Here is a 104359-nt window from a genome sequence, read left to right as displayed (position 1 = left end):
AGCACGGCGGTCGCCGCGGCGACCTCCGCCGGCGGCGCGCCGGCGGCCGCGAGCGCGAGGAGGGCCGCGGAGAGCGCGCGGGCCGCGCGGTCCGGGAGCGAGCCGGGTCGGTCAGGCATGGGTGAGGCGCTCCATGAGCCGTGTGACGAGGCCGCGCACCGCCCGGCCGCGGTCGCGCCGCTCGAGGAGGACGAGCTGGTTGAGCGCGAGGCCGTCGGTCGCGGCGACGAGCACCGGGGCGTCGGCCGCGGGGTCGGGCGAGCCGGCGGCCTCGAGGACGAGGCGGGCGAGCTCGAGGCCGGCGTTCGTCCACGCGGCGTACGCGGCGCGGAGCTCCGGCCGGTGGACCGCCTCGAGCTGGAGGTGGTAGCGGGCGAGCGAGGCCGGGGCACGCGAGGGCTCGACCTGCTCGAGCACCCACGCGGTGAGCTCGGCGGTCCAGTCGACCGTCGCCGGGTCGCGCGCGGTGAGCTCGGAGACGCGCGCGCGGATCCGCTCCTCCTCGAGCGCGGCGGCGTGCCTGAGCGCCTCCAGGAGCATCTCCTCGCGCGACGCGAAGTAGTACGTCGTCGAGCCGAGGGGGACGCCGGCCTCGGCGGCGACGGCGCGGTGGCTCGCCGCCGCGGCGCCGTCGCGGGCGATGACCCGCAGCGTCGCGTCGAGGAGGGCCGTGCGCCGGTCGGCGCCCCGGGTCGTCGCTGTCGTCGCCACACCCGCAATGTACACGAGTACATGTACTGTGGTACAAGTTGCCCGATGACGGCGATCGCCCTCGACGAGCCCCGCGCTGTCCGCGCGCCGCGCGACGCCGGCCTCTACGAGTCGCACTACCTCAAGGCGACCGACCCCGCGGGCGGCCGCGCGGTGTGGCTGCGCCACACGGTCATGAAGCGGCCCGGCGACGAGGCCCGCACGACCGTGTGGCTCACGTGGTTCGACCGCGGCCGCGACGCGCCGGTCGCACGACGGGTCACCGAGGAGGCGCCGGCCGCCGACCCCGGTGGCGGCTGGTCGCGCGGGGCCCTCGGGTCGTTCGGCCCGGAGGGGGCCGAGGGGTCGCTCGACGGCGTCGCCTGGGCCCTGCGCTGGGACGCCGGCGCCGCCGCGGCGGTCCCCTACCTCCCGTCCCGCCGGCTCTACGACCGCCCGGTCCCGCGCTCCAACGGGGTCGCCCTCCATCCCGACGGGAGGGTGAGCGGCACGCTCACGGTCGAGGGCGAGGAGATCGCGCTCGACGCCTGGCCAGGCATGATCGGCCACAACTGGGGCGCCGACCACGCCGCCCGCTGGTCGTGGATCCACGGCGCGGGGCTCGGCCCCTCCCGCGCGAGCTGGGTCGACCTCGCGCTCGCGCGCATCGAGATCGCCGGGCGTCTCACCCCGTGGCTCGGCGCCGGCGCCGTCGTGCTCGACGGCGGACGGCGCAGCGTGAGCCTGCGCGGCGCCTCGCTCGACGTCGACGGCGACCGCGTCGTCGCTCGCGCGCGGGTCTCGGGCGGCGCGCGCCTGCTCGTCGACGCGCGCCTCGCCCCGCAGGCGACCGTCGCCTGGGACTACGACGGCCCGGACGGCGGCCGGCGCGACGTCCGCAACTGCTCCGTCGCCGACGCGACCCTCGTCCTCGAGGGCCGGGCGACGACGACCGTCGAGGTCGACGGCGCGCTCGCCGTCGAGGTCGGCGGCCCCCCGACCCCGGAGACACCATGAGCTTCCTCCTCGATCCGCCCCTCCTCCTCACCGCCGGTGCGACGATCGAGCGCCTCGACGTCGACGACCGCACCGCCGACGCGCTCGCGCTCGCGACCGCGGCCACCTTCGTCGGCGTCTCGACGCTCCTCTACCTCCGCGCGCCCGTCCCGGGGCTCGGGCTCATCTGGAAGCCCTTCCGGACGAAGGACTCGCGCGACTTCATGCTCGGGTCGGGCGTGCGCTCGTTCGCCGACCACGAGGCCGGTCCGCGGACGCATGCGATCGCGGCGGCGATCCTCGCGACGTACCCGGCGTGGCTCGCCCTCGGGCGGCGCCTCGGCCGTCGCTGAGGGCCGGTGTGGTGTGATGCGCGGGTGAGCGACGCCCCCGCCCCGCCTGCGCCCGGCGACTACCCGCACCACGTCACGATCACGACGCGGTGGCAGGACAACGACGTCTACGGGCACGTCAACAACGCCGAGTACTACTCGTACGTCGACACCGTCATCAACCGCTTCCTCATCGAGCGGGGCGGGCTCGACATCCACGGCGGCGAGGCCATCGGGCTGTGCGCGGAGTCCGGGTGCCGGTTCCTCGCGGCCATCGCGTATCCCGCCGACGTCGACGGGGGACTGCGCGTCGCGCACCTCGGCCGCTCGAGCGTCCGCTACGAGGTCGGTCTCTTCGAGGCCGCCACGGGGCAGCCGCTCGCCGACGCCTCCTTCGTCCACGTCTTCGTGGACCGGCGGACGCGCCGTCCGGTCCCGATGCCCGGCGGCGTCCGCGCCGCGCTCGAGGAGATCGCGACGTGACCGGCTCCGTCCGCGCCGCCGTCCTCGCGGAGATGGGCCGCCCCGCGCCGTACGCGGAGTCTCGGCCGCTCGAGGTGACGCCGCTCGCCCTCGCGGACCCGGGTCCCGGCGAGGTCCGGGTCCGCGTCCGCGCCGCCGGGCTCTGCCACTCCGACCTCTCCGTCATCGACGGCTCCCGCCCCCGCGTCATGCCGATGGCGCTCGGGCACGAGGCCGCGGGCGAGGTCGAGGAGGTCGGCCCGGGCGTGACGTCCCTGGGGCCGGGCGACCACGTCGTCCTCGCGTTCGTGCCGGTCTGCGGGAGCTGCGACCCGTGTCGCGCCGGCCGAGCGGCGCTCTGCGAGCCGGGCGCGGCCGCGAACGCCGCCGGGACGCTCCTCGCGGGCGGGCGCCGTTGGAGCCGGCCCGACGGCTCGGAGGTCCACCACCACCTCGGCGTCTCGGCGTTCGCCGAGCGCATCGTCGTGAGCGAGCGCTCGTGCGTCCGCGTCGATGACGACCTGCCGTTTGAGATCGCGGCCCTCTTCGGCTGCGCCGTCCTCACCGGGGTCGGCGCCGTCGTCAACTCCGCCGCGGTGCGGCCCGGCGACTCCGTCGCGATCCTGGGGCTCGGCGGGGTCGGGCTCGCCGCGCTTCTCGGCGCCGTCGTCTCCGGTGCGCGTGCCATCGTCGCGGTCGACCGCGTGCCCGAGAAGCTCGCCCTCGCGGCCGAGCTCGGCGCGACCGACGTCGTCGACGCCTCGGCCGGCGACCCCGTCGCCGCGATCCGCGAGCTCACCGGCGGCGGCCCGGACCACGCGATCGAGACGGTCGGCAGCGCGGACGTCCTCGCCCAGGCGTACGCGGCGACGCGTCGCGGCGGCCAGACGGTGACCGTCGGCCTCCCGCACCCGGAGCGGATGCTCACGATCCCCGCCGTGTCGCTCGTCGCCGAGGAGCGCGTCCTGCGCGGCAGCTACCTCGGGTCGTGCGTCCCCGCGCGCGACATCCCGCGGTTCGTCGCGCTGCACCGCGCGGGGCGCCTGCCGGTCGAGCGGCTCCTCACGCACCGTCTCACGCTCGACGACCTCAACGAGGGCTTCGACCGGCTCGCGCGGGGCGAGGGCGTGCGGCAGGTCGTCGTCCTCGACTGACGGCTCAGGCCTCGCCGTCGTCGCACGCGTCGTCGGGTCGCGCCGGAGGCTCCGCCTCGCCCGATCGCCGGGGACGCGGCTTCGCGGCCGTCGCCTCGCTCGTCCGCGCGGGCGCGGTGGGCGCGTGCCCGTTGTCGCCGTGGTCGTCCCGGCGGTGCCACACCGTCTGCTGCGGGAACGGGATCTCGATGCCCGACGCGTCGAAGGCGTCCTTGATCGCCTCGCGGAGCCGGCGGCTCACCGCCCACTGCCGGGACGGCGTCGTCTTCACGACCATGCGGATCGTGACGCCGCTCGCGCCGAGCGCCTCGACGCCCCACACCTCGGGCTGCTCGAGGATCTCGGGGTCCTGCTTCCACTGCTGGTCGGCGACCTCCTGCATGACCGCGCGGGCACGCTCGATGTCGGTGTCGTAGGCGACCTCGATGTCGAGGAGCGAGCGCGACCAGTGCTGGCTCTGGTTGCCGACGCGGCGGATCTCGCCGTTGGGCACGTGCCAGACCGTCCCGTCGACCGAGCGCATCCGCGTCGTGCGCAGCGAGATCGCCTCGACGGTGCCCGAGGTCTCGTTGTCGAGGTTGACGACGTCGCCGACGCCGTACTGGTCCTCGATGAGGATGAAGATGCCGGAGAGGAAGTCCTGGACGAGCTTCTGCGAGCCGAAGCCCAGCGCGACGCCGAGGACGCCGGCGCCGGCGAGGAGGGGGCCGAGGTTGACCCCCATCCGTCCGAGGATCATGAACCCTGCGATGAGGAAGATGACGAACGACGCGATGCTGCGCATGACGCCGCTCAGGGCGTCGATCCGCTGCTCCGCCCGCAGCGAGGTCTCCTGCGTCTCGAGGAGCGCGTCGGGCGTGCGCTTGCGGACCGCGGAGCCGACCTTCTCGGTGACGCCGCCCGCGCCGAGGCTCCGCAGGCCGCCCTTGATCGCCCGCCGCACGATGCGGTTGACGACGAGGGCGCCGATCAGGATCGCGATGATCGCGAGCGGCAGGCCGATGAGGGTGTCGGCGAGGTCCGCGAGCGTGCGGTTCTCGGTGAGGTCGTAGATCTCCCGGCACCAGAAGCTGGGCTCTTCTCCGCAGGTACGACGGATCTGCTCGGGGGTGACCTCCGCGAGCGGGACCGACAGCGGGAGGTGCGAGAGCAGACCGGGGGACAGTCCGGTGAGGCTCATGCGTTCGACGCCTTCCCTCGCGATCGGGGGACGAAACGAGGCCATCGTACTCGCCCCGCGCTCTTTGGCGCGCCGCCGTTTGCTTGACACGGACGGCGTTCATGTCCAGAATCGCGACACGACAGTGGCCTGTGTCAAGCAACGAGAGGAGACGGCGTGGCGACGACCGCGATGACCCATGAGGAGCCGCTGAGCGCGGCGTGGACAGATCCGAAGCGCTATCTGTGGCTGCTCGGGCTCGTCGTCCCGGTCGTGCCGTTCATCGGCTGGGGGCTCGCCTCCGCCCTCGATCTCGGCGTCTTCTACTGGCTCGGCCCGTTCATCGTCTACGGCGTCATCCCCGTCGCCGACCGCCTCATCGGCAAGGACAGCGCGAACCCGCCGGACAGCGCGATCAAGTGGCTCGAGCAGGACCGCTACTACCGCTGGTGCACCTACCTCTACCTCCCGCTCCAGTACGCCGGCCTCGTCCTCGCGGCGGCGCTGTGGGCCAGCGGGGATCTCTCGCTCCTCGAGGAGCTCGGCCTCGCGCTGACGATCGCGATGGTCGCCGGCATCGGCATCAACACCGCCCACGAGCTCGGCCACAAGCGCGCGTCGATGGAGCGCTGGCTCGCGAAGATCGCCCTCGCGCAGACCGGCTACGGCCACTTCTTCATCGAGCACAACCGCGGCCACCACGTCCGCGTCGCGACGCCCGAGGACCCGGCGAGCTCGCGGCTCGGCGAGAGCTTCTGGCGCTTCCTCCCGCGGACCGTCAAGGGCTCGCTGACGTCGGCGGTCGAGCTCGAGCGCGAGCGTCTCGCGCGCACCGGCGACGGCTTCTGGACGCTGAAGAACGACGTCCTCAACGCCTGGCTCATGACCGTCGTCCTCTTCGGCGCGCTCGTCGCCGTCTTCGGCGTCGGCATCCTCCCGTGGCTCGTCCTCCAGGCGGTCGTCGGCTTCAGCCTCCTCGAGGTCGTCAACTACCTCGAGCACTACGGGCTCTTGCGCCAGAAGCGCGAGGACGGCCGGTACGAGCGCTGCGCGCCCGAGCACTCGTGGAACTCGAACAACGTCGCGTCGAACGTCTTCCTGTACCACCTCCAGCGGCACTCCGACCACCACGCGAACCCGATCCGCCGCTACCAGGCCCTGCGCCACTTCGACGAGGCTCCGGAGCTGCCGTCGGGCTATGCGACGATGATCGTCCTCGCGTACGTCCCGCCGCTGTGGCGCAAGGTGATGGACGAGCGTGTCCTCGAGCACTACGAGGGTGACGTGACGAAGGCGAACATCCACCCCGCGAAGCGCGAGCGCATCCTCGCGAAGCACGCATGAGCGCCTACCGCTGCCCGCTGTGCGACTACACCTACGACGAGGCGACCGGGGAGCCGCGCGAGGGCTTCCCGGCGGGGACGCCGTGGAGCGAGGTGCCCGACGACTGGGGCTGCCCGGACTGCGCGGTGCGGGAGAAGGTCGACTTCGAGCCGGTGACGGAGTGAGGCGCAGCCTCGCGGAGGAGTCGCGCGCGCTCCTGCGGGGGCGTGTGCTCGACGCGACCGGCGACCTCCTCGCCGAGCGCGCGTGGGCGGAGGTCCGCATGGCGGACATCGCGGCGGCGGCCGGCGTGAGTCGCCAGACGCTCTACAACGAGTTCGGTGGCCGGCAGGAGCTCGCCCAGGCCTACGTCCTGCGTGAGGTCGAGTGGTTCCTCGCCGACGTCGAGGGCGCGGTCCTCGCGCACACCGACGACGCCCGCGCCGCGATCGAGGCCGCCTTCGGGGTCTTCCTCCGCGCGGCGGCGGAGCACCCGATCGTCCGGGCGATCCTCGCGGGCGACGGGTCCGACGGGCTCCTCGAGCTCGTGACCACCGGCGGCGGGCCCGTCATCGCGCTCGCGACCGACCGCCTGCGGACGTTCCTCCGCGCGGCGTGGCCGCAGGTCTCCGAGGACGACGCCCACCTCGTCGCCGAGAACGCCGTCCGGCTCGCGATCAGCCACGCCGCCCTCCCCTCCGGTCCGGCCGACGAGACGGCCGCACGGGTCGCGGAGATCTTCGGGCCGCACGTCGAGCGGCTCACCGGCGGGTGAGGAATCCACACCCGGTGCGGCGCAGCGGGTGATGAGACTCGGCGGCCGGTGTCGCAGATCCTCCGCCGCCTCACCACCCGCCTCGTCCTCGGCGTCCTGCCGATGACGGCGAGCGGATCGTCCGCTCGGGCGGGGGGCCCGCCGCTCGTCCGCCCGGGGAACGCGCTCTTCGTGCAGGCCGCGGGCGGTGAGGCCGCGCTCTCATCGCGGAGCGCATCCGCGGCCTCGTCCGCGACCGGCCGGTGACCATCGGCGGCGGGCGCGGGCTTCGCGTGACGGTGTCGGCCGGCTGGAGCGCGTGGCGGGAGGGCGACGGCGCGGACGCGATCCTCGCCCGCGCCCACACCGCGCTCTACGCGGCGAAGGAGGCCGGGCGCGACGCCGTCCGCGCCGGGTGAGCGGCAGGGGGGTGGAAACGCTTCACGGAGACGTGCGAGGATCCCCGACAGGGTGTCAGCAGAGGGCTGGCGCCTCGGCCCGCGTCCAGGACCAACCTTCAGGAGAGAGAGAAACTCGATGTCCACTCCCACGGACTCCCCGACCGTCATTCAGGATCGGCTCGCATCGGCCACGTCGATGTGCGACCTCTTCCAGGCGACCGCCGCCGAGCGCGCGGACGAGATCGCGCTGCGCACGACGGGCGGTGGTCTCGAGATCACCTGGGGCGAGTACGCCGAGCGGGTCGAGCGCCTCGCCGCCGGGCTCGCCCGGCTCGGCGTCGCCCGCGGTGACGCGGTTGCGATCATGATGGTCAACCGCCCCGAGTTCTACGTCGCCGACACCGCGGCCTTCCATCTCGGCGCGACGCCCTTCTCCGTCTACAACACGCTGCCCGCGGAGGAGATCAACTACCTCTTCTCGAACGCCGGGGCGAAGGTCGCGATCTGCGAGGCGCAGTTCGCCGAGCGCGTCATCGAGGCGTCGAAGGGCACGCAGATCGAGACCGTCGTGTGCATCGACGGCCAGCCGGAGGGCACCGTCCCGCTCGCCGACGTCGAGGCCGCGCCCGCCGACGGCTTCGACTTCGAGTCGACGTGGAAGGCGGTCGAGGGCGGTGACGTCCTCACGCTCATCTACACCTCGGGCACGACCGGCCCGCCGAAGGGCGTCGAGCTCACCCACGCGAACATGGTCGCGCAGCTCCGCGGCACGACGGTGATGCTCCCGACGACGATCGGGGGCCGGACGGTGTCGTTCCTCCCGTCCGCGCACATCGCCGATCGCTGGGCCTGCTACTACAACGCGCACACCCTCGGCATCACGATCACGTCGGTCGACGAGCCGACGAAGCTCCTCCAGGCGCTCACCGAGGTCCGCCCGACGTTCTGGGGCGCGGTGCCGCGGATCTGGGAGAAGTTCAAGGCCGCCCTCGACGCGGGCGTCGCGGCCGAGCAGGACCCGGAGCGCAAGGCGGCGATCGAGAAGGCGATCAGCGTCGGCATCGAGCGCTTCCGGCTCATCGAGTCCGGCCAGCCCGTCCCCGAGGAGCTCGAGCAGGCCCACCAGCAGCTCGACGCCGCGGTCCTCTCGAAGCTCCGCGAGAAGATCGGCCTCGACCAGGCCGAGATCATCGTGGTGGGCGCGGCTCCGTCGCCGCGCGACCTCCTCGAGTACTTCTGCGGCATCGGCCTCCCGCTCCTCGAGCTGTGGGGCATGTCCGAGATCAGCTGCTGCGGGACGATCAACCCTCCGGGCGGCGTCCGCATCGGCACGGTCGGCAAGGCGATCCCGGGCGTCGAGGTGGCGCTCGCCGACGACGGCGAGCTCCTCCTGCGCGGCGACACGGTGATGCGCGGGTACCGCAACGAGCCGGCGAAGACGGCCGAGACGATCGACCCCGAGGGGTGGCTGCACACCGGCGACATCGCGCAGATCAGCGACGACGGCTACGTGAAGCTCATCGACCGCAAGAAGGAGCTCATCATCAACGCGGCGGGCAAGAACATGTCGCCGTCGAACATCGAGGCGCACCTCAAGAGCTCGCATGCGCTCGTCGGCCAGGCGATCTGCATCGGCGATGCACGGCCCTACAACGTCGCGCTGCTCGTCCTCGATCCGGACGCCGTCGCGACGTTCGCGAAGCAGCAGGGCCTCGAGGGCGAGGAGGCGACCGCGGCGAGCGTCGGGAAGCGCGACGACGTGAAGGCGGCCATCGCGAAGGCGGTCGAGGAGGCCAACGGCCACCTCGCGCGCGTCGAGCAGATCAAGCGCTTCGCGATCCTCGACGACGAGTGGATGCCGGGCGGCGAGGAGCTCACGCCGACGATGAAGCTCAAGCGCAAGCCCATCGCCGAGAAGTACAAGGACCAGATCGAGGCGCTCTACGCGCAGGTCTGACGTGTCGGACGCGAGCGCCGCTCTGCCCGCCCGCGAGGACGTCGCGTTCTCGGCGGGCGGCGAGCGGATCGCCGCGTGGCTGTACCGGCCGGCGGCGGCCGCCGGTGCGAGCGTCCCGTGCGTCGTCATGGCGCACGGGTTCAGCCTCACCCGCCACGACGGGCTCGCCGGGTACGCGGAGGTCCTCGCCGAGGCGGGCGCCGCCGTCCTCGTCTTCGACCACCGCTACCTCGGCGACTCGGGTGGCGCCCCGCGCCAGCGCTTCCGCATGCGCCGCCAGCTCGAGGACTGGCGCGCAGCGATCTCGACCGCACGCCGGCTCGACGGCGTCGACCCGGACCGGATCGTCCTGTGGGGCTTCTCGTTCAGCGGCGGGCACGTGACGCGGCTCCTCGTCGAGGGGGAGCCGGTCGCCGCCGCCATGGTCCTCTGCCCGTTCGTCGACGGGCTCGCCCGCGTCGTGCGCACCGACCCCCGGACGGTCGCGTGGATCCTTCCGCGCGCGCTCCTCGATGCCGCGGGGCGCCACATGACGATCCCGGTCACCGGCGAGCCGGGGGCGAAGGCGGCGATGACGCTCCCCGGCGAGCGGGACGGGTTCGCCCGCGCGGTCGCCGAGGACTCGCCGTGGCGGAACGCGATCTCGCCGGGCGTGTTCGCGACGGTCGCGCTCCACAGACCCGTCGCGAAGGCGCACACGATCCCCTGCCCCCTGTGGGTGGGGCTGGGCGGCCGGGACGTGAGCGTGCATGGACCGTCGGTCGAGAAGCTCGCCGAGCGCGCGCCGCGCGGCGAGCTGCACCGGTACCCCGAGTACGACCACTTCGATCCGTTCCTCGGTGAGGCGCCGCGGCGCATCGCGGGGGACCAGGTCGAGTTCCTGCGCCGCATCGGCGTCCTCGCCGCGTCGGTCGGCGCGGCCGCGTAGGCGGCGGCGCCGCCGCCCGACGCACCGTGTGGAGGACGGGCGACGCTCCGCGTCGCCGGATCGCCGCACCTCGCCGGGCCTCCCGACGTGTGGAGGACGGGCGACGCTCCGCGTCGCCGGATCGCCACACGCCCGCGGCCGCGGGCGCGCGGTCAGCGGCGGGGCGCGCGCAGCCGCACGGTGCGCGTGACGCGGACCCGCTCGCCGCCGGCGCGCCGGGCGCTGAGCCGCAGCCGGTAGGTGCCCGGCCGGACGCGCACGCCGCGGCGCAGCCTGACCGCGACGCGCCGGGTCTTCGAGACGCGACGCGTGCGCGCCTCGCCGAGGACGCGGGTCCCGGTGCGCGGCTGGAGCCGGAGCCGGACGTCGAGCAGGGGCGCGTCCCCGGGGACGATGCGGACGAGGCCGCGGCGCCGGCGGTCGAGGACGGCGAGCGAGCTCAGCATGCGACCCACGCGCGCGGCCGGGCGGCGCTCGGCCGCGCGGTCGGCGCGCGGCGGCTCGAGCCCGATCTCCGGTGCGTCCGGGGCGCCGAGCACCGTCATCCGCGTGCATCGCAGCGGCCGCGCCCGCTCGGGGGCGAGGGCGTTGAGGACGAGCTGCGCCGCGTTCGGGTCGTAGGCGACCGCGGCGTGCTCGGAGTGGTCCTGGGGGCAGACGTCCTGGAGCACGACGTTGCGGACGTTCGGAGCGTCGAGCAGCCCGCTCGTGTACGGGACGACCAGCTCGTCGTTCTTCGTGACGATCGCCGTGTACTCGATCCCCGGTGCGGCCGGCCCGGCCGCGTTCACGGCGCGCAGGTACGAGGAGCCGCGGACGAACTGGGGGCACGACGCGCAGCCGAGCGTCGCGAACAGCGTGCCGACCTGCGCCTCGGTCGCGGACGAGAACGCCGTGCCGATCGCGAGGAGCTCCCCCGCCCCGGCGAGATTCGTCCCGTCCCACAGCGGCGTGAGCTGGACGTACCGGCGGACCTTCTCCTCACCGCCGAGGAAGTGGATCCACCACCGCGGCATGACCGTCCCCTGCGAGTGGCCGACGAGGTCGACCTCGGTCGAGCCGGTCGCCGCGAGCACGCGGTCGACGAACGCGTCGAGCTCGCGGGCGCTCTCCTCCATCCGCTTCAGCCCGCCGACGTACGGGAAGCCCGCGTGCCGTCCGTAGGTGAGCGCGAAGACGCAGAACCCGTTGTTCTTCAGCAGCGGCCCCATCGTCGCCCAGTTGTCCCCCGCGGTGGCGCCGAGTCCGTGGACGAGCACGACGGCGCGCGACTCGCCGGTCGGCCGGCAGGAGAAGTCGTTCGCGCCCGGGACGTCGTCGGGCGTGGCCCCGCCCTCGATGAGCGCGGAGGGCTCCCAGCGGACGGGCAGCTCGTCCGCGGCGGCGGCCGGCGCGGCGGCGGCGATGGCGGCGGCGACGGCCGCGACGACGGTCGCTAGACGGCGTGTGAACGGCACCTCAGGCTCCTCCCGGGACGGCGACGCGCGAATGCTACAGAAGCGCAGCATTGCCGCGGTCGCACGCCACCGCGGCCACGAGTTCGCATCTCGACAGCCAGATCTGGCTGTCGAGATGCGAAGCGCGGTCAGCGCTCGGGGTCGTCGACCTCGATGTCGAAGCCGCCGGCGCGGTCGGTGAGGCGCAGGGTGGCGCCGAGCCTCGCGCCGTCCGTCGTGACGAGCTCGCACCTCACGGTCTCGCCCTCCGCGACGACGATCCGGTCGGGGCAGGTGAGGCTCGCGAGCGGCTCGCCGACCTCGTCCTCGAGCTGGCGGCGGGCGGCGGTCGCATAGGCGTCCCCGGGCGCGACGGCGCGGACGATCTCCCATCGGTAGCGGATGTCGTCCTGCTCCTCGTCGACGGCCGTCACCTCTCCCGCGAGGACGAGGTCGACGTCGCGGGCGTTGCGGCCCTCGCACGACAGCTCGGCGCCGACCTCGGCGTCGAGGTCCTCGCACGTCAGCTCGGTGAGGGGGATCCCGGTCTGCTCCTCGTACTGCCCGCGGACCTCCTCGGCGAGCTCCTCGCCGTCCGCGCTCGCACCGCCGACGCTCACCTCGGCGTCGCAGCCCGCGAGGACGGCAGCGGCGACGACGACGGCAGGCACGAGGCGACGGATGTCCATGGCGCGAGACGGTAGCCGCTTCTCCGCCACCTCCCCAGCCGCGGTCTGCATCTCGACAGCCGGCGATGGCTGCCGAGGTGCAAACCGGCGGCCCGGGGGGTCAGGCGTCGTGGCCCGCGTCCGCGTGGCGCTCGGCGCCCTCGCGGAAGCTGAGGTGGAGGTACTTCGACACCGCCTCGGCGCGGTTCGCCGCTCGCAGCTTGCGGAGGATGTGCTTCACGTGCGACTTCACGGTCCCCTCGGCGATGACGAGCTGCTGAGCGATCTCGACGTTCGTCGCCCCGCCGGCCATGAGCCCGAGGACCTCCAGCTCGCGGCGCGTGACGAGCGCCTCGATCCGCGACTCCGGGTGGAACATCGCGGCCGCTGAGCGGGCGACGTCGGCCGGGGCGCTGTCGTCCGCCGCCGAGAAGCGGATCTCCGCCTCGGTGAGCGCGCTCACGACGCTGTCCGCGGAGGCGAGGAGGTTGCGCACCTCGTCGCGCTGCGTCCGCAGCCGCTCGAGGAGGACCGCCCGCTCGTAGACGTGCCCGAAGCCCTGGGCGAACGCCCAGACCGTGTCCCGGTCGAGCGAGTCGACGGGGTGGCCGCTGAAGTAGTGATCGCCGTGGACGAACCCGATGACCTGGCCGGCGGGCATGATCGGCGCGCCCACGTAGGAGCGGACGTCCGCGTGCTCGACGAGGGGCCGGTGCGCGAGCGGGTTGCTGAGCGCGTTGTGGACGATCGCCGGCGTCCGGCGCCGCACCATCTCGGTCTCGAGCATGAGGTGGTTGAGCTGCGCGCGATGCTCGTGCCGGCCGAGCTCGACGAACTCCGCCGACCACTCCGGGTCGCCGTCGAAGTACGCGCCCTCGATCGTCCACTCCGATCCCGTCACCCGCGAGAGCACGCCGCGCTCGAGCCCGCACGCCTCGCAGATCGCCTTGGGCGCCTCCGCGAGCAGCGTGCCGAGGTCGCTGATCACGCGCAGCCGCGCGAGCGTCTCCTGGACGCGCACGAAGCTCTCGAGGCGCAGGACGACGCGGCGCTCTCGCAGCCGCCCCCGCATCGCCTCCAGCTCGACGACGAGCTCGGCGAGCGCCGCGAGGCGCTGCGACGCCGTCGAGGACTCATGGAGCTCCTCGATGGCCGTCTCGATCGCGGCGGAGGTCGCCCGCTCGAGCGGGTCGAGCCCGCGCGGGGGCCAGTCGACCTCGGCGTCGCGGTCGATCCCGACCGCCTCCGACGCCCGTTCGAGCACGCGTCGCGCCTCGTCCTCGAGCTCGGTCTGCTCGGGACGCTCGTGCCGCCCGACGAGCAGGCGCTTCCCGCGCGGCTCCCGCCGGCTCGGCGCGTCCCCCGACAGCGCCGCCGCCGGCTCGCTCGGCGATCCCGTCGTCTGCGTCACGGTCTCTCCTCCTCTCCCCGCCCGCGGCCAGGCGGGCCCGCCGCCGACCTTACCCCAGTTCCCGCCGCGCGAGGGCAGCTCACGACGAGAACGCCGGCGCCCGCTTCTCGACGAACGCCGTGACGCCTTCACGCGCGTCGGCGCCTGAGAAGAGGTCGGCGATCTCCGCCAGCTCGGTCGCGCAGCCGGCCGCGAAGTCGTCGTCGAGCGCGGACCGCACGCACCGGCGGATCGCCGCGGTCGCGCTGCGGGGAAAGGCCGCGATCGCCTCCGCGAGCGACGACGCCTCCGCGAGGGGATCGTCGGCGAGCCGGTCGGCGAGGCCCCGGTCGAGCGCCTCCGTCCCCGACATCGACCGCCCGGTGAGCATGAGGTCGAGCGCGCCCGACGGGCCGAGCACGCGGGTGAGCCGCTGGGTCCCCGCCCCGCCGGGGAGGAGCCCCAGCTTCACCTCCGGGACGCCGAGCTGCGCGGCCGGGGACACGACGCGGAGCGTGCAGGCGAGCGCGAGCTCGAGGCCGCCGCCGAGGGCCATGCCGTCGACGACCGCGATCGAGACCTGCGGGAGGCCGGCGACCTTCTCGACCGCCGCGCGCAAGGTCCCGAGGTAGGCGACGAAGCCGTCGCGGTCGCTCGCGGCCATGAGCTTGAGGTCCGCGCCGGCGACGAAGAACCGGGGCACGTCCGAGGTCACGAGGAGGACGCGCGAGGAGCCGGCGGCGATCTCGTCGAGGGCGGCGTCGAGCTCGGCGAGGAGGTCGAGGGCGAGGGCGTTCGCCGGCGGGCTCGCGAGGGCGAGCGTCGTGACGTGGCCGTCGGTCCGGTGGCTGATGAGGGGCATGTCCGCTCCGTCGTCGGGGTCGTCGTAGAGGTGTACGCGAGGTGAATGATCGCTCACGCGGAGGGCGCATCATCGCGCTTCTCGGCGGCCGGCGCGATGTCGTCCCTGCACGCCGATGACTCATGGGTGGCACGTTTTCTCCCCCCAGGAGGCATCGACGCCACGAGGGCGATGAGCGACCGTAGGAATCGCTGATTCGCACGACCGGCGCGTCGCCCGCCAGGGCACCGAGACGCGCCGCCGGACGGGAGGAAGGTCCTCATGCATCTCTGGAGCACGGCTCGCGCCTGCGCGTGCCCGATGACGGGCGGGCGCTCATGAGCATCGTCGAGCCGCCGCGAACGATCGTTCACGAAGACGGCGAGGCCGCCGCCATCACCGCTGCCGTGGACGGGGCGACGCTGCCGACGTGGCTGCGCGCCACCGTGCGCCGCCGGCCCGCCGCCGTCGCGCTCGTCGACGGCTCCTCGGGCGGGGAGCGCACGTGGACCTGGGAGGAGTACGCGACCGACGCCGCGCGGGTCGCGGCCGGCCTGCGCGGGCTCGGCGTCGGCCGGGAGGACCGCGTCGCGCTGATGATGCGCAACCGCCCGGAGTTCCACCTCGCCGACCTCGGCGCGCTCCTCCTCGCCGCGACGCCGTTCTCGATCTACAACAGCTCCTCCGCGTCGCAGATCGAGTACCTCCTCGGGCACTCGGAGGCGAAGGTCGCGATCGTCGAGGACGCCGAGTTCCTGGGTCGCGTCCTCGCCGTCCGCGACGCCCTGCCCGCCCTCGAGCACATCGTCGTCATCGACCCGTCGGCGACGCGCGAGGGCGTGCTCGCCTTCGCGGGCCTCCTCGGGAGCGAGCCGCTCGACCTCGACGAGGCGTGCGCGACCGCGCAGCCGACCGACCTCGCGAACCTCGTCTACACGTCGGGCACCACCGGGCCGCCGAAGGGCGCGATGAGCGCGCACGACCGGATCTGCTGGGTGATGGAGAGCTTCCGCCGGCGCATCGGCGTCGACATGGAGGGCAAGCGCATCCTCTCCTACCTCCCGATGGCGCACGTCCTCGAGCGCGACGTGAGCCACTACTTCCATCTCCTCACCGGGGCGGAGGTGACGACCTGCCCGGACCCGACCCAGGTCGGCGCGTACCTGCGCGACGTGCGGCCGCACTTCTTCGCCGCCGTCCCACGGGTGTGGGAGAAGCTCGCGAGCGCCCTCAACGGCGCCGAGCGCACCCCGGTGGCCGCGAAGGCCTTCCGCGACGCCGTCGAGGTCGGCCGCCGCGTCTCCCGCGCCCGCCTCGCCGGCGAGCCCATCGACGACGCCCTGCGCGACGCGCACGCGCTCGCCGACGAGGCGGTCCTCGGGCCAGCCCGCGAGGCGATCGGGCTCGACGCGTGCGAGAGCGCGTTCACCGGCGGCGCGCCGATCCCCGAGGACGTCCTCGAGTTCTTCCTCGCGCTCGGCGTCCCTCTCGGCGAGGGCTACGGCCTCACGGAGTCGACCTTCGTCGTCACCTTCGACGCGATCCGGCCGCGCGTCGGATCCGTCGGGCGCGCGCTGCCCGGCATCACGCTCGCCCTCGCGGACGACGGCGAGGTGCTCGCGCGCGGGCCGTTCGTCTTCCGCGGCTACCTCAAGGACGAGGAGAAGACGCGCGAGGCGATCGACGCCGAGGGCTGGCTCCACACGGGCGACATCGGCTCCTTCGACGACGACGGCTATCTCTGGATCGTCGACCGCAAGAAGGAGCTCATCGTCACCGCGGGCGGCAAGAACATCGCCCCCTCGAACCTCGAGGCGGCGCTGAAGGCGCACCCGCTCATCGGCCAGGTGTGCGTCGTCGGCGACCGGCGGCCGTACCTCGTCGCGGTCGTCGTCCTCGACCCCGAGGTCGCGCCCGGCTGGGCGCGCGAGCGCGGGCTCACGAGCACCGCGCTCGCCGACCTCGCCTCCGACCCCGAGGTCCGGGCCGAGGTCGCCCGGGCGGTCGGCGCGGTGAACGCCGAGGTCTCGCGGGTCGAGCGGCTCAAGCGCTTCTCGATCCTCCACGAGGAGTGGCTCCCGGACTCCGAGGAGCTCACTCCCACCATGAAGCTCAAGCGCCGGGGGATCCACGCGAAGTACGCGGAGGTCATCGAGGCGATCTACGACGGCGCCCCGGATGTCGCCGTCGCGGTCGCCGACGCCGGCGCGATGGACAACGACACGGGAGAGCAGGAATGACCACGGTGAAGGAGACGATCCCCACGCGACTCGACCCGAACGGGTCGAGGCCGCGCAACGACGTCGACGTCGAAGGGCTCGTCGACGCGGCGGGCGGGCTCGTCAACCGCCTCGTCTACTCGGACGAGGCGATCTACCAGGCGGAGCTGGAGCACGTCTTCGGACGGGCGTGGCTCTTCCTCTGCCACGCGGACCAGATCAAGGAGCCCGGCGACTACGTCACGACGTTCATGGGCGAGGACCCGGTGATCGTCGTCCGCGGCGCCGACGGCGAGGTCCGCGCCTTCCTCAACGCGTGCCGGCATCGCGGCATGCGGGTGTGCCGCGCCGACGAGGGGAACACGAGCTTCTTCCGCTGCCCGTACCACTCGTGGACCTACTCGAACGAGGGCTCGCTCACGGGCGTGCCGAAGTTCCGCCAGGCCTACGAGGGGACGCTCGACAAGGAGGACTGGGGCCTGCTCCCCGTGGCCCAGGTGTCGCAGTACCACGACCTCCTCTTCGGGACCTGGGACGCGAACGCGCCCTCCTTCGAGGACTACGTCGGCGACTTCACCTTCTTCCTCGACCTCGTCTTCAAGCGCGACCCCGCGGGCACCGAGGTCGTCGGCGGCTCGCACCGCTGGACGGTCGACTGCAACTGGAAGCACCCGGTCGAGAACTTCGCCTGCGACATGTACCACGGCCCGTCCGCGCACCAGCGGCCCGCGGAGCTGGGGATGATGGAGGAGTTCTCGGACGAGGGCTACGAGATCACCGCCGGCCTCGGCTACGTCGGGCACCAGCTCGCCCGCCACCCGAGCACGGACTTCGACAGCGACGAGACGCTGCACGGCTACTGGGCGCTGCCGAACTCCTACACGTACGAGCTGAAGGAGCAGCGCAAGCGCATCGCCGCGGAGCACGGCGAGCACGTCGCCCGCCTCATCCCGCTCGGGCACTCGACGACGTTCCCGAACTTCTCGTTCCTCGACCTCGAGAACCTCCGGCTCATCCGGGTCCAGCACCCGATGGGGCCGACGCGGACGATGATCCACCAGTACGCGTGCATCGACCGGTCGCTGCCCGCCGAGGTGAAGGAGGACCTCCGCCGGCAGTACGAGCTCGCCTTCGGTCCCGCCGGCCTGCTCGAGCAGGACGACGGCGAGAACTGGCGCGAGTGCCAGGTCGGCATGCAGGGCCACGTCGGCCGCAACCTCGACACGAACATGTGGCTCGGCCTGCGCCAGGACAAGACGGCGGCGGAGCTGCTCGGCGACGGCATCCCCGGGACGGCCGGGGGCATCTGGTCCGAGCACAACCAGCGCTGCTTCTACGCGCACTGGAAGGACTTCATGTCCTCCCGCAGCTGGGGCGAGATCGCCTCGCGGCTCGGGCGCCAGGAGCTGGCGCGATGAGCTCGGCGACCCCCACCGCGACCGAGGCGGCGATGGTGCTCCACTGGCAGGTCGAGCAGTTCCTCTATCGCGAGGCGATGCTCCTCGACGAGCGCCGCTTCGACGAGTGGCTCGCGCTCTTCTCCGTCGACGCGACGTACAAGGCGCCGACGCGGGTCACGCGCGAGGACACGGGCGACGCGGGGCTCGGCGACCTCCACATCTTCGACGACGGGTACGGCGAGCTCGAGCTGCGCGTCCAGGGCCTCCAGGTCCGCAGCGCGTGGGCCGAGATCCCGCCGTCGCGTTCGCGGCGCACGATCGCGAACGTCCGCGTCGAGCCGCGCGAGGACGGCGACCTCCTCGTCCACTCGAACTTCCTCGTCTACCGCAGCCGTCTCGAGACGGTGGAGCACTTCTTCTCCGGGCGCCGCGAGGACGTCCTGCGGCCCCGCGGCGAGGGCGACTTCCAGATCCGCGAGCGGCTGATCCTGTTCGACAACGTCGCGTTCCAGTCGGACAACATCAGCCTCATGTTCTGAGCGGATCGATCCACCACACCACGACAAGGAAGACACACATGGCATCGATCGCGAAGCTCGGGCACGTCGCGCTCATCACGCCCGACCTCGACACCTCCGTCTGGTTCTGGCGCGACGTCGTCGGCCTCGAGGAGGTCGCACGGGACGACGGCACCGTCTACCTCCGCGCGTGGGGCGAGTTCGAGCACCACTCGCTCAGCCTCACCGAGGGCCCGGGGGCGGGCATCGACCACATCGGCTGGCGCGCCGGCGCCGGGGCCGACGTCGGCGCCTACGCCGAGTCGCTCGCCGCGGCGGGCGCCGAGGTCGAGCGCGTCCCGGCCGGCTCCGAGCTCGGGCAGGGCGAGTCCATCCGCTTCCTCGTCCCCGAGGGCGGCGGCCATCCGTTCGAGATCTACTTCGACGTCGAGAAGCCGCAGGCACCCGAGGGCCGCCGCTCGCGGCTCAAGAACAACACGGCGCGCATGTTCGACCACGGCATCTCGCCGCGGCGCATCGACCACGTCAACCTGTGGACGGCGAACCCCGCGCCCCCGAAGCAGTGGATCCAGGACCACATGGGCTTCAAGGAGCGGGAGTTCGTCCAGATGACCGACGGGCCGCTCGTCGGCACGTGGATGGCGGTGACGTCGCTCGTCCACGACGTCGCGTACTTCGCCGACCCCGACCAGCAGACCGGGCGGTTCCACCACCTCTCCTACTACCAGGACAACTTCCAGGACGTCCTGCGCGGGCTCGACATCCTCCTCGAGCACGGGATCACCCCGGACCTCGGGCCGGGCCGCCACGGCATCAGCCAGGCGTTCTTCACCTACGTCCGCGATCCGGGCAGCGGTCACCGGCTCGAGCTCTTCTCCGGCGGGTACCACATCTTCGACCCGGACTGGGAGCCGATCGAGTGGCGCGAGACGGACCTCAAGGAGGGGCTCGTCTGGTGGGGCGCCGAGTACCAGCCGGGGACCGGGCACCTCATGGACTCGACGACGCCGTGCCGGGTCGAGGCCGCCGCGGGGGCCGGGGCATGACGCGCCTCGCCGGCGCCCCGGTGTCGGAGCTCTCGGTCGAGACCCGCGGCTACGAGACGCGCGGCCTGCGGGCCGGGGAGGGCTCCGACACCGCGGTGCTCCTCCTCCACGGCGGAGGCGCGGGTGCGCAGGCGGCCTCGAACTGGCGGCTGACGCTCCCCGTCCTCGGCGAGCACTTCGACACGATCGCCCCGGACCTCCTCGGGTTCGGCGACACGACGCACCCCGAGGACCCGCCGCTCGGGCCGAAGGCGTGGCTGGAGCTGCGCGTCGAGCAGCTCGTCGCCATCCTCGACGCGCTCGGCCACGAGCAGGCGGTCCTCGTCGGCAACTCGCTCGGCGGCGCGCTCGCCCAGCACATGGTCGTCGCGCACCCCGACCGGGTGTCGAAGCTCGTCCTCATGGGCTCGGGCGGCGCGCCGTTCGTCCCCGGCGAGCCGCTCATGCGCCTGCTGCGCTTCTACGAGGACCCGACCCGGGAGAACCTGCGCGACATCATGCGCAGCTTCGTCTACGACCTCGACGGCTTCGGGGACGTCGACGCGCTCGTCGACGCGCGGCTCGAGAACGCGCTGCGCGAGGACGTCCAGCGCTCGTGGCGCGCGATGTTCACGAGCCCCGACGGGCAGCCGGTCCGCGAGCTCGGCGTCGGCGAGGACGCGGTCCGCGCGATCGCGCAGCCGACGCTCGTCGTCCACGGCCGCGAGGACCGGATCATCCCGGCCGAGGCGAGCACGTGGCTCCACGAGCGCATCCACCTCTCGGACCTCGTCGTGCTCGGCCGCTGCGGGCACTGGGCGATGCTCGAGCGGCCCGAGGCCTTCAACCGCATCGTCACCGACTTCGTCCGGACCGGGGAGGTCTGAGCCATGGCACATCCGCTGCTGTCCCTCGAGTGGATCGAGGAGTACCAGAAGCGCTGGAACGCGAACGAGAAGGCGATCGAGGGGTCGAAGGGCCTCGAGGCGCTCATCGAGATGATCGTCACCGACCAGGACGACCGGCCACCGGTCCAGATCCGCGTGACGAGCGACGGGACCTCCGACTACGCCGGCGCGCCGCTCGACGGCGAGGAGCCGTTCTTCCGGCTCAGCGCGACGACCGAGACGTGGCGCAAGGTGGGCCACGGCGAGATCGGCATCAAGCGCGCCGTCACCGGGCCCATCAAGTTCCAGGGGAGCCTCATGACCGCCCTCAAGTACATGGGCGGGCTCGAGGCCGGGCTGCGGCAGTTCGGCGAGGTGCCGACCGTCGAGTGGGACGGCGCCGCGGCATGAGCGTCGTCCCCGAGGCGGAGACGCCACCGCCTGAGAACGTCGTCGCGAAGCTGAGCAACGAGTACGCGACGGTCTGGCTCGAGCTCGACCGCGGCGCGAACAGCCCGCGTCTCGTCGTCCACTCGCTGCGCGACCACGAGCGGGTCGAGCTCGACCCGATGTCGCTCGCGCTGCTCTGCCAGCTCGACACCGAGGTGCTCGGCCTCCTCGCCGACATCGCGAAGGACTCGGGCGCCCGCCGCGAGTTCCACGCCTGGCGCGACGAGGTGCGCGCGCGGCAGAGCAGGACCACCACACCATGAGGGGAGAAGCCATGCAGCTGCAGGATCAGGTCATGCTCGTCGTCGGCGGAGCGTCCGGCATCGGTCGCGGCGTCGTCGACGGCGCGCTCGCCGCCGGAGCACGCGTCGCCGTCCTCGACCTCGACGGCGAGCGCCTCGCGGGGCTCGCCGAGCAGCACGGCGACGCGGTCGTCCCGACCGTCGGCGACGCGACGTCGCTCGAGGCCAACGAGGAGGCGGTCGCCCGCGCCCTCGAGGCCTACGGCCGCATCGACAGCCTCGTCCTCGTCGTGGGGGTGTGGGACTACTTCGTCGGGATCAACGACATGCCCAAGGAGAAGCTCGCCGACGCGTTCGACGAGCTCTTCCGCACGAACGTCGGGAGCACGCTCCTCTCGATCAAGGCGGCGCTCCCTGCCCTGCTCGAGAGCGAGGGCAACATCGTCCTCACGCTCTCGAACTCGGCGTTCTACCCGGCCGGGGGCGGGGCGCTCTACACCGCCTCGAAGTTCGCGGTGCGCGGGCTCGTCCACGAGCTCGCCTACGAGCTGTCGCCGAAGGTGCGCGTCAACGGCGTCGCGCCCGGCGGCACGCCGACCGAGCTGCGCGGGCTGAAGACGCTCGGCCAGGACGGGATGCGCCTCGGCGAGATCCCCGACGTCGAGGAGCTCATCCGCTCGACGAACCCCCTGGGCGTCGTGCCCTCGCCGGCCGATCACGCGTCGAGCTACCTCTTCCTCGCCTCGCGGGCGATGACGCCCGCCGTCACGGGGACGATCATCCACTCGGACGGAGGGATCGGCGTCCGTGGACTCACCCAGGTCGCGGGCCTCGTCGAGGCCTGAGCACCTGCCGCTCCGCGACGGTGGGGACCCGGCCCGCGCGTCCGCGCGGGCCGGTCGTCGTGCTGCGCCGCGATCAGGCGGGGACGGGCTCGGCGGGCCGCGCGCGCGGCGCGAGGTCGAGCGCGTCGGCGAGCGCGGCGTCGTGGGCGCTCGGGCTCCCGAACAGGGCCTTCGCGGTGTAGGCGCGGCGCATGAGGAGGTGCAGGTCGTGCTCCCACGTGAAGCCGACGGCCCCGTGGAGCGCGAGCGCGCTGTCGGCGACGCCGGCGGCCGCGGTTCCGGCGAAGGACTTCGCGACGGCGGTCGCCTTGTCGCGGTCGGGGTGCCCCGCCTCGGTCGTCCAGGCGGCGTAGTACACCGCCGAGTGCGCCGTCTCGACGGCGACGAGCATGTCGGCGGCACCGTGCTTGACGGCCTGGAACGAGCCGACGGGCACGCCGAACTGCTCCCGCTGGCCGACGTACTCCACGGTCATCGCGAGCATCCCGGCGGCGGCGCCGAGCGCGTCGGCGGCGGCGAGGACGCTCGCACGGGCCCGGAGGTCGTCGAGGTCGCCGGCGGGGCCGAGGTCGGCGGACGCGGCGCCGCTCAGGGAGACCCCCGCGATCGAGCGGCCGACGTCCAGGAGGTCCCGCGGGTCGAGCGCCACGCCGTCGGCGCCGGCGTCGACGGCGTGGAGGCGGTCGCCGGCGACCGCGAGCAGCGTGTCGGCCTCGGGCGCCCCGAGCACGTGCGGCACGGCGCCGTCGGCCCCGCCGCCGCTCACCTCGACGTCCCCCGGCCGCGCGGTGTCGGCGCGCATGAGGAGGACCGGCCGGGCGGCGTCGTCGGCGAGCCGGGCGAGGAGGTCGGCGCCGCCGTCGCCCGCCTGCGCGAGGAGCGCGCCCGCGAGCGCGCCGGTGAGGACGGTCGAGCCCGGGACGGCGGCCCGCGCGAGCTCCTCGACGAGGATCGCCTGCTCGACGACGCCTCCGCCCTGGCCGCCGGCCTCCTCCGGGATGCCGATGCCGCCCCAGCCCTGCTGCGCCGCGACCGACCGCAGCGCCGCGGGCTCACCGGACTCGATGTCGCCCCGCGCGCGCTCGATCGGGATCTCGCGCTGGAGCGCGCCGCGGATCGACTCGCGCAGGAGGTTCTGTTCGTCGGTGAAGGCGAAGCGCATGCGACGACTATAAACGATGGTTCATCACCTGTGGCAGTCCTTCGTCGCTTACGGATGAGTCCTGATGTGATATCTGTAAACGTACGTTCACGATCTGACGGGATGCGACATGGACTTCGGTGACTCGGAGAAGGAAGCGGGATTCCGCGCGGAGGTGCGGGCCTGGATGGAGGCGACGGTCGCCTCGCTGCCGGAGCAGGAGCCGACGGACCTCGAGGAGCGCCTCGAGTACTTCCGCGTGTGGCAGCGTCAGGTCCACGCCGCGGGGTACGCCGGCCTCTCGTGGCCGCAGGAGTACGGCGGGCGCGGCGCGTCGATCATGGAGCGCGCGATCTGGGCCGAGGAGCTCGACCGGGCCGGCGCTCCCGATCCGGTGAACGGCATCGGCGAGGGCTTCGCGGGTCCGACGATCATCGAGTTCGGGACCGACGAGCAGAAGCGCCGCTTCCTCGAGCCGATCCTGCGCGGCGACGAGATCTGGTGCCAGCTCTTCTCGGAGCCCGAGGCGGGGTCCGACCTCGCCGGGCTGCGCACGCGCGCGGAGCAGGTCGAGGGCGGCTGGCGGATCACCGGCCAGAAGGTGTGGACGAGCCGCGCGCAGATCGCGGACTTCGGCATCCTCCTCGCGCGGACCGGGGGTGAGCGCCACAAGGGGATCACGTACTTCCTCATCCCGATGCGGCAGGAGGGCGTCACGGTCCGGCCGCTGCGTCAGATCACCGGCGAGGCGGAGTTCAACGAGGTCTTCCTCGCGGAGGCCTTCGTCGCCGACGAGAACCGGCTCGGCGAGGTCGGCGAGGGCTGGCGCATCGCGCTCGCGACGCTGCAGTACGAGCGCGCGACGATCGCGCTCGGGCGCGTCAACGTCCAGCGCTGGATGGAGGAGCTCATCGACCTCGTCCGCAGGACGGGCGCCGGGGAGGACCCGCTCGTGCGCCAGCGCGTCGCGAAGCTCTACGGCCGCGCCCTCGTCCACCGGCTCACCGCGCTGCGCGCGCTGACGCGCATGGAGAAGGGCGAGCCGCCCGGGCCGGAGACGTCGGTGGGCAAGCTCTTCATCACGCCGCTCCTCGTCGAGATGTCCGACCTCGCCGTCGAGGTGCAGGGGATGAGCGGCCTCTATCTCGACGAGGGGACCGACATGCGCTCCGAGGGCCGGTGGCAGAGGCGCGCCCTCTGGGCCCGGGGCATGTCGCTCGCCGGCGGGACGCCGCAGATCCAGCGCAACATCGTCGCCGAGCGCGTGCTCGGCCTTCCCCGCTGAAAGGCAGCGACATGAGCTACGAGGACATCCGCCTGGAGATCGACCGCGGTCTCGGGACGATCACCATCGACCGCCCGAACCGGCTGAACGCCCTGCGGGCGCAGACCGTCGAGGAGCTGATGCACGCGTTGAAGCGCGCCTGGGCGTCGTCCGACGTCGGCGTCATCGCGATCACCGGCGCCGGCGACCGGGCGTTCTGCACCGGCGGCGACCAGAAGCAGAAGGCCGAGACCGGCGACTACGGTCCGAGCGACAGCGGTCTCTTCGAGATCGAGCAGCTCCAGCGGCTCATCCGCGAGGTGCCCAAGCCGGTCATCGCCGCCGTCAACGGCTACGCGATCGGCGGAGGCCACGTCCTCCATCTCATCTGCGACCTCACGATCGCCGCCGACCACGCGCGCTTCGGTCAGACCGGCCCGAAGGTCGGGTCGTTCGACGCGGGCTTCGGGACCGGCCTCCTCTCGCGGACGGTCGGCGAGAAGCGCGCGAAGGAGATCTGGTTCCTCTGCCGCCAGTACGACGCGGAGACCGCGGAGCGCTGGGGCCTCGTCAACCGGGTCGTCCCGGCCGACGAGCTCGCCGCCGAGGTGCGCCGGTACGCCGACGAGATCCTCGCGCTCTCGCCGATGGCGCTCCGCTACCTCAAGAACTCCTTCGCGGCCGACACCGAGCACCTCGCCGGGCAGGGGCGCCTCGCCTTCACCGGCCTGTGGAACTTCACCGAGAGCGACGAGGCGCACGAGGGCGTCGCCGCCTTCAACGAGAAGCGCGCACCGGACTTCTCGCAGTACCGCGCGAACGCGTCGGTCTGAGCGTCACGCCTCGGCGCCGCGTCCGGCGGATGCGGCGACGAGGCGTCCGATCGCCTCGGCGATCTCCGCGGGCCGGTGCTCCTCGATGAAGTGGCCCTCGCCCGCGAAGACGCGGAGGTCGTCGTCCATCTGGGGGAGCGCCTCGCGCCACTGCGCGACGACGCTCGCCTTGCCGCAGGGGTCCCAGTCGCCGAAGACCCCGGCGGCGCCGATCGCCGCCCCGTCGGGCCCCCAGGCCGGCGTGATCCGCTCCTGGATCTCGCGGTAGAACGCGCGGTTGTCCTGGGTCCCGCGGGTCGGGTCCTCGTAGGTGTAGCCGTGGCCCCAGACCGGCGTCTGGCGGACCATGCGCTTCGAGCTGCGCGCGTTCGCGCGCGAGGCGAACTGGTCGCGGAACACGGCGAGCTCGTCGGCGTCCGGGTGCGGCAGCCGGCCCGCGCGGTGCCCGGCGATGTACCGCGCGTAGGAGGCCATGAGTCCCGCGTAGGACATGCGCGCGATGCCCACCGCGAACGCCGCGTGCGTCCCCCAGAGCCGGTCGGGGACGACCTTCGCCGAGCGCGCCCACGGGAAGACGAGGGGCACGGGGAAGTTCGTGTAGGTGAGCCCGTCGGGCGGCATCGGGAAGACCGTCGTGTTGAGCGCGACGAGGCCGCGGACGCGCTCCGGCGCACCGAGGAGGAGGGCGCCGATGCCGATCGGGCCGCCCCAGTCGTGGACGACGAGCGTGATGTCGCGGAGGTCGAGGGCCTCGACGAACGCGCGGAGGTTCTCGGCATGGTGCATGTCGACCATCTCGAAGCGCGCCTGGTCGGAGCGGCCGAACCCGATGTGGTCGGGGACGATGACGCGGGCCCCTCCCGCGAGCTCGGGCCGGTCCGCGAGCGCCGCGACGACGCGCCGGTAGGTGTACGAGCACTCGGGGTTGCCGTGGACGAGGAGGACGACGGGTGCGTCGTCGCCAGCGTCGCCGAGTCGTCGCTCGACGAAGAAGACCTTGCGGCCCTCGTCGGGCCCGCCGGGAAGCGTCAGCCACCGGCCGGTGCCGCCCAGGGCGTAGTCGCCGGGCACGTCGCGCAGGACGGTGTCGCCGGGGGTGTCGGTGATCGTGGGGGCGCTCATGTGCGCCGACTGTAGTGGTGACGCTCCACCAGATCAGCCCGGTTGACATGTGAATCCAGATTCACAATAGTCGAGGCATGACGACGATCGAGTCCGTGCCGTCCGCCGCGCTCGACCCCGCGCGCGCGGTCCTCAACCAGCCTCCGCCGCTCGAGCCCGTCGATCACGCCGCGACATGGGCGGCGCTCGACGAGGGCCTGCGCCGCGAGGGCGCCGACTGGGCTCTCGACCGCGTGCGGGAGGTCGGTCGCCTCGCCGGCACCCCGGAGGCGCGGGCGCACGGCCTCCGCGCCGAGCGCAACGAGCCGCGCCTGGTGACGCACGACCGCTACGGCCACCGCGTCGACGAGGTCGAGCTCGACCCGTCGTGGCACTGGGCGCTCGGGCGGGCGATCGAGCACGGCATCCACGCCCTCCCGTGGCGCGAGGAGCGCGCGGGCGCGCACGTCGCCCGCGCCGCGATGCTCATGCTCTGGAGCAACGTCAACGCGGGCGTCCTCTGCCCGATCTCGATGACCTACGCCGTCGTCCCGGCCCTGCGCGAGAGCGCCCCGGACCTCGCCGCGGCGTGGGAGCCGCGCCTCACCTCGACGGACCCCGACGGATTCGCCCTCTCCGGGATGGCGATGACCGAGAAGCAGGGCGGCTCCGACGTGCGGGCGAACGTCAGTCGCGCGGTCGACGGCGGCGACGGGACGTGGCGGATCACCGGCCACAAGTGGTTCTGCTCGTACCCGCCCTGCGACGTCTTCCTCGTCCTCGCGCAGACCGCTGAGACGCCCGGCGCGCCGTCGTGCTTCCTCGTCGAGCGCGGTCCGGGGATGGAGTTCCAGCGCCTCAAGGACAAGCTCGGGACGCGCTCGCTGCCGTCGAGCGAGGTCGAGCTCCGCGACGTCCCCGCGCGGCTCGTCGGCGAGGAGGGGCGCGGCGTGAAGGCGATCATCACGATGGTCAACCACACGCGGCTCGACTGCCTCCTCGGCGCGGCGTCGGGCATGCGGCGCGGCGTCCTCGAGGCGATCCACCACGCCCGCCACCGCGCCGCGTTCGGCGCCCCGCTCGTCGACCAGCCGGCGATGCGCAACGTCCTCGCCGACCTCGCGATCGAGTCCGAGGCCGCCACCGTCACGTCGCTGCGCATCGCGCGCGCCTACGACTCCGACGACTCCGACGAGCCGGCGTTCCGCCGCTTCGCGACGGCGGTCGTGAAGTACTGGCAGTGCAAGCGCGCCGCGGCGCACGCGGCCGAGGCGCTCGAGTGCCTCGGCGGCAACGGCTACGTCGAGGAGTCGGGGATGCCGCTCCTCTACCGCGACGCGCCGCTCGGCGGGATCTGGGAGGGATCGGGCAACGTCGCGGCGCTCGACGTCCTCCGCGCGCTCGTGAAGGAGCCCGAGGGCCTGCCCGCCTTCCTGGCCGAGTGCGACCTGGCGGCCGGCGCCGACGCCCGGCTCGACGCGCACCTCGCCGCGGTCCGCGCGAGCGTCGGCGCGCTCGGCGATGCGGAGGCCGCGCAGTTCGGCGCTCGGCGCCTCGTCGAGGACCTCGCCGTCGCGCTGCAGGGGAGCCTCCTCGTCCGTCACGCGCCGCCGGCGGTCGCCGACGCCTTCTGCGCGGCCAGGCTCGGTGGCGGCGGCGGCCGCGTGTACGGGACGCTCCCCGCGGGCGTCGACGCGGCGGCGATCATCGAGCGCGCGGTGCCCGCATGACCCTCATCCCCGTCGACGAGCTGCGGACGATGACCTACGAGGTCGCGGACCGCGTCTGCCGGGTCACCCTCGACCGTCCCGACCGCGGCAACGGCCTCACCCCGCGGCTCATCGCCGAGCTCGCCGACTGCGTCGAGCGCGCCGACCTCGACCCGGAGGTCCACGTCGTCCTCCTCGCCGGGAACGGCAAGGGGTTCTGCGGCGGGTACGACCTCGTCGCGAGCGCCGAGGGGATGGGCGAGGAGGAGCGTGGCTTCGGGCAGGGCGACGACCTCGCCCCCCCGCCGGGCTCGCCGGTCGACCCGGTCGTCATCGCGCGCAACCACGACCCCGGGCGCACGTGGGACCCGATGGTCGACCACGCCTTCATGAGCCGCAACGTGCGCGCGTTCATGTCGCTCTTCCACGCGACGACGCCGGTCGTCTGCAAGGTCCACGGCTTCTGCGTCGCGGGGGGCACGGACCTCGCGCTGTGCTCCGACCTCCTCGTCATCGCCGCCGACGCGAAGATCGGCTATCCGCCGGCGCGGGTGTGGGGCTCGCCGACGACGTCGATGTGGACGCACCGGCTGGGCCCCCAGCGGGCGAAGCGGCTCCTCTTCACCGGCGACTGCCTCTCGGGCGAGGAGGCGGTCGAGTGGGGGCTCGCGATCGAGGCTCCGGCGCCCGGCGAGCTCGACGCCCGGACGGAGGTCCTCGTCGAGCGGATCGCCCGCATGCCGCTCAACCAGCTGCAGATGATGAAGCTGCTCGTCAACCAGGAGGTCGCCTCGCAGGGGCTGCCGGCGACCCAGCTCATCGGGACCGTCTTCGACGGCATCACGCGGCACACGCCCGAGGGGTACGGGTTCCAGCAGCGCGCCGCCGAGGTCGGGTTCCGCGCGGCGGTCCGGGAGCGCGACGACCCGTTCGGCGACGCCGGATCGTCGACGTTCAAGGGATGAGCGGCGCGGCCCCCCGCAGGACGACGGCCCGCGGCGAGGCGACGCGCGAGCGGCTCGTCGCGGCCGCCCGCGACGTCGTCGCCGAGGAGGGCTACGGCGCGACGTCCGTCGCCTCCGTCGCACGCCGGGCGGGGGTCGCGGCGAGCGCGCTCTACCGGCACTTCCCGTCGAAGGGCGAGCTCTACGCCGAGGTCTTCCGCGGCGTCTGCACGCGCGAGCTCGCGGCGATGCGCGCGGCAGCCGACGAGGCGCCGCCGGGCACGCGTGCCGTCGATCGCATCGCCGCGGTCCTGCAGACCTTCGCCGGCCGGGCTCTCGCGAACCCGCGCCTCGCGTGGGCGCTCATCGCCGAGCCGGTCGATCCGCTCGTCGAGGCCGAGCGGCTCGACTACCGCCGCCGGTACACGGAGGGTCTCGTCGGCCTCGTCGACGAGGCCGTCGCCGCCGGCGAGATCCCCGCTCAGGACGCCCGGCTCACCGCGGCCGCCCTCGTCGGCGGCGTCGGCGAGGCGCTCGTCGGGCCGCTGTCCCCGCTGTCCTCGCCACCCCCCGACAAGGAGGCCGTCATGCAGTCGCTGTCCACGTTCGTCCGCCGCGCGATCGGGGCGAGGTCGTGAGCGCGGCCGAGCCCGGCGCCGTCCGCGTCGAGCGCTCCGGTCCGGTGACGACCGTGCTGCTCCACCGGCCGCACGCCCGCAACGCCGTGGACGGTCCCACCGCGCAGGCGCTCGCCGACGCGTTCCGCGCCTTCGAGGCCGATGACGACGCGCTCGTCGCGGTCCTCCACGGCGAGGGCGGCGTCTTCTGCGCCGGGGCCGACCTCAAGGCGATCGGCACGGAGCGGATGAACCGCGTGGAGGACGAGGGCGACGGACCCATGGGCCCGTCGCGGATGCGCCTCTCCAAGCCGGTCGTCGCGGCGATCGAGGGCCATGCGGTCGCGGGCGGTCTGGAGCTCGCCTGCTGGTGCGACCTCCGCGTCGCGGCGAGCGACGCCGTGCTCGGCGTCTTCTGCCGCCGCTGGGGCGTCCCGCTCATCGACGGCGGCACCGTCCGGCTGCCGCGGCTCATCGGCGAGAGCCGGGCGATGGACCTCGTCCTCACGGGCCGGCCCGTCGACGCCGAGGAGGCGCTGCAGATCGGCCTCGTCAACCGCGTCGTCGAGCCGGGGGCGACGCGCGCGGCGGCCGAGGCGCTCGCGGCCGAGATCGCCGGGTTCCCCCAGACGTGCATGCGGGCCGACCGCATGAGCGTCCTCGAGCAGGACGGCCTCTCCGAGGACGCCGCGATCGCCAACGAGCTGCGTCACGGCCGGCGCGCGCTGAACGACGAGCTCGCGCAGAACGTCGGCCGCTTCGTCGCGGGCGCGGGCCGCGGCGGCTCGTTCGACGACTGACCCGAGACGCCGCGCCGGGCACGCGCACCCGCGCCCCCGCCGGCCGGGTGTGTCGGAATGAGCCCAGCCCCCGGGCTCATTCCGACACACCCGGGTCCGGGCGGAGGTGGGGGTGGGGGCGCAGGCGGACGTGGTCGCCCACGCGCAGGCCGGCAAGCGCCGCGCCGCCGGCCGGCAGCTCGAGCGCCGCTCGCGCGCCCCGGCACGTCGCCGACCGCCAGGGACGCAGGTGCGAGGCCACGCCCAGCACGACGTCGTCGGCGTCGAGGAAGACGACGTCGATCGGGAAGCGCATGAAGGCCGTGTGGACCGATGCGCACGGCCGCAGGAGGAGAGCCTCGTCGGCGGCGAGCGCGCGCCGGCCGAGCAGGCCGCGCAGGCGAGCCCAGGGCGTGTGGGCGAGTGCGCAGGGGACGTCCGTCCGGCGTGTCATCGCGACGCACCGTACGCCTGTCGTCCTGCCCCCTGTGGCCTCGGCACAAACCCTCCGCAGAACCTCGGCTGACCGTCACGACGCGCGACGCATTCTCGGGACCTACGGTCGAAAGGCATCCCGATCACCGACCGAGGAGAGAGTGATGGAGGAGACGCGGACCCGCACCCCCAGGGTTCTCGCGATCGACGCCGGCGGCACGATGACCGACACGTTCATCGTCGATGAGTCCGGTCGCTTCGTCGTGGGCAAGGCCCAGTCGACCCCCGACGACGAGAGTCGCGGATTGATGGCGTCCGCCGAGGACGCGATGCGCCAGTGGGACATGACCGTCGACGAGACGTTCCCCGGCATCCGCTCCGGCGTCTTCAGCGGCACGGCGATGCTCAACCGCCTCCTGTCGCGCAAGGGCCTCGACGTCGGCGTCATCGTCACGGCCGGCCAGGAGGACTCGCTCCAGATGGAGCGCGGCATCCAGACCTACCTGGGATACAGCTACGCCGACCGCCTCCACATCGCGACGCACCACCACAACCCGCCGCTCGTCCCGCGCCATCGGGTCTTCGGCGTCCGCGGCCGCATCGACCTCTTCGGCAACGAGGTCCTCCCGCTCCGCGAGGAGGACGTCCGCGACGCCGCCGCCCAGCTCCTCGACGCCGGCGTCAAGGGCATCTGCGTGAGCCTCCTCTTCAGCTACCGCAACCCGCAGCACGAGGCGCGGGTGAAGGAGATCCTCCTCGAGGAGAAGGAGAAGCGAGGTAGCAACGGGGACTGCCCGCTCTTCATCTCCTCCGAGCTCTACCCGAGCCGCCGCGACTTCCCGCGGCTCAACACGACGGTCATCGAGGGCTATGCCGCCGAGCCGTCCCGCAAGACGCTCTCCGCCGTCCGCGACCGTACGAAGGAGGCCGGCGCGGGGTTCGAGCTCCGCGTCATGGCCTCGCACGGCGGCACGATCTCGATCGACGCCGACCAGCTCGCGACGACGCTCGTCTCGGGTCCGATCGGCGGCGTCGTCGGCTCGCGCTGGCTCGCCGACCAGGTGGGCCTGCGCAACGTCCTCTCGACCGACATCGGCGGGACGTCGTTCGACATGGCGCTCCTCGTGAACCGCAAGTACGACGTCACGTCGACGCCGAACGTCGCGAAGTTCATGCTCAACATGCCGCTCGTCCAGATGGACTCGGTCGGTGCGGGGTGCGGCTCGTTCGTCCGCATCGACCCCAGCGCGCGCCGGCCCGAGATCGGCCCCGACTCCGCGGGCGCCGACATCGGCGTCTCGTGGCCGGACGGCGGCATCGAGACCGTCTCGATCACCGACCTCAACCTCGTCCTCGGCCGCCTCAACCCCGACTACTTCCTCGGCGGGCAGGTGACGCTCGACATGGAGCGCGCGAAGGCCGAGGTGAAGCGGCAGGTCGCCGACCCGCTCGGCCTCGGCGTCGAAGAGGCGGCGGCCGGCGTCGTCGAGCTGTTCGACACCCAGCTGCGCAACGAGGCCGTCGGCCGCATCCTCGGCAAGGGGTACTCGCCCGCCGACTTCACCCTCCTCTGCTACGGCGGAGGCGGGCCGCTCCACGTCGCGGGCTACACCGCCGGGATCCCCTACCAGCAGGTCCTCATCCCCGAGTGGGCGGCGGGCTTCAGCGCCTTCGGCTGCGCCTGCGCGGAGTTCGAGTACCGCTTCGACCGCCAGGTCGACCTCCCGCTCATGCCCAGCCAGACGCCCGAGGAGCGGGCCGCGATGGTGCAGCTCGTGTCGCAGACGTGGCGTGCGCTCGAGGACCGCGTCCGAGCCGAGTTCGCGAAGTCCGGGCAGGGCGGGGCGAACGGCGAGGAGGTCGAGTTCACCCACATGGTCCGCATGCAGTACTACGGCCAGCTCGTCGACATCGAGGTCGACTCGCCGGGCGCGGACCTCTCGACCGCCGAGGACGCCGACGCCCTCTGCGAGCAGTTCGAGAAGACCTACCAGCGCATGTACGCCCGGGCCTCCTCCTCGCCCGAGCTCGGCTACCTCGTCGCCCAGGCGATCGTGAAGGGCTCGGTGCCCGTCGAGCAGCCGCAGCTCCCGACGCTCGAGCGGCAGGAGGGGACCCCACCGAACAAGATGACCCGCCCCGTGTGGTGGAAGGACGGCTGGACCGACACGCCGGTCTACGAGATGACCGACGTCCGGCCTGGTCACCGGCTCGAGGGTCCCGCGATCCTCGAGGCCGAGTCGACGACGTTCCCGATCCCGCCCGATCGCAAGGCGTGGATGGACGAGCACGGCATCTTCCACCTCGAGAACAAGACCCAGGAGGCCTGACCCCATGGCCACGATCGAAACCCTCCGCGGCCTCGAGCCGAAGGACAGCAAGCCCATCGGGTGGGACGGGCAGACGCTCGCCCAGATGCTCGCCCACTCGGAGGACACGTTCGAGACGACCGGCTACTACCAGGGCCTCGAGCGGCTCGCGATGAAGGAGGAGGACCCCCTCCACTTCGAGAAGCTCTTCTCGCGCGTCCGCGGCGGCATGGTGTCCGCCCGCGAGACGGCCCTCAACATCTCGGCCTCGCCGATCGTCCGCGAGCTCGGTGAGATCTGCTTCGCGCTCTACACGCCGGAGGGCGACAACATCGCCCTCTCGACGGGCATCATCGTCCACGTCCACACGATGAGCGAGGCCATCAAGTTCATGGTCCGCAACGGGTGGGAGGACAACCCGGAGATCCGTCCCGGCGACATCTTCGCGAACAACCAGCCGACGATCGGCGACGTCCACAACGCCGACGTCCAGACGTTCGTCCCGATCTTCGACCCCGAGGGCTCCGGTGAGCTCATCGCGTGGGCGGGCGGCGTCATCCACGTCATGGACATCGGCGCGACGACGCCGGGTGGCGTCTGCGTCGCGCCGACGACGCGGTTCGACGACGGCATCGACCTCCACTGCATGAAGATCGGGGAGGAGGACACGATCGCGCAGTGGCACATGAAGCGCGTCTCGATGCAGTCGCGCGCGCCGGGCCTCTACATCCTCGACGAGCGCTGCCGCCTCGCGGGCTGCCACATGATCCGCGACGCGGTGGAGCGGCTCTGCCTCGAGGAGGGCACTGAGACGTTCAAGAGCTTCACCCGCGAGGCGATCGAGGACGGGCGCCGCTCGTTCAAGACCCGCGCGCGGTCGCTCCTCGTGCCGGGCCGCTACCGCTCCGCCGGCTTCACCGAGGCCCGCTACGCGGACAAGACGGAGATGCCCAAGCGCGCCCGTCGCGATCTCATCATCCACGGCTCCTACGAGGCGGTCGTCGACAAGGACGGCCACTGGACGACCGACCTGCGCGGCAGCTCCGCGTGGGGCTGGCACTCGTTCAACGCGACGCCGGCCGCCCAGCAGGGCATGCAGTGGATCCTGTTCACGCAGACCCTCATCTGCAACGACAAGATCAACGACGGCGCGTACTACGCGACCGACCTCCACCTCACGCCGGGGACGTGGGCCGATCTCGGCGACGCGCCGTGCTCGTCCTCGTTCCCGTGGATGCCGATGTTCGCGACGTCGACCGGCTACATGCGGGCGATCTCGCGGGCGCTGCAGTCGCGCGGCTACATCGAGGAGATCATGGGGACCTACACCGTCCCCGGCAACGTCGCGCAGGGCGGCGGCATCGACCAGTACGGGCAGGTCTCGGGCTTCATGAACTTCGAGATCGGCGCCCAGGGCCAGGGCGGCAAGTACTGCCTCGACGGCCTCGACTACGGCTCGGCGGTGTTCAACCCCGAGGGCGACATGGGCGACATCGAGATGTGGGAGCTCGTGAAGCCGATGATCTACCTCGGCCGTCGCATCAAGCCGTACACGGGCGGCGTCGGCCGCCACCGCGGCGGCTCCTCCTTCGAGTCGCTGCTCCTCGTCCACTCGACCCCGGACTTCGAGGTCGAGAACATCGGGGCGGGCGGGATGTTCATGTCGCCGGGCCTCTTCGGCGGCTACCCGGGCGCGATGGCCTACGTCCACAACATCTACGACTCGACGCTCATCGAGCAGGCGCAGAACGGCGAGGCCTACCCGGTCGCGGACGTGAGCGGCGAGGAGCAGGCGCTGCAGGCGATCGGCGGCCGGCACGAGGTGAAGCAGGACCCGTTCACCCTCATGCAGGCGATGAAGCACGGCGACGTCTACCTCTCGAGCGGCCGCGGCGGCGGCGGGCTCGGCGATCCGCTCCTGCGTCCCGACGAGAAGATCGACGAGGACATCGCCGGCGGGCACATCCAGCCCGAGTGGGCCGAGAGGGCCTACGGCCGCAAGGACCGCGAGGCGGTGCGCAAGCAGCGCCTCGAGCGGTCCCGCGACGTGAGCGAGTGGTGGTCCGAGCAGCGCCAGCGGATCCTCGACCAGGACCTCATCGACCCGGTCAAGGTGATGTACAGCGAGTCGATGCGGCTCGAGCAGCGGTGGGCGGCGGAGTTCCGCGGCTTCTGGGACCTCCCGGAGGACTTCGACTTCGACGTCATCACGCCGACCGTCGTCAACCAGCGCGCCGAGCCGGGCAAGATGACGCCGGCCGAGTCCGCGGCCGAGTTCCTCGCGCAGGCCGAGGCGTTCCGTCCCGAGCACGAGGACGAGGTCCCCGTCAACACGCAGATGACGAAGGAGCTCCTCGCCGACCTCGTCGACGAGCGGCTCTCGCGGCGGGCCGTCCACGAGATCCAGTCCGGCCACAAGGACCCGGACCGGTTCGACAAGTGGATCGCGCTGCTCCAGGAGCGCGTCTCCTACGACGACCCGATCGTCCTGCCGTTCGGTGAGGGCCTCAACATCGTCAAGCGGCGCTCCGACGGCGAGATGGTCATCCGCACCGACGCGGGCCACGACCTCTGCCGCTGGGACGACAACTGGAAGATGCACGCGCGGATCTTCATCCGCGACACCGACGAGCTCTACGAGGAGATCTACCCGAAGCTCGCCTACCCGGAGGGCGCCTGGATGGAGCTGCGGGAGTACTACTGCCCGGTCTCCGGCCAGCTCCTCGAGACCGAGGCGGTGCCGCCCGGGTACCCCGTCGTCCACGAGTACCTCCCGGACATCGAGGGGTTCTACAAGGGGTGGCTCGGCCGGGAGGTCCCCTCCTAGCTCCAGCGCACGCGTGACCATCGCGCGGGGCGGGCGGGGCGGCGGATCCCGCCGCCCTTCCCGTCCCGCGCCGACCCGTATACGCTCGCTCTCCGGGTCCCTGGAAGGAGAGCGACGTGGCGCAGCGCCCTGTGACGACGATCCCGTCCACCACATGCCTCGCCGCTGTCCGCGCGATGGCGGACGAGCTCATCCCCCAGCTCGACGAGGTCGCCGAGGCGCTCGCCGACGAGATCCACGAGCAGATCGACACGCTCGGCGACGATCTGCACCACGAGACGGTCCTCAGCTGCCGGGCGAACGTCGGCCTCATCGCCCAGATGCTCCGGGACGAGGTCGACCCCCACAGCGCGGTCGCGCCGGCGGAGGCGCTCCACTACTCGCGCGAGTACGTGCGCCGCGGCCTCCCGATCGAGGCGCTCATGCGCGCCTATCAGGTGGGTCACAAGGTCTACTCGCGCGTGCTCCTCGCCCGGCTCGAGCGCGAGGTCGCCGACCGCGACCTCCTCGCCGAGTCCGTCACCTACGTCTCCGGCTGGCTCTTCCCGTACCTCGACGCCGTGACGATGGGCGTCGCGGAGGCGTACATGCACGAGCGCGAGCGCTGGGTGCGCAGCGCGGCGGCGCTGCGCGCCGACGAGGTGCGCGCGATCCTCGACGGCAGCGCGACCGACGAGCAGCGCGCGGCCCAGCGACTCCGCTACGAGCTCGCGCGCACGCACGTCGCGCTCCTCATCTGGGGCGAGGAGGGCGAGGACGCGGACGGCACGATCGGGCTCTTCGAGCGGATCGCCCACGACCTCGAGTCGCAGGTCGGCGGCACGGACGCCCTCTGCGTGCCGTTGGGGCGGCTCACGCTCGCGGCGTGGGTCGGCCTCCGCGGCGACCCCGACCTCGAGGCGCTGCGCGCGGTCGAGCAGCCCGACGCGCTCGCCGTCGGCGTCCGCGTCGCCGTCGGCGACCCGGGCACGGGCATCGACGGGTTCCGCCGCAGTCACGAGCAGGCCGTGCTCGCCCGCCGTGTCGCGCAGCTCGCGCGCCGCGCGACGGGGAGCATCGTCCGCTACGGCGACGTCGCCCTCACGGGCCTCCTCATGCAGGACGTCGGCGAGGCGCAGCGCTTCGCCGCGCGCGAGCTCGGCGCGCTCGGCGCAGAGACCGACGCGTCACGCCGCATCGCGGCGACGGTCCGGGTCTTCCTCGAGGAGGGCTCGAGCTTCGTCCGCGCCGCGCGCCGGCTCGGCGTCCACGAGAACACCGTCGCCTACCGCGTCCGCCGGGCCGGGGAACTCCTCGGCCACCCCGTCGAGGACCGCCAGCTCGAGCTGCGCGTCGCCCTCCTCCTCGCCGACGTGCTGCGGCGAGGAGAGGTGGCGTAGCGCGCGAGACATCCCATCCGTCCTGACGAAGCTCACTTCAGGCGTGAGTTCCGTCAGGTGGGGTGGGCGGATCGTCAGCCGACGACGCGCGAGATGAACGCGCGGACGTGGCCGATGACCTCGTCCTTGTTCGTCTCGTTGAAGATCTCGTGGCGGGCGCCCTCGTAGATGTGCTCCTCGAGGTCGTCGGGGCGGATCGCCTCGAGGGCCGGGCGCGTCGCGCTGACCGGGGCGAGCGGGTCCTCCTCGCCGTGGATCCACAGCGTCGGCACGCCGATCGGCGGCCCCTCCGAGATCTCCTGCACCGCCGCCTTGAGCCCCTCGAGGCTCTCGCGGGCGAACGAGCCGTGGTAGACGAGCTCGTCGTTCATGTACGCCTCGCCGACCGCGGGATCGCGGGAGAGCATCGCCGGGTCGATCGGCACCTCGGGGATCGGGTCCATCTCGAGGAGGGCGAAGATGTCCGGGTTGCCGCCGATGACGGGACCGGAGAGGACGAGCGCGTCGAGCTTGTCCGGGTGGCTCTGGGCGAAGAGCGTCGCGATGATGCCGCCCATCGAGTGGCCGATGACGACGACCTTGTGATCGCCGTGCTTGGCGACGACGTCGTCGACGACGGTCGCGAAGTCCTGCACGAGGACGTCGACGTCGTCGACGAGCGCGCGCTCGCCGCCGGTGACGCCATGGCCCCAGTGGTCGGGCGCGGTGACGTCGGCGCCGTCCTGGGCGAGCGCGGCGACGACGTGGTCGTAGCGGCGCGCGTGCTCGCCGAACCCGTGCGCGATGAACACGAGGAACTTCGCGTCGTGGCTGTGCCAGTGGTGGACCTTCACGGGGCCGCGGACGCCCGCGACCTCCTTGAGCTTCGGCTCGGTGGCGGTGTTCTCGGACATGGGTGTCGGGACTCCTGGGGTGTCGGGGTCAGGTACGGCGGCGGACCGGCGTCGTCTCGTGGGGTGCGACCGCGATGACCTCTTCGAAGCCCTCGGCGACGCAGCGGGCGAACCGGTCGGGCTCGGTGATGGCGGCCGGGTCGAGGTTGATCCCCACGCAGCACGTCGAGCCGTGGGTGAGCAGGGTGATCATCGTCGCGCAGCCCGGGAGCGGCGCGTACCCGTAGGCGCGGATCACCTGGGCGCCGGCGAGGAAGGCGTCCTCGCGGATGCCGGGCACGTTCGACGCCTGGAGGTCGTTGCTCTTCGTCATGTTCCCCGCGACCTGCGAGATCACCTGTCCGGGGAGGCGCGCGAGGACGGGCGCGACGGCGCCGAGGCCGTCGACGGCCGGCTCGTCGCGCGCGCGCCGGACGAGCTCGCCGATGATCGCCATCCGCTCGACGGGATCCTCGACGCCGACCGGGCCGGCGATGCGCGCGCCCGCGAAGCGGTTCCCGCCGTGCTCGTCGCCCTCCTTGCGCAGCGAGATGGGGAACGCGATCGGGATCGCGTCGACCGGGTGCCCGAGCTCCTCGTGGTAGCGGCGGAAGCCGCCGAGGAGCGCCGCGATGTACGCGTCGTTGAGCGTCGCGCCGTGGGCCTTGCCCGCGGCGCGGAGGTCCTTGAACTCGACGTCGAGCGCCGCGAACCGCCACGACAGGCTGCGGCCCGCGAGGAGCGGCGACCCCTCGGCGTCGGGGTCGGAGAGCACGCGGCGCAGGGAGTCGCCGTAGCGGACGGCGTCGCGGATCGCGCGGTCGGGACGCCGGAGCATCCCCGCGCCGCGGCCGACGAAGCGCAGCGCGCCGGGGAGCTGGCGCGCGTCGTCGGACACCTGCCGGACGAGGAGCCCCATCCGGTCGAGGTCGACGGGGTCGGGCGCAGGCGGCTGCGGCTTGCCGTCCGACGGCTCGCGCCGGCGCGAGTGGAGCTGCGAGAGGAGCTGCACGCCGCCGATGCCGTCCGTCGTCGAGTGGTGCATCTTGAGGACGTACATCGCGCGGCCGTCGGGGAGCCCCTCGATGAGGACCGCCTCCCACGGGGCGCGCCACTTGTCGAACGCGGCCATCGCGACCTGCTCGGCGATGGCGAGCGCGTCGGAGAACGTCCCGCCCTCGGCGAGGCTGTAGCGGCGCACGTGGTAGTGGAGGTCGAAGTCGCGGTCGGTCGCCCACGTCGGCCGGCCCAGCCCGAGCGCGGGCTCGACGACGCGCTGGCGGAACCGCGGGACCATCCGCGTCGCCCACTCGTGGGCGCGGAGGAAGCGCTCCCAGTCGGGGACGACGTCGAGCTCCTCGACGGCGACGATCGTCGACCGCAGCCGCGGGTCCGCCTCGGCGCGCCACATCAGCGCCTCGAGGGCGTTCATGTCCGACGTCTTGCCCCACGCGAGGGGGACGCCCGTCGCCGGGTCGGTCTGCATCTCGGTCATGTCTCAGGCCACCTCGTGCGCTTCGCTCTCGGCCGTCTCCCGCATGAGGCCCCGGTAGGCCTCGCGCGGGTGGCGGCCCTCGTCGACGACCGCGTAGACCTCTTCGGCGATCGGCATGCGGACGCCGTGGTCACGCGAGAGCTCGATGACGGTCCGGGCGGTCTTCACGCCCTCGGCGACCTGCCCGAGGGACTCGATCGCCTCCTCGAGCGTCATGTCCTGCGCGAGCGCCTCGCCGATGCGCCGGTTGCGCGACTGAGGGCTCATGCACGTCGCCATGAGGTCGCCGAGGCCGGTGAGTCCGGCGAACGTGCGGGCGTCGGCCCCCATCGCCTCGCCGAGCCGCGTCATCTCGGCGAGCCCGCGGGTGATGACCATCGAGCGCGTGTTGTCGCCGACGCCGAGCCCGTCGGCCATCCCCGCGGCGATCGCGATGATGTTCTTGAGCACGCCGCCGAGCTCCGAGCCGAGCACGTCGCGGTTGCGGTAGACGCGGAACCGCGAGGAGTGGAAGAGGGGCTGCAGCGCGCAGGCGACCGCGTCGTCGGCGGTCGCGACGACGCTCGCCGCCGCGAAGCCGTCGAGGATCTCCTTCGCCAGGTTCGGGCCCGCCATGAGCCCGACCGGGTGGCCGGGCAGCTCCTCGCCGACGATCTCCGTCGGACGCCTGCGCGTGTCCGGCTCGAGGCCCTTCACGAGGGAGAGGACGGGGATCCACGGGCGGACGTGGAGGGCGACCTGCTTGAGCACGCCGCGCATCGCGTGCGACGGGACGCCGACGACGAGGACGTCGGCCTCGGCCGCCGCGCGCTCAAGGTCCGCGGTCGCCTCGAGCTCCGGCGGGAGCTCGCGGTCCGGGAGGTAGCGCGAGTTGCGGTGCTCGAGCTGCACCTCGGCGGCCGTCTCCGGGTCGCGTGCCCAGAGCAGGGTCGGCGTGTTCTGCGCGGCGAGGGAGGCGACGGTCGTCCCCCAGGAGCCTCCTCCGAGGACGACGACGCGGACGGGGCGGCTCATCGGGCGGTCTCCTTCGTCGGGAAGTGGGCGAGGGTGTGGACGAAGAGGTCGCGGACCTCCTCGACGTGCTCGTCGAGCGTCTCGACGGTCCAGCCGGACGTGTCGACGGGCGGCAGCGCGCAGACCTCCACGGTCCCTGGGCGCAGCACCTGGGCCCCGCGCCACATCACCTCGCCGGCGTTGCGCAGCACGATCGGCACCATCGGGACGCCGGCCTGCATCGCGATGTGGAAGGGCCCCTTCTTGAAGCGGCCGAGTCGGGGGGTGGCCGAGCGGGTCCCCTCGGGGGCGATGACGAGCGACAGCCGCTCGTCGCGCACCTTCGAGACGGCGGGGTCGAGGGCCTTGCGCCACTGGCCCTTGTTGCCGCGCTCGATGAACGCGACGCCGGCGAGCTGGAAGAACTGGCCGAAGCCGGGGACCTTCTGCGCCTCCTTCTTCGCGACGCCGGTGAAGCCGCCGCGCAGGAGCTTCATGAGGATGATCGGATCGATCTTGCTCTGGTGGTTGAAGACGAAGACGCACGGCCGCGCCGACCACAGGTGCTCGTGGCCGCTCGTCACCTCGACGTCGATGCCGGCGAGAGCGAGGCCCAGGTCCGAGCCGACGCCGCCCGTGATCTCGAGGAGCGTGTCGCGGTCGCCGTGGTTGACGAGCGACGCCCCGAGCCCGAGGCCGAACGCCCCCGCCATCGATCCGTAGAACGCGACGGTGCGCGCGATCTCCCCGGCGCCCGGCGTGCCGCCCCGCGCCTCGCAGCGCAGGATCGGCCACCCGCGCTCCCGGGCGAACCGGGCGAGCCGCTCGTCGGGCTCGACGGCGACCGCGTTGCCGGCCGTCTCGAGGAACGGCACGTCCTCCCCGCCGTTCGAGTAGGCGAACGACGCGTCGAGGTCGATGTCCTCCTCCGCGGCGAGCTCCCGCACGGCGCGCGCCTTCCCGCGCCCCCACAGCGCCTCGCCGCCGACGCGGCCGGTGAGGCGCGTCTCGCCGTCCTCCTCGCTCTCGTACACCTCGACCGGCGTGCAGAGGGCGAAGTCCGCCTCGAGCTCGTCGGCCATCGGCTCGACCTGGAAGCGCAGGGCCGACGAGGCGAGCGCGATCGTGTGGCCCTTGCGCCGATGCGCCTTCACGAGCTCCCACGCCTCGCTGTGGAGCCGCGAGGCGATGTCGTGCTTGAAGAGGCGGCGGCCGAGCTCCTCCATCTCGTCGACGGGCTTGTCGGCCCACGCGGCGAGCGACATCTCGAGGAACCGCGCGAAGTCCTCCTCGTCGCCCACGCCCTTGCGCGCGGCGAGGATCGTCTTCGTGATCTCGACGGGGCCGATCTCGCGCGCGCGCATCCGGTGCCGGTAGAAGGCGGCGGCGGAGAACCCGCTGATGACGGTGCCGTCGTAGTCGAAGAAGGCGCCGATCTGCGGGCCGTCGGGCGCCTCCTCGATGCGGGCGAGAAGCTCGTCGACCGTGATCGTCACGCGAGGACCTCGGCGAGCCGCCCGGACTGGATCTCGCCGAGCGCGACGACGTCGTCGACGACGCCCCGGATCTCGGCGAGGAACGCCTCGCGCCCGCGGCGGACGTCGTCCCGGCCCGGTGCGACGAGGTCGCGGTTCTCCGCGAGCTGCAGAGCGGACGAGAAGAGCTCCTTCGAGACGGAGTCGCTGCCGTGGAGGCGGCCCTGGAGGAGCATCTGCCGGCCGACGCCGAGGCACTCCTGCACGAAGGCGGACTCCTCGACCGGCTCGCGCGGGTCGCGGGCGGCGAGCAGCTCGGCGACGACGAGCTGGGCGTCGACGAAGGAGCGCAGCGTGTTGTGGCCGACGAGGGTCGTCGCCCGGGTGAGGAGCGCGTTGCCGGGGTCGGCCGCGCCGAGGTGGTCGCGCCAGTCGGGCGTGAGGTGGCCGAGCTCCTCGATCATGCGCTCGCGGAACTGCGTCTTGTCGGGGAAGAAGAACTCGAACTTGAGGAGGTCGCGGAGCTCGAGCGCGCGTTCCCACGCGACCTCGGTCGGGTCCTCGTCGCCCGCGCCGCGCAAGGCGACGTGGAGGATCGAGAGCTCGACGATCGCGCGCGTGAGGAAGTGGTGGAGCGCGCCGTTGCGGTAGAAGGCGGCGACGATGTGGTTCTCCCTCGGGATCTGCCACACCGGCTCGGTCCCTCCCTCGAAGCACGTCGCGACCTTGTTCTCGCACAGCGAGTCGAGCGAGGCGCGCAGGACGTGCGGCCGGCGCAGGTCGCTCACGAGGTCGTCGAGGCCGCGCTGCTCGAGGTACCCGACGAGCGGGTCGACGACGCGGGCGACCTCGTCGAGCGTGAGCGCCCGGTCGCGCGTCCCGAGGAGGGCGAAGGTGACGAGCGACGGCGCGGTCACCGGCGTCGCGCGGTTGATGCCGTGGCAGATGCGGAAGGCGACCTTCTCGAGCTGGGCGCTCCCCTCGCCGGCCTCCGTGAGGGCCTCGCGGAGGCTGAAGGGCTCGCCGAAGCGGATGTGCGCCTTCCCGGCGTCGCGCGACTGCTCCCTGATGTAGTTCGCCATCCAGCGCAGGCCCTCCGTCTGCTTCGCCGCCCCGGCCTGCTCGTTGGCCATCGCGCCGATCTCCTGGATCTGCTCGTAGACGAGCGAGGTCGGCACGAGGTAGACGTCGTCCGCCTCGCCGTCCTCGATCGCGCGGACGAGGTAGTGGAGGAGCCCGAAGCGCGGCGGGCGCAGCTTCCCCGTCCGCGTGCGTCCGCCCTCGATGTACCACTCGAGATTGAAGCGCTTGCTCACGAGGTGCGAGAAGAACGACCGGACCGCGAGCTTGTAGACGCGGTCGTCGCCGAAGCTGCGGCGGATGAAGATGACCCCGGCGCGCTTCCCGAGCGGCCCGATCGGCCAGAAGCTCATGTTGTCCCCGCCGAGGATGTGGTTGCGGGGGAAGTCGTGCTCGTGGAAGGCCTGGCCGATGACGAGCGGGTCGGCGTACGCGCGATGGGACGGCAGGAAGACGAGCGCGTGGCGCTTGTTGAGCTCCCGGAGGCGGTCGAGCGCCTCCGCGTCGAGCACGGGCTGCCACGCGTTCGCGTGCATCGGGCTCAGCACCGTGCGGAAGACGTCGATCGCGACCGGGCTCTGCACGGTGGCGAGCTCGCCGAGGGCCTTCGTCGCGTCGGCCATGACCTCGTCCGCGCCGCGGCCGAGCTGGTCGGAGAGACGGGCGATCTCGGCGCGGAACCTCGCGCTCGCCGTGATCTGCTCGGCGACGAGACGGGGCACCTTGTACCGGTCGCCGATGATCGCCCGCTCGGCCCGCTCGCAGGCGAGGGTCGCCTGATGGCCGACGAACGCTGCGAAGTCCAGCCTGCCCCCGCCGCCGGACTGCTCGCGGAAGCGCGCGCGGAGGTCGGTCAGGGTCGCGGGCTCGCCGGCGACGACCCGCACGCGGTCGGGCTCGCGCGAGGCGATCCGCGGCTGGAGTCGCGGCCACGGCCGCCGCGGGTTCGTGAGCAGGAGGAAGTCCGAGGGCCGGACGTTGCGCGCGCCGTCCCGCTCGCGGGGGAGCCACGTGACGCGGACGGGGACGAGCAGGGGGTCGTCGCCCGCGTCGGCGAGCCGGTCGGCGAGGAGCTGCTCGTCGAAGGCGATCGTCGCGCCCGCGTGCTCCCGGTCCGCCCATGTGCGGACGAGGTCGCGCTCCGTCGGGGTGCGTGCATCGGCGACGACGACGACGCTCCGCGGCCGCTCGACCGGATCGGGGACAGCGGTGAGCGGCGGTCGCTCGTCGGTGCTCGCGCGCACGGTCACGGGTGTCCTCCTCTCGCCGGTCGCTCGGCGGGACGTGGGGAACGGGTCGAGACGACCGTACACGGGTCTGACGCCCTGAGTTGCGGAGTGTGCCCAGGGGGGGAGCGATCTCCCTCGTGCCGGGGGGACGGAGGGCGCCAGGGACCCCCCGGTCGGGAGGTGGGACTACGATGCCGCGCGAGATGACGAACGCCGATGACATGCTCTCCCACGCCGCGACTCGCGCCGCAGATCTGGCCGCACCCGGCCTCTCCCCCCGCCCGCAGCGCAAGGTCGCCGTCCTCGCGTGCATGGACACGCGCATCGACCTCTTCCCGATGCTCGGGATCGCGCGCGGCGACGCGCACATCATCCGCAACGCCGGCGGCCTCGCGACGGACGACGCGCTGCGCTCCCTGAGCGCCTCGCAGCGGCTGCTCGGCACCGAGGAGGTCGTCGTCGTCATGCACGAGGGGTGCGGCCTCCACGGCGCCTCGGAGGACGAGTATCGCCAGATGCTCACCGCCGACGGGGTGCTCCCCGCGTGGCGGCTCGGCGCGTTCGACGACATCGAGCAGACGCTCCGCGCCAGCCTGCGCCGGCTGCGGACCTCGCCCGAGCTCATCGTCCACGACAAGATCCGCGGCTTCGTCTACGACCCCGAGTCGGGGTCGCTGCGCGAGGTCGCGGAGTAGCGCGAGCCCGTTTCTCAGGGCGAGCCCTGAGAAGCGGTGTGACGGTGCGCACCGGCCGCGGTGACGTGTGATCGAGCGCACCGGGCGGCGGCCCGGTCGGACCTACCTTCGCCCTCGAGAGGTTCACCGACTCCGAGGGAGAGTCCGCCATGCCGCACCATCACACCGAGACCGACCGTCTCGTCCTTCTCGCCGGCGTCACCGGATCGCCGGCCTCGCGCCACGCCGCCCGGGACGCCGCACTGCGCGCGGCGGCCGTCGGCGCCCAGCTCCGGCTCGTGCACGCGTTCGACGGGCGCGACCGGTTCGCCCACCAGCTCGACCGCCGGTGGGCGCCCGATGATGTCGCGTACCGCGCGAACCCGCGCGGCGACGCCGAGGCGCTCCTCGGCGCGGAGGCGGAGAAGCTCGCCGACCTCCACCTCGACATCGAGATCGAGGCCGTCACCGGCTCGCCCGCCGAGGCGCTGCGCGACCTCGCCGTCGCGACCGGCGCGGCGAGCGTCACGATCGGCTCGCATCGCCGCCGGCCGCGGCGCTTCGGCGTCGTGGCCCGCCTGATGCGGGACTGCCCGTGCCGCCTGCGGGTCGTCGTCCCCGGCGACGCCGAGATGCCGGCGCGCGTCGCGCGCGTCCCGCTCCCCGGACGGGCGCTCCACGTGTGAGCGCGGAGTCGGCCGCGGGCGGGAGGCGGCCTAGTCGTCCGGGTGCGCCCGGAGCCAGAGGCCGGCGGCCTCGACGCGGTTCGCGGCCCCGAGCTTGCGCAGGATGCGCTTCACGTGCGTCTTCGCGGTCTCGTCGGCGATGACGAGCTGCGCGGCGATCTGGGCGTTGGAGGCGCCGCGGGCGAGGAGGGCGAGGACCTCCCGCTCGCGGCGCGACAGCACGGCCTCGATCTCGGACTCCTCCTCGGGGCGCTTGCCGGCGATGAGCGCCTCCGCGGTTCGGGTGGCCGCGCTGCCGTCGCCGCCCGCGGTGACGATCTCGACCTCCGCCTCGAGGTAGTCGCCGACGACCGCCTGCGCGCGGCGGAGGAGACGCTGCAGCTCCTCGCCCTGCGCGCGGAGGCGCTCGGTGAGCCGGGCGCGCTCGATCGCGAAGCCGAGTCCCTCGGCGAACGCCCACAGGGCGTCGCGGTCGAACTCGTCGACGCGGCGCGGCTTGAGGCGGTGGTCGGCGTGGACGAACCCGATGACCTTCCCCTCGGGCATGATCGGCGCGGCGACGTAGCTGTGGACGTCGTAGGCCTCCGCCTGGGGATGGAAGCTGTGGGGGTTCGTCATCGCGTCGTGGACGCACATCGGGATGCCGCGGCGGATCATCTCCCGCTCGCGGCTCCCCTGCTCGAGCTTGAGGGGAAGGTCCCGGCTGAACTCGAGGAGCAGCGCCGCCGCCTCGGGGTCCCCCTCGACGTGGAAGCTCTCGGCGATGAGCTCCTTCCCGCGCAGCCGGTAGAGCACCGCGCGGTCGAATCCGCACGCCGCGCACGCCTCGCGCGGCGCGCAGGCGATCATCGCCTCGGCGGTCCGCAGCTCACGCAGGCGGGTGAGCGACTCGTGGATGGTCGCGAGCGTGTCGAGCCGGCGCCGCAGCCGGCGATCGGCGACGGTCTCGTGCGCGTCGACGAGCTCGGCGAGCTGCTGGCACGTCGCGGCGAGCTCGGGATCGACGGCGTCGCCGAGGCGGGACAGCTGGGCCTCGAGCTCCGCGAGCGCGTCCTCGAGCGCGCGCTCCTGCGCGTCGCGGGCGTCCTCGCCGGGCGGCCACGGCGGGAGGCGCGCGAGCGCCTTCCTGATCTCGTCGTTGAGAACGCCCCCCTCGCTCATGGCTCGACGCTACCGCGCGTCGGCGAGCGGCGTATCGGTCTCCCGGCTCACCGCGCGGCCGGCTCGCGCTCGAGGAGCTCTCCGGCGGGGACGTGATCGGGCAGGTCGGGCGAGGGGCTCCAGCGATGGCGGCCGAGCCGCGACTTCAGCGCGTACTCGGCCTTGCCGTACGCGTTGCCGCCGTACCAGACGAGGTGCGCGCTCACCGGGAACTGGGAGTTCCAGAACGTCCGCGGGGTGGCCTCGCGCGGTGCCGGGTCCGCCTCGAGCGCGACCTCCGCGCACACGTAGCCCTCGCCGTCGGCGAGGCTCATGCGCGCGAGCCGCCGGCCGTCGGCGTCGCAGATCTGGGTCTCACCGATCATCGGCGCGCGCCACGGGAGGAACCGCAGGAGCGGCGTCTGGATCTCGAGGGGTCCGACGTGGGAGCTGTAGACGACGGGGACGCCGAGGAAGCGCGCGCAGCGGCCGGGCAGGTCGCGGCCGTACTCCTCGAGGAGCGCCTGGTCGCGGTCCTTGAACCACCTCCGGGTGAGCGGCCAGTCGGGGTAGGAGATGAAGTGCATCCCGCCGCCGAGGAGCTGGACGCGCCCGCGGAGGCGCTCGATCGTCTGCGTGCGGCCCCACTCCCAGCCGCAGGCGAGGCCGAGCGACCCGATCGACGTCCGCGCGACGCCGTCGTCGTGCCCGGGCCGCGTGTACGCGTTCTCCCAGAACGACGGGAGGTCCTTGTCGTGGAGGTGGACGGCGCCGTCGGGCTCGCACAGCGCGTACGTCCCGCGCGTCTCGTCGCCGCGGACCGCGATGTACCCGCCGCCGACGAGGCACCCGTGCTCGCGCGCGAGGTCCCGCAGGACGTGGAGCGGCTCGCCGTCGACGGGGCGCGCGACGGACTCCATCGCGCGCCCGTACCCGTTCGGCGAGGTCATCGCCTCCGGGAGCATGATGAGGTCCGGCGAGTGCTCGCGGGCGGCCTGCCCGACGAGGTCGGCGCAGCGCCGCAGGTTCCACTCGACCTCGCCGAGGCGCAGCGTGGGCTGGATCGCGACGGCCCGCACCGTCCGGGACTCTCCGGCGCTCACGCGGACGCCTCCTCGGCGGTCGCGCGCGCGACGATCGCCTCGGCGTCGACGCTCGGCGGGAGGACGCCGAACGTCCCCTGGCCCACGTCGTCGAGCCGGGTCGCGCAGAACGCGTCGGCGACGAAGCCCGGCGCGTGGCGGACGAGCTGCGCGGCCTGGATGGCCCGCGCGACCCGGCCCGTCACCTCGCGGGCGCGGCGCTCGTCGAGGCCGCCGCCCGAGAGGTCGGCGCGCAGCGAGGCGGTGGCGGCGTCGAGCCGGCGGTTCCCGCCCGCGGCGGCGTCGAGCTCGCCGAGCACGGCGTCGACGCACTCCGGCTCGCGCGCGAGCGCGCGGAGGACGTCGAGCGCCTGCACGTTGCCCGACCCCTCCCACACCGACATGAGCGGCGCCTCGCGGTAGGCGCGGGGGAGGCGCGACTCCTCGACGTACCCGTAGCCCCCGAGGCACTCGAGCGCCTCGCCGAGGTGCATCGGCGCGCGCTTGCAGACCCAGTACTTGAGGGTCGGGAGCGCGAGCCGCCGGAAGGTCGCCGCGGCGGCGTCGCCGCTCGCGTGGTCCTCGACGGCCCGGGCGAGCCGCAGGCCCGACCACGCCGCCGCCTCGCTCTCGAGCGCGAGGTCGGCGAGGACGGCGGTCATCGCGGGCTGGTCGACGAGCCGCCGGCCGAACGCGACGCGGTGGCGCGCCCAGTGGATCGCCTCGCTCGTCCCGAGCCGCATGACCCCTGCGGACCCGAGGACGCAGTCGAGCCGGGTCCCGGCGATCATCGCCATGATCGCGCGCACCCCGCGGCCGGGCTCGCCGATCATGTGCCCGCGGGCGCCGTCGAAGTGGACCTCGGCGGTCGGGTTCGAGCGGTTGCCGAGCTTGTCCTTGAGGCGGTCGATCCGCATGCCGTTGCGCGTCCCGTCCTCCAGCCGGCAGGGCACGAGCAGGCAGCTGAGCCCCTCGTCGGTCTGCGCGAGGACGAAGACGGCGTCGGACTGCACGGCGGAGACGAACCACTTCTCGCCGGTCACGCGCCAGCCGCCGTCGCCGTCGCGCGTCGCGGTCGTCGTCGAGCGGCGGACGTCGGAGCCGCCGGAGCGCTCGGTGAGCGCCATGCCGACGAGGCCGCCCGCCTTCTCCTGCGGGCCGAGGTCCCGCGGGTCGTAGCGGGTGCTCGTCGCGAGCGCCTCCCAGCGCGCGGCGACGTCGCCCTCCTCGGCGAGGCGCAGCGCCGGGATGGAGGCGGCCGTCATCGCGATCGGGCAGGTGACGCCGGCCTCCGCCTGCGCGATGGCGATGAAGCGCGCGGCGCGCGCGACGTGGGCGCCGCGCGCGTCCTCCCGCCACATCCCCCCGGCGACCCCGGCCTCGACCGCGGCGCCGAGGATGTCGTGCCAGGCGGGGTGGAAGGCGATGTCGTCGGTCCGCGCGCCGGAGCGGTCGTAGGGGACGTGCTCCGGGGGATGCTCGTTGGCCGCGAAGCCGGCGTCGAGGAGCTCGAGGCTCCCGGCCCGGGCGCCGAAGGCCCGGACGGAGTCCTCGTGCGCGCTCGCGCCGTACGCGCGCAGCGCGTCCATGAGCGCCTGGTCGGTGCCCGCGAGGTCGAGCGGGCCGAGGCGCGGCGGCTGCGGCGGGGCGGGGGTCGCGGTGGCAGGGGCGTCGGCGAGCGTGCTCATGCCCCGATCCAACCGATCTCGGCGGGCCGCGGATAGGGTGATTCCCCCGCTCCGGGGACAAGGTGTCCCCCCGGTGGTGATGGCGCGCCGGCGCCCGCCGCCTACGGTCGTCCCATGCCCTCGCCGACCGCTGCCCCGTCCACCTCGCCCGAGACAGTCGACGTCCTCGTCGTCGGCGCGCGCTGCGCCGGATCCGCCGCCGCGATCGCGCTCGCCCGCGCCGGGCGCCGCGTCGTCGCGATCGACCGCGCGTCGTTCCCGTCCGACACCCTCTCGACGCACGTCAACTTCCCCTCGTCGGTCGCGGAGACCGCGAAGCTCGGCGCGCTCGAGCGCGTGCTGCGCTCCGACCCGCCGCGCTGCCGCTACGGGATGATCGAGGCCGACGGCGCGCGCTGCCTCCAGCGCTTCGCCGAGGTCGACGGCATCGACTACGGCATCTGCGTCCCGCGGCCCGAGTTCGACATGGCGCTCGTCGAGACCGCCCGCGCGGCCGGCGCGGAGGTGCGGGAGAAGACGTCGCTCGACCGGCTCGTCTGGAGCGACGGTCGCGTCGCGGGGGCGGTCGTCCGCGACGCCGACGGCGCCGAGCACGAGATCCGCGCGCACCTCGTCATGGGCGCCGACGGCCGCCGCTCGGCGGTCGCCCGCCTCGTCGGCGCGGAGCGCCCCTACCGCGGCTCGCGCAACGGCCGCGGCTGCGCGTTCTTCTACATGGACGACCCGAAGGTCGGGACCGAGTGGCGCGATCGGCTCATCCAGCTGCGGATGGCCGACACCCACGCGCTCATCTTCCCGTGCCCCGACGACCGCGTCCTCTGCCTCTTCATGGGTCCCCGGGACGAGATCCCCGACGCGCGGCGCGACCAGGAGGGCTTCTGGGAGCGCATGCTCGAGGAGAACCCGGCGGTCGCCGAGCGGCTCGGCGGCGCGACGAACATCACGAAGCTCCGCTCGACCGGCGACAACCCGGCGTTCTTCCGTCGCTCGGCGGGCCCCGGCTGGGCGCTCGTCGGCGACGCCGGGCACTTCAAGGACCCGATCATCGGCCAGGGCATGCGCGACGCGATGCGCTTCGGCCGGCTCACGGGCGCCGCCGCCGCTCCCGTCCTCGAGGATCCGCAGGCCCTCGACGCGGCGCTCCTCGCCGTCGAGGAGCGGCGTGACCGCGAGTGCATGGCGACCTACCACTGGGGCAACCGCGAGTCGCGGATCTTCCCGGTGACGCCGCTCGTCAAGGAGGCGCTGACGACGTGGGACGGCGCGGAGACGCCGCACCTCCTCCACATGTTCGACCGCGTCCGCAAGCCGCACCGGGTGCTCAACCCGCTCGTCGGCGCGCGCTTCGCGGCGAAGGCGGCCCTCCGGCCCGGCGCCGACCGCAGGGCCCTCCTCGACGAGGTCCTCGAGGAGGCGCGCCTCGACCTCGGGATCTGGAAGGACGACCTCCTCTTCCGCTTCCGCGCCCCGCGCCGGACGCGCAACGAGCGCCAGGACTGGGTGTGGCCGCCGGAGCGGCCTGCGGCGGCGCCGGCACCGCGTCCCGACGCGGTCGCGACGGCCGCGTCCGCCGACACGTCCACCCCCGACCCCGTCGCCGCCTGACATGACCGAGATCCCCACGAAGCGCGTCGTCGCGATCCAGCTCGCCGTCCGGCTCGGCGAGAAGGAGCGCAACCTCGCCCACATCGCCGACATCGTCGGCCAGGCTGCGCGCGAGCACTCGCCGGACATGATCTTCATGCCGGAGAGCGCCAACCACCCCAACGTCAACCACCCCGTGATGCGCGAGGCGACCGAGCCGGTGAACGGCCCGACCCTCGCGCTCTACCGGCGGCTCGCCCGCGAGCACGGGTGCGTCGTCGGCGGCGGGTTCCTCGCGGTGCGCGGCGAGGACGCGAAGGGGACCTACGCGGTCTGCGAGCCCTCCGGCGCGGTCCATCTCCACGACAAGGACCAGCCGTCGATGTGGGAGAACAACTACTACGCCCCCGGCACCGACCCGGGGATCGCCGACCTCGAGGACGGCCCGATCGGCGTCGCGAACGGCTTCGAGTGGCTGCGCAGCCGCACCGCGGCGCGGCTCCGCGGCCGGGTCCGGATCGTCGCGGGCGGCATGTGCTTCCCGTCGTTCCCCCAGTGGCGGCTCACGAAGCCGTGGTTCTGGGACCGCGAGCACGCGACGATGGTCGAGCTCGCGCGCGAGACCCCCGGCCGGATGGCGAGGGTCGTCGGCGTGCCGTGCGTCCACCCGTCGCACGTCGGCGACGTGACGATGCGCACGCCGTTCGCCCGCGCGATCGCCTGGCCGACGATCATGCTCGGCGAGACGCAGATCTGCGACCGCCACGGGACGACGATCGAGCGGCTCTCCTACGAGGACGGCGAGGGCTACGTGTGCGCCGACGTCGAGTGGACCGAGGCCCGCCCCGAGAACCCGGTCCCGCCGCGCTTCTGGATGCCGGTCCTCCCGTGGACCGTGCACGCCGTCTGGTACGCGACGAACGCCGCCGGTCGCGCGAGCTACGAGCGCCGCAAGCGCCGCGGCGCGCACTGGTGGCAGCAGGTCGGCGAGTCGGGCGACCTCCCGCCGTGCGTCCCCGCGGGCATGCTCCCCGACCCGGCCCACACCTCGAACCGGATTCCTGCGGTGCCATAGCGCCGCAGGAATCCGGTTCGGCTGCTCAGAGCAGCGACGCGGTGAGCCCTCCGTCGATGCGGTAGGCGCTCCCCGAGCACCACGACGAGCGGTCGGAGGCGAGCCACGTCGCGAGCTTCGCGACGTCCTCCACCGTGCCGTAGCGCCCCTGCTTCTGCAGGATGACCGCGTCGAAGTCGTCGAGGCCGAGGCCCTCCTCGAACGCGTCCTTCTGCTTCGACACGAGCTCCGTCTCGATGAAGCCGGGGAGGATGGCGTTGCAGCGCACCCCGTGGTCGCGGAACTCGACCGCCGTCGTCTGCGAGAGGTTGACGGCCCCCGCCTTCGCCGCGGCGTAGTTCGCGATGAGCGGCGAGCCGCCGGTCGCGGTCGCGGACGCGATGGTGACGATGCTGCCGCCGCCGCTGCCCGCCATCGCGAGCGCCGAGTGCCGCAGCGTCGTGAAGACGCCGTCGAGGTTGACGGACGTCACGCGGCGCCAGTCCTCGAGGGACATCTCGGCGATCGGCTGCACGTGCCCGACGCCGGCGTTCGCGACGGCGACGTCGAGTCCGCCGTTCGCCGAGGCGACGTCGCCGATCCACGACTGGACGGCGGCCTCGTCGCGCACGTCGCACTCCGCGCCCCCCGCGGCGCCGATCTCCTGCGCGGTCGCGGCGACCTTGTCGCCGTCGATGTCCGAGAGGTGGACGGTGGCACCGGCGGCGATGAGCGCCTCGCCGATGGCGCGACCGATACCCTGGGCGGCACCGGTGACGATCGCGGTCTTCCCGGTCAGCGAGGGCGCCATCAGAGGAGGCTCCCCGAGAGGCCGCCGTCGAGGACCATGTGCGAGCCGGTCTGCCAGTCGGAGTCGTCCGAGGCGAGCCACGCGACGACCTCGGCGACCTCCTCGACCGTTCCCATGCGGCCCTGCTTCACGGCGACGATGTCGCTGAAGTCCATGCCGGTCATCGCCTCGACCTTCGGCACGAGGCGCTCGACCATCGCGGTGTCGACGAACGCGGGACAGACGGCGTTGACGCGGATCCCCGCCTCGCGCAGCTCGACGGCCCACGTCTCGGTCATGCGCAGCACGCCCGCCTTCGAGGCGCAGTAGCCCGAGAGCAGCGGGCAGCCGCCGAGCCCGGCGACCGACGCGATGTTGACGATGTTCCCCTTCGACTCGGCGAGCGCCGGGATCGCCGCCTGCGTGCATCGCAGGACCCCGAGGACGTTGATGTCGAGCATGCGGGCGACGTCATCGACGTCGAGCTCGGTGACCGGCGCGCCGACCTCGATGCCGGCGTTGTTCACGAGGATGTCGAGACCCCCCAGCGCCTCGACCGCCTGCGAGGTCGACTGCTGGACCTCCTCGGTCGAGCGGACGTCGCAGCGCAGCCCGATCGCGCCCCCGCCGATCCCCTCGGCGGCCTTGACGGCCCCCTCCTCGTCCATGTCGCTGAGCGCGACACGCGCGCCTCCCTCCGCCAGGCGGCGGGCGATCGCCAGGCCGATGCCGGTCGCGGCACCGGTGACGAGCGCGCGGCGCCCCTCCAGTTCTCCAGACATGAGGGCGATGCTCTCGGGACGGGGCCCCCGACGGGGTGGTGCGGTGCGACAACGGGCCGTGGACGCTTCGTCGCGGCGGCCCAACGGCTCGGGCGCGTTCGCGCCCGCGCGCGACCACTACCCTTCGTACGTGCACGACGTCGCCGAGCGACACCGACGGGGTTCCCGCACGGCAGCCGACTCGATCCCGGTCGTCACGGGACTGCGGCGACTCGACTACCTCGTGCTCACGGTGCTCTGGGTGCTCGTCAACGGCCTCTTCTGGGGCTGGTGGCTCCTGCCGGAGCACCGCGGCTCCACGGGGTTCTTCGTCGTCGCCACCGCCGCCCTCGCGTACCTGGTCACGATCCTCCCGAGCTTCTTCTGGTTCTTCGTCGGGCGGTCGGAGCGCCCGTCCGAGCCGGAGGCTCCTCCGGGCATGCAGGTCGCGATGATCACGCTCTGCGTGCCCTCGCACGAGTCGATGGACGTCATCGCCCGTCAGCTCGAGGCGCTCGCCGCGGTCCGCTACCCGCACGACAGCTGGGTGCTCGACGAGGGCGGCGACCCGGAGGTGCGCGCGCTCGCCGCCGCCGCGGGCGTGCGCTACTTCACCCGCAAGGGCGTCGCGCGGTACAACGAGCCGGGTCCGCCGTTCCAGGCGAGGACGAAGGCCGGGAACGTCAACGCGTGGCTCGATCACGTCGAGGCGGAGGGGATCGAGTACGACGCCTTCGTGCAGCTCGACATCGACCACCTCCCGTCGGTGGACTACCTCGACCGCACGCTCGGCCACCTCGGCGATCCGCAGGTCGGGTGGGTGCAGGCGCCGAGCGTCGCCGGCAACCTCGACTCGTGGGTCGCACGCGGCCTCGCCGAGCAGGACGTCGTCCTGCAGGGCCCGCTGCAGATGGGGTTCTACGGGCACACGCGGACGCCGTTCATCATCGGGTCGCACACGACGTACCGGATGTCCGCGGTGCGCGAGATCGGCGGGTTCCAGCCGACGCGCGCGGAGGACCACCTCGACACCGTCGTCCTCGCGGCCAACGGCTACCACGGGGTCTACGTGCCGCGCATCATCGCGCTCGGCGACGGGCCCACCGACCTCGCGACCTACCTCGGCCAGCAGTTCGCCTGGGCGTACTCGATGAGCCAGATCCTCCTGCGCCACACGCCGCGCCTCGTCCGCCGGTACGCCCCCCGGCAGGCGTTCCAGTTCCTCATGGCCCAGAGCTGGTACTTCCTCTGGTCGATCGCCTGCGCGGTCCTCTGGCTCCTCCCGATCGCGGCGCTCCACTCGGGGGCGCTCATCGCGGACGTCGAGCTGAGCCGGTTCCTCGTCGCCTACAGCGCGGTGATCGTGACGTCGACGCTCATGTGGTGGTCGGCCCGCGACCTCTTCCAGCCCGCCGGGATCCTCCTCTCGTGGCGGGCGCTCGTCCTCGAGCTCCTGCGGTGGCCCGTGGTCCTCGCGGCGATCGCGAATGCCGCGCTCGGCGTCAAGCGTCCCTACATGATCACCCCGAAGGGGTCCCGCGCCGACCGCTCCGTCAGCGGCCTGCGCCTCTACGGCCCGTACCTCGGCCTCGCGTGGGTCGCGCTCGGCGCGGTCCTCGTGTTCCTGGCCTTCGACGAGGGCGAGTCGGCTCGCTACGTCGCGCTCGTCCTCTTCAACGCGACGACCGTCCTCCTCGCGCTCACGCTCGCCGTCGTCCTGGAGACCCGGGCCATCCGCGAGCGGCGCGGGCTCCGCGCCGCGCTCCGCGAGCGCGGGGCGACGTCTGTCGCGGTCGGTGCGAGCGTCGCCGCCCTCGTGGTCTGCGTCGCGTGGGCCTGGGGGCCGATGGGCGAGGCGATCGGCTGATGCGCGGCCGCCTCGTCACGCTCGCGCTCCTCCTCGTCATCGGCGGCGCCGTCGCGCTGTGGGTGACGGACCCGTGGGAGTCGAAGGCCGAGTACGTCGCGCCCTGGCCGAGGGTCGACCCCGACCCCGCGCTCACGCTCGGCGTCACGACCGACGCCCTCGCCTTCAACGCGCGGGACCCGTGGGAGATCGAGGACCTCGTCGAGGTGAACCGGTTCGAGCGTGAGGCGCGCCACCACGCGGGCATCGTCATGTGGTTCGCCGACTGGGAGTCCGGGGAGTTCGATCCCGAGCGGGCGCGCGCCGTCGCCGAGCGCGGGAGCGTCCCCGCGATCTCGTGGGAGCCGTGGGACGCCTCCGACCCCGCGGAGGAGGACCAGCCGGAGTACCGGCTGAGGACGGTCCTCGCGGGTGAGCACGACGAGACGATCGTCCGCTGGGCGCGCGACATCGCGGCGTACGGGGAGCCGCTGCGCATCCGCTTCGCCCACGAGATGAACGGCCGCTGGTATCCCTGGGCGGAGAAGGTGAACGGCAACCGTCCTGGCGAGTTCGTGGCGGTGTGGCGCTACGTGCGGAGCATCTTCCGCCGTGAGGGCGCCGACAACGTCACGTGGGTCTGGTCCCCGGTCACCGGAAACGTCGAGCGCAGGTTCTTCCCGGGCGTCGACGAGGTCGACGTCGTCGGGCTCGCGGGCTTCAACGGGGGGACCGAGCTCTTCCGCCGCGAGTGGCGGTCGTTCGGCGAGGAGTTCGGGGCGGCGCTGCGCTACCTCGAGTACATCGCGCCCGACACGCCCATCGAGATCTCCGAGGTCGCGAGCGCCGAGGTCGGCGGGGACAAAGCCGCCTGGATTCGGGGGATGTTCGAGGAGATCACGCGCCACCCCGCCGTCGCGTCCGTCGTCTGGTTCAACGCCGAGAAGGAGACGAACTGGAGGATCACGAGCAGCGAGGAGGCCCGCCGCGCCTTCGCGCAGGGCTTCGACGCCGCGCTGCGGCGGGCCGAGCTGCGCGAGGCAGAGGGCTGACCGCGACGACGACGATCACCCGGCGCCTGCTGCGGGTAGGGCGTCGTGCTGCGTGACCCCTCCACTCGCCGCCTCCAGCGGGATCGACCTCGCGGACCCCTACGTCGTCGGCCTCGCGTTCCTCGGCGTCGCCGTCCTCGCCGCGATCGCGGCCCTCTCCCACCAGGCCGAGCGGGCCTACTCGGCGAGCCTCATCTACCTCGGGGTCGGCGGCGTCGCGGCGGTCGCCATCGAGGTCTTCAGCATCCGGTGGCTCTCGCCGTTCGCCGACAGCGAGGTCATCGAGCGGATGGCCGAGCTCGCCGTCTGCATCGCGCTCTTCGCGACGGGGCTGAAGCTCGACCGGCCCGCCCGGCCTGCGGCCTGGGGATCGCCCGCGCGTCTCCTCGGGCTCGCGATGCCTCTCACGATCGCGGCCATCGCGGTCTTCGGCAGCGTCGCGATGGGCCTCTCCGTCGGCGCCGCGATCGCTCTCGGCGCGGTCCTCGCTCCGACCGATCCGGTGCTGGCCGGCGACGTCGGCGTCGGCCCGCCCGGAGACGAGGACCGCAGCGAGCCGCGCTTCGCGATCACCGGCGAGGCGGGCCTCAACGACGGCCTCGCCTTCCCGTTCGTGTGGCTCGCGGTCGTCGTGGCGGCGGACGGCGACGAGGGCACGCTCCTCGAGTGGGCGCTCTCCGACGTCGTCTACAAGCTCGTCGTCGGCGTCGTCGCCGGGGCGCTCGTCGGCTACGGGCTCGCCGCGGTCTCGGTGCGCCTGCGCGAGCGCCGTCTGCTCGCGCCCGAGCTCGACGGGTGGCTCGCGGTCGCGGCCGTGCTCCTCCTCTACGGGGTCGCCGAGGCGCTCAGCGGGTACGGGTTCCTCGCGGCGTTCGCGGGCGGCCTCGCCTTCCGGCGCTACGAGTACACGCACGACTACAACAAGCGCGTCCACGAGGGTGCCGAGACCGTCGAGAAGTTCGCCGAGCTGACGATCATCCTCCTTCTCGGCAGCGCCGTGACGGTCGCCGGCGTCGGCGAGCCGGGGGTCGCCGGCTGGCTGCTCGTGCCGCTCTTGATCCTCGCGATCCGGCCCCTCGCCGTCGCGGTGTCCCTCGTCGGCTCGCCGATGACGGGCGGAGAGCGAGCATTCGTCGGCTGGTTCGGCGTCCGCGGCATCGGCTCGCTCTACTACGTCGCCGTCGTCATCGGCTCGGGCGTCCTCTCCGACGCCGAGGAGCGGACGCTGTTCTGGACGGTCGTCGCCGCCGTCGTCACCTCGATCGTCGTCCACGGCGCGACCGCCGCGCCGCTGAGCCGGCGCTGGCTCCCCGAGCACGCAGGGGGAAGGGACGCCGCGTGAGGGCGCGCCGGGCCGCCCGCGCGCACTCAGCGAACGCCGGCCGCCGGGCGGTCCACGGGCGTGACGCCGGGGCCGAGGCCCGCCGCCGACTCCCGGGCCGCCGCGGCGACGAGCTCCCCGGCGAGGGAGACGGCCTGCTCCCGGGAGGAGACGCCGAACTTGCGGAAGACGTGCTTGAGGTGCGTCCGGACCGTCGAGGGCGAGAGCTCCATCTCGTGGGCGATCTCGACCGTGGAGAGCCCCGAGCGGAGGAGGTCGAGGACCTCCCACTCGCGGTCGGAGAGGGGGCTGCGGACGGGCCGCAGTCCGACGCCCTCTCCGGGGAGGCTCCGAACGGCCTCGATGAGCCGGCGGGTGAGGCGGCGTGAGACGACCGCCTCGCCGCGAGCGAGAGCGCGGACGACGCGCGGGAGCGCCGCCGGGTCCGCGCGCTTGGTGAGGAACCCGTCGGCCCCGGCGCGCAGCGTCGCGAGCGCCGCCTCCTCGTCGTCGTGGTGGGAGACCACGAGGAGGGTGGTGCGCCCGTCGGAGGCGCGGACCGCTGCGACGATCTCGGGGTCGCAGATCTGGTCGACGACGACGTCGGGCGGATGGGCGTGCGTCGAATCGACGAGGTCCTCGACGTCGAGTCGGACGACGGCGATGTCCTCGTCGCGGGTGATCGCCTCGGCGAGCGCCGCGGTGGCGTACGGGTCGCGCTCGGCGACGAAGACCCGCAAGGGCCGAGGCATGAGGTCACGGTAGGCCGGAACCTTCGCGGCGCTGGGTGAGAGATCCGGTGGGCGCTGGTGGCATTCCTCACCCGTGCTCGAGGGAGGGTTCACCCGGTCTCCCCCCGTGCTGCGGGCAGTGTCACGAACGTGCATGGTCCAGTCGCCCCCGAGGCGAGGTCACGTCAGATCGGTTCCAGGAGCGCCCCCCTCGGGGGAGGCACGGCCACGCTCACCCAGGCGCAGGGCGAGGTCCTGCGCTGGCCCGGCGCCGTCGGCTTGCCGGGTCCCCCCGTCGACGCGGTGCCCGCCGAGGCGGGTGCGCTCGTCCGCAGCGGAAGCGCCCGCCTCGGCTACTGGGCGCTCGCCGCCCTGTGGCTGCTCGTGAACGCGCTCTTCTGGCCCTGGTGGCTCCAGGGCGATCGCGCGGGAGCGTGGTGGCTCTTCGCCCCGGCGACGATCTCGCTCGGCTACGTCTTCACCGCGCTCCCGACCATCTACTGGTTCTTCCTCGGCCGCGCGCGCCGCCCGCCGGAGCGCGCCGCTCCCCGCGGCATGCGCGTCGCGATGATCACGCCGTGCGTGCCGTCGCACGAGTCCTTCGACGTCATCGCCCGCCAGATGGCCGCGCTCGCGCACGTCCGCTACCCGCACGACAGCTGGGTCCTCGACGAGGGCGACAACCCCGACGTGCGCATGATCGCGCAGATGTGGGGCGTGCGGTACTTCACCCGCAAGGACGTCGAGAAGTGGAACCGCCCCGGGCCGCCGTTCCAGGCGAAGACGAAGGCCGGCAACGTCAACGCGTGGCTCGACCACATCGACGACGAGGGGATCGAGTACGACGCCTTCGTCCAGCTCGACATCGACCACATCCCGTCTCCGGACTACCTCGACCGCACGCTCGGCCACCTCCGCGACCCGAACGTCGCGTGGGTGCAGGCGCCGAGCGTCGCGGGGAACCTCGACTCGTGGATCGCGCGCGGGCACGCCGAGCAGGACGTCGTCCTGCAGGGGCCGCTGCAGATGGGCTTCTACGGCCACACGCGGACGCCGTTCATCATCGGCTCGCACACGACCTACCGGATGGGGCCCATCCGCGAGATCGGCGGCTTCCAGCCGACGCGCGCGGAGGACCACCTCGACACGGTCGTCCTCGCCTCGCGGGGGTACCGCGGCGTCTACACGCCGGAGGTGATCGCACGCGGGGACGGCCCGGAGACGCTCGCGACGTACCTCGGCCAGCAGTTCGCGTGGGCGTACTCGATGGTCGGGATCTTCCTCGAGCGCACGCCGCGTCTCCTGCGCCGCTACGACCCGCGGCAGGCGTTCCAGTTCCTCATGGCCCAGAGCTGGTACATGCTCTGGTCGCTCGCGTGCGCGGCCCTCTGGCTGCTGCCGATCGTCGCGGTCGTCACCGGGCACGTCATCGCCGAGATATCGATCGCGGAGTTCGCGGTCGCCGGCGGAGCCGTGCTCGTCACGTCGACCCTCATGTGGTGGACCTCGCGCGACCTCTTCCAGCCCGAGGGCGTGACGCTGTCGTGGCGCGGGCTCCTCCTCGAGACGGCGCGCTGGCCGATCGTCCTCTCCGCGGTCGTGAACGTGCTGCTGCGGGTGAAGCGCCCGTACATGATCACCCCGAAGGGGCGGCCGCCCGGCGCGCTCCCGCCGGGGGCCCGGCTGTTCGGACCGTTCCTCCTCCTCGCCTGGGTGGGACTCGCCGCCGTCGGCGCCTTCCTCGCCGAGGGCGGGACGAGCCCGGCCGCAGGCCACCTCGTGCTCGTCTACCTCAACGTCGTCACGCTGCTCGCGCTCGTCGCGACGACGGTCGCGCTCGAGCACCGCGACGCGCGCCCGCACGTCGGCGCCGTCACGGCGCTGCGCCAGCGGCTCGGCACGCTCGTCGTCCTCCTCGTGACGTTCGCGGCGACCGCGGGCGCGGTCGCTGCGACATGGGCGCCGATGACGGAGGCGCTCGGGTGAAGCGCGGCGGCCCCTCGCCGACCGTCCTCCTCTCCGTCGCCGTGCTCGCGCTCATCGCCCTGCGCGTGGCGGAGCCGTGGTCGACGGCGTCCTCGGCGCGCGCGGGGCCCGGTCCGTGGGGCGCACCCGCCGACCGCGCCGAGGGCGACCTCGAGCTCGGCGTCACGACGCTCGCCCTCGCCCGCAACTCGTGGAAGCCGTGGACGCCGGCCGATCTCGTCGAGGTCGATCGGTTCGAGCACGACGCGCGCCGGCACGCGGACATCGTCATGTGGTTCGCCGACTGGGAGTCCTCGGAGTTCGACGCAGCACAGGCTCGCGCGGTCCGCGCGCGCGGGAGCACGCCTGCGATCGCATGGGAGCCGTGGGACGCGTCGCGGCCGACGCCGAACCAGCCCGCGTACCGCCTGCGCACGATCATCGACGGCGAGCACGACGCGACGATCCGGCGCTGGGCGCGTGCGATCGCGAAGGACGGCGGCCCGCTGCGAATCCGGTTCGCGCACGAGATGAACGGCGCCGCCTACCCGTGGGCTGAGCGCGTCAACGGCAACCGCCAGGGCGAGTACGTGCGGGCATGGCGGCACGTGAGGCGGATCTTCGATGCCGAAGGCGCCCGCAACGTGACCTGGGAGTGGTGCCCGGTCGCCGGCGCGCTCGACGCGGGCCTCTTCCCCGGCCAGGACGAGGTCGACGTCGCCGCCGTGTCGGGCTTCAACGGCGGCTCGGCCGTGTTCCGCCGGCGCTGGCGCTCGTTCGTGGAGGCCTTCGCGGCGCCGCTGACCCGCGTCCATCAGCTCGCCCCCGCGCTGCCCGTGGCCGTCTCGGAGGTCGCGAGCGCGGAGGCCGGCGGCGACAAGGGCGCCTGGATCACCGCGATGTTCGACGAGCTGCGGCGCCGGCCCGAGGTCACCTCCCTCACGTGGTTCCACGTCGACAAGGAGGTCGACTGGCGCATCACGAGCTCGGAGGACGCTCGCGCCGCGTTCGCCCGGGGGCTGCGTGCCACGCGGGGTCGCCCGCCTGCGTTCGGGCCCCCGTCGGCGCTCGGGACGCTCGACCCTACGCGTAGCGGTCGATGAGCGCGCGGAAGGTGCGGAAGGCGGGCTTCGGCGAGTAGTCGTCGCGCATGATCCCGTACTGGCTCTCGAAGCTCGAGACAGACGAGTCCGCGTCGCGGAGGTCGAACCAGCGGTAGCCGCTCACGCCGTACCGGCGACCGTGGTCGACGACGGCCTTCACGATCGCGCGCATCGCCGCCTGCTGCTTGCTGTCGGTCCGGCCGCCGCGGCCGGTGGGATAGCCGCTCTCGACGAACGTGATCGCCGAGTGGGAGAGGCCGGCGCGCCTCAGGTAGTCCTTGCGCAGGACGCGCATCGCCCTGATCGTCGCGGTGCGCGCGCCGGCCGTGAGGCTGCTCGACGCGATCCGCGGACCCCAGGTCCCGGGGTAGGCGTTGATGCCGACCCAGTCGACCGCGCGTGAGAACCGGCGCCCGCCCATCCGGCGGAGGGAGCGGAACCAGTCGCGCTCGCGCCTGCTCTCCGCGTAGGCCCAGTTGAAGCCGATCGTGAGGTGGCCGTAGCCGCGCTTACGGGTCTCGGAGTCCGCCGCGACGATGCCGCGGACGAGGGCGCGCTTGGCCCCCCGGTAGGCGCCGTCGGAGGCGTCGGCGGATGCGCTGACGTTCGCCTCGTTCGTCACCTGGAGGTGCGTGACGCGCTCGTTCGGGCCGAGCTGGCGCACCCGCGCGCGGACGAACTCGGCGAAGCCCCTCACGTCGCCGCGGGACGACCGATAGCGGAGGACGAGCTCGACGTGGAGCCCGCGCCCCGTGTAGTCCTCGATCTGCGTCGTGAGCCACGAGGGGATCTCGTCGGCGTCGGAGCGGTCGGTGAACTCGTCGTAGAGGTGGACGACGAAGGGCCGCTCGTCGTCGGGCCGCAGCTCCTCGAGCGCCGCGCTGCGCAGGCGCGGGATCTCGGGGCGCGGCTCCCCGCGGCCGTTGACCGCGCCGGCGCCGCCGCCGGGGTAGATGCCGAAGACGACCCGCTTCGACCGGGCGGCGCGACGACGCTCGCTGCGGACCCGCGCCGAGCGGGCGCGAGGGGTCTCCTGGCTCGCGCGCGCCCGGGCGTCCGATGTGCTGTCGCTCGCGGCGCTCGCCGATGGGGCGGCGGGGCCGCCCGCGCCGAGCGCGAGGACGACGATGCCGAACGCGAGAGCGGCGAGGAAGGCACGGAGGGGAACGGACCGATGACGCGCCATGTGGTCGCGATCGGCCGTGTGCGGACTTCCTCCCCCTCCGACCCCCATGACGTGGACGAAACTCGCACGAGAGGGGGAGGAAATTCAACGCCAATGGTGAGACCCTGTGGTCCGACCGGGAGATGTGTCACCCGGCCGAGGTCCGTCCAACGTGATGCTGATGGGTGGTGGCATGGCTCCCCATGGCGGCGTATCGGAAGGCGACATCGGTCGAGGGCACCCTGCGGCGTCCGACGAGCCTCTCGCGCGCTTGCGCGCGGTCTGCGCCGACGGCGACCCGCTCGCCCGCCGCGTCGTGAAGGAGACGCTGCGAGACGCCGGCGTCACCGTCGTCGCGGAGGCCGCGACCGGCCTGGAGGCGGTCGAGCTGGCCGTGCACTACGTGCCCGACGTCGTCCTCGTCGATGCGAACCTCGCCGCACCCGACGGCCTCGAGACGATCCGCCGGATCCGCGGCCGCAAGCCGGAGATCCGCGTCGTCATGCTCATGGCGAGCGACGACGAGGACCTCGCGCTCGCGGGCCTGCGCTCGGGCGCGGTCGGCGTCCTCACGAAGACGCTCGAGCTCGAGACGCTCCCGCGGGTGATCATCGCCGTCGCCGCCGGCGAGGCCGCGGTGTCGCGGCGGCTCACGCGGCGTCTCGTGCGCCAGTTCCAGGACGCGCGGGAGGGCATGATCGGGCTGCGGCCGGTGCGCTCGGCGCTCACCGACCGCGAGTGGGAGGTCCTCGACCTCCTCTGCGCGGGCGGGAGCACCGACAGCATCGCCGACGAGCTCGTCCTCACCGTCGAGACGGTCCGCTCGCACGTGAAGGGCATCTTCCGCAAGCTCGGCGTCTCCTCGCGCGCCGAGGCCGTCGCGGAGGCGCGGCGCCTCCGCGGCGAGGCGGGCTCGCCCCCGCCGGTGCGGCACTGAGAGCGCATCTGCGCCAACTCTGCTCCCGAGGCTCAAGTTCCCGGTCGATCCCGCCGAAGAGGGGCGGCAGGGAGGCGTCGACGAGACCTCGTGCGAGGACGACGACGTATGTACAGAGAGGACGAACGGACGACCACCGCGGCCGCCTCGCGCGGCGGCCGGCTGCTCGCCACGCTCGCGCACGAGCTCCGCACGCCGCTGTACGGGGTCAGCGGGATCGTCGAGGCGGTCCGCGCGGAGCGGGCGGAGGAGCTCGACCCGTCGCTGCTGCGTGATCTCGCGACGATCGACGCGGCGGTCCGCGAAGCCCTCCGCATCGTCGACGATCAGGTCGAGCTCGCCCGTCTCGGCGCCGGCACGGTCGCGGTGCGCCCGCAGCCCGTGGACGTCGCCGCGCTCGTCGCCGAGCTCGGCGACCTGCTCGCGGCGCTGCCGCGTGCCGCCGGCGTCGAGCTGCGTGTGGACGAGCCGCCCTCGGACCTGCCGCGCCTCACGAGCGACCGGGGCAAGATCGCGCAGGTCGTGCGCAACCTCATCGCCAACGCGGTGAGGTTCACGGCCGAGGGCCACGTGCGGCTGCACGTCGAGCGAGCTGACGACGACGGCGTCGCCTTCGTCGTCACGGACACCGGGCCCGGGTTCGCCCTCGAGACCTCGCGACGCTTCGGGCGGCCGGTCCGACCGCCGGAGGTCGCCGCGCACGGCCTCGGGGGGACGGGGCTCGGCCTGGCCCTCTGCGAGGAGTACGCCGCCGCGCTCGGCGGCCGCCTCGAGGTGCGCAGCGTCGCGGGTGAGGGGACGTGCGCGACCCTCACGGTTCCTGGCGCGCCGGCGCTCGCCCGGCGCGGCTGAGCGCCCCCGCCCGCCGGAGGGGCGCCCGGGGGGCGGGATCGAGCGCCAAGGCGCATGATCTGCGGGGTTTCTCGCGTCGGCCCCTCGGGTTTCCCCCCTGTCCGAGCGGAGCGTCGCGGGTTCGGCTGACACAGTCCCCCAAGGAGCCTGGCCGGCCTGGGGCGGTTTGTTCCCCCACGTCGCCACCGTCGCGTCACCCAGCCGGGACGGGATCTGCGTCAACGCTGTCGCCGTGCCCGATTCAGCTGGTTCCAGTGCCCGGTTCTCGGTCGTCCAGGATCCGCCCGCCCCGGCGTTCGTCCCCAGCCCGCCCGCGAGCCGGACGCCGCCCCCGCCGCCCGCGGGCCGGACGCCGCCCCCGCTGCGCTCCGCTCCGGCGCGCCGCCGCGCCCGCACCAGCCTCCCGGTGCGCGCGGGCGCCGGCCGGCTCGCCCACCACGCGACGACGGTGCTCTGGATCATCGTCAACGCGGGCTTCTGGACGTGGTGGCTCGCGCCCGGCCAGCGTGGGTCGACCGGGATGTTCATCGCGGCGACGATCCCTCTCGCCTACCTCCTCACCGTCCTGCCGAGCTTCTTCTGGTTCTTCGTCGGGCGCGCGCGGCGCCCGGTCCACCGGCCCGCCCCGCGCGGGATGCGCGTCGCCCTCATCACGCCCTGCGTCCCGTCGCACGAGTCGATCGAGATCGTCGCCCGCCAGCTCGCGGCGCTGCAGACGGTGCGCTACCCGCACGACAGCTGGGTCCTCGACGAGGGGGACGACCCCGACGTGAAGGCGCTTGCGGAGGCCTTCGGCGTGCGCCACTTCACCCGCAAGGGCGCCGGGCGGTGGAACCAGCCGGGGCCGCCGTTCCAGGCGAAGACGAAGGCCGGGAACGTCAACGCGTGGCTCGACCACGTCGAGGCGGAGGGGATCGAGTACGACGCCTTCGTCCAGCTCGACATCGACCACATCCCGTCTCCGGACTACCTCGACCGCACGCTCGGCCACCTCGACGATCCGCAGGTCGGATGGGTGCAGGCGCCGAGCGTCGCCGGCAACCTCGACTCCTGGACCTCGCGCGGCCTCGCCGAGCAGGACGTCATCCTCCAAGGGCCCCTGCAGATGGGCTTCTACGGCCACACCAGGACGCCGTTCATCATCGGGTCGCACACGACCTACCGGACCTCGGCGATCCGCGAGATCGGCGGCTACCAGCCGACGCGCGCCGAGGACCACCTCGACACGGTCGTGCTCGCGGCGCACGGCTACCGCGGCGTCTACGTCCCCGAGGTGCTCGCCCGCGGCGACGGGCCGACGGACCTCGCGACCTACCTCGGCCAGCAGTTCGCGTGGGCGTACTCCATGGTCGAGATCTTCCTCCGCCACACGCCGCGTCTTCTCCGGAGCTACACCCCGCGTCAGGCGTTCCAGTTCCTCATGGCCCAGAGCTGGTACCCGATGTGGTCGCTGTCGTGCGCGGTCCTCTGGGTGCTCCCGATCGTCGCGCTCCTCACCGGGCACGCGATCGCCGACGTCGAGCTGAGTCGCTTCCTCCTCGCCTCGGGGGCGATCGTCCTCACCTCCACGCTCATGTGGTGGACCTCCCGCGACCTCTTCCAGCCGTCCGGCGTGACGATGTCGTGGCGGCTCCTCGTCCTGGAGGCGGCGCGGTGGCCGATCGTCCTCTGGGCCGTCGTGAACGTCCTCTTCCGCGTCAAGAAGCCCTACATGATCACGCCGAAGGGCGACAAGGCCGAGCGCGTCGTGCCCGGGCGTCGTCTCTACGGCCCGTTCCTCCTCCTCGCGTGGCTGAGCCTCGCCGCCGCGGCCGTCGGGGTGATGGTGGGGGCCGAGCCGTCGACCCAGGGCTACCTCGTCCTCGTCCTCTTCAACGCGACCGTCGCGCTCCTCCTGCTGGCGGTGACGCTGGGGCTCGAGCTGCGGGTCCTGCGCGGACGGATGGGGTTCGTCTCGCTCGTCCGGGGACGCGGGGCGATGGTCGTCGGCTTCGCTGCGACCGCGGCGGCGGCCGTCGTCGTCATGGGCGCGGCGTGGGTCCCGATGTCGGAGGCCGTGCGGTGACCTGATGCGCGGCCGACCACCGCCCCGTCCGCTCGCCGCGCCCGCGGTCGCGGCGACCGTCCTCGCGGCGGTGGTCGTCGCGTGCGCGGGGCCGGCGGCGTCGGATGGGATCGAGGCGCGGTCCTCGACGAGCGCGAAGGCGCTGCGGCTCGGCGTGACGACGCTCGCGCTCGCGCGCAACGCGTCGGTCCCCTGGGACATGGCCGACCTCGCCGAGATCGACGCGTTCGACCGCGCCGCCCGTGCGCGGACGCGCGTCGTCTCGTGGTTCGCGGACTGGGAGTCGAGCCGCTTCGACCCGGTGCAGGCGCGAGCGATCCGGGCGCGCGGCGCGACGCCCAACATCACGTGGGAGCCGTGGGACGTCGAGTCCCGCGGGCTCGCGAACCAGCCGAAGTACCGGCTGCGCACGATCATCGAGGGCCGCCACGACGGGACGATCCGGCGCTGGGCGCGCGCGATCGCGGACTACGGCGGCCCGGTGCGCATCCGGTTCGCGCACGAGATGAACGGCGACTGGTACCCGTGGGGCGAGCGCGCGAACGGCAACCGCCGCGGGGAGTACGTGCGCGCGTGGCGTCGGGTGCACCGGATCTTCCGTCGCGAGGGGGCGACGAACGTGCGGTGGGTGTGGAGCCCCGTCGCGGGGAGCATCTCGCGGCGCCTCTTCCCGGGGAGGAGGTACGTCGACGTCGTCGGCGTCTCCGGCTACAACGGCGGCACCGTCGCCTTCCGCAAGCGCTGGACGGAGTTCTCCGACGCCTTCGCGGGCAGCGTGAGGCGGCTCGAGCAGCTCGCCCCCGGCAAGGACATCGAGATCTCCGAGGTCGCGAGCGCCGAGAACGGCGGCAGCAAGGCGCTCTGGATCCGGCGGATGTTCCGCTGGCTCTCCCGCCGGCCGAACGTCCGGACGCTCATCTGGTTCCACGTCGACAAGGAGACCGACTGGCGCATCACGAGCTCGCGGGCGTCGCGGCAGGCGTTCGCGAGTGGATACGCCGCTCTCCTGCGGCGCGCGCGTCGATGAGGGACGTCCGATGAGGGTGAGTGGCAGTGCGCCAAGTTGCCGTCGGGGTCTCAAGTCGGCCACCTGCGGTGCCGATGTACGAGCCCACACGCGCGCGTGCAACGGAGGTTCCAAGAATGGAAGGCGGCACCACTCCCATGGACGAACAGCCGACAACGGTGAGGGCGATCGTGACGGACGACGATCCGCTCGCCCGGTCCGTCGTCAAGGACGCCTTGCGAGCGGCGGGCATCACCGTCGTGGCCGAGGCCTCGTCGGGACGCGAAGCCGTCGAGCTCGCAGCGCACTACGCCCCCGACGTCGTCCTCATGGACCTCCTCATGCCCGGGGTCGACGGCATCGAGGCGACGCGCCGGATCCACCGCGTGCGCCCGAACGTGAAGATCATCGTCCTCACCGCGAGCGACGACGCCGAGCTCGGCCTGCTCGCGCTCCGCGCCGGGGCGGTCGGCTTCCTCGGCAAGTCGGTCGACCCGGTGACGCTGCCCAGGATCGTCAAGGCCGTCGCCGCCGGCGAGGCCGCGGTCCCGCGCCGCCTCACGGCGCTCCTCGTCGAGCGCTTCCAGCAGGCGCGCGTCGACTCCAGCGGCATGCGACCCGTGAAGTCGGTCCTCACCGATCGCGAGTGGGAGGTGCTCGACCTCCTGTGCCGCGGTGAGACGACGGAGGGCATCGCCGCCGAGCTCGTGCTCAGCGTCGAGACCGTGCGGTCGCACGTGAAGAGCCTCCTGCGCAAGCTCGGGGTGTCGAGCCGCCAGGAGGCGGTGAGCGCCGCGATGCGCCTCCGAGGCGACGCGCCCGACCTCGTCGAGGCCGCGTGAGCACGGCGATCTCCTCGCACGAGCTGAGCGAGGGGGTCATCGCCCACGCGCTCGCGGAGCCGGTGCTCGTGCTCCGCAGCGCGACGCCGCGCACGGGTCCGGCCGGCCGGGCCGTCGACCGTCTCGCGACGATCCTCGACGCGCTCGTGCGCGTCTCGGCCGTCGACCGGCCGTGCGACGACGACGACGTGTCGCTCGGGGCGCTCGTCCGCGCGGCCGCCGACGGCGTCGAGGTCGTGGGCGACATCGACACGACGGTCCGGGGGGACCGCGAGCTCCTCGGGACGCTCGTCGCGGAGATCCTCGCCAACGTCCGTGAACACGGCGACGGGGTCGCCCGGGTCTCCTCCCGGACCGGGCCGGACGGCGCCTGGTGCCTCGTCGTCGAGGACGACGGGCCGGGGCTCCCGGCGGGGTTCCGTCCGCTCGGCCGCCTGCCCGAGTCCCATCACGCGGGGGTCGGTCTCGTCATCTGCGAGCGCATCGCCCGGGCCCACGGCGGCCGGCTCGACGCGCGGACGGCCGCCGGCGGAGGCGCACGCATTTCCGTCGAGGTGAACGGACGCCCATGACGCCGCTCGGGCCGATCCTCCTCGTCGAGGACTCGCCCGACCTCGCGGCGCTCGTCGCCGAGACGCTCTCGAACGTCGCGGACGTCGAGACCTGCGCGACGCTCGCCTCCGCCGTGGCCGCCGCCGACCGCGGGCTCGCGCTCGTCGTCGCCGACCTCGGGCTCCCCGACGCCGCGCCCCACGACGTCGTGCCCGCGCTCCGCAGGGCCGCCGGCGATGTTCCGGTCGTCGTCCTCACGGGGGACCCGACGTCCACCGCGCGCGACGCGAGCCTCGCGGCGGGGGCGGTCGACGTGCTGCCGAAGACGGCGATCCTCGACGGCGCGCTCGTCGAGGCCGTGCGCCGCCACGCCGGGACCCGCGCGCCCGCCTGATGGACACGGCCGGGGCCGTCGCCGAGAATGGCGTCGTCCGCCCCGTCCTGCCAGGAGGTCCCGTGTCCGCATCGTCCGTCGACGCCGAGCCCGTCATCCGCCTCGTCCCCAGCCAGGAGGAGGTCCTCCTGCGCGAGGCCGTCGGGGGGATCGCGTCCGAGTACGGCGCCGCCTACATGGTGGAGCGCCACGAGGCGGGGGAGCCGCCGACCGAGCTGTGGGACGCGCTCGCCGAGAAGGGCTACTGCGGCGTCAACCTCCCCGAGCGCCACGGAGGCGGTGGGCTCGGGATGACCGGCCTCGCCGCGGTCCAGGAGGAGCTCGCGCGGCAGGGCTGCACGCAGCTCATGCTCGTCGTCTCGCCCGCGATCGCCGGCTCGATCCTCGTCCTCCACGGCACCGACGATCAGAAGGACCGCTGGCTGCCCGGGCTCGCCGACGGCACCGAGCGCATCTCGTTCGCCGTCACGGAGCCGGACGCGGGGACGAACACCCACAACATCACGACGCGCGCGAAGCGGCTGGACGACGGGACGTGGCGGCTGCGCGGCCAGAAGACGTACATCTCCGCCGTGGAGCACGCGACGGCGCTCCTCGTCGTCGCCCGCGAGGAGCTCGCCGACGGTGCGCTGGGCCTCCCGCTCCTCTTCATCATGGACGTCGACGCCGAGGGCTTCACGCGCGAGCACATCCCCACGGCGCTGCGGCTGCCGGACAAGCAGTGGACGCTCTACTTCGACGACGTGCGGATCCCCGAGGAGCGCCTCATCGGCGGGTCGACGGGCGGCCTCGGCGCGCTCTTCGACGGCCTCAACCCGGAGCGGATCATGGCGGCGGCGGGCTCGGTGGGGAGCGCCGACCGCGCGCTCGCGAAGGCGGCTGAGTACGCGAACGAGCGCGTCGTGTGGGGACAGCCGATCGGCGCCCACCAGGGCATCTCCCACCCGCTCGCCCAGTGCAAGGTCGACGTCGAGCTCGCGCGTCTCATGACGCGGAAGGCCTGCGCGCTCTACGACGCCGGGTGGAAGGGCGCCGGAGAGGCGTCGAACATGGCGAAGTACGCGGCTGCGGAGGTCGGCGTGAAGGCCGTCGACCAGGCGATCCAGACCCACGGCGGCAACGGCATCGCCCTCGAGTACGGGCTCTCGGACATGTGGTGGGGCGCGCGCCTCTCGAAGATCGCCCCCGTGAGCCGCGAGATGATCCTCAACTACGTCGCCGAGCACTCGCTCGGCCTGCCGAAGAGCTACTGAGCCCCCTCTGCTGCGCACGCCGCGCGCCGCGCCGCACGGCGCGCGCCGCGCTTTCTTCCCGCTCAGCGGGAAGGAAGCGCGGCGGCGGGCGGGGTCAGCCCGGCAGCACCTGCTTGGCGGTCTGCTCGCCGCGCATGCGGGCGGGGAGGTAGCCGGTGAACTGGATGGAGAGCTGGCCTCCGAGGGCGGCGGCGCCGGTGAGCTTCTCGTTGAGGCTCCACTTGCCGTCGTCGATCTTGGCGCGGAGGCGCAGGAACTTGACCGTGCCGTCGGTGTCGGCGTAGCCGAGGCGGATGCGGACGACGCCGCGGGCCTTGGTGCTGATGGTGCCGCTCACCTTGAGGCGGTCGTTCTTGAGGGTGGTGACCTTGCGTTCGAGGTTGGCCTTGACGTTGGCGGCGCGCAGGCGGACGTCGTCGGGGCGCACGAGGGTGTTGCCGTCGTAGTCGATCTCGAGGATGCCGGAGCGGGCGCGGCGCATCTTGGAGGGGAGCTTCTCGTCGATCTTGACGACGCCGTCGTCGGGGATGGTGACCTCGAAGCGGTGCTTGCGGCCGCCGCTCTCGAACTCGGCTTTGAGCTTGCCGGTCGCGCGGGCGGTGATCTCGGCGAGGATGTCGAGGCGGCCGTCCTTCACGCCGGCGCGACGGACGCGCAGCTTGGCGGGGAACCGCGGGGGCTCGGCGCCTCCGCCGGCGCCGGGCGGGAGGGGGGGAGGCACGGGCGGGGACACCGCGGGGTCGACGTAGGGGTCGAGCGACGCGACGCGGACTGACCCGTCGAGCCGCTGGTAGGCGACCCAGCCGCCTCCGTCCGGCGCAGCGTCGACCTTGAGCGAGAGGAGCGCCTCGGTGTCGGGAAGGATGACGACCGGCGCGCTCCACGTGACGCCGTCGTCGGCGGAGAACGCCCACTTCGTCGTCCCGCCCGGGGTGTACCAGACGGCGTGAAGCCGTCCGGAGCCGTCGCGGACCATGTCCCACCGGGGTCCGGCGCCGGAGGCGGTGAGGAGGGTCGGCGCGTCGAAGCCGGCGCCGGTGAACCTCCGCATCTCGATCTGGCCGCCGCGCCGGTATCCGAGCACCACGGGGCGCGACGCCGACCCGTCGGCGAGATCGGGGTCGTCGGCGTCCGAGGTTCCCGTGATCGCCGCCGCGGCCGACCAGTTCGCCTGGACGTTGATGTCGCCGGCCCCGTACTGACGCCAGAGGAGGTCGCTCCCCTCATCGGTCACGGCGATCGGCGAGACGCCGTTGACGAGGCCGATCGTCGCTCCGCTGCTCACCCCGCTGAACAGGTCGGCGAAGATCCCCGCGCCGGGGGCCGCGAAGGTCTGCACGTCGCTACCGAACGTGTTCGTCCCCGTGATCGCGGAGTAGCGCGGGACCCCACCGTCGATGAACGTCGTGGCGTCCCCGTCGAAGTCGAAGGGCACCGAAGCGGCCGACGTGGGGAACGCGGTGGGGCCGCTGAACGTGGCCCCACCGTCGGAGCTGTCGAGGATGCTCACGCGGCTGAAGTCCGGCTCGCGCATGAGGATCGACGGCTGCCCGTCAGCGCGCTCGAGCACGTAGACGAGGTTGTCGACAGAAGAGGTCGGAACCGAGGGTGGCGATCCCACCGGGCAGCCGATGCCGCCGGTGCCACGAGGCACGCGGCAGATGTGGGTCCCGGTGAAGACGCTGTTGCGCACGGTCCAGGCGACGATGGCAGTCCCGTCGGCGAGGACGTTGAGAGTCGGCTTGCCGCTCGTCCCGAGGTGGACCGGCACGCCTGCCCGCGCGGGGGCCGCCATCGCTGTCGCGGACCCCGCTGCGAGGATCGCCGTTGCTGCTGCCAGACCTGTCCGTCGCATGTCCCGCTCCATCAGTCGCGTTGCGCGTGTTCTACACCCGCAACCGTCCGACCGGGAGAAAATGACGCGGCGCGCGTCTTGGCGCGCAGGCGCTCCCCCCGGCAGCTGTGTCGGAATGAACCCGGCGTCTGGGTTCATTCCGACACACCTGCCCGCCCGCGGGCGGGCAGGCACGAGGCGGCCGGCTACCCGACCGTCCAGGTGTCGCCGCTGCGCAGGAGCGCGTCGATGTCCTCGGTCGACGGCGCCGCGCCGGGCGGGCTGGAGGTCCCGAACACCGGGCGCTCCACCGACCGGAAGACGCCGAGGGGCGTCGGGCCGTTCGGGTGCGACGAGAGCCGCGAGAGCGCGAACGCGAGGGCGGGGTTCTCGCGGGACGGGTCGTGGACGATGATCCGCGACTCGTCGGCGCCCTCGAGGTCGGCGATCGCGAGGTCGCCGTCGTCGCCGCGCACGACGCAGCGGCGCGCGTCCTCGGGACCGAAGACGATCGGCTCGCCCGCGACGAGCGGCACCTGGTTGAGCGCCGCGTGCTCCTTGTCGGTGAGGGCCGAGAACGCGCCGTCGTTGAAGACCGGGCAGTTCTGGTAGATCTCGACGAGCGCGGCGCCCGGGTGGGCGGCGGCCTGGCGGAGGATCTCCGGCATGTGCTTCTTGTCGCGGTCGATCGTCCGCGCGACGAACGTCGCGTCCGCGCCGAGCGCGAGCGACACCGGGTTGAACGGCGCGTCGGTCGACCCGAAGGGCGTCGACTTCGTCACCTTGCCGCGCTCGGACGTCGGCGAGATCTGGCCCTTCGTGAGCCCGTAGATCTGGTTGTTGAAGAGGAGGATCTTCACCGGCACGTTGCGCCGCAGCGCGTGGACGAGGTGGTTGCCGCCGATGGACAGCGCGTCGCCGTCACCGGTGACGACCCAGATGGAGAGGTCGTCCCGCGCCGTCGCGAGGCCGGTCGCGAGCGCCGGGCCGCGGCCGTGGATGCCGTGCATCCCGTACGTGTCCATGTAGTACGAGAAGCGCCCGGCGCAGCCGATCCCGCTCACGAAGACGATCTGCTCCGGCGGGATCCCGAGATCGGGCATGAAGCCCTGGACGGCGGCGAGGATCGCGTAGTCCCCGCAGCCCGGGCACCACCGCGTCTCCGCGCTCGACTGGAAGTCGCTCTTGCTGAGCTCGACGGTCGCCATGTCAGACACGCTCCAGGATGGCCGCCTCGATCTCCGGGGCGAAGAGGGGCCGGCCCTCCACCCGCGCGTGCGACTCGACGTCGACGAGGAACTTCGCGCGCAGGATCTGCGCGAGCTGCCCCGAGTTCATCTCGGGCAGGAGGACCCGGTCGAAGGACCGCAGGACCTCCTCGGTGTTCGGAGGAAGAGGGTTGAGGTGGCGGAAGTGGGCGGTCGCGACCTTGGCGCCCTGCTCGCGTGCCCGGCGCGCGCCCGCGCGGATCGCGCCCATGCTCGACCCCCACCCGATGACGAGGAGCTCGGCGCCCTCGTCGGCGTCCACCTCGAGCGGCGGGACGTCGATGCCCGCGACCTTCGCCGCGCGCAGGTCGGTCATCCGCTGGTGGTTCGGGCCCTCGTAGGAGATCGCGCCGGTGAGGTCGGCCTTCTCGAGGCCGCCGATCCGGTGCTGGAGGCCGGGCGTGCCCGGCACCGCCCACGGCCGCGCGAGATCGTCGTCGCGCGAGTACGGGAGGAAGTCCGAGCCGTCCTCGTTCGGATGCGTCCGGAAGTTCGCGTTGATCGGCGGGAGATCGCCGGCCGACGGGATCCGCCACGGCTCGCTCGAGTTCGCGAGGAAGAGGTCCGAGAGGAGGATGACCGGGGTGCGGTAGCGCACCGCGATCCGCGCCGCCTCGTAGGCCATGAGGAAGCAGTCGCCGGGGCTCGCGGGGGCGACGACCGGCATCGGCGACTCGCCGTGTCGGCCGTGCAGCGCGAGGAGGAGGTCCGACTGCTCGGTCTTCGTCGGCAGGCCCGTCGACGGTCCCGCGCGTTGGACGTCGATGACGATCATCGGCAGCTCGAGCATGACCGCCAGGCCGATCGTCTCGGCCTTGAGGTCCATGCCGGGGCCGCTCGTCGAGGTGACGCCGAGCCGGCCGCCGAACGACGCGCCGAGCGCGATCGACGCGGCGGCGATCTCGTCCTCCGCCTGGACCGTGCGGACGCCGAGCTTCTCGTGGCGCGACAGCTCGTGGAGCAGCTCGGACGCCGGGGTGATCGGGTACGCGCCGAGGACGAGCGGCAGGCCGCTCCGGGCGCTCGCCGCGACGAGGCCGAACGCCGTCGTCGTCGTGCCGTTGACGTTGCGGTAGGTCCCGGCGGGGACGTCCGGCACGGGCGGGACCGTCACCTGGACGTCGATGAGCTCGGACGTCTCGCCGAAGCTCCAGCCCGCCTTGAACGCCGCGACGTTCGCCTCCGCGATCTGCGGCTTCTTCTCGAACTTCTGCCGGATCCACCGCTCCGTGACGTCGACCGGACGGTCGTACAGCCACGAGACGAGCCCGAGCGCGAAGAGGTTGCGGGCGCGCTGCGCGTCGCGTGATCCGACGCCCTCGAGCGCCTCCACCGCCGCGCTCGTGAGCGTCGTCATCGGGACGCGCTTCACCTGGTAGGCCTCGAGCGAGTCGTCCTCCAGCGGGTTCGACTCGTAACCGGCCTTCTGCACGGCGCGGACCGTGAACGCGTCCTCGTTGAGGATGATCGTCGCGCCGCGGTCGAGGAGACCGATGTTCGCGCGGAGCGCCGCGGGGTTCATCGCGACGAGGACGTTCGGCTTGTCGCCGGGCGTGAGGATGTCCCGGGCGGCGAAGTGGATCTGGAACGCGCTGACCCCGCCGATCGTCCCGGCGGGCGCCCGGATCTCGGCGGGGAAGTCCGGAAGGGTCGCGAGGTCGTTCCCGAGCGCCGCGGTGGCGGCGGTGAAGCGGTCGCCGGCGAGCTGCATGCCGTCGCCGGAGTCCCCGGCGAAGCGCACGACGACGCGCTCCTGCTCCTCCTGGCGCTTCGAGGGGCCTTCGATGGTGCTCATCGTGGGTGTGGTCCGTTCGTGTCGGTCCGTGGGCTGGCGGCGAGCCGTCCCTGCCTCCCCCGTTCGCCGTTGCCCTCTCCACACCCAGGCGACCGCGGTGCGCTGGACCGCTGCCTTCTCTTTCGCGGCACCTTAGCGTGACACTGTGTCGACAGGGGCTTCCATCCCCCCAGTGGTTCGGGGCAATCTCTAGATTGGGGGACAGGATGCTTGCGGCCAGCGAAGGGTTCTCGTTCGCGGACCCCTATGCCGTCGCCGTCCTCTTCGTCGGCTTCGCGCTCCTCGTCGCGGTTCTCGCCCTCACGACGCAGCACGAGCGCGCGTTCTCCGCCGCGCTCGTCTACCTCGCGCTCGGCGCGGCCGTCGGGACGGTCACCGGCGTCGTCGACATCGCGACGATCGAGCTCGAGGCGGACGCCGAGGTCGTGGAGCGCCTCGCCGAGATCGCGGTCATCGTCGCGCTCTTCGCGACCGGGATGGCGATCGAGCGACCCTTCACCTGGTCGGGGTGGTCGTCGACCGTGCGCCTCCTCGCGATCGTCATGCCGCTCACGATCGTCGCGGTGACGGTCTTCGGCACCGAGGTGATGGGACTCTCGCTCGGCGCCGCGATCGTCCTCGGGGCGGTGCTCGCCCCGACGGACCCGGTGCTCGCGGGTGACGTCGGGATCACGCGCAAGGAGGGCGACGGCCCCGAGCCGCGCGTCGCGATCACGACCGAGGCGGGGTTCAACGACGGCCTCGCCTTCCCGTTCATCTTCCTCGGGGTCTTCGTCGAGAACCGCGAGGGCGAGGGCTGGCTCGGGGAGTGGCTCGTCGCGGACGTCGTCTACGGGATCGTCCTGGCGCTCGTCATCGGCTGGTACGCGGGACGGCTGCTCGCGGCCGACGCGGTGCGCCGCCGCGAGCGCGGGCTCATCAAGCGCGAGCTCGACGGGTACCTCGCCCTCGCCGTGGTCCTCATCGTCTACGGCGGGACCGAGGTCGTCGGCGCCTACGGCTTCCTCGCCGCCTTCGCCGCGGGGCTCGGCTTCCGGCGCTACGACCTCCAGCACGACCACAACGCGCGCGTGCACGCGGGCGCCGAGGCGGCGGAGAAGCTCGGCGAGCTGACGCTCGTCCTCATCATCGGGTTCGCCGTCACGCGCGACGGCATGAGCATCCCGGGCGTCGAGGGCTGGATCCTCGTCGCGCTCCTCCTCGCCGTCGTGCGCCCGCTGGCGACGGCGGTCGCCTTCCTCGGCTCCGGCATGCGGTGGCGCGAGGTCGCGTTCATCGGCTGGTTCGGCGTCCGCGGCATCGGCTCGATCTACTACGCCACCTTCGTCGTCGCCGCCGGCTTCCTCGATCCGACGGAGAGCCGGGTCGTCCTCTGGACCGCGGTCATGGCGGCGGCGACGTCGATCGTCGTCCATGGGACGACCGCCGCCGCGCTCACCCGCCGCTGGCTGGGCGACTAGTCTGCGCGCCCATGGCGGTCCTCGCGAGCTCGTTCGACCCCTCGTCCCCGGCCGCGCAAGCGAACCGCGAGGCGATGCTCTCCCGGCTCGCCGAGCTCGAGGACCTCCTCGACAAGGCGCGCGGCGGCGGCGGGCCGAAGTACGTCGAGCGCCACCGCGCGCGCGGGAAGCTCCTCGCCCGCGAGCGCATCGAGCTGCTCCTGGATCGCGACGCGCCGTTCCTCGAGCTGATGCCGTTCGTCGGGGCGCACACCCCCGAGTACCACGTCGGCGGCAGCATCGTCTGCGGTGTCGGCGTCGTCGAGGGGACCGAGGTCTATCTCAGCGCGAACGACGCGACGGTGAAGGGCGGGACGAGCAACCCCGCGACGCTGAAGAAGACCCTCCGGGGCGCGGAGATCGCGCGCGAGAACCGGCTGCCGACGATCGCGCTCGTGGAGTCCGGCGGCGCCGACCTCCCGACGCAGGCCGACCTCTTCGTCCCTGGCGGGGCGATGTTCAAGAACCTCACGCGCCAGTCCGCGGCGGGGGTCCCGACGATCTCGCTCGTCTTCGGCAACTCGACGGCGGGCGGCGCCTACATCCCCGGGATGTGCGACTACAACGTCTTCGTCGACGAGGGCGCGAAGGTCTTCCTCGGCGGGCCGCCGCTCGTGAAGATGGCGACCGGGGAGGTCTCCGGCGACGAGGAGCTCGGCGGCGCCGACATGCACTCGCGCGTGAGCGGCCTCTCCGACTTCCTCGCACGCGACGAGCTCGACGCGCTCCGCCTCGGCCGCGACATCGTGCGGACGCTGCACCATCGCAAGCAGGGCCCCGCGCCCGAGGGTCCGGGCGACGCCCCGCTCCACGACCCCGAGGATCTCCTCGCGATCCCGTCGGCCGACCTCAAGGTCCCCTTCGACACCCGCGAGATCCTCGCCCGCATCCTCGACGGCTCGCGCTACGACGAGTTCAAGCCGCTCTACGGGACCGCCCTCTCGACGGGGTGGGGCGAGCTGCACGGCTACCCGATCGGCGTCCTCGCGAACATCCGCGGGATCCTCTTCAGCGAGGAGGCGCAGAAGGCCGCGCAGTTCATCCAGCTCGCGAACCAGAAGGACGTCCCGCTCCTCTTCGTCCACAACACGACCGGCTTCATGGTCGGCAAGGACTACGAGCAGGGCGGGATCATCAAGGACGGCGCGAAGATGATCAACGCGGTCTCGAACTCGACCGTCCCGCACCTCGGCCTCATCGTCGGCGGCTCCTACGGCGCCGCGAACTACGCGATGAGCGGCCGCGCCTACGAGCCGCGCTTCCTCTTCTCCTGGCCGAGCGCGCAGTCGGCGGTCATGGGGCCGCAGCAGCTCGCCGGCGTCCTCGAGATCGTCGCCCGCGAGGGTGCGAAGGCGCGCGGCGTCGAGTTCGACGAGGACGCGGCGAAGGGGCTGAAGGCCCACGTCGAGGCGCAGATCGAGAAGGAGCAGAGCGCGCTCGAGAACAGCTCGCGCGTCTACGACGACGGCATCATCGACCCGCGCGACACGCGGGCGGTGCTCGGCATGGCGCTCGGCGTCTGCCACGGCACCGAGGTTCGCGGCGCCGACGGTTTCGGCGTCTTCCGGATGTAGAGAGAGCGAGAGACGAGTGACCGATCCCGTCCCGAACCGGCCGATCACGCGCGTCCTCGTCGCGAACCGCGGCGAGATCGCCCGCCGCGTCTTCGCGACGTGCCGCGAGCTCGGCATCTCGACCGCGGCCGTCTTCAGCGAGCCGGACGCCGGCGCCCCGTTCGCGCGGGAGGCGGATGTCGCGATCGCCCTCGGCGGCGCGACGCCCGCCGAGTCGTACCTCCGCGAGGACGCGATCCTCGACGCCGCCCGGCGGGCGGGCGCCGACGCGATCCATCCCGGCTACGGCTTCCTCGCGGAGAACGCCGGCTTCGCCCGCGCGGTCCTCGAGGCGGGCCTCGTGTGGATCGGCCCGTCGCCCGAGGCGATCGCGGCGATGGGCTCGAAGACCGAGGCGCGCGAGCGGATGCAGGCCGCGGGCGTCCCCGTCCTCCCCGGCGTCACGCTGGGCGGGGACGAGGACGACGACGCGCTGCGCGCTGCCGGCGAGTCGGTCGGCTATCCGCTCCTCGTGAAGGCGAGCGCCGGCGGCGGCGGCAAGGGCATGCGGCTCGTCGAGAACGCGTCCGGCCTCGTCGACGGCGTCGGCGCGGCGCGGCGCGAGGCGGCGGGCGCGTTCGGCGACGACACGGTCTTCCTCGAGCGCTACGCGCCGCGCTCACGTCACGTCGAGATCCAGATCGTCGGCGATGCCCACGGGACGGTCGTCGCGCTCCACGAGCGCGACTGCTCGGTGCAGCGCCGCCACCAGAAGGTCATCGAGGAGGCGCCGTCCCCCGCGCTCGACACCGAGCTGCGCCACCGGATGTCGGAGGCGGCCATCGCCGCCGGCGAGGCGATCGGGTACGTCGGCGCCGGGACCGTCGAGTTCCTCCTCACGGCAGACGGCTCCGAGTTCTTCTTCCTCGAGGTCAACACCCGCCTGCAGGTCGAGCACCCGGTCACCGAGCTCGTCACGGGGCTCGACCTCGTCGCGCTGCAGATCGCCGTCGCGGAGGGCGCGCCGCTGCCGCCCGAGACGCACGATCCGGCGCTGCGCGGGTGGGCGGTCGAGGCGCGCCTGTACGCGGAGGACGCGGCGAACGGCTTCCTGCCGCAGACCGGGACGCTCGCCCGCTTCGTGACGCCCGACGGCGTGCGCGTCGACACGGGCGTCGAGAGCGGCTCCGAGATCAGCCCGTACTACGACCCGATGATCGCGAAGGTCGTCGCGCACGGCCCGACGCGGGCCGCGGCCGTCCGCCGGCTCGCCGACGCGCTCGCGCGCACGGAGGTCCACGGGACGACGACGAACCGCGACTTCCTCGTGCGCGTCCTGCGCCACCCGGAGTTCCTCGCCGGTGCAGCGGACACGCAGTTCCTCGAGCGCCACGACCCGGCAGACCTCGCGGCGCCGCTGCTCGACGCGGACGCCGAGCGGCTGTGCGCTGCGGCCGCGGCGCTCGCCGCCCAGTCCCGCCGGCGCGGGGCCGACGACGTCCTGCCGCGGATGCCGTCCGGGTTCCGCAACGTGCCGGCCGAGCTGCAGCGCACGACCTACGTCGGCCGTCACGGGACGGAGATCGCGGTCGGCTACCGCTTCGCGCGCGACGGCCGCACGCTCGCGGCGCTCGAGCTCGACGGCGAGCGGTGCGAGAGCCCGCGGCTGCACGCCTGCGCGCCGGACCGCGTCGATCTCGAGGTCGCCGGCGTGCGCCGCACCTACTCCGTCCACGACCGCGAGGGCGAGCTCACGTCGGCGATCGACGTGACGACGGCCGACGGCGAGACCTCGCTCGTCGAGCAGCCCCGCTTCGCCTCCGGCGAGGACGAGGCGGTCGCGGGCTCGCTCACCTCGCCGATGCCGGGGACGGTCGTCCGCGTCCTCGTCGAGGAGGGAGCCGAGGTGCCGAAGGGCACGCCCCTGCTCGTCCTCGAGGCGATGAAGATGGAGCACGAGATCGTCGCCCCGGCCGACGGCACGGTGAGCGAGCTGCGGGTCGCCGCGGGGGCCGCGGTCGACGCCGGCGCGGTCCTCGTCGTCCTCGACGGCGGGGACGACGGCTCCGAGGGCGGCGCCGACGACGGCGCGTGAGTGTGGATCCACACGGCGCTCAGCCGGGTGGATCCACACTCACGGTGCGAGGACGGCCGCGGGGGCCCGCGTGCGTCAGCCGGCGCCGCGCGCCAGCGGTCCGAAGCCGGCCGCGCGGGCGTAGAGGACGTAGAGCCGGAAGCCCTTCGCGTACGGCGGCTCGCACGCGCGGTCGAAGAGGGCGAGGGACTCCTCGTCGTCGAGCGGCGGGGCGTCGATGCCGGTGTCGGTCCGGTTCACCTGGTCGCGGATGTCGGCGATCGTCGCGAGCTTGCGCTCGCGCGAGCCGCCCGTCCAGTCGCCGCATGCCGCGAGCGTCGCGACCGACCCGCCGATCTGCTCGCCGAGCGGCTCCGCGCCGGTCACGGCCCGAGGGGCCTCGACGTCGCTGCAGCCGGCGGCGGCGAGGACCAGGACCGCTCCTGCCGCCGCGACGAGTGCGCGGCGGCGGGAGCGCTGGGCCGTCCTAGAAGCCGGGCGCATGCCGCGTCGTGAAGGCCGTCCCGGCCGCGAGCGCGTCGAGTCGCGCCTGGAGCGCGTTCGCCTCCTCGCTCGCCGCGAACTGGCGCGCGACGCGCGCCTGGACGCGGGCCTCGCGGCGCGCGGCCTTCGTCCCCGGGCGCGGCGGCATGCGGAACCAGTTGCAGAGCGGGTAGAGGCCGTCGCCCTTGAACTCGGTCCACGTGACGCAGTCGAGGAGGGTCGCCTCCTTCACGACGTCGCCGAGGCCGACCGAGGCCTTGCAGTCACGAGGGAGCGGATCGGGCGGCAGGCCGACGCCGGAGCCCGTCACGCTCTCCGACGTCCCGTCCGGGCCGGTGTTGTCGTACCAGCAGTTCGCGTTGTTGCCCGCGAACTCGTCCCACCAGAAGTCCGTCCCGTTCGGAAGGACCTTCGCGTCGCGGTTGCCGTGCTCGTTGCCGAACTTCGCGATCGCGGTCGGCCACCGGAAGTCCGGCGGGACGCGCCCCATGACGTTGTCGTGGAACTCGTTGCCGCACGACGTCGAGGCGACGATCGTCGTGCTGCAGTGGGTCTTCGGGTCGAGGTTGCCCTCGGCCTCGCCGGCGACCGCGTCCGGCACGGCGATCAGCACCGCGCCGTTGCGCCAGTTGTCGAAGATCCAGTTGTCGAACACCTTGCCGCCGTTCATGCCCGGCCACACGATGCCGCTGCCGATCGGCATCGGGACGAGGGGCGTGATCGGTGGGTTGTCCGTGTAGAGGTTGAGGTTGTTCGAGTAGATGTAGTTGTTGTCGATCTGCATCCCGTCGGAGGGGAACCCGGGATGGCCGGGAGCCGACAGGGTGTCGCTCGAGACGCCGGCGGTGTTGCCGTACATGTGGTTCTCCGTCATGCGGACGGAGTTCCCCATGGAGCCCGAGTAGGCGAGCGTGTTGCCGTGGAGGTCGCAGCGGCGCACGATCGTGTTGAAGCGCTCCTCGGGGTAGAAGCTCTCGTCGCGGAACTCGCCCGTCTGCGGGGAGGCGCCCGGGTAGACGGCGGCGTCGCCGGCCCCGAAGCCCTCGCAGTTCTGGATGACGTTGTGGTCGGTGGTGAAGCTGAGGTGGCCGTAGTCGGCCGCCCAGAAGAACTTCACCTTGTCGAGCATCACGCCGTCGGTCTCCTCGGTGTAGAAGCCGTGCTCGAGGGCGCCGCGGAGGAGGACGTTGCGGACGACGAGGCCGTCGGTGCGGTCGGTCCGCATGACGACGTGCTTGGCGTAGCCGCTCGGCTTGTCCTGCGGGTTCAGCGGGTTCTCGTAGCCCTTGCCGCCGTCGATGAGGACGTCCTCGGGGATGACGCCCGAGCCCTCGACCTGGAGGTTGCAGCGGATGCACTTCCCGAGCTCCTCACCGGGGATCCCGTGGCGGTCCGGGTTCGGCGGGTCGACCGGCTCGCCGACGATCTCGCGTCCGGCGATGTGGACGAGGTTCTGGTCGTTCGGGCACGTCGCCTGGTAGGCGTAGCTCGGCGTCGGGGTGCCGCGCTGGTCGCCCTGGAGGAGCGCGGGCGTGCACTTCGGATCGTTCGTCGGGCGGGCGCGCGACTTCGGCTCGGTGTAGCGGCCGGGCATGATGACGACCCGGTCGTTGTTGCCCGAGGCGTTGATCGCGTCCTGGATCGACTCGAACTCGCACTGCTTCTTCAGCCGGCGGTTGATCCGCATGAGCTTGCGGGCCTGCGTCTTGCTCAGGCGCTCCTTCGGCTGGCTCGGACGCAGGCGGAAGCCGTAGTCGCGGGCGCGCTCGATCGAGCGCTTCGCGATGCTCAGCGAGTCGTCGCGGCAGACGACGCGGACGTCGCCGGGGCCCTTGCCGCTCACGGCGCTCGACAGGGACCGGATCTCGGGGACCTTGCCTCCGGCCGCCGGGGTCACCGCCGTGTCGGGGCGGGGGTCCGGCCAGTACGACGGACGCTCGAGGTGCGCCTCGGCGGCCGCCGGCAGCGCCAGGACCGCGGCGACCGACAGCAGCCATGCCGTCGCCCTCCGTCGCGTCGATCGTCCCCCGTCGGCTCGCGTCGTCTCGCCCATGCCAGCGCCTCCCTCGGCGTCGTCGGCCCTCCCCAGTGGGCCGTTCTCCAGTGAACGTAGCAGTTCAGACGAAGACGAGGCGCACCGCCCGGGGTGGGGCGACCCGAACGGGTGACAGATCGTCACTCTTCACTTGACACCGTGTCAAGCGCGGTGCATCATCGGCGTATGGCCGCTTCCGAGACCTCCGCCGGCACCACCCCGATCGAGGAGCTGCGCGTCGCCGACCGCGAGCTCTGGCACGACGGGCCTCCGCTCGAGGAGTTCCGCCGTCTTCGCGCGAAGTGCCCCGTGCACTGGAGCAAGGGGATGTCCGACTACCCGAGCGAGCCAGGCTTCTGGTCGGTGACGACGCAGGAGCACGTCCACGCGGTGAGCCGCGACTGGCAGACGTACTCCTCCGAGGTCGGCGGCTTCCTCGCGAACCCGGCGGAGTTCTTCCCGGTCGAGGTGCAGAACGGGATGTTCATCGGGATGGACCCGCCGAAGCACGACCGCATCAAGGCGCATTTCCAGCGCGGGTTCACGCCGCGGCGGATCGCCGAGCACGAGGACACCATCCGCGAGATCACCCGCGGCATCCTCGACCGGCTCGAGGGCCGCGAGACCTGCGACCTCGTCGACGACGTCGCCCAGCCCATCGTCGCGCGCGTCATCGGCTCCTTCATGGGGATCGACGAGGAGGACGACGTCATCTGGGCGCGGCTCATGAACGCCCTCGTCAACGCCGACGACCCGGACCAGAACCCCGAGGGCCCGGCGACCGTCATGGAGCGCGACATCCCGGAGATCAGCGCGCGCTGCCACAAGCTCATCGAGGACCGCCGGGCGAACCCGAAGGACGACCTCACGAGCGTCCTCGTCCACGCCGACGTCGACGGCGAGCAGCTCACCGACTGGGAGATCGTCATGGGCTTCGTGCTCCTGATGACGGCCGGCAACGACAGCACCAAGGCGACCTTCTGCAGCGGGATGAAGGCCCTCATGGAGAACCCCGAGCAGCGCGACGTCCTCCTCGAGGACCCGTCCCGCATCCCCGACGCCGTCGAGGAGGCGCTGCGGATGTTCCCCGCGTTCGCCCACTTCCGCCGCACGGCGACGGCGGACGCCGAGCTCGGCGGTCAGCAGATCAAGAAGGGCGACAAGGTCGTCATGTGGTACCCCTCGACCGGTCGGGACGAGACCGTCTACGAGAACCCCGATGCCTTCGACGTGCGCCGCAAGCCCGAGCACCAGGCCTTCGGGGCCGGCGGCCGGCACTTCTGCCTCGGCACCGCACTCGCCCGCCTCGAGCTCAAGGTGATGTTCGAGGAGACGCTCGCGCGCTTCCCGAACATGACGATCGAGGGCGAGCCGAAGCCCTCGCAGGCGATCTTCGTCAATCAGCTCGTGAGGCTGCCCGTCCGCCTGAACGGCTGACGCGACGCACCGGCGTCCGGACCGGTTGCCACTGGCGCCGGGCCGGACGCCGCACTACGCTCGCCCCGGCCAAGGCAGCGGGGGAGGCGGGGCGATGCGGATCAAGCTGGTGTCGTTGGAGGACGGGACGACCGCGTGCGGGTTCCGCAAGCTCGCGGCGCACGTCATGCGCGACGAGCCCGGGACGACGACGCACTACGTCTCGACGAACCGGTGGGCGACGATCACCGGGGCGATCAAGGGAACGATGGGCGGCGCCCCCGAGATGGGCGACGAGCAGATCGACGAGATCGCCGCGGGCCTCGCCGGGGCGGACGTCGTCGGCTTCTCGTCGATGACCGGCTACTCCGACCTCACCCGCCGCATCGCCGCGCGCCTGCGCGTCGTCGACCCCGGCGCCTACGTCGTGTGGGGCGGCATCCACCCGATCATCGAGCCGCACGACGCGATCACCGCCGACGTCGACGCGATCTGCACGGGTGAGGGCGAGTTCGTCTTCCAGCAGCTCCTGTCGCACCTGAAGGCGGGGACCGACCCGACCGACACGAAGAACTTCTGGTTCCGGCCGCGCGGCGGCGACCCCGTGGCCGACGTGACGTGCAACGGCTTCCTGCCGCTCATGAGCTCGGCGGACATGGAGACGCTGCCGTTCGCCGCCTACGGCGCGCCCGGCGAGCTCGTCTACCGCGCGGGCGAGGGCTTCGTCCCGATGGGCCTCGACGACTACCTCGCCAACGACGGCCTCAGCTACACGGCGCTGTGGTCGATCGGCTGCCCGTTCCACTGCACGTACTGCGGCAACACGGCGTTCATCGCCAACGACAAGAGCTACAAGAAGATCCGCCACCCGTCGGCGCGCTACATCGTCGACGAGATCAAGAGCGTCCGTGAGCGGTTCCCGCACCTCAGCCAGGTGAGCTTCCTCGACGACAGCTTCATGGCGATCCCGTACCCGACGATCGAGGAGTTCGCCGAGCTGTGGCACGACGAGCTCGGCATCCCGTTCGCCGTCTACGGGGTCATCCCCAACTACGTGAAGCGCGACAAGATCGAGATCCTCTCGTGGGCGGGGATGAACCGCGTCCGCATGGGCGTCCAGTCGGGGAGCAAGCGGATCCTCGACTTCTACCAGCGGCCCTCGCCGCCGGAGAAGATCCTCGCTGCCGGCGAGGTGCTCGCGGACTTCAGCCCCGAGTTCCACATCCCGCCCGCCTACGACGTCATCATGGACAACCCGATCGAGACGCGACAGGACGTCGTCGACACGCTCGAGCTGTTCTACGAGATGCCGCGGCCGTTCACGCTGCTCATCTACTCGCTCAAGGTCATCCCGAACACCGAGCTCGCGAAGGCGATGGAGGAGGAGGGCATCGACCTCGAGGCGATCTCGCGGTCGTACCTGTGGATCCCGCCGCGCGCGGCGAACCTGCTGCTCTACCTCATCGCGATCGTGCGGCCGCCCCGGTGGCTCTGGGAGCGGATGCTGCGCCGGGTCGAGGCGTCGTCGACGCCGCAGAAGGAGTACCCCAAGCTCGGGATCGCGCTGCGGACCGGCTACCTCGTGAAGCGCGCGCTCTGGCACCTGCGCTTCATGGACTTCTCGATCACCCCCGGCAAGGCCGGCTGGTGGGCGTGGCGGCTCGGCCTCGTCGGCCTCTGGCGCCGCCGGCTCGACCGCCGCCCGCCGCGCCCGCAGAAGCGCGCGCGGCGGCCGCGCACGCCGATCGAGATGCCGGTCGTCGACGTCGTCGCGCCGACGGAGGCGCCGACGAAGGCGTGAGTGTCGATCCACCGACCCGAGGGGGCGGTGGATCGACTGTCACGGGTGGTGGGGTCAGCCCTCGGGGACGAGGACGCCGCCGATGACGTGGACGACGCCGTTCGTGGCCTGGACGTCGGGGACCTCGACCGGGATGTCGTTCACGGTCACCGTGCCCGCGTCGACGCCGACGGTGAGGGTCCCGCCCTGGACGGTCTCGAGCTCCTGGCCGTCCTCGAGGTCGGCCGCCGTGAACTCACCCGGCACGACGTGATAGGTGAGGACGTCGGCGAGCTGGTCCTCGGAGCCGGGCTCGAGCAGCGGGCCGACGACGTCGCTCGCCGCCTGGAACGCCGCGTTGCTCGGGGCGAAGACGGTGAACGGGCCCTCGCCCTCGAGGGTCTCGACGAGGCCGGCCTGCTCGACCGCAGCAGCGAGGTCCGATGCGGCGGGGTTCGACATCGCGAGCTCGATGATGCTCTGCTCGGGCTCGGTCGCCGGCGTCGTCGCCGTCTCGGCCGGCGCGGTCTGCTCGGTCGTCTCCGGCGTGGCAGCCGTCTCGTCGTCATCGTCGTCGCCGCACGCGGCGAGGCCGCCGGCGGCGAGGACGAGCGCCGCGGTCGTCGCGGCGAGGCGTCGGGAAAGGCGCATACATCTCTCCTTCGGGGTGGTGGAGAACGTCACTGGTCCTTCGGGTGCGCCCGCGTTGCGGATCTCGACCATTCGTCCACGTGTTCCCGGGGGCCGGGGCGGTGACGCATCGCGGATCTCCGCGACGACCGCCCGGCGGGGTGCTCCGCGAAGGGCGATCACGCCCCAGGCCGGGCGGGCGCGCGCCCCGGCTCAGCCCTCGGGCGGCGGGACCGGCGCGTCGTCCTTCGACGGCATCCCGTGCTCCGGGGCGAGGACGCCGTCGAGGGCGAGGCAGTCGCGGCAGAAGTCGGAGCCGAACGGCGTGAGGTGGATGCTGCGGCGGACGATCTTCGCGAAGCGGACGGACTTCATCGCTTCGAGGACGTCCGGCTGCGCCTCGATGACCTGGTAGCGGTGGGCGTCGCGCAGCGTCTCGCGAGAGAACCACACGAGCCCGAGCCGGTGGAGGTTGTTGAGGTAGGGGTGGACGCGCTCGACGTAGCGGCATCCCGCCCGCGGCCCGATCATCGAGAGCCCGGGCGCGACGAGCTCGGAGTTGAGGAGACCGAGCGGTCCGCCGGTGCGGACGTCGACGGCCGGCTGCGGACCCTCGAGGTAGAGGAGGCGGAGGATGCGACCCTCGTCGGGGGCGAGCTCGTCGAGGATCCGCTCGTAGGCGGGGTGCGCCTCCTCCTCGTAGCGGACGTCGCTCGAGAGCCGCATGAGCCCCGCGCCCCGGCGGCGCAGCTCGACGTGGCGCTCGATCTCTCCGGCGCTCTGCGCCGGCAGGGGCTCGTCGGGACGCGCGACCCGCTGCGCGACCGCCTGCGCGACGCTGCTCGTCGGGGCCGCGCGCTTCACGCGCTCCTCGAGGTCGGCGACGCCGACGAGCTCGCGGGCGTAGTGGCGCGCGGTGTCCTCGATGTCCTGGACGAGCGTCGCCGCCGACTCCGGCGAGCTCGCGGCCTGCAGGAGCCGGCGGGAGGCCTTGAACGACGACGAGACCGTCCACTCGGTCGTGTGCCACGCCGCCGACGCGGCGAGCCGCGCGAGGCCGGGCAGCGCACCGAGCGGGTGCGCGCCGGCGGGCTCGACCGGCGCGCGGCCGTTCTGCTGCGGCGTGCTCATGCGCCGTAGACCCCGAAGATCGCGAGGTGGAGGGCGCCGCCCGCCGCTCCCATGACGGCTCCGTGGACGTAGAGCATCCACTCGTCCTCCTTGATCGCCGAGCGGAGCATCTCCACGAAGTCCTTCGACGGCATCTCCTTCGTGCGCGCGGCGATGAGCTCCTCGATGCGCTTCGCCTGCCGGCGGCTGAACTCGGGGTCCTGGAACGGCGCCATGGTGAACGACACGGATTCTGCCGCGACGGACTGCCGGATGGTGTCGTACTCCCGCTGGCCGACGGCGACGCGCACGGCGCCGCGCAGCGGTCCCGCGGCCCGGTCGATCGCCGGTCCCATCGCCTGCTCGAGCATCTGCTTCGTGCGGTCCGAGCGGGGGCCCTCGAGGAGGAAGTTGCCGATGTTCTCGAGCGTGACGACGTCGTCGGCGATGATCCCGGCGTAGACCTCGGCGACCTCGTCCTGGCGGCGGAGGAAGAGGCCGTGGAGCCAGAAGGGCCCCACCTTCGTGCGCTCGACGGGCTCGAAGATGAGGGACATCCCGAGGAGGTTCGTGGTCCAGCCGACGACGACGCCGAGGATCGGGAGGAGCCACCACTGGTGGAAGCCGTAGTCGAGCGCGGCGACCGGGATCCCGAGGAGGAAGCCGAAGTAGAAGCCGAAGTTCACCATGAGCTTCAGCTCGCGCTCGCCGACGTCCTTGAAGATGCGGTTGACGAGCTCGGGGTGCCGGTCGAAGTGGTCGATGACCATGATCTTCGGGTCGAGCAGCTGGTCGATGTAGAGCCCGATCTCGTCGGTGATCTGCTTGACGATCGCGGGGAGCTGCTGGCGGACGCGCTCGTAGACCGTGTTCTTCACGCTCTGCGGGACGTCGGCCCACAGCGCGGGATGCTCGCGCTGCATGACGCGATCGACGATGCCGGGGATCTCCGGCTCGAACATCTGGACGATGTGGTTCGCGATCTGGTCCGGCTCGAGCTGCTGGTAGAACTCGCCCGGCGTCCCGAGCTTCGCGATCGCCTTGTCGACCGCGATCGAGCCCATCTTCGCCGCGCGCGCGGGGACGATGCCCTGCCAGCCGACGCCCCCCTGCATGATCCCCGGCACCTCTTGGACCTTGCGCGGGAGCAGCGTCGCGACCCTGTCGAGGCCGGGGACGCGGACGCCGTGGAACCGCACGGGGTTGAAGAGCATGATGACCCCGCTCCAGTTGATGAGCCAGCCGATCGCCCCGGTGAAGAGGGGGATCGTGATGAGGTGGAGCCAGTCGACGCCTCCCCCCTCCGCCGCGATCATCGTCACGCCCACGGCGGGCACCGTACAGCCTTTGCCGCTTCCTGACCGGGTGGTCAGGCCGTCGCGCCATCTCCCGGTGCGAGGGGAGGGCGGATGACCGGGCGCATGAGGAGCCACGAGAGCCACACCCCGAGCGCGAAGAGCGGGATCCCCATCGCGATCTTCGCGGTGCCGAGCGCGACGAGCGCGTCGGCGAAGTAGAGGGGGAGCTGGACGGCGAGCCGCGTGAAGAAGAGGGCGGCCCACAGCAGGGTGACGCGGGTGGCCGCGCGGACGAACGCCGGGTCCGTGCGCCAGGCGCGGAAGTCCGACCGGGACTTGCAGCGCTCGCCCTCGCACGCCGGCTTCTCGAGGGCGGCGGGATTCCGCGGGCGGGCGCCGAGCGCGATCGCGAGGTAGCCGATGAGCGGACGGCGGACGGCGGCCGAGACGAGGAAGACGGCGCCCCAGCCGAGGTTCGCGAGGAGCCCGGGGAGGAAGAAGTCCTCGGCGTTGCCGGTCCGCGTCGCGACGAACCCCGCGAGCGCGACGCCGAAGAGGCCGCTGAGCGCGTACTGCACGGTCTGCCCGCGCACGATCCGCGCGAAGCCGAGCACGACGGTGATCGCGACCGCGACGATCGCCGCCGTCTTCACCTCCTGGCCGGCCACCGTGTAGACGACGACGAACGCGGCGGCGGGGGCCGCCGACTCCGCCGCGCCGAGCGGGCCGCCGATCGCGTCGGCGAGCGACGGCGGCATGGGGGCGCCTTCGTCCTCGAGGACCTCGATCCGGTCGGCGGCGTCGGTGGTCACCCCCCTGATGATGGCGGGTAGCGTCCGCGGGGTGTCCACCGCCCGGGTCCTCGACGTCGCGGACGTGCGCCGGCTCGCCCTCCACGCGCAGGGCCTCGCGGTCGATCCGCCGGGCCGGCCGCCCGCCGGCGAGGAGTCGAGGCGCATCGCGGAGGTCGTGCGCCGCCTCGGCTGCCTGCAGCTCGATCCCGTCGCGACGGTCGCTCGCTCGCCCCGTCTCGTCCTCGCGGCGCGCATCGGGGCGGTCGACGAGGACCACATCGCCGAGGCCGCGTATCGCGAGCGGCAGCTCTTCGAGTACTGGGCTCACGAGGCGTCGCTCTGCCACGTCGACGACCTCCCGGTGCATCGCGCGGCGATGCGCCGCCACCTCGACGGTCCGTCGCCGCGGACCGCGCGCCGGCGGGCGTTCCTCGAGGCGAACCGCGGCTTCGCGCGCAGCGTCCTGCGCACGCTCCGGCGCGACGGCCCGCTGCCGGCCCGCGCGCTCACGGACCGCTCGGCCGAGCCGTGGCGTCACGGCCACTGGACCGACGAGGTGTCCTCGCGCCAGACCGTCGCCCGGATGCTCGACGTCCTCTGGATGACGGGGCGGATCGGCGTCGCGGATCGCGACGCGCCGGGCGGCGCGCGCCGCTGGGACCTCCTGGAGCGCTGCCTGCCGGCCGACGCCCCGGAGGGCGTCCCGCGCGGGCCCGCCGCCGTCACGCGCGCCGCCGCGCTGCGGGCGGTGCGGATGCTCGGGGTCGCGCGTGCACCCGAGGTCCGTGCGCACTTCACGCGCGGGCGGTACGAGGATCTCCCCGGCGTCCTGCGCCGCCTGGCCCGGCGGGACGGTCCGCTCGCGGAGGTCGCGGTCCGCGGCGACGACGGCGCGCTGCTCCCCGGCCCCTGGTACGCGCACGAGGAGGACGTCGCGCGTCTCGGCGACCTCGAGCCCGGCCGCGCCTCGCTCGCCCTCTCGCCGTTCGACAACCTCCTCTGCGACCGCCGTCGCACGGAGGCGGTCTTCGGGTTCTCGCACCGACTCGAGATCTACGTCCCGGCGGACCGGCGCCGATGGGGGTACTACGTCCTCCCGGTCCTCGTCGGCGAGCGCCTCGTCGCCCGCGCCGACGCCGCGCTCGACCGCGGGACGGGCGTCCTCCGGGTCCACGGGCTCCACCGCGAGCCCGGGGCGGACGATCGCGAGGCGCGCGACGGGACCGACGCGGCGCTCGACCGCCTCTCGACGAACGTCGGAGCCGGCGGCGTGGAGATCGCGCGGATGGCGTAGCCTCGCTCCGATGTCCGTGCGCAGCTCCGCTCTCGTCGCCGCGACGCTCGTCGCCCTCGCCGGCTCGGGCGCCGTCGCCTCCGCCGGGGTCTCCGGCCCGGAGGACGACGCCCCGCCGCCGCCCCGCTCGGTGTGGCCCAAGGCGAACAAGGGCTTCGACGCCGGCACCCGGTTCACGTTCAAGGTCCGCACGACCGGCAACGACGCCCTCTTCGTCCGCGTCTCCAAGTCGAAGAAGAAGGCGAAGGACGGGCGGCTCAAGAACCCCGTCTACTTCCGCAAGATGGGTCGCCGCAAGGGCAGCCTCTTCACGAAGAAGGTCGAGCGCTACCGCGGGCTGCGCAGCCACTTCATCAACCGGCCGGGCACGTACTACTGGCAGGCCCACCGCATCGACTGCAGCGAGCAGGAGGACTGCTACGTCGAGGGTCCGGTGCGGAAGCTGCGGATCCTCGGGGACTGAGAGCCCCGTCCCCGGGCGCCGGCGCTGCGGCGCGGCGCCACACCTCCCCCGCACACGTCGCGGCGCACCGGCACGTGTGGAGAATCAGCGACGCGGAGCGTCGCTGGAACGCCACACGTCGTGACCCACGCACGCGGACGCCCCGCCCCGCGGTGCGCGCGGGACGGGGCGTCGGGCGAGGCGCGAGGTCCTAGCGGAGCCCGCCGATGATCGGCAGGTTCCCGAGGATCGAGTCGAGGAGGCCGCCGACGACGGGGATCCCGCCGAGGTCGGGGATGAGGCCCTCGAGGCCGCCGAGGAGGCCGCCGGGCGCGGCCGAGCCGGAGTCGCCGCCCGCGGCGTCGCCGCCGGGGAGCCCGGCGAGGATGCCGGAGACGCCGGGGATGGTCGCGAGGAGCTCGTTGACCATCGTCATGACGCCGTCGATCGTGGCGGTGATGGTCGCGCCCATCTGCTCGATCATCGGCGTGAGGCCGGCGAGGACCGTCGTCACCGTCGCGAGCGCCTGGGCGACGGGCTCCTGCGCGGCGACGGGGAGGGACGGGATGAGCGTGCCGAGCTGCGAGGTGACGTGGTCGAGCGCGGCGGTCGCCATCTCCATCGCCGTCGCGACGAGGTCGGTGATGCGCGTGGGGAGCGCGTCCATGTCGAGCGCCGCGAGGGCCTCGAGCGCCGCGGGGGCCTGCGCCGTGAGCGCGGCGAGCGCCTGGGCGGCGATCGCCTTCAGCTGCTCGTCCTCGATGCGGTCGACGAGCGACTGCAGGGAGGCGATGACGGAGTCGCGGCTCGCGAGCGTCGGGCGCAGACCCTGGGCGAGCCGGCGCTGGAGGGTGCCGTCGGCCTGCTCGATGAGCGCGGCGTAGTCGGCGACGTTCTGCGCCTGCAGCGCCCCGGCCGCGGCGAGCGCGCCGATCGCGCGCTCCTGGGCGGTGTGGGAGCGGGCGCGGGCGGCGTAGCGGCGCGCGGTGCGGGCGGCGTTGGCGCCGGTGCGGCGGGAGCGCTTGAGGCGCGAGACGGCCTTGCGGTCGCTGCCGCGGTCGACGAGACGCTCGAGGGAGCTCGTCGCCTCCATCGCCTTCTCGACGTGGCGGGCGACGTCCTTCGACGTCGGGGTCTTCGCGGCCTGGGCGCTCGCGGGGACGATCGCGACGGCGGCGAGCGCCGCTGCCGCGATCCTGGTCAGACGGTGGGACACGGAATGCTCCTTCGGGCGACTGGGCGGCCTCCGGGCGGAGGCCCCTGGTTGTGCGACCCCGCCTCGCGACGGGTGTGCCTTTTTCCGAGGCGGCGGATCATCCGTGCCTCAACCCTCGAGAGGGGGAACGTGGGGCGAATGTGAGCGCGCGACCTCGTATGTGGCGCGTCGGCGCTCATGGGACCTCGACGACGACCTCGCCCGCGGAGGTGCCCTCGGCGACGACGGAGCCGACGTCCGAGTCCTCGACGACGACGCTCGTCCCCGGCGTCGCCCGCGGCGTCGCGGGGGCGGGAGCGGGCGGGGCGGGGGCCGGCGCGGAGGCCGCGGGCTCCGTGCCCTCCGGGACGATCGCGCCCGCCTCGCCGGTCACCTCGACCTCGATGACGTCGGGCTCCGCCTCGGCGGCCGGGACGGTCACGGCCGTGCTCTCGCGGCGCTCGCGCGCTGCTTCGCGGCGTGCGGTCGCACGCTCGGCCGCGGCCTCCCGGCGACGGCGGTCGGCCGCGCGGCGCTGCGCTGCGCGCTCGGCGGCCTCGGCGTCCCGCAGGCGGGCCGCCGGGGTGGGCTCGTCGGCCGCGCGCTCGACCGCGGGGGCGGAGCCTGGCCCGGACGCCTCGGGTGTCGCTGCGGCCTCCCGCTCGGCGGGTCGCTGCGGCTGCTCGGCGACGGCGAGCGAGCCGGCGCCGATCGCGCCGATCGCGGCGCAGACGGCCGCGCACTTCGCGGCGACGCCGGCGCCCGCGATCCACGCGCCGATCGCGCCGAGGCCGCTCGCGCCGCCGACCGCGGCGACGCCGGCGGCCCCGGCCCCCGCGCCCGCGCTCGCGAGTGCGACGACCGGGCCGGCCGGGAAGAGGACGTGGAGGTCGCGTCGACGACGCCGGCGCAGGCTCCGGCGCGCCGTGCTCACGGCCTGGCGGGCCGCGGCGTCGGACGGCATCTCGAGCGCGCTCGCGATCTCGTCGTGCCGCAGGCCGCCGAGCTCGTGGAGGACGAGCGCGCAGCGCTGGCGCTCGGGGAGGGCGCGGAGGTCGTCGAGGAGCTCGGCGAGCCGCTCCCGCTCGACCGTGCGGTCGCTCGCCGCGGGGACGAGCTCCGCGATCGCCTCGTCGGAGAGGTCGGCTTCGGCGGCCGGGGGTCGCCGGCGCAGCACGGCGAGCGCCTCGCGGTGAGCGATCTTGTACAGCCAGGCGCGCAGCGCGGTCGGCTCGGCGCGTCCGTCGGCGATGGCCCGGAGGCCCGCGGCGAGCGCCGCCTGGGCGGCGTCCTCGGCGTCGGCGTGCTGGAGGACGATCGTGCGGCAGTAGCGCTCGAGCGCCGCCCGGTAGCGGGCGTCGATCGCCTCGAGCGCCGCCTCGTCGCCACGCGCGGCCTCGCGGACGAGCTCGGCGTCGCTCGCGCGCGCTCCGGCGCCGGGACGGCGGCGCGGCAGGGGCGGGCGGGGCGCGACGAGGGCCATGCCCCGGCTATCGGCACGCCCGGCGCCTTCTTCAACCCGTGCCGCAGCTGCGGTGGACGTCCCCGGGGACGCCGGGCGGGCGGTGCTAGAGGCCCTTCGGGTGGCGCACGGTGAAGCCGGCCGTCGAGCGGCCGCCCGTCTGCCACCGCGAGCCGGTCTGCTTCAGCCCGCTCGTGTCGAAGCGCAGGCCCCCGACCGTCATGAACGCATGGCCGCCGTTGGCGTAGATCGTCACCCACTTGCCGGGGCCCGGCTCGCCCCACTCCGCGAACTGCCCGGACACCATCGTGCGGTCGATGAGTCCGGCGGCAGCGAAGGCGTAGGACATCGACGCCGAGCAGTCGTAGGCCGTGTCGATCCACTTCCCGTGCCCTCCGCCGTAGACGTACGGCTTCCTCGCGACCTGGTTGCCCGCGTGGATGATGGCGCGGACCGCCCGCGGCGCGGTCGGGGGCGCGGCGGCGAGGCCGTCCGGCATGAGCGTCGCCGCGTTGACGATGTCACGGCCGCTCGTCTTCCCGCCCCCGGGGAGCTCGAACGCCTCGCGCAGCTCGGCGGCGACCTCGGCGTCGGAGGGCGCACCGCTCGCCGGCCGGCCCTCGGCCTCGCCGCGCGCGGCGCTCGCGACATCACCCTCCGGGGCGCTCTCGGCGGCATCGCCGGTCGCGTCCTCGGTCGCATCGTCCTCCGCGGAGCTCGCCGGAGGCGCGGGGATCGGCAGCGCGGGCACCTCCGCGCGAAACGGCGCGATGCGCCCGGGGTCACCGGCGGCGGCGCCGCAGGCGACGATGCCCGCCGCCGACGCGACGAGCGCGAGGAACGCGCCGAGCGACCTCAGGGCCATGGCGCGAGAGCGTACCCTGGGGCGGCGCCGCGGGCGCAGCTACTCCTCGACGACGAGGGTCGCCGAGGGATCGTCGCCCGCGAGACGCAGCACGTATCGCCCGGGATCGAACGGGCCGACGTCGGCCTCGCCCGTGCCGTCGGCGGGGACGTCGACCGTCGCGTCCTCGCCCGGCCCGAGGCCGTCCTCGAGCACGACCTCGTAGGGGCGCCCGTCCGCCGAGGTGACCTCGAGGCGCACCGGGACCGCGAACGGCACGGTGACCTCCTCCGGCGCGAGGCCGTCCGCGGAGGCCTCGAAGCGGGCCTCGACCCCGCCGGCAGGCACCTCCTCGCCGCTCGCCGGGGCATCGAGGCTCGGGTCGTCGCTGCACGCGCCGAGCGCGAGCGCCGCCGCGGCGAGCAGCCCTGCGAGCGCGGGCGGAGGAGAAAAGCGCACCATCGGCCGCGAGCATTCCACACGGCGACACCGGCCGGTGGGGGATGCGAAGCGCGGGCGCGACTGCTCTCCTCGCTGGCGTGTCCCGCGCGCGCGCGATCGCCGTCCTCCCGTTCGCGGTCGCGGCGCTCCTCGGCCCGGCGGCCTCCGCCCAGGGGCCGCAGCAGCCCAACGGCGCGACCGTCGTCGTCCTGGCCGGCGAGCGCGCCGGCGGCTGGGTGGACGGCCTCGGGACCGCCGCGCGGCTGAGCGCGCCGGCCGGGATCGCCCTCGACGGCAACGGCAACGTCCTCGTCGCCGACATGCAGAACCATCGCATCCGCCGCGTGACGCCCGCCGGCATCGTCGAGACGCTCGCCGGGTCGGGCGAGGGCGACGCGACCGACGGCATCGGCCTCCTCGCCGAGTTCAACGCTCCCGCGGGCCTCGACGTCGGTCCCGACGGGGACGTCTACGTCGCCGATTACCACAACGGGCTCATCCGCAAGGCGACGTCGAACGGCGGGATCGTGACCGATGCGACGCCGGGCCTGTTCTGGGCACGTCCCAGGGACGTCGCGGTCGCGCCCGACGGGGACATCCTCGTCGCGGAGGCCGACGCCGGGTGGGTCCGTCGCGTCGATCCGGCGACGGGGGAGCGCGAGACCGTCACCAGTGGCCTCGACGAGCCCTGGAGCGTCGACGTCGGCCCCGACGGCGCCGTCTACGTGACGGACTACGGCCGCCAGCGCATCCGGAAGGTCTCCCGCACCGGGCGCACGCATCGCACGTTCGCCGGGACCGGGGAGTACGGGGTGCGCGACGGCCCGCCGGGATACGCGACGTTCGGCCGGCCGGCCGCGATCGACGTCGACGAGGACGGCTTCGTGTGGATCGCCGACGCGGGGACGCACCGGATCCGCGTCGTGAGCCCCGAGGGGGTCGTCGCCACCGTCGCCGGCGGGGACCGCGGCGCGGAGGACGGCCCGGCGCGGGACGCCCGCTTCGACGGCCCGCGCGGGATCGCGTACGCGGGCGACGGGGTCCTCTACGTGTCCGACCGCGCCAACAACGCGATCCGGAAGATCGCGGGCGTCGACAAGCGGCGGCTCACGCGTCCTCCCTCCGTGGGCACGACGCGCGACGGCGCCCTCGAGCGCGGCATCCCGGTGACGTGCGGGGGCAACGAGGCGGGCACGTGCCGCCTCCGGGTGAGCTACCGCGGCGACGTCTTCGCGCGGCGGACCGTGCGCCTCGACTCGCCGGGGCGCAGGAAGGTCTACGTGCGCATCCCCGGCCGGGCGCGCAGCGCGGTCCGGCGCGACGCGCGGACCGCCTTCGTCGTCAGCGGCACCTTCGACGGGCGGGGCGGACGCCGGCGGCTGCCGACGGTGCGCGTGGTCGCGCGCTGACCGGCGTCCCGGTCAGGCGGGAAGGGCGCGGCGGACGCGGATGTCGCCCACGAGGGCGCCGGGCGGGCCCCCGGTGGCGACGACGATCGCCGGGAACCACCAGCCCCACCGTCCCTCGCCCGCGCCCTTCGCGACGAGGTACAGCTGGGCGACGAAGCCGAAGCCGTGGATCGGGCCGAGGATCGAGACGGCGCCGTCGCTGCGGTCGACGAACGCGACGTAGAAGAGCAGGAGGAGGAGGACGAAGTCGGCGAGCGCGACGATGCGGACGATGTCGAGCGCGCGCCGGGTCTCGGCGGGGTCGTGCATGACGGACATCGTAGGGAGGGCCCGCTCACCACCCCCACGTGCCCGGGCCGCCCTTGAACGGGCCCTCGATGTCGGAGGTGATCCAGCCCCCGTAGAAGTCGCCCTCCTGCGCGACGACGCGCTCGTCGTCGAGGAAGCAGGCGTCCATGCGGCCGGGGTAGACGCTCACGTGGTCGCGGATCGCGGCGAACCGCTCCGTCGGCGCGGGGTAGGTCCAGGCCGCCGCCTCGCACACGCGGCCGTCACCGCCGACGAGGTCGAGGTAGGCGGCGCGGCCCTTCCACTCGCAGGCGGTCCCGCGCGCCTCCGATGGGCGCAGCGCCCCGGCCGCCCAGTCCTCGCGCGGGACGTAGACGGTCGGCGGATGGCTCGTCTCGAGCACGCGCCAGGCGCGCGTCGAGTCGGCCACCGTCGCGCCGCCGAGCACGATCCGCACGCGGCGCTCGCACGGGACGAGGGCGGGGGGTCGCGGGTAGTCCCAGACGCTCTCCATGCGAGGGGTACGAGACGGCGGCCGCGCTGGACGCCGATTGCCCCGGAGCCGACGCCGGGACGCCCTCCTCGTCGCGCTACCCTCAGCGGGATGGCCGTCCGCCGGGAGATCGCCGCCTCCGCCCTCGCTCGCGGAGCGCGGGCCGCGGGCCGCCGCGCACGCCCGCCGCGTCCTGCCGCTCAGCTGCCGCGGCCGCGACGCGTCGGCTCGCCCGGCGCCGGTCGTCGCGATCCGGAAGCCCGCTCCCCGGTGGCCGGGGTGGGTCGTGCGCTGGCCGTGGCGCTCGCCGTCTCGGGGGCCTCGAGCGCCCCCGCGGTCGCCCATGAGCCCGACCCCCGGTACGAGAGCACCATCACGTCGGTCACGGGCATGCCCGACGGCGTCTCGGTCTCGGTCCGCAACCGCGACGACGAGCTCGTGCTCGTCAACGACAGCGACCGCGAGCTCGTCGTGCGCGGGTACGAGGGGGAGCCGTACGTCCGGATCGAGGCGGACGGCACCGTCGCCGTCAACGACGACTCGCCGGCGACCTACCTCAGCACCGAGCGCGACGGGCGCGTGACGGTGCCGGACGGCGTCGACGGCGAGGGCGAGCCGCGCTGGCGCGTCGTCGACCGCTCGGGGCGCTTCGCGTGGCACGACCACCGGATCCACTGGATGGCCGACACGCGACCGCCGCAGGTGACCGATCCCGACGAGCCTGCCGAGATCTTCGACTGGACGGTCGAGGTGGCGGTGTCCGGAGAGGAGGCGCCGGCGACGATCGCCGGCACGCTGCGGTGGACGCCGCGCGAGGAGGACGGGCCGCCCGTCGCGGTCGTCGTCGGGGGCGTCGTCCTGCTCGGCGCGGGGGCGGCCGTCGTCCTGCGGCGGCGGCGTCAGCTCGGGGGGCAGGCGCTCGAGAGCGGCCGGATGCCGTGAGGGCGGAGGTCGATCAAGTGTTCGGTCGCAGGAGCCGATAGCTAGTCACGAGACGTCGCAATGCCGAGTTCCCCACCTCCGCGACCCGCTGTCCGCGGGCCCGCCGCCAGGCTTCGAAGAGGCGATGTCCTCTTCGACGGCCCCGCGCGGCGTCCCGCTGCGGGTGGCGAGGGCGGCGTCGCCACGCGAAGGAGCACCACATGAGCACCCCCCCACGTGAGACCAAGGCCGAGCGCAAGGAGCGCGCGAGGGCAGAACGACAGGCCAAGGAGCAGGCGGACGCGCAGGCCGCCGCGCGCAAGCGCCGTCTCCAGCAGCTCGGCGGCGTCCTCATCGTCGCGCTCGCCGTCGTAGCTGTCCTCGTGGCGATCTCGAGCTCCGGCGGCGAGGACGAGCCCGAGCGGCTCGCGGGCGAGACGGTCGCGGGCGAGACCGAGGTCGAGCAGCGGTTCGCGGGCATCCCGCAGGACGGCCTGAGCCTCGGCGACCCCGACGCCCCGGCGACGCTCGTCGAGTTCGCCGACATGCAGTGCCCGTTCTGCGCGGACTTCGCGACCGACGGCCTCCCCGGGATCATCGACGAGGTGCAGGCGGGTCAGGCCCGGCTCGAGTTCGAGCCCCTCACCTTCATCGGCCCCGACAGCGAGCGCATGGCGCGCGTCATCGTCGCGGCCGGCCTGCAGGACCGCGCCTGGCAGGTCATGGACCTCCTCTTCATCAACCAGGGGCAGGAGAACGCCGGTTTCGCGACCGACGAGTTCCTCCGCGAGATCCTGGGCGCGGTCGACGGCCTCGACGTCGATCGGGTCTTCGAGGACCGTGACAGCCCGGAGGTCGACGAGGCCCTGCAGGACGCGCAGGTGCGCGCGGCGCGCTTCTCGGTCCAGTCGACGCCGTCGTTCCTCGTCGGCCGGACCGGCGAGGACCTCCAGCCCCTCGAGGTCGACCAGCTCGGCCCCGGTCCGTTCGAGACCGCGATCCGGGAGGTCGCGTCGCGGTGAGCGATCGCCTGCGCCTCGCGACGGTCGCGGTCTGCCTCGTCGGCCTCGGGGTCGCGGGCTACCTCACCTACGCGCACTACGCGGGGATCGACCCCGCATGCGGCATCGCGCACGGATGCGCGACGGTCCAGGCGTCCGAGTGGGCGGAGATCGCGGGCATCCCCGTGGCGCTGCTCGGTCTCTTCGGCTACGCGGGACTCCTCGCCGTCCTCCTCCTGCGGGGGGAGGCGGCGCGCCTCGCCGCGGTCGGTCTCGCCTACGTCGGGTTCGGCTTCTCGCTCTACCTCACCTACGTCGAGATCGAGAAGATCGAGGCGATCTGCCAGTGGTGCGTCGCCAGCGCGGTCTGCATGACGGCGCTCGCCGCGCTCACGACGTGGCGCTTCCTCCGCGCGGACGCCGACGCGGGCTGACGCGGCCCCGCGCCCGCGCCCGGCCCGCGCGCGCCCGCGCGCGGGTCGAACGTCGATCTTCACCCCCCAGCGGGGGTGCTGATCGACGTTCGCGCCCCGGCGGGGTGCTCATCGACGTTCGAGGGGCGCCCGGGCGCCGTTGCCATGGCGACGTAGGGTGTTACCCTACGTCGTGTGAAGAAGACGTCGGTCTACCTCGAGGACGAGCTCGACGCGGCACTCGCCCGGCGTGCCGCCGAGGAGGGCGTGACGAAGGCCGAGTTCATCCGCCGCGCCCTCGCCGGCGCGGTCGACCGGCCGGGGCGGCCGAAGCCCCTCGCGGTGGGCGTCATCACGGGCGGGCCGAAGGACATGGCGGCCAACGTCGACCGCTATCTGGTGGAGATCGGCTTCGGGGAGTCGTGACGGTCGTCGTCGACACCTCGGCCGTCCTCGCGCTCATGCGCGCCGACGACGAGCACCACGGGCTCGCCGCCGAGTGGTTCGACGTGGCCGACGAGGAGCTCGTCACCTCGCCGCTCTGCATCGCCGAGCTCGACCACCTCGTCCTCACGCGCGGCGGCCGCGACGCCGCCCTCGCGCTCTGGCGCGACCTCGAGCGCGGCGCCTACACCGTGCGCTGGTGGGCGGACGCCCTCGACGCGACGATCGCCGTCGCCCGGCGCCATCCCGTCCTCGGCCTCGCCGACGCGTCGCTTGTCGCGCTCGCCGCCCGGGTACGCACCAACAGGATCCTCACTTTCGACCCACACTTCCGGCGCGTCACCGACGCGGCCGGCGACCCCTTCGTCCTCCTGCCCGCCGCGGCGCACGAGACGACCTGACAGCACGACCCAACGACACCGACCGAGGGACCACGACATGTCCGAGAACCCGAACTCCTTCGACGCCCGCGCGACCCTCTCGGTCGGCGGCCGCGACCTCGAGATCTACCGCCTCGACGCCCTGCAGGCGAAGTACGACGTCGCGCGCCTGCCCTACTCCCTGAAGGTCCTCCTCGAGAACCTCCTGCGCACGGAGGGCAACGGCGCCGTCACCGCCGAGCAGATCGAGGCGCTCGCGACCTGGGACGCGAAGGCCGAGCCGAAGGACGAGATCGCCTTCTCGCCCGCCCGCGTCGTCATGCAGGACTTCACCGGCGTCCCGGCGGTCGTCGACCTCGCCGCGATGCGCGACGCGATGGCCGACCTCGGCGGCGACCCGTCGAAGATCGAGCCGCTCGTCCCCGCCGAGCTCGTCATCGACCACTCTGTCCAGGTCGATGCCTTCGGCACGAAGGACGCCTTCCGCATCAACGCCGAGCGCGAGTTCGAGCGCAACAAGGAGCGCTACCAGTTCCTCAAGTGGGGCCAGCAGGCCTTCGAGAGCTTCAAGGTCGTCCCGCCGGACACGGGGATCGTCCACCAGGTGAACCTCGAGTACCTCGCGCCCACCGTGTTCGTCGACGAGAAGACGAACACCGCCTACCCCGACACCGTCGTCGGCACCGACTCGCACACGACGATGATCAACGGGCTCGGCGTCCTCGGCTGGGGCGTGGGCGGCATCGAGGCCGAGGCCGCGATGCTCGGGCAGGCGATCCCGATGCTCATCCCGCAGGTCGTCGGCTTCAAGCTCCACGGCGAGCTGCCCGAGGGCACGACGGCCACGGACCTCGTGCTCACGATCACCCAGATGCTCCGCGAGAAGGGCGTCGTCGGGAAGTTCGTCGAGTTCTACGGCGCAGGCGTCTCGAAGCTCCCGCTCGCCGACCGCGCGACGATCGGCAACATGAGCCCCGAGTTCGGGTCGACCTGCGCGATCTTCCCGATCGACGCCGAGACGATCCGCTACCTCTCGTTCTCGGGCCGCCCGCAGGAGCTGTGCGAGCTCGTCGAGGCCTACGCCCGCGAGCAGGGCCTGTGGCACGACGAGGACAGCGAGGAGCCGACGTTCTCCGACACCCTCGAGCTCGACCTCTCGACGGTCGTCCCGTCGATCGCCGGCCCGAAGCGCCCGCAGGACCGGGTCGCGCTCTCCGACGCCGCCGAGGCGTTCCGCGAGGCGATCGAGGGCTACCTCCCCGACGAGTGCACGATGGCCGACGAGGGCTCGGCCGAGAGCTTCCCCGCGAGCGACCCGCCGTCGACCCAGGCGCCGGGGGCGACCGGCGGCGACCTGCCGTACCGCTCCCCGACGACCCCGGTGCCGACCGTCGCGAAGAACCGGCGCGCCGTCGAGGTGAAGATGGCGGACGGGACGACGACGGAGCTGCGGGACGGCGCGGTCGTCATCGCCGCGATCACCTCGTGCACGAACACGTCGAACCCGTCGGTCATGCTCGCCGCCGGCCTCCTCGCCCGCAACGCCGCGGCGAAGGGGCTCGTGGCGAAGCCGTGGGTGAAGACCTCGCTCGCGCCCGGCTCGATGGTCGTCACCGAGTACCTCGAGCGCGCCGGCCTCATCGACGACCTCGAGGCGCTCGGCTTCCACAACGTCGGCTACGGCTGCACGACGTGCATCGGCAACTCGGGCCCGCTGTCCGACGAGATCAGCGCGGCGATCAACGAGAACGACCTCGTCGCGGTGAGCGTCCTCTCGGGCAACCGCAACTTCGAGGGCCGCATCAACCCCGACGTGAAGATGAACTACCTCGCGTCGCCGCCGCTCGTCGTCGCCTACGCGATCGCGGGCTCGATGGACGTCGACCTGCTCAACGACCCGCTCGGCTTCGACCCGGACGGCAACGAGATCTACATGAGCGACGTGTGGCCGTCGGCGAAGGAGGTCGCGCAGACGGTCGAGGAGTGCGTCCAGTCGGACATGTTCCGCAAGAGCTACGGCCAGGTCTTCGACGGCGGGCCGGAGTGGAACGCGCTCGACGTCCCCTCGGGCGACCGCTTCGCCTGGGACGACGACTCGACCTACGTGCGCCAGGCGCCGTACTTCGAGGGCATGAAGCCCGAGCCGGACGCCATCACCGACATCGAGGGCGCGCGCGTCCTCGCGAAGCTCGGCGACAGCGTCACCACCGACCACATCTCGCCGGCAGGCGCGATCAAGAAGGACGGGCCGGCCGGCCGCTACCTCCAGGACAACGGCGTCGAGCCGCGCGACTTCAACTCGTTCGGGTCGCGGCGCGGCAACCACGAGGTGATGATCCGCGGCACGTTCGCGAACATCCGCCTGCGCAACCTCCTCGCGGAGGGCACGGAGGGCGGGGTCACGCGTTACCTCGGGCCGGGCGGCGACCCGTCGGAGGTCGTCGCGATCTCGGACGCCGCCGAGAAGTACGCCGAGCACGGCATCCCGCTCGTCGTCCTCGGGGGCAAGGAGTACGGCTCGGGCTCGTCGCGCGACTGGGCGGCGAAGGGCACGAACCTCCTCGGCGTCCGCGCGGTCATCGCCGAGAGCTTCGAGCGCATCCACCGCTCGAACCTCGTCGGCATGGGCGTCCTCCCGCT

At 73.2% G+C, this 104359-nt stretch carries 95 protein-coding genes and 1 riboswitch; of the genes, 59 read left to right on the top strand and 36 right to left on the bottom strand.

Annotated elements, in window-relative coordinates; all coding sequences use genetic code 11:
* Positions 1–111: 111 nt before the first annotated feature.
* On the bottom strand, positions 112–711 hold the full coding sequence (locus ACME2J_RS04350; protein WP_495543650.1) for a TetR/AcrR family transcriptional regulator: 600 nt from the start codon (positions 709–711) through the stop codon (positions 112–114).
* A 45-nt stretch (positions 712–756) separates the two neighbouring features.
* On the opposite strand from ACME2J_RS04350, the gene ACME2J_RS04345 reads away from it, so the two are divergent.
* From ACME2J_RS04345 to ACME2J_RS04330, 4 genes are read left to right on the top strand one after another with little or no spacing between them, the layout of a single operon-like run.
* Entirely contained in the window at positions 757–1707 is a 951-nt protein-coding gene (locus tag ACME2J_RS04345; RefSeq protein WP_495543649.1) for a hypothetical protein, read from the top strand.
* Positions 1704–2039 carry a hypothetical protein gene (locus ACME2J_RS04340; protein ID WP_495543648.1) on the top strand — a complete coding sequence of 112 codons (336 nt, stop codon included), beginning with the start codon at positions 1704–1706 and terminating at the stop codon, positions 2037–2039. Before ACME2J_RS04345 ends, ACME2J_RS04340 begins: the two co-directional genes overlap by 4 nt.
* A gap of 24 nt (positions 2040–2063) precedes the next feature.
* Positions 2064–2501, top strand: a complete 438-nt coding sequence (locus tag ACME2J_RS04335; protein ID WP_495543647.1) for an acyl-CoA thioesterase — start codon at positions 2064–2066, stop codon at positions 2499–2501.
* 32 nt (positions 2502–2533) lie between these two features.
* A complete protein-coding gene (locus tag ACME2J_RS04330; protein WP_495543652.1) occupies positions 2534–3634 on the top strand; it encodes a zinc-dependent alcohol dehydrogenase family protein in 1101 nt (366 codons plus the stop codon).
* A 4-nt stretch (positions 3635–3638) separates the two neighbouring features.
* Here the strand turns inward: ACME2J_RS04330 and ACME2J_RS04325 are convergent, their stop codons facing one another.
* Positions 3639–4814, bottom strand: a complete 1176-nt coding sequence (locus tag ACME2J_RS04325) for a mechanosensitive ion channel family protein (protein ID WP_495543646.1) — start codon at positions 4812–4814, stop codon at positions 3639–3641.
* Positions 4815–4985: 171 nt separating this feature from the next.
* On the opposite strand from ACME2J_RS04325, the gene ACME2J_RS04320 reads away from it, so the two are divergent.
* From ACME2J_RS04320 to ACME2J_RS04290, 7 genes are all read left to right on the top strand, one after another.
* On the top strand, positions 4986–6137 hold the full coding sequence (locus ACME2J_RS04320; protein ID WP_495543651.1) for an alkane 1-monooxygenase: 1152 nt from the start codon (positions 4986–4988) through the stop codon (positions 6135–6137).
* Positions 6134–6301, top strand: a complete 168-nt coding sequence (locus tag ACME2J_RS04315; protein ID WP_495543645.1) for a rubredoxin — start codon at positions 6134–6136, stop codon at positions 6299–6301. Before ACME2J_RS04320 ends, ACME2J_RS04315 begins: the two co-directional genes overlap by 4 nt.
* Positions 6298–6891 (top strand): TetR/AcrR family transcriptional regulator, encoded by a 594-nt coding sequence (locus ACME2J_RS04310; RefSeq protein ID WP_495543644.1) that lies wholly within the window; start codon positions 6298–6300, stop codon positions 6889–6891. The genes ACME2J_RS04315 and ACME2J_RS04310 overlap by 4 nt, the downstream gene beginning before the upstream one ends.
* 48 nt (positions 6892–6939) lie before the next feature.
* The gene (locus tag ACME2J_RS04305; protein WP_495543643.1) at positions 6940–7137 is read left to right on the top strand and encodes a hypothetical protein; all 198 of its coding nucleotides are present in this window, start codon (positions 6940–6942) and stop codon (positions 7135–7137) included.
* Positions 7134–7289: a diguanylate cyclase domain-containing protein gene (locus tag ACME2J_RS04300; protein WP_495543642.1), complete on the top strand. Its 156-nt coding sequence runs from the start codon at positions 7134–7136 to the stop codon at positions 7287–7289. The genes ACME2J_RS04305 and ACME2J_RS04300 overlap by 4 nt, the downstream gene beginning before the upstream one ends.
* A 118-nt stretch (positions 7290–7407) precedes the next feature.
* Positions 7408–9228: an AMP-binding protein gene (locus ACME2J_RS04295; RefSeq protein WP_495543641.1), complete on the top strand. Its 1821-nt coding sequence runs from the start codon at positions 7408–7410 to the stop codon at positions 9226–9228.
* A 1-nt stretch (position 9229) separates the two neighbouring features.
* Positions 9230–10156 (top strand): alpha/beta hydrolase, encoded by a 927-nt coding sequence (locus ACME2J_RS04290; protein WP_495543640.1) that lies wholly within the window; start codon positions 9230–9232, stop codon positions 10154–10156.
* Positions 10157–10308: 152 nt separating this feature from the next.
* On the opposite strand, the gene ACME2J_RS04285 is transcribed toward ACME2J_RS04290, so the two are convergent.
* The 4 genes from ACME2J_RS04285 to ACME2J_RS04270 form a co-directional block, all read right to left on the bottom strand.
* The gene (locus ACME2J_RS04285; protein ID WP_495543639.1) at positions 10309–11613 is read right to left on the bottom strand and encodes a lipase family alpha/beta hydrolase; all 1305 of its coding nucleotides are present in this window, start codon (positions 11611–11613) and stop codon (positions 10309–10311) included.
* 128 nt (positions 11614–11741) lie between these two features.
* Entirely contained in the window at positions 11742–12281 is a 540-nt protein-coding gene (locus ACME2J_RS04280; RefSeq protein WP_495543638.1) for a DUF4333 domain-containing protein, read from the bottom strand.
* Positions 12282–12381: 100 nt separating this feature from the next.
* Positions 12382–13671 (bottom strand): LuxR C-terminal-related transcriptional regulator, encoded by a 1290-nt coding sequence (locus ACME2J_RS04275; RefSeq protein ID WP_495543637.1) that lies wholly within the window; start codon positions 13669–13671, stop codon positions 12382–12384.
* 79 nt (positions 13672–13750) lie between these two features.
* The gene (locus ACME2J_RS04270) at positions 13751–14512 is read right to left on the bottom strand and encodes an enoyl-CoA hydratase/isomerase family protein (RefSeq protein ID WP_495543636.1); all 762 of its coding nucleotides are present in this window, start codon (positions 14510–14512) and stop codon (positions 13751–13753) included.
* A gap of 317 nt (positions 14513–14829) precedes the next feature.
* Here ACME2J_RS04270 and ACME2J_RS04265 point away from each other — a divergent pair, with 317 nt between their 5' ends.
* Genes ACME2J_RS04265 through hcaB form a run of 8 tightly spaced genes read left to right on the top strand, consistent with a single transcriptional unit; the run spans position 14830 to position 22077 of the window.
* Positions 14830–16731: an AMP-dependent synthetase/ligase gene (locus tag ACME2J_RS04265; protein WP_495543635.1), complete on the top strand. Its 1902-nt coding sequence runs from the start codon at positions 14830–14832 to the stop codon at positions 16729–16731.
* Positions 16728–18128, top strand: coding sequence for an aromatic ring-hydroxylating oxygenase subunit alpha (locus tag ACME2J_RS04260; RefSeq protein WP_495543634.1), 1401 nt, complete (start codon positions 16728–16730; stop codon positions 18126–18128). The genes ACME2J_RS04265 and ACME2J_RS04260 overlap by 4 nt, the downstream gene beginning before the upstream one ends.
* On the top strand, positions 18125–18649 hold the full coding sequence (locus ACME2J_RS04255) for an aromatic-ring-hydroxylating dioxygenase subunit beta (protein WP_495543633.1): 525 nt from the start codon (positions 18125–18127) through the stop codon (positions 18647–18649). Before ACME2J_RS04260 ends, ACME2J_RS04255 begins: the two co-directional genes overlap by 4 nt.
* Before the next feature lie 38 nt (positions 18650–18687).
* Positions 18688–19674 (top strand): VOC family protein, encoded by a 987-nt coding sequence (locus tag ACME2J_RS04250; protein ID WP_495543632.1) that lies wholly within the window; start codon positions 18688–18690, stop codon positions 19672–19674.
* Positions 19671–20540: an alpha/beta fold hydrolase gene (locus ACME2J_RS04245; RefSeq protein ID WP_495543631.1), complete on the top strand. Its 870-nt coding sequence runs from the start codon at positions 19671–19673 to the stop codon at positions 20538–20540. The genes ACME2J_RS04250 and ACME2J_RS04245 overlap by 4 nt, the downstream gene beginning before the upstream one ends.
* A gap of 3 nt (positions 20541–20543) precedes the next feature.
* Positions 20544–20951 carry an SCP2 sterol-binding domain-containing protein gene (locus ACME2J_RS04240; protein ID WP_495543630.1) on the top strand — a complete coding sequence of 136 codons (408 nt, stop codon included), beginning with the start codon at positions 20544–20546 and terminating at the stop codon, positions 20949–20951.
* A complete protein-coding gene (locus tag ACME2J_RS04235) occupies positions 20948–21253 on the top strand; it encodes a hypothetical protein (RefSeq protein WP_495543629.1) in 306 nt (101 codons plus the stop codon). The genes ACME2J_RS04240 and ACME2J_RS04235 overlap by 4 nt, the downstream gene beginning before the upstream one ends.
* A gap of 11 nt (positions 21254–21264) precedes the next feature.
* The gene (gene hcaB, locus ACME2J_RS04230) at positions 21265–22077 is read left to right on the top strand and encodes a 3-(cis-5,6-dihydroxycyclohexa-1,3-dien-1-yl)propanoate dehydrogenase (protein ID WP_495543628.1); all 813 of its coding nucleotides are present in this window, start codon (positions 21265–21267) and stop codon (positions 22075–22077) included.
* A 73-nt stretch (positions 22078–22150) separates the two neighbouring features.
* Here the strand turns inward: hcaB and ACME2J_RS04225 are convergent, their stop codons facing one another.
* Complete coding sequence (locus ACME2J_RS04225; RefSeq protein ID WP_495543627.1) at positions 22151–23239, bottom strand: acyl-CoA dehydrogenase family protein; 1089 nt, start codon at positions 23237–23239, stop codon at positions 22151–22153.
* Positions 23240–23348: 109 nt separating this feature from the next.
* Here ACME2J_RS04225 and ACME2J_RS04220 point away from each other — a divergent pair, with 109 nt between their 5' ends.
* Both ACME2J_RS04220 and ACME2J_RS04215 read left to right on the top strand, forming a co-directional pair.
* Entirely contained in the window at positions 23349–24503 is a 1155-nt protein-coding gene (locus tag ACME2J_RS04220) for an acyl-CoA dehydrogenase family protein (RefSeq protein ID WP_495543626.1), read from the top strand.
* An 11-nt stretch (positions 24504–24514) separates the two neighbouring features.
* On the top strand, positions 24515–25315 hold the full coding sequence (locus tag ACME2J_RS04215; RefSeq protein ID WP_495543625.1) for an enoyl-CoA hydratase-related protein: 801 nt from the start codon (positions 24515–24517) through the stop codon (positions 25313–25315).
* Positions 25316–25318: 3 nt separating this feature from the next.
* On the opposite strand, the gene ACME2J_RS04210 is transcribed toward ACME2J_RS04215, so the two are convergent.
* A complete protein-coding gene (locus ACME2J_RS04210; RefSeq protein WP_495543624.1) occupies positions 25319–26437 on the bottom strand; it encodes an alpha/beta fold hydrolase in 1119 nt (372 codons plus the stop codon).
* 77 nt (positions 26438–26514) lie between these two features.
* On the opposite strand from ACME2J_RS04210, the gene ACME2J_RS04205 reads away from it, so the two are divergent.
* The 4 genes from ACME2J_RS04205 to ACME2J_RS04190 are packed head-to-tail and all read left to right on the top strand — an operon-like array spanning position 26515 to position 30486.
* On the top strand, positions 26515–28146 hold the full coding sequence (locus ACME2J_RS04205) for an acyl-CoA dehydrogenase family protein (RefSeq protein ID WP_495543623.1): 1632 nt from the start codon (positions 26515–26517) through the stop codon (positions 28144–28146).
* The gene (locus ACME2J_RS04200; RefSeq protein ID WP_495543622.1) at positions 28143–29090 is read left to right on the top strand and encodes a crotonase/enoyl-CoA hydratase family protein; all 948 of its coding nucleotides are present in this window, start codon (positions 28143–28145) and stop codon (positions 29088–29090) included. Before ACME2J_RS04205 ends, ACME2J_RS04200 begins: the two co-directional genes overlap by 4 nt.
* Positions 29087–29707 (top strand): TetR/AcrR family transcriptional regulator, encoded by a 621-nt coding sequence (locus ACME2J_RS04195; protein WP_495543621.1) that lies wholly within the window; start codon positions 29087–29089, stop codon positions 29705–29707. The genes ACME2J_RS04200 and ACME2J_RS04195 overlap by 4 nt, the downstream gene beginning before the upstream one ends.
* Positions 29704–30486: a crotonase/enoyl-CoA hydratase family protein gene (locus tag ACME2J_RS04190; RefSeq protein WP_495543620.1), complete on the top strand. Its 783-nt coding sequence runs from the start codon at positions 29704–29706 to the stop codon at positions 30484–30486. The genes ACME2J_RS04195 and ACME2J_RS04190 overlap by 4 nt, the downstream gene beginning before the upstream one ends.
* Positions 30487–30562: 76 nt before the next feature.
* On the opposite strand, the gene ACME2J_RS04185 is transcribed toward ACME2J_RS04190, so the two are convergent.
* On the bottom strand, positions 30563–30919 hold the full coding sequence (locus ACME2J_RS04185) for a DUF192 domain-containing protein (RefSeq protein ID WP_495543619.1): 357 nt from the start codon (positions 30917–30919) through the stop codon (positions 30563–30565).
* Between the two features lie 145 nt (positions 30920–31064).
* Between ACME2J_RS04185 and ACME2J_RS04180 the strand changes: the two genes are divergently transcribed.
* The 3 genes from ACME2J_RS04180 (at position 31065) to ACME2J_RS04170 (ending at position 37415) form a co-directional block, all read left to right on the top strand.
* A complete protein-coding gene (locus tag ACME2J_RS04180) occupies positions 31065–33230 on the top strand; it encodes a hydantoinase/oxoprolinase family protein (protein WP_495543618.1) in 2166 nt (721 codons plus the stop codon).
* 4 nt (positions 33231–33234) lie between these two features.
* A complete protein-coding gene (locus ACME2J_RS04175; protein WP_495543617.1) occupies positions 33235–36036 on the top strand; it encodes a hydantoinase B/oxoprolinase family protein in 2802 nt (933 codons plus the stop codon).
* Between the two features lie 116 nt (positions 36037–36152).
* Positions 36153–37415, top strand: coding sequence for a PucR family transcriptional regulator (locus ACME2J_RS04170; protein WP_495543616.1), 1263 nt, complete (start codon positions 36153–36155; stop codon positions 37413–37415).
* Between the two features lie 74 nt (positions 37416–37489).
* Here the strand turns inward: ACME2J_RS04170 and ACME2J_RS04165 are convergent, their stop codons facing one another.
* Genes ACME2J_RS04165 through ACME2J_RS04145 form a run of 5 tightly spaced genes read right to left on the bottom strand, consistent with a single transcriptional unit; the run spans position 37490 to position 44580 of the window.
* Entirely contained in the window at positions 37490–38308 is an 819-nt protein-coding gene (locus ACME2J_RS04165) for an alpha/beta hydrolase (protein ID WP_495543615.1), read from the bottom strand.
* Positions 38309–38336: 28 nt separating this feature from the next.
* Positions 38337–39782: a wax ester/triacylglycerol synthase domain-containing protein gene (locus ACME2J_RS04160; RefSeq protein ID WP_495543614.1), complete on the bottom strand. Its 1446-nt coding sequence runs from the start codon at positions 39780–39782 to the stop codon at positions 38337–38339.
* 3 nt (positions 39783–39785) lie between these two features.
* Positions 39786–40796 carry an NAD(P)H-dependent glycerol-3-phosphate dehydrogenase gene (locus ACME2J_RS04155; protein ID WP_495543613.1) on the bottom strand — a complete coding sequence of 337 codons (1011 nt, stop codon included), beginning with the start codon at positions 40794–40796 and terminating at the stop codon, positions 39786–39788.
* Positions 40793–42271 carry an HAD-IB family hydrolase gene (locus tag ACME2J_RS04150; RefSeq protein WP_495543612.1) on the bottom strand — a complete coding sequence of 493 codons (1479 nt, stop codon included), beginning with the start codon at positions 42269–42271 and terminating at the stop codon, positions 40793–40795. The genes ACME2J_RS04155 and ACME2J_RS04150 overlap by 4 nt, the downstream gene beginning before the upstream one ends.
* The gene (locus ACME2J_RS04145) at positions 42268–44580 is read right to left on the bottom strand and encodes a glycerol-3-phosphate 1-O-acyltransferase (RefSeq protein ID WP_495543611.1); all 2313 of its coding nucleotides are present in this window, start codon (positions 44578–44580) and stop codon (positions 42268–42270) included. Before ACME2J_RS04145 ends, ACME2J_RS04150 begins: the two co-directional genes overlap by 4 nt.
* 182 nt (positions 44581–44762) lie before the next feature.
* Between ACME2J_RS04145 and ACME2J_RS04140 the strand changes: the two genes are divergently transcribed.
* Positions 44763–45254, top strand: coding sequence for a beta-class carbonic anhydrase (locus tag ACME2J_RS04140; RefSeq protein ID WP_495543610.1), 492 nt, complete (start codon positions 44763–44765; stop codon positions 45252–45254).
* Between the two features lie 149 nt (positions 45255–45403).
* The gene (locus tag ACME2J_RS04135; RefSeq protein WP_495543609.1) at positions 45404–45919 is read left to right on the top strand and encodes a universal stress protein; all 516 of its coding nucleotides are present in this window, start codon (positions 45404–45406) and stop codon (positions 45917–45919) included.
* A gap of 30 nt (positions 45920–45949) precedes the next feature.
* Here the strand turns inward: ACME2J_RS04135 and ACME2J_RS04130 are convergent, their stop codons facing one another.
* Genes ACME2J_RS04130 through ACME2J_RS04120 form a run of 3 tightly spaced genes read right to left on the bottom strand, consistent with a single transcriptional unit; the run spans position 45950 to position 49829 of the window.
* Complete coding sequence (locus ACME2J_RS04130) at positions 45950–47080, bottom strand: LuxR C-terminal-related transcriptional regulator (protein ID WP_495543608.1); 1131 nt, start codon at positions 47078–47080, stop codon at positions 45950–45952.
* Positions 47081–47127: 47 nt separating this feature from the next.
* Positions 47128–48162 carry a carbon-nitrogen hydrolase family protein gene (locus ACME2J_RS04125; RefSeq protein ID WP_495543607.1) on the bottom strand — a complete coding sequence of 345 codons (1035 nt, stop codon included), beginning with the start codon at positions 48160–48162 and terminating at the stop codon, positions 47128–47130.
* Entirely contained in the window at positions 48159–49829 is a 1671-nt protein-coding gene (locus ACME2J_RS04120; RefSeq protein WP_495543606.1) for an acyl-CoA dehydrogenase family protein, read from the bottom strand. The genes ACME2J_RS04125 and ACME2J_RS04120 overlap by 4 nt, the downstream gene beginning before the upstream one ends.
* 114 nt (positions 49830–49943) lie before the next feature.
* Between ACME2J_RS04120 and ACME2J_RS04115 the strand changes: the two genes are divergently transcribed.
* Together ACME2J_RS04115 and ACME2J_RS04110 are read left to right on the top strand one after the other, a co-directional pair.
* A complete protein-coding gene (locus tag ACME2J_RS04115; protein ID WP_495543605.1) occupies positions 49944–51434 on the top strand; it encodes an NAD(P)/FAD-dependent oxidoreductase in 1491 nt (496 codons plus the stop codon).
* Between the two features lies 1 nt (position 51435).
* Positions 51436–52488: a carbon-nitrogen hydrolase family protein gene (locus ACME2J_RS04110; protein WP_495543604.1), complete on the top strand. Its 1053-nt coding sequence runs from the start codon at positions 51436–51438 to the stop codon at positions 52486–52488.
* A 25-nt stretch (positions 52489–52513) separates the two neighbouring features.
* On the opposite strand, the gene ACME2J_RS04105 is transcribed toward ACME2J_RS04110, so the two are convergent.
* On the bottom strand, positions 52514–53278 hold the full coding sequence (locus ACME2J_RS04105; protein WP_495543603.1) for an SDR family NAD(P)-dependent oxidoreductase: 765 nt from the start codon (positions 53276–53278) through the stop codon (positions 52514–52516).
* Complete coding sequence (locus ACME2J_RS04100) at positions 53278–54039, bottom strand: SDR family NAD(P)-dependent oxidoreductase (RefSeq protein ID WP_495543602.1); 762 nt, start codon at positions 54037–54039, stop codon at positions 53278–53280. The genes ACME2J_RS04105 and ACME2J_RS04100 overlap by 1 nt, the downstream gene beginning before the upstream one ends.
* 130 nt (positions 54040–54169) lie before the next feature.
* Here ACME2J_RS04100 and ACME2J_RS04095 point away from each other — a divergent pair, with 130 nt between their 5' ends.
* From ACME2J_RS04095 to ACME2J_RS04085, 3 genes are read left to right on the top strand one after another with little or no spacing between them, the layout of a single operon-like run.
* The gene (locus tag ACME2J_RS04095) at positions 54170–55885 is read left to right on the top strand and encodes a glycosyltransferase family 2 protein (protein ID WP_495543601.1); all 1716 of its coding nucleotides are present in this window, start codon (positions 54170–54172) and stop codon (positions 55883–55885) included.
* Complete coding sequence (locus ACME2J_RS04090) at positions 55885–56916, top strand: glycoside hydrolase family 26 protein (protein WP_495543600.1); 1032 nt, start codon at positions 55885–55887, stop codon at positions 56914–56916. Before ACME2J_RS04095 ends, ACME2J_RS04090 begins: the two co-directional genes overlap by 1 nt.
* 52 nt (positions 56917–56968) lie before the next feature.
* Positions 56969–58258, top strand: coding sequence for a cation:proton antiporter (locus tag ACME2J_RS04085; protein WP_495543599.1), 1290 nt, complete (start codon positions 56969–56971; stop codon positions 58256–58258).
* 26 nt (positions 58259–58284) lie between these two features.
* Here the strand turns inward: ACME2J_RS04085 and ACME2J_RS04080 are convergent, their stop codons facing one another.
* Positions 58285–58989: a LuxR C-terminal-related transcriptional regulator gene (locus tag ACME2J_RS04080; protein ID WP_495543598.1), complete on the bottom strand. Its 705-nt coding sequence runs from the start codon at positions 58987–58989 to the stop codon at positions 58285–58287.
* 282 nt (positions 58990–59271) lie between these two features.
* Between ACME2J_RS04080 and ACME2J_RS04075 the strand changes: the two genes are divergently transcribed.
* Together ACME2J_RS04075 and ACME2J_RS04070 are read left to right on the top strand one after the other, a co-directional pair.
* A complete protein-coding gene (locus ACME2J_RS04075; protein ID WP_495543597.1) occupies positions 59272–60954 on the top strand; it encodes a glycosyltransferase family 2 protein in 1683 nt (560 codons plus the stop codon).
* The gene (locus ACME2J_RS04070; RefSeq protein WP_495543596.1) at positions 60951–62036 is read left to right on the top strand and encodes a glycoside hydrolase family 26 protein; all 1086 of its coding nucleotides are present in this window, start codon (positions 60951–60953) and stop codon (positions 62034–62036) included. The genes ACME2J_RS04075 and ACME2J_RS04070 overlap by 4 nt, the downstream gene beginning before the upstream one ends.
* On the opposite strand, the gene ACME2J_RS04065 is transcribed toward ACME2J_RS04070, so the two are convergent.
* Positions 62017–63222: a glycoside hydrolase family 113 protein gene (locus ACME2J_RS04065; RefSeq protein ID WP_495543595.1), complete on the bottom strand. Its 1206-nt coding sequence runs from the start codon at positions 63220–63222 to the stop codon at positions 62017–62019. The two genes, ACME2J_RS04070 and ACME2J_RS04065, sit on opposite strands and share 20 nt — an antisense overlap.
* A 250-nt stretch (positions 63223–63472) precedes the next feature.
* Here ACME2J_RS04065 and ACME2J_RS04060 point away from each other — a divergent pair, with 250 nt between their 5' ends.
* From ACME2J_RS04060 to ACME2J_RS04025, 8 genes are all read left to right on the top strand, one after another.
* On the top strand, positions 63473–64138 hold the full coding sequence (locus ACME2J_RS04060; RefSeq protein WP_495543594.1) for a response regulator: 666 nt from the start codon (positions 63473–63475) through the stop codon (positions 64136–64138).
* Between the two features lie 108 nt (positions 64139–64246).
* Positions 64247–64990 (top strand): sensor histidine kinase, encoded by a 744-nt coding sequence (locus ACME2J_RS04055; protein WP_495543593.1) that lies wholly within the window; start codon positions 64247–64249, stop codon positions 64988–64990.
* 232 nt (positions 64991–65222) lie between these two features.
* The gene (locus ACME2J_RS04050) at positions 65223–67055 is read left to right on the top strand and encodes a glycosyltransferase family 2 protein (protein WP_495543592.1); all 1833 of its coding nucleotides are present in this window, start codon (positions 65223–65225) and stop codon (positions 67053–67055) included.
* Positions 67056–67059: 4 nt separating this feature from the next.
* Positions 67060–68082, top strand: coding sequence for a glycoside hydrolase family 26 protein (locus ACME2J_RS04045; RefSeq protein ID WP_495543591.1), 1023 nt, complete (start codon positions 67060–67062; stop codon positions 68080–68082).
* A gap of 170 nt (positions 68083–68252) precedes the next feature.
* Complete coding sequence (locus tag ACME2J_RS04040) at positions 68253–68903, top strand: response regulator (RefSeq protein ID WP_495543590.1); 651 nt, start codon at positions 68253–68255, stop codon at positions 68901–68903.
* Entirely contained in the window at positions 68900–69475 is a 576-nt protein-coding gene (locus tag ACME2J_RS04035) for a sensor histidine kinase (RefSeq protein WP_495543589.1), read from the top strand. The genes ACME2J_RS04040 and ACME2J_RS04035 overlap by 4 nt, the downstream gene beginning before the upstream one ends.
* Positions 69472–69849, top strand: a complete 378-nt coding sequence (locus tag ACME2J_RS04030; protein WP_495543588.1) for a response regulator — start codon at positions 69472–69474, stop codon at positions 69847–69849. Before ACME2J_RS04035 ends, ACME2J_RS04030 begins: the two co-directional genes overlap by 4 nt.
* A gap of 62 nt (positions 69850–69911) precedes the next feature.
* On the top strand, positions 69912–71102 hold the full coding sequence (locus ACME2J_RS04025; protein ID WP_495543587.1) for an acyl-CoA dehydrogenase family protein: 1191 nt from the start codon (positions 69912–69914) through the stop codon (positions 71100–71102).
* Positions 71103–71196: 94 nt separating this feature from the next.
* On the opposite strand, the gene ACME2J_RS04020 is transcribed toward ACME2J_RS04025, so the two are convergent.
* The 3 genes from ACME2J_RS04020 to ACME2J_RS04010 all read right to left on the bottom strand — a co-directional run bounded on the left by ACME2J_RS04020 (position 71197) and on the right by ACME2J_RS04010 (position 75999).
* A complete protein-coding gene (locus ACME2J_RS04020) occupies positions 71197–72897 on the bottom strand; it encodes a hypothetical protein (RefSeq protein ID WP_495543586.1) in 1701 nt (566 codons plus the stop codon).
* 245 nt (positions 72898–73142) lie between these two features.
* The gene (locus tag ACME2J_RS04015; protein ID WP_495543585.1) at positions 73143–74144 is read right to left on the bottom strand and encodes a 2-oxoacid:ferredoxin oxidoreductase subunit beta; all 1002 of its coding nucleotides are present in this window, start codon (positions 74142–74144) and stop codon (positions 73143–73145) included.
* Position 74145: 1 nt separating this feature from the next.
* The gene (locus ACME2J_RS04010; protein WP_495543584.1) at positions 74146–75999 is read right to left on the bottom strand and encodes a 2-oxoacid:acceptor oxidoreductase subunit alpha; all 1854 of its coding nucleotides are present in this window, start codon (positions 75997–75999) and stop codon (positions 74146–74148) included.
* A gap of 206 nt (positions 76000–76205) precedes the next feature.
* On the opposite strand from ACME2J_RS04010, the gene ACME2J_RS04005 reads away from it, so the two are divergent.
* From ACME2J_RS04005 to ACME2J_RS03995, 3 genes are read left to right on the top strand one after another with little or no spacing between them, the layout of a single operon-like run.
* On the top strand, positions 76206–77459 hold the full coding sequence (locus ACME2J_RS04005) for a cation:proton antiporter (protein ID WP_495543583.1): 1254 nt from the start codon (positions 76206–76208) through the stop codon (positions 77457–77459).
* 11 nt (positions 77460–77470) lie between these two features.
* Positions 77471–79072: an acyl-CoA carboxylase subunit beta gene (locus ACME2J_RS04000; RefSeq protein WP_495543582.1), complete on the top strand. Its 1602-nt coding sequence runs from the start codon at positions 77471–77473 to the stop codon at positions 79070–79072.
* A gap of 16 nt (positions 79073–79088) precedes the next feature.
* Positions 79089–81146: an acetyl/propionyl/methylcrotonyl-CoA carboxylase subunit alpha gene (locus tag ACME2J_RS03995; RefSeq protein WP_495543581.1), complete on the top strand. Its 2058-nt coding sequence runs from the start codon at positions 79089–79091 to the stop codon at positions 81144–81146.
* Between the two features lie 75 nt (positions 81147–81221).
* On the opposite strand, the gene ACME2J_RS03990 is transcribed toward ACME2J_RS03995, so the two are convergent.
* Positions 81222–81512, bottom strand: a complete 291-nt coding sequence (locus tag ACME2J_RS03990) for a hypothetical protein (RefSeq protein WP_495543580.1) — start codon at positions 81510–81512, stop codon at positions 81222–81224.
* Positions 81513–81612: 100 nt separating this feature from the next.
* The gene (locus ACME2J_RS03985; protein ID WP_495543579.1) at positions 81613–83682 is read right to left on the bottom strand and encodes a right-handed parallel beta-helix repeat-containing protein; all 2070 of its coding nucleotides are present in this window, start codon (positions 83680–83682) and stop codon (positions 81613–81615) included.
* A gap of 168 nt (positions 83683–83850) precedes the next feature.
* On the opposite strand from ACME2J_RS03985, the gene ACME2J_RS03980 reads away from it, so the two are divergent.
* Positions 83851–85101, top strand: a complete 1251-nt coding sequence (locus ACME2J_RS03980; RefSeq protein WP_495543578.1) for a cytochrome P450 — start codon at positions 83851–83853, stop codon at positions 85099–85101.
* A 94-nt stretch (positions 85102–85195) separates the two neighbouring features.
* Positions 85196–86881: a B12-binding domain-containing radical SAM protein gene (locus ACME2J_RS03975; protein ID WP_495543577.1), complete on the top strand. Its 1686-nt coding sequence runs from the start codon at positions 85196–85198 to the stop codon at positions 86879–86881.
* A gap of 54 nt (positions 86882–86935) precedes the next feature.
* Here the strand turns inward: ACME2J_RS03975 and ACME2J_RS03970 are convergent, their stop codons facing one another.
* From ACME2J_RS03970 to ACME2J_RS03955, 4 genes are all read right to left on the bottom strand, one after another.
* A complete protein-coding gene (locus ACME2J_RS03970; protein WP_495543576.1) occupies positions 86936–87511 on the bottom strand; it encodes a fasciclin domain-containing protein in 576 nt (191 codons plus the stop codon).
* Positions 87512–87703: 192 nt separating this feature from the next.
* A complete protein-coding gene (locus tag ACME2J_RS03965; protein ID WP_495543575.1) occupies positions 87704–88621 on the bottom strand; it encodes an Abi-alpha family protein in 918 nt (305 codons plus the stop codon).
* A complete protein-coding gene (locus tag ACME2J_RS03960) occupies positions 88618–89928 on the bottom strand; it encodes a hypothetical protein (protein ID WP_495543574.1) in 1311 nt (436 codons plus the stop codon). Before ACME2J_RS03960 ends, ACME2J_RS03965 begins: the two co-directional genes overlap by 4 nt.
* A gap of 41 nt (positions 89929–89969) precedes the next feature.
* On the bottom strand, positions 89970–90710 hold the full coding sequence (locus ACME2J_RS03955; RefSeq protein WP_495543573.1) for a DUF3159 domain-containing protein: 741 nt from the start codon (positions 90708–90710) through the stop codon (positions 89970–89972).
* 31 nt (positions 90711–90741) lie between these two features.
* On the opposite strand from ACME2J_RS03955, the gene ACME2J_RS03950 reads away from it, so the two are divergent.
* A complete protein-coding gene (locus tag ACME2J_RS03950; RefSeq protein ID WP_495543572.1) occupies positions 90742–91986 on the top strand; it encodes a DNA glycosylase AlkZ-like family protein in 1245 nt (414 codons plus the stop codon).
* 10 nt (positions 91987–91996) lie between these two features.
* Positions 91997–92449 (top strand): hypothetical protein, encoded by a 453-nt coding sequence (locus ACME2J_RS03945; protein WP_495543571.1) that lies wholly within the window; start codon positions 91997–91999, stop codon positions 92447–92449.
* A 190-nt stretch (positions 92450–92639) separates the two neighbouring features.
* Here the strand turns inward: ACME2J_RS03945 and ACME2J_RS03940 are convergent, their stop codons facing one another.
* The 4 genes from ACME2J_RS03940 to ACME2J_RS03925 form a co-directional block, all read right to left on the bottom strand.
* Complete coding sequence (locus tag ACME2J_RS03940; RefSeq protein WP_495543570.1) at positions 92640–93644, bottom strand: hypothetical protein; 1005 nt, start codon at positions 93642–93644, stop codon at positions 92640–92642.
* 11 nt (positions 93645–93655) lie between these two features.
* A riboswitch (cyclic di-GMP riboswitch) is annotated at positions 93656–93733 on the bottom strand.
* 86 nt (positions 93734–93819) lie between these two features.
* The gene (locus ACME2J_RS03935) at positions 93820–95106 is read right to left on the bottom strand and encodes an RNA polymerase sigma factor (RefSeq protein ID WP_495543569.1); all 1287 of its coding nucleotides are present in this window, start codon (positions 95104–95106) and stop codon (positions 93820–93822) included.
* 85 nt (positions 95107–95191) lie between these two features.
* A complete protein-coding gene (locus ACME2J_RS03930; protein WP_495543568.1) occupies positions 95192–95950 on the bottom strand; it encodes a hypothetical protein in 759 nt (252 codons plus the stop codon).
* 39 nt (positions 95951–95989) lie between these two features.
* Positions 95990–96391, bottom strand: a complete 402-nt coding sequence (locus tag ACME2J_RS03925; RefSeq protein WP_495543567.1) for a cupredoxin domain-containing protein — start codon at positions 96389–96391, stop codon at positions 95990–95992.
* 77 nt (positions 96392–96468) lie between these two features.
* Between ACME2J_RS03925 and ACME2J_RS03920 the strand changes: the two genes are divergently transcribed.
* Complete coding sequence (locus tag ACME2J_RS03920) at positions 96469–97779, top strand: NHL repeat-containing protein (RefSeq protein WP_495543566.1); 1311 nt, start codon at positions 96469–96471, stop codon at positions 97777–97779.
* A 12-nt stretch (positions 97780–97791) separates the two neighbouring features.
* Here the strand turns inward: ACME2J_RS03920 and ACME2J_RS03915 are convergent, their stop codons facing one another.
* Together ACME2J_RS03915 and ACME2J_RS03910 are read right to left on the bottom strand one after the other, a co-directional pair.
* Positions 97792–98088 carry a DUF3817 domain-containing protein gene (locus ACME2J_RS03915; RefSeq protein WP_495543565.1) on the bottom strand — a complete coding sequence of 99 codons (297 nt, stop codon included), beginning with the start codon at positions 98086–98088 and terminating at the stop codon, positions 97792–97794.
* Positions 98089–98113: 25 nt separating this feature from the next.
* On the bottom strand, positions 98114–98581 hold the full coding sequence (locus tag ACME2J_RS03910) for a DUF427 domain-containing protein (protein ID WP_495543564.1): 468 nt from the start codon (positions 98579–98581) through the stop codon (positions 98114–98116).
* Between the two features lie 276 nt (positions 98582–98857).
* Here ACME2J_RS03910 and ACME2J_RS03905 point away from each other — a divergent pair, with 276 nt between their 5' ends.
* The 6 genes from ACME2J_RS03905 to ACME2J_RS03880 form a co-directional block, all read left to right on the top strand.
* Complete coding sequence (locus ACME2J_RS03905) at positions 98858–99502, top strand: hypothetical protein (RefSeq protein WP_495543563.1); 645 nt, start codon at positions 98858–98860, stop codon at positions 99500–99502.
* Between the two features lie 200 nt (positions 99503–99702).
* Entirely contained in the window at positions 99703–100503 is an 801-nt protein-coding gene (locus ACME2J_RS03900; protein WP_495543562.1) for a DsbA family protein, read from the top strand.
* Positions 100500–100916, top strand: a complete 417-nt coding sequence (locus ACME2J_RS03895) for a vitamin K epoxide reductase family protein (RefSeq protein ID WP_495543561.1) — start codon at positions 100500–100502, stop codon at positions 100914–100916. Before ACME2J_RS03900 ends, ACME2J_RS03895 begins: the two co-directional genes overlap by 4 nt.
* Positions 100917–101090: 174 nt before the next feature.
* On the top strand, positions 101091–101321 hold the full coding sequence (locus tag ACME2J_RS03890; RefSeq protein ID WP_495543560.1) for a ribbon-helix-helix domain-containing protein: 231 nt from the start codon (positions 101091–101093) through the stop codon (positions 101319–101321).
* A complete protein-coding gene (locus tag ACME2J_RS03885; protein WP_495543559.1) occupies positions 101318–101740 on the top strand; it encodes a type II toxin-antitoxin system VapC family toxin in 423 nt (140 codons plus the stop codon). The genes ACME2J_RS03890 and ACME2J_RS03885 overlap by 4 nt, the downstream gene beginning before the upstream one ends.
* A gap of 37 nt (positions 101741–101777) precedes the next feature.
* Positions 101778–104359 (top strand): aconitate hydratase (locus ACME2J_RS03880; protein WP_495543558.1); only part of this gene is annotated, 2582 nt, incomplete at its 3' end.

Source organism: Paraconexibacter sp., assembly GCF_059438195.1.
This window is presented reverse-complemented; position numbering and strand designations above follow the sequence as displayed.

What these genes read in the sequence shown, in the direction of transcription:
- ACME2J_RS04345 (WP_495543649.1), top strand. Translation starts at nt 757, where the DNA reads ATGACGGCGATCGCCCTCGACGAGCCCCGCGCTGTCCGCGCGCCGCGC.
- ACME2J_RS04340 (WP_495543648.1), top strand. Translation starts at nt 1,704, where the DNA reads ATGAGCTTCCTCCTCGATCCGCCCCTCCTCCTCACCGCCGGTGCGACG.
- ACME2J_RS04330 (WP_495543652.1), top strand. Translation starts at nt 2,534, where the DNA reads ATGGGCCGCCCCGCGCCGTACGCGGAGTCTCGGCCGCTCGAGGTGACG.
- ACME2J_RS04325 (WP_495543646.1), bottom strand. Translation starts at nt 4,814, where the DNA reads ATGAGCCTCACCGGACTGTCCCCCGGTCTGCTCTCGCACCTCCCGCTG.
- ACME2J_RS04320 (WP_495543651.1), top strand. Translation starts at nt 4,986, where the DNA reads ATGACCCATGAGGAGCCGCTGAGCGCGGCGTGGACAGATCCGAAGCGC.
- ACME2J_RS04315 (WP_495543645.1), top strand. Translation starts at nt 6,134, where the DNA reads ATGAGCGCCTACCGCTGCCCGCTGTGCGACTACACCTACGACGAGGCG.
- ACME2J_RS04295 (WP_495543641.1), top strand. Translation starts at nt 7,408, where the DNA reads ATGTCCACTCCCACGGACTCCCCGACCGTCATTCAGGATCGGCTCGCA.
- ACME2J_RS04280 (WP_495543638.1), bottom strand. Translation starts at nt 12,281, where the DNA reads ATGGACATCCGTCGCCTCGTGCCTGCCGTCGTCGTCGCCGCTGCCGTC.
- ACME2J_RS04270 (WP_495543636.1), bottom strand. Translation starts at nt 14,512, where the DNA reads ATGCCCCTCATCAGCCACCGGACCGACGGCCACGTCACGACGCTCGCC.
- ACME2J_RS04265 (WP_495543635.1), top strand. Translation starts at nt 14,830, where the DNA reads ATGAGCATCGTCGAGCCGCCGCGAACGATCGTTCACGAAGACGGCGAG.
- ACME2J_RS04260 (WP_495543634.1), top strand. Translation starts at nt 16,728, where the DNA reads ATGACCACGGTGAAGGAGACGATCCCCACGCGACTCGACCCGAACGGG.
- ACME2J_RS04255 (WP_495543633.1), top strand. Translation starts at nt 18,125, where the DNA reads ATGAGCTCGGCGACCCCCACCGCGACCGAGGCGGCGATGGTGCTCCAC.
- ACME2J_RS04250 (WP_495543632.1), top strand. Translation starts at nt 18,688, where the DNA reads ATGGCATCGATCGCGAAGCTCGGGCACGTCGCGCTCATCACGCCCGAC.
- ACME2J_RS04245 (WP_495543631.1), top strand. Translation starts at nt 19,671, where the DNA reads ATGACGCGCCTCGCCGGCGCCCCGGTGTCGGAGCTCTCGGTCGAGACC.
- ACME2J_RS04240 (WP_495543630.1), top strand. Translation starts at nt 20,544, where the DNA reads ATGGCACATCCGCTGCTGTCCCTCGAGTGGATCGAGGAGTACCAGAAG.
- ACME2J_RS04235 (WP_495543629.1), top strand. Translation starts at nt 20,948, where the DNA reads ATGAGCGTCGTCCCCGAGGCGGAGACGCCACCGCCTGAGAACGTCGTC.
- hcaB (WP_495543628.1), top strand. Translation starts at nt 21,265, where the DNA reads ATGCAGCTGCAGGATCAGGTCATGCTCGTCGTCGGCGGAGCGTCCGGC.
- ACME2J_RS04225 (WP_495543627.1), bottom strand. Translation starts at nt 23,239, where the DNA reads ATGCGCTTCGCCTTCACCGACGAACAGAACCTCCTGCGCGAGTCGATC.
- ACME2J_RS04220 (WP_495543626.1), top strand. Translation starts at nt 23,349, where the DNA reads ATGGACTTCGGTGACTCGGAGAAGGAAGCGGGATTCCGCGCGGAGGTG.
- ACME2J_RS04215 (WP_495543625.1), top strand. Translation starts at nt 24,515, where the DNA reads ATGAGCTACGAGGACATCCGCCTGGAGATCGACCGCGGTCTCGGGACG.
- ACME2J_RS04210 (WP_495543624.1), bottom strand. Translation starts at nt 26,437, where the DNA reads ATGAGCGCCCCCACGATCACCGACACCCCCGGCGACACCGTCCTGCGC.
- ACME2J_RS04205 (WP_495543623.1), top strand. Translation starts at nt 26,515, where the DNA reads ATGACGACGATCGAGTCCGTGCCGTCCGCCGCGCTCGACCCCGCGCGC.
- ACME2J_RS04200 (WP_495543622.1), top strand. Translation starts at nt 28,143, where the DNA reads ATGACCCTCATCCCCGTCGACGAGCTGCGGACGATGACCTACGAGGTC.
- ACME2J_RS04195 (WP_495543621.1), top strand. Translation starts at nt 29,087, where the DNA reads ATGAGCGGCGCGGCCCCCCGCAGGACGACGGCCCGCGGCGAGGCGACG.
- ACME2J_RS04185 (WP_495543619.1), bottom strand. Translation starts at nt 30,919, where the DNA reads ATGACACGCCGGACGGACGTCCCCTGCGCACTCGCCCACACGCCCTGG.
- ACME2J_RS04180 (WP_495543618.1), top strand. Translation starts at nt 31,065, where the DNA reads ATGGAGGAGACGCGGACCCGCACCCCCAGGGTTCTCGCGATCGACGCC.
- ACME2J_RS04175 (WP_495543617.1), top strand. Translation starts at nt 33,235, where the DNA reads ATGGCCACGATCGAAACCCTCCGCGGCCTCGAGCCGAAGGACAGCAAG.
- ACME2J_RS04165 (WP_495543615.1), bottom strand. Translation starts at nt 38,308, where the DNA reads ATGTCCGAGAACACCGCCACCGAGCCGAAGCTCAAGGAGGTCGCGGGC.
- ACME2J_RS04160 (WP_495543614.1), bottom strand. Translation starts at nt 39,782, where the DNA reads ATGACCGAGATGCAGACCGACCCGGCGACGGGCGTCCCCCTCGCGTGG.
- ACME2J_RS04155 (WP_495543613.1), bottom strand. Translation starts at nt 40,796, where the DNA reads ATGAGCCGCCCCGTCCGCGTCGTCGTCCTCGGAGGAGGCTCCTGGGGG.
- ACME2J_RS04140 (WP_495543610.1), top strand. Translation starts at nt 44,763, where the DNA reads ATGACGAACGCCGATGACATGCTCTCCCACGCCGCGACTCGCGCCGCA.
- ACME2J_RS04135 (WP_495543609.1), top strand. Translation starts at nt 45,404, where the DNA reads ATGCCGCACCATCACACCGAGACCGACCGTCTCGTCCTTCTCGCCGGC.
- ACME2J_RS04130 (WP_495543608.1), bottom strand. Translation starts at nt 47,080, where the DNA reads ATGAGCGAGGGGGGCGTTCTCAACGACGAGATCAGGAAGGCGCTCGCG.
- ACME2J_RS04120 (WP_495543606.1), bottom strand. Translation starts at nt 49,829, where the DNA reads ATGAGCACGCTCGCCGACGCCCCTGCCACCGCGACCCCCGCCCCGCCG.
- ACME2J_RS04115 (WP_495543605.1), top strand. Translation starts at nt 49,944, where the DNA reads ATGCCCTCGCCGACCGCTGCCCCGTCCACCTCGCCCGAGACAGTCGAC.
- ACME2J_RS04110 (WP_495543604.1), top strand. Translation starts at nt 51,436, where the DNA reads ATGACCGAGATCCCCACGAAGCGCGTCGTCGCGATCCAGCTCGCCGTC.
- ACME2J_RS04105 (WP_495543603.1), bottom strand. Translation starts at nt 53,278, where the DNA reads ATGGCGCCCTCGCTGACCGGGAAGACCGCGATCGTCACCGGTGCCGCC.
- ACME2J_RS04100 (WP_495543602.1), bottom strand. Translation starts at nt 54,039, where the DNA reads ATGTCTGGAGAACTGGAGGGGCGCCGCGCGCTCGTCACCGGTGCCGCG.
- ACME2J_RS04090 (WP_495543600.1), top strand. Translation starts at nt 55,885, where the DNA reads ATGCGCGGCCGCCTCGTCACGCTCGCGCTCCTCCTCGTCATCGGCGGC.
- ACME2J_RS04080 (WP_495543598.1), bottom strand. Translation starts at nt 58,989, where the DNA reads ATGCCTCGGCCCTTGCGGGTCTTCGTCGCCGAGCGCGACCCGTACGCC.
- ACME2J_RS04065 (WP_495543595.1), bottom strand. Translation starts at nt 63,222, where the DNA reads ATGGCGCGTCATCGGTCCGTTCCCCTCCGTGCCTTCCTCGCCGCTCTC.
- ACME2J_RS04055 (WP_495543593.1), top strand. Translation starts at nt 64,247, where the DNA reads ATGTACAGAGAGGACGAACGGACGACCACCGCGGCCGCCTCGCGCGGC.
- ACME2J_RS04045 (WP_495543591.1), top strand. Translation starts at nt 67,060, where the DNA reads ATGCGCGGCCGACCACCGCCCCGTCCGCTCGCCGCGCCCGCGGTCGCG.
- ACME2J_RS04030 (WP_495543588.1), top strand. Translation starts at nt 69,472, where the DNA reads ATGACGCCGCTCGGGCCGATCCTCCTCGTCGAGGACTCGCCCGACCTC.
- ACME2J_RS04020 (WP_495543586.1), bottom strand. Translation starts at nt 72,897, where the DNA reads ATGGCGGCCCCCGCGCGGGCAGGCGTGCCGGTCCACCTCGGGACGAGC.
- ACME2J_RS04015 (WP_495543585.1), bottom strand. Translation starts at nt 74,144, where the DNA reads ATGGCGACCGTCGAGCTCAGCAAGAGCGACTTCCAGTCGAGCGCGGAG.
- ACME2J_RS04010 (WP_495543584.1), bottom strand. Translation starts at nt 75,999, where the DNA reads ATGAGCACCATCGAAGGCCCCTCGAAGCGCCAGGAGGAGCAGGAGCGC.
- ACME2J_RS04005 (WP_495543583.1), top strand. Translation starts at nt 76,206, where the DNA reads ATGCTTGCGGCCAGCGAAGGGTTCTCGTTCGCGGACCCCTATGCCGTC.
- ACME2J_RS04000 (WP_495543582.1), top strand. Translation starts at nt 77,471, where the DNA reads ATGGCGGTCCTCGCGAGCTCGTTCGACCCCTCGTCCCCGGCCGCGCAA.
- ACME2J_RS03985 (WP_495543579.1), bottom strand. Translation starts at nt 83,682, where the DNA reads ATGGGCGAGACGACGCGAGCCGACGGGGGACGATCGACGCGACGGAGG.
- ACME2J_RS03980 (WP_495543578.1), top strand. Translation starts at nt 83,851, where the DNA reads ATGGCCGCTTCCGAGACCTCCGCCGGCACCACCCCGATCGAGGAGCTG.
- ACME2J_RS03975 (WP_495543577.1), top strand. Translation starts at nt 85,196, where the DNA reads ATGCGGATCAAGCTGGTGTCGTTGGAGGACGGGACGACCGCGTGCGGG.
- ACME2J_RS03970 (WP_495543576.1), bottom strand. Translation starts at nt 87,511, where the DNA reads ATGCGCCTTTCCCGACGCCTCGCCGCGACGACCGCGGCGCTCGTCCTC.
- ACME2J_RS03965 (WP_495543575.1), bottom strand. Translation starts at nt 88,621, where the DNA reads ATGAGCACGCCGCAGCAGAACGGCCGCGCGCCGGTCGAGCCCGCCGGC.
- ACME2J_RS03945 (WP_495543571.1), top strand. Translation starts at nt 91,997, where the DNA reads ATGTCCGTGCGCAGCTCCGCTCTCGTCGCCGCGACGCTCGTCGCCCTC.
- ACME2J_RS03935 (WP_495543569.1), bottom strand. Translation starts at nt 95,106, where the DNA reads ATGGCCCTCGTCGCGCCCCGCCCGCCCCTGCCGCGCCGCCGTCCCGGC.
- ACME2J_RS03930 (WP_495543568.1), bottom strand. Translation starts at nt 95,950, where the DNA reads ATGGCCCTGAGGTCGCTCGGCGCGTTCCTCGCGCTCGTCGCGTCGGCG.
- ACME2J_RS03925 (WP_495543567.1), bottom strand. Translation starts at nt 96,391, where the DNA reads ATGGTGCGCTTTTCTCCTCCGCCCGCGCTCGCAGGGCTGCTCGCCGCG.
- ACME2J_RS03915 (WP_495543565.1), bottom strand. Translation starts at nt 98,088, where the DNA reads ATGCACGACCCCGCCGAGACCCGGCGCGCGCTCGACATCGTCCGCATC.
- ACME2J_RS03910 (WP_495543564.1), bottom strand. Translation starts at nt 98,581, where the DNA reads ATGGAGAGCGTCTGGGACTACCCGCGACCCCCCGCCCTCGTCCCGTGC.
- ACME2J_RS03900 (WP_495543562.1), top strand. Translation starts at nt 99,703, where the DNA reads ATGAGCACCCCCCCACGTGAGACCAAGGCCGAGCGCAAGGAGCGCGCG.